Raw genomic sequence first — 115,343 nt, forward strand, 5'->3', positions numbered from 1 at the left:
CTATTCCGTTCAGCGCCGGTTGAATAGAGTCAATAATTCTTTTAAAATCAACATGATGAAAAACTGTATATGCGACAACAGGAACGAAAACAAGAAACAATCCCCACTGCGGAATGAGCCGCCAGTTTGTAAGAACATCAGCCATCTTCGCTTCGTGAGCGCTCTTTGCAGATACATTGAATGCCTGATTTCCCTGCCACGAAAGTTTTGTGTAGATAAGTCCCAGCATACCGATAAAGAAATACCAAAAATTAAAATCTTTTACATTACTTGAGTTGAACGGATTAATCAGCGACGAATCTGGTGGTGCGCTTGTCAATGCATCTGAGATCTGGGTCCAATTTACCTGCATCATCAATGCAATCACAATCAGCACGAAGACAATATTGACAAAAACGCCCTGAATGAAATCGGTGAACATCACAGCGATTTGTCCGCCTGAGAAAATGAAGTAGATAGGAATAAAAATTACTATCAACATTACAACAGCGAACATTGAGACAGGTATACCGAGAATATTTATATAATCAGGCAAGCCGCAAAAGTAAATAAAAAAGCGTGCACTTACCGCAGGAAAAATACCGAGATTAATAACACCTGATACGAATGCCAGCAATCCCGCAAAAATACGAAACTTACGGCTGTAACGGATTTCGAAAAACTGAGCCATCGTAAGGGCTCGTGTTTGCCGGAAGCGATAGACAACCCAGCCGAGAACGCTCATACCGACGAGTATAACTGCCGTCCACATTTCCCACCATCGCAGGTTGAAACCGGCAACATAATTCATCTCGAGCGCACCGACGACAGTTATTGCACCAAGTGCCGCAGTGCCTTGAAACATGCTGATAACATATCTGCCGCCTGTTCGACCCGCGGCAAGAAAATCTGTCACACTTTTCACAAGTCGTTTACTGATTAGCACCATGCCGAGCATGAGTATTAGTAAAGCGAGTACTATCGACCAATCAATCCAAGTTAAGTTCAATTATTTCACTTTCTAAATTATTTTATCTTTGTGTTCCTGTGCGCCATTAGCAGTAATATTTTTAACCGTAGAGATCGCAAAGTGACGCTAAGAGAGTATTAGTCTTTCCAGGTTCTTCCATCCTGAGAGATGTGCCACTTAGCTTTGCCATTCACCTCAGTTGCAATCACTTCGTATAAATTGGAAGTACTCTGAATTAATGGAACATTATATCCATCCATTTTGAGATCAGTTAGACCAAGTTCTTTTAAATCGTCTGTATATTTATGATTCTTCTCGAAGTATTTCTTCTCTTCATAATAGATTTGACGCAAAGCCCACTTAATATTTTCATCAGTATTAAATTTGAATTGTTCTGCTTCAATTCCGGCAAGCTTATCAGAAAACTGAACGAATCCCCACATCTCCGGACAATGCATGTTGATTAATCCCTGCGGCGACCAAACCCAGTTATCTTCTGGAAAAGATTTCCCAGTTTTTGGATCGGTTGTTTTCTGATATTTTCCGTCTTTTACATCAGTCTTCCATTCCACTCGGGAAAAATTCACCCGCCACTGGTCGCCTGATTTCGGCGGCAAATCTTTATGAGCGCATTCTTTCAGAACATCCCATGGGAATGCTATTTCGATTGTCCATCCTTTATCTTTGTCGTATGGCTGATTAACCGTACCGTCAATATGCACTGCTGATTTCAATCCTTTTATATCCCAAGCATTAACAGCCGGACCGCCATCACGGTATGGCTTGATTAGCAACAAATCCCAAACTGTGTTGAGTGCATTCATCTCAAATTCATAATACTCATGAGTATCACCATCAGGATCGATGAACACTTCAAAATCATTGTCATAGAAAATTACCGCATCCCGCTCAGTCAGGTTTGCCCATACATCGGGTTCTTCAAGTTCCGTCGCAATGTAAAAATATTTTTCATCCCACAGCATTTTTACTTTTGTTTGAAATCGTGGATGAGGTTTATATTCACCTTCAATATCAACAAAGGTTTCTGTCCATTCAGTTTTCTCCCAGTTTTGCTCATCGATTCTACCATCTATATTAATCGGTGAGGCGGTTTTATAACAAACATACGCTTCGGGTGAAAAATCTATTTTCGGATTCGTAACGGGTTGAGCGATAAGTTGTACACCGGTTAGCAGTATTAATAAGAGATATTTTATCATATAATTTTTAAGAATATAACCTTTATTTGGTTGCTCTGAAATTAAATCCGCGATAGTTCAATCGCTGATAATGCGGCTGCAATCGTTTCATGAAATCAGAAAAATCTCTCTGTGACTTTTCCGACCAGACCACTTCACTCATCGCAAGCATTCTTGGCAGAACCATGTATTCAACATGTTTTGTGTTGGGCATATATTCACTCCATACGTTGCCCTGCGCGCCCAAAATATGTTTGGCTTGTTTCGGTTTAAGCCCTGATGGCATCGGTTCAAATCCATAAACTTTCTCTACCGGTAAGAATCCACCTATTGCTTTCGGTTCACTATCAGGATTTGCCTGATAATAATCAAAATAGCAATGCGATGTCGGAGACATTATAACATCATGATTCGCTTTCGCAGCGGCAATCCCGCCTTCCGTTCCGCGCCATGACATAACGGTTGCACCCGGAGCAAGACCGCCTTCAAGTATTTCATCCCAACCGACAAGCCGCTTCCCTTTCGATCTTAAAAATCTTTCTATCCTCTGGACAAAATAACTTTGCAGTCTATGCTCGTTGCCGAGTTTATTTTTCTTAATTCTTGCCTGACACTTCGGACATTTCTTCCAGCGTTCCTTCGGGCATTCATCTCCGCCTATGTGAAAATATTTGCCGGGAAACAATGGAATCACTTCACTTAAAACGTCTTTCAAGAATTTGAATGTGCCTTCGTTCCCGGCACAATAAACATCTTCGAAAACTCCCCATGTTGTTTCCACTTCAAACGGACCGCCGGTGCATGAAAGCTCTGGATATGCGGCAAGCGCGGCAAGTGCGTGTCCGGGCATTTCGATCTCCGGCACGATTGTGACAAAACGATCTTGTGCATATTTAACCACTTCTTTGATTTCATTTTGGGTGTAGAAACCTCCGTAAGGCGTGCTGTCGCCCATTGTTTCTTTACGTTTTGATCCGATTTCTGTCAACTTCGGATATTTTTTTATTTCGATTCTCCATCCCTGATCTTCGGTAAGATGCCAGTGAAATCTGTTCATCTTATATGATGCAAGAAGATCAATGTACTTCTTCACGAAATCTATTGGAGCAAAGTGCCTGCAGACATCGAGATGCATTCCACGCCAAGTAAAACGTGGTTTGTCTTCGATAGTTACGCATGGAATTGACAAGAGTGTATCTCTAATCGGATCACCTTTATAAATTTCCGGCGGGAGAAGCTGGAAAAATGTTTGCACACTATAAAATAGACCTGCTGGTGTTGAAGATTTTATGACAACCGATTTCTCCGTCGATGAAAATTGGTATCCTTCTTTACCGAGGCGTTTCAGGTTTGGATCAAGAGAGAGGATGATTGCATTTCCGGATTTCTTTTTTGATGTAGTGATTTCAAAAGGATATCCGGTAGCGGTTCGCAATCGCATGGCAAGCATTTCAGCGGTTTGTCGAAGCTGTTTAACTGCAATAATTATTCTCGTGCTGTCATTCAACGTAAACGAGCCATCGTGCTGTTCAATGTACGATGGTTTTGGGATGATTGAGATTGAGTTTTCCATACTAAAAAGAGTTGAAAAAAATATTAAGCTTGAAAATATTGAAATGACCAGTTTTAACGTCATAAAATTTGTTTTTGCTGTTAACCATAGTTTTAAATTAGAGAAATATCGAAATATTCAATCATTATTCCAAGATATTTTTTACATCCTCTCATAAAAAATATTAATGTTGTATTTTGAAACTTACCTTTATTCCTTGTATATTTGCCTATTCAAATATTCATTCTTCTATAATTAACGCTAATTTTAATTACTGCTAAATTTCCATTATAGAAAGGTATCCTTGTATGAAATCGTTTTTATTCCTTTTGATATCTATCGTTTTGATTCCTTCTTCAATCATTGCTCAAACCCATGACGAAATGGAATCGCAGGTTCCTGAACTCAAAGATTTTCACACGGTGATTTTCAAGCTTTGGCACGATGCGTGGCCCAACAAAAATCTCAAATTGATGCAAGAACTTGTGCCCGGTATTGACAGCCACCTTGTAAAACTTCAGAAAGTGGAATTACCCGGCATCCTCCGCGATAAAAAAACAAAGTGGGTTGATGGCGTAAAATCTCTGAGCGAAGTCGTCTCCGAATATAAAAAAGCTGTTGCCACAACAGATACACAGCGAATTATGGATGCCGCAGAAAATTTACATTCGGGTTATGAAAAGCTCGTTCGCACTATTCGCCCTGTATTGAAAGAAGTGGATGAGTTTCACAAAGTACTCTATCCGCTTTATCATTATTACATGCCGAAATACGAAAAGGACAAGATAAAAACTTCGGTTATCGAACTTTCGGCAAGGATGGATTCTCTTCTTAAATACGAATTACCGGAACGCATGATATCGAAACAAAAAGCTTTTCAATCGAAGCGAGCGCAATTAGCTAAATCAGTGAAATTCCTGGTGAAGGTTGTAAATGAAATAGACGATGAAACAACGGTTGTAGAAGCGATCAAGAAAATGCATACCGATTATCAGGGACTCGAAGGAATTTTCAATTAAGTGAAACATTCCGCCTCAAATTATCGTTACTTAAATAGCCGCAAAAATGGAAAGCGGCAAACATATCAATCAATTATTATGGAGAAAGACTATGAAAAAAATGATTGGAGTAAGTATATTACTCTTCATGGCAATCTTTATCGGAAACATTGCTGTGGCTGAATCTATTTTCCCTTACAAATTTGTGAAAGAAACTTTACCGAATGGTTTAACGGTAATTTTAGTGCCGATGGAAAGTCCGGGCTTGGTCGCGTACTATTCCGTTGTGCGAACAGGAAGTCGTGATGAAGTTGAGCCGGGCAAATCGGGATTCGCTCATTTCTTCGAGCATATGATGTTCCGAGGTACCAAAAAATATCCCGGAAACGTTTACGATAGCATAGTCACAAGCATCGGCGCCGATGCCAACGCCTACACGACTGACGATTACACATGTTATCACATGAACTTCGCAAAGGATGATCTGGAAACGGTAATTGATATTGAATCAGACAGATTTCAAAATTTATATTACGAAAAGCAGCCGTTCCAAACCGAAGCGGGAGCAGTATACGGCGAATACCGTAAAAATGTAACCCAACCGTTCGCTCTTCTGAACGAAAAAGTTCAAGACCTAGCGTTCGATTTGCATACTTATAAACACACAACAATGGGTTTCGAAGCTGACATCAAAGCCATGCCGGAGCAATATGAATATTCTTTATCTTTCTTAAACCGATTCTACCGACCTGAAAATGTTGTAATTCTTATTACAGGTGATGTTGATTCGGACGGAACTATAAACCTGATAAAAAAATATTACGGCTCATGGCAAAAAGGTTATGTTTCACCGGCTATCCAACCTGAACCACCGCAAACAAAAGAACGAACCGGTGAAGTAGCATACACCGGTAAAACTTTACCGATAATCGATATCGCTTACAAAGGCGACGCGTTTGATCCGGATAATAAAGATTATGTTGCCGCGATGCTGCTGGGAGACATTGCTTTCGGAGAGAACAGCGAACTTTACAAAAAGTTGGTTATTCAGGAACAGAAGGTGCAATTTCTCGGTTCGGGAATTCCGATGAACCGCGATCTGCCACTTTTCGAAATCTATTCTATGATAAAAAGTGAAGATGATATCAACTACATACGCGATGAAGTTTTTAAAACCTTAGAATCATTTAAAACTAATCCGGTCGATGATAAAAAGCTTAAAGATCTGAAAAAACGAAATAAATATGGTTTCTTAATGGGTCTGGATACACCTGATCATGTCGCCGGCGGACTTGCCAGGTTGGTCGCAATCACAGGCGGTATCGATATTGTTGATCGGTTATACACAAAACTTGAAAATATTACAGCGGAAGATATTCAAAAAGCCGCGCAAAAATATTTTACTCCCGAGCGGCGCACAGTTGTTGTTTTGAAAGGAGCCAAATAATGAAAACGATATTTTACGCAATCCTCTCTTTATTCATAATCACGATTACTGCCATGACTTTTGCCGAACAAAAAATATCGGATAAGGACTTAGTGCTGCTGCCTGTGAAAAACGATCCTACTATTTCCTTCCGAATCTGGTTCAAAGTCGGTTCACAAAACGATCCGAAAGGAAAAGAGGGCTTAGCCAACATTACGGCACAAATGTTGACGGATGCCTCAACCGATAAAAATAGTTACGAGCAGATACTCGACAAACTTTACCCTTTTGCCGCCGGTTACTCTGCAACGGTCAATGTGGAGATGACCATAATCGAAGGAAGAATCCATAAAGATAATCTTGTTGAATATTATCCGCTGTTCATGGATGCTATTTTGCATCCGGCATTTAAACAGGAAGATCTCGATAGAATCAAAAGTCAAATATTAAATTATATCGAGAACACTTTACGATATGCCAGTGACGAAGAATTGGGAAAAGCAATTCTTTACAACGATATATTCGCGGGAACAGGTTATGGCCATCTTACATCCGGAACAATCGAAGCATTGAAAAGTATAACTTTGAATGATATCCGGAAATTTTACAAAAAATATTACACTAGGAATAATTTCGTTATTGGAGTCGGTGGTGGATATGATGTGAAGTTGATCGATGAATTGAAAAATAATTTATCAACTCTACCGGATGGAATTATAAAATCTCCGGCTAAACCGCGACCGCAGAATATCAACGGACATCAATTCACAATGATAGAAAAAGACGCCCCGGCTACGGCAATCAGCATGGGCTTTCCGATCAATGTATTACGCGGAACAAAAGATTGGTACGCGCTTGCAATAGCAACATCGTGGTTGGGTGAGCATCGCAATTCAAGCAGTCATTTGTATCAGGTTATACGCGAAGCACGCGGATTGAATTACGGTGATTACGCATATATCGAGAATTTCCCTAACGGCGGAAGGCGCTCAGTGCCGCCGCAGAATGTAAGCAGGAGCCAGCAGATATTCGAAATTTGGATTCGCCCCGTTCCCAACGAAACCCGTCACTTCACACTGCGTGCCGCACTCCGTGAATTTAAGAAGCTCGTGGATAACGGCATGACAGAAGATCAATTCAACCTGACAAAAAAATTCTTAAAGAATTATGTTCTCCATTACGCGCCGACTACAATGGAGAGGTTGGGGTATGCCATAGACGATAAGTTCTACAATGTCGATGGAAGTCATTTGGAGTTGTTCCGAAAAATGATGAGTGAATTGAAACATGAAGATGTGAATGCCGCGATTAAAAAACACTGGCAAACTAAAAACATACAGGTTGCGGTTATTACAAAAGACGCACAGTCATTTAAAAACGCTTTGATTAACGATGTGGTAAGTCCGATTACTTATAAGACTCCGAAACCGGAATCGGTTCTCGCGGAAGATAAAGAGATCGGTTCTTTTCCGATAAAGGTTAAGCCGAATCAGGTTAAAATAAAAAAGGTTGAGAACCTATTCGTTAAATAAACAGGTCAAACTTAGTTAAATCGAAATATAAAATGGGCGGGTTGTTCGTCAGATCGGCGATATACCTGCCTTTATTATTTTCATCAAATCTTGTCAAAGTTATCGGGAACTCTAAAAAGTGATAAAAACCTGAGACGGCATCTTTTGTTAAACCAGCGTGTGGGAAACTTTTCGATAATACTTGTTTCTTGAAATAGAAATCGGTAAAATAGAGTAGCATAAATATACGTTTCTGCTTCCATATTGAACGAAATCCATGTTGAAATAACCAATAATGGCAAAGAATCGATCACGACTGACGGTAGCAATTCTAGATTTGGCATTCCTCTGCTTTGCAGCGATAGCACTGCACCATTTATATCAAAAACCTTTTTTACCTGAACATTATGCAGAAAATTATCCATCGGTAATCAACGGTATTAGCGTGTTGAACGACGAGGAGGCAGAATTCATACTCAGCAATCTACATCCGGGAGATGAGATTGTTATTGAAAATAATATAAAAGGTACGCGGAACAAAGTACAACTTGAATATTATTATCCGCGAGCATTTATTATATTTGATGGAATAATTATAGTTTTAATCTTCGTTGTCGGAGCTTTTGTTTATTATCGAAAACCGGAAGACAGATCTTCGCTGGTCTTTCATTTAGCTTCAACCGCACTTGCAACCGATATAGTTGGGGCGAAAACACTTTACACAATCAACCCTTCGTGGATAGGATATCCTGCCGCCGTAATATTCTTTCTCGCTTATACCATCGTTCCGGTTTACTTTTTGCATTTCACATTTGTTTTTCCTTCCACGAGATGGAAGAGTTATAAAAAAATAATCGGCTTGCTTTATACAGTCGGAACGGCTATCGCACTTATACATGCTTCAAAATACCTTCAGGCGGCAAGGGCACAATCAGTTGAGCTTTACCGCGAGACCTCATCGATCTCTATGATTCAAAACGGCTTCGTATTTTTGTTGCTCCTCTTGGGAATACTCAATTTTATTTATTCATATCAAAAAGCGGAATCTCAATCGGATAAGAAAAAAATCAGATGGATACTTTACGGTCTTTCTATAGGTCCCTCTCCTTTCGTTTTCTTCTGGGCTTTACCGATCGCCCTGGGATATTCTCCGATCATATCCGAAATTCTTTTTAAAATTTTTGTACTATTCATCCCGATCACTTTTGCCACCTCGATTTTGAAGTATCACGCGATGAACATCGATCTAATTATCAACCGCAGTTCCGTATATCTTATAGTGATCGGTATCGGGCTGGTCACATACATCGGAATCGTCGCTATTATCGCCAAAATTGTTACCGTGTTTACGGTGCAAACATCTTTAATTGTCTCAACAATTACCGCTACGATGATCGCATTATCGTTTGAACCGATCAGGCGCCGGGTTCAATTAATCGTCGACAGATTATTTTTCCGTGTTGAATATGATTTCAGGCAGGCGGAACTGCAATTTATAGATGATATAAAAAAATGCGTGAATATTCAGAATCTTGCTACGCTGTTAATAACCAAAATTGACGATCTTTTGCAGACTGAACGGATCGGGTTTTTCCGTTACGGTGACGGTAAACATTTGTTGCTCCTCGCGCATCATAATTTTGATCTTTTAGAAAAGCACAGTCTCCGTATCGACACCGAAAAATTGGGGATTCGGCTCGATCTTCCGATTGCGGTGAAAAATAAAATAGAAGCCGGTATTTTGCACGAAACACCTGATGAGAATATATTTCTTCGCTGGGGAATAGTGCTTGTTTTTCCGTTGATATCAGAACAAAAAGAGGTCATAGGTTTTCTTTCACTGGGTCAAAAAAAATCGGGATTACGTTATTCACGCGAAGATATTGACCTGCTGAATTCTATCGTAGTCCAATCTACATTGACAATCGAGCGCATTGAACTTCAACAAAAGTTATTAATTGAACAAGCCGAAACTCAACGCTTGGAAGAATTGAGCAAACTGAAATCTTACTTTGTATCGAGTGTTTCGCATGATCTGAAAACTCCTCTTACATCCATAAAAATGTTTGCCGAACTTCTTAGAAACGGTAAAAATATTTCTAAGTCGGACACTCAAGAATATTTAGAAATAATCGAAGGCGAGAGCGAGCGACTGACAAGATTGATAAACAACGTTCTAGATTTCTCTAGGATAGAGCGGGGTGTAAAAGAATATCATTTTACCGAAATCGAATTAAATTCACTCATAAAACATGTATTGAAGATAATGCATTATCAATTTAAGATCGATAAATGCACAGTGCACACTGACCTCTGCGGCATGGATTGCTATCTCAACGCCGATAAAGATGCGGTTACGGAAGCGCTCATAAATCTGGTCACGAACTCAATAAAATATTCATACGACATAAAAGAAATCACAATATCAACATACAGAAAAAACGGTTCGGTGGCTCTCGAGGTGAAAGACAGGGGAATCGGAATTTCTGATGAAGATATTGCTCATATTCTAAAACCTTTTTACAGGGCAAAAGAAAGAAAAACTCTCGGCGCCGGCGGCACCGGGTTAGGATTGGCAATTGTAAAACATATAATGGATGCTCACAACGGTAAAATAGAAATTCAAAGCTCCCCTGGCACAGGAAGCGTTTTTACATTATTATTTCCACTCAGCATGGAGGAATAATATGAAAAAAATATTAGTGGTTGAAGACGATCCGGCAATTTTAATCGGACTGGAAGCGGCTCTGCGAGATGAACATTATGAAGTAATCACAGCCACCGACGGAGAAAAATGTCACAGAATAGTTAAACAGGAAAAACTCGACTTGATTATTCTGGATATCATGTTACCAAAAAAACACGGTTTCGAAGTTTGCCGCGATTTACGGAAAGAAGGATTCGACACTCCGATCCTGATTCTTACAAGCAAGAAAGAAGAAGTGGATAAAATATTGGGATTTGAATTAGGTGCCGATGATTACGTTACAAAACCGTTCAGTATCCGGGAGCTACAAGCCAGAATCAAAGCCCTCCTGCGGAGGAAAGGAGAAATAAAAAAGGATATCGAAGAATTTACATTCGGTTCCGTTCACATCGACTTTAAAAAACAAGAAGCATTCAAAGGTGAAATACGGATAAAATTTTCAACCAAAGAGATGGAAGTCTTAAAATATTTGATACTGCGTGAAGGTGAAGTTGTAACCCGTGAAATGCTTCTGGAAGAAGTGTGGGGATACGATAATTTTCCCACTACCCGCACAGTGGATAATTACATACTTTCATTGAGAAAAAAAATTGAAGATTTGCCGAACGAGCCGAAACACTTGATTACAGTGCATACGGCAGGATATAAGTTTATCAGATAAAATAGTTACTCCGGTATTATTCATATTTCGTTTAATTTCGAAATAAGATGATCGATTTTTTACAATTCCATGACAATTTATTAACCGGACTGAATTACATTATAATCAAGACAACATACTTCAAACTTATTGGAACGAGTTATGTTTAAAATCTTTGTTATTTATTTTTTTCTAATGTTGATAATAGGCACATCTATTCTGCCTGCTCAAACCGATTCAACTGCCGAAAGTTCATATAAAATCACTTTATCCGACGGATCGAATTTTATAGGAACAATTTTAACAGAAACACAATACCAGATCAAGCTTAGAACCATTTCAAACATCGAAATGATTATCCCTAAAGATCAAATTAAATCGATGATAAAGTATTCCGGAGAAATTATCTTCGGAGTACCGTATCGTTCCGATCCGAACCGCACCAGATTATTTTTTGCACCCACCGCCCGTTCATTAAAATCGGGACAAGGATATTTTTCGGATTATGAATTATTTTTTCCAATGCTTGCGGTTGGAATCGCCGATCGCATAACTCTCGCAGGTGGTATGTCTTTAATTCCCGGAGCAGAAGAGCAGGCACTCTATTTTGCGCCTAAAATCACGGCAATCCATTCAGAAAAATTTGATGTTGCGGGGGGTGTATTGTTCATTCACGTCCCCGACGATGAATCGTATAATTTTGGCATCGCGTACAGCGTGGCAACATACGGTACAGATCGTGCCGCCCTCACGTGCGGATTGGGTTGGGGATTTGTTGAGGGTGAATTAGCAGATGAACCGATAATATTATTGGGAGGTGAATTACGTGCATCAAATTCTGTTAAATTTATTACAGAAAACTGGATTCCACCAAATTCCGGCGTGGCGTTGTGTTCAATCGGTATCAGATTTTTTGGAGATCAGTTAGCCGCCGATTTAGGTTTGCTGACTCCGCTCGGCGGCGCAACAAAGGGGTTTCCATTCATGCCGTGGGTTGGTTTTGTTTATAATTTCGGACTTGAATAAGTTTTTATTATCACGGATTTCTTCTGAATAAAATGGAGATCATAATGTCAATTAGATTTAAATTGTTATTTTATTTATTGTTCATGTTTCTTTCCGTATCGAATAATTTACATGCTCAAAATGATATATTGACAGTGATTCTCAGCGCTAAAGTTGGATCATCAATCAATCTGAACGAAAGAAACAAATATTCCCTTTTCCCTCAATACGAAAATTTTGATTCCGCTACAGTTCACAAAGTTGATAACGGATCTTATTTCATAAGGTTCTTTTTACATGATGAACACGGGACCAGTATCGATTCGAATGTTTGGTATTCTGAAAAACTAATAACGACAATTTCTGAAAAGATAGATCATTACGATCAATTAAAAGATGGCAGTTACAAAATTGGAGATTCGGATGCAAAGATGATATATATAAAAACTGATAACAGGATTTCGGTCCCCGCTGTGGAATCTCCATTTGAAAAACAAGTTCAGAATCAAAATCAAAATGATCAGATAGATAAAGCATGGTCGGATGAGTTACCATTTCCGAAATACGTTGGAGAAAAAGAAACGACTCGGTGGCATTTAGCTTTTGGTGTCAATGTTAGTTCAATTTCTTATGATTTCAGCGGGGTGAATAGAGCATTCTCGGCAATTGAAGATAAATATCGATCTCAAGGTTATACAATTACCCCACACAATCAATCGTTTAAAATATCGCCATGGATAGGCGCAACACTCCAGATCAGAGTCTATAATGATTTACATTTTATTGTTGAGACCGGAAATCCAATGAGCAGCGGAGACTGGGCTTATGGAAGCGAGAAATTTTATATGGTTACAGGATCTTTACTTTATCATTATTATCCTTCTGATAAAAAATGGATGAGGACATATCTCAGCTTTGGAGTAGGAAAATATTATTACGAAATCAATCGCCGCTACGGAATCAACAATCGAATTAGTGAAACATCTCAAGACGGATCTTTTTACTATCTGGAAAATCTCAGCAGTTCCGGAGGCAGTACCGGTTATCCGCTCTCATGCGGTATCGAGTTCATTGGCGAGAGCGGATTATCGTGCAGTATTTTCACGAATTACACATACGCACCACCAATCGAGATCCAATTGGTGAATGGCGGGAAATCCACTGTCTGTTTAGGTGGAGTCCGCGTAGGTGGAAGAGTTTCTTTATATTTTTAACCATTCAGGGAAAAAATTATGAAATCAACCTTATTACTTATTTTTCTTGGAATTGTTTTAATAACCTTTGGTATAACCGGATGTTATTATTCAGATAAAAACATCACACAGCGTTCTCAATTGTGGTCTGCAAAAGAAACAGGACCAATCACTGTGCTTACGGCAGATAGTTCACTTTACACGTTGGATTCTTACACTCTTACCGACTCCACTCTTATTGGAATTGGTAAGATCCGAAAAAAAGAAGTTCCATCTCTTTTCCATGGTAATATAAAATTAACGGAAATAAAATATATTCACGCGAGAGAATCAGATTTTTTAAAATCGATTATAGCTGTAGGTGGCATAGCAGCCGTCGGCTCACTTGTAATATCGAATCTAAATGGAACGAATGGAGCTACAGTAACTGAGGATATTCGGCATTACCCGGAATACTCCGGTGGTGGAAGTTCTTGTCCGTATATTTATAGCTGGAACGGTAACCGGTTCATCCTTGATGGTGAAGCGTTCGGCATCGCTTTCGGGAAATCGCTTGAGCTATGCACATCAACTGTTTTATCTTCTCTTAAAACAGAGAATAAATTATTGAAAATCAAGATTTCCAACGAGCGTCCCGAAACTCACTACATAAACAAAATTGAATTGACGGGTGTTGAGACCAATATGAATGCTGCGGTTCACCTTGATGAATTCAATAATGCGTGGGCTATATATACTCCGGTAATCCCCTTAAGCGCGAGCGACAATACGGGTAAAGATGTTTTAGAAAAGGTACTTTATGTAGATAATGAATATTGGGAATCAAATAATATACCTACCGTTACAAGTTCGAATTTTGATGATATCATAGAACTCAATTTTATAAACCATCGAAAAGACGCGTCATTAATTTTGACTGCCATCAACACGGAATTCAGTCAGGTTGTATTTAAGAATGTTTTTGAATTTCTCGGAGATCAATCGCTCTCATTTTTGCAGTCTGTAGAAAACAATCCTGAGATGATTAACTCTCTGCAAAAATGGATTGTGGAAAGTTCAATGAAAGTCAGTCTTTGGAACGGCAGTGAATGGAAGCAGGTTGGATTGCTGCATCCCGAAGCCACAGCGGTTCCGTTTTCGCGGGTTGTCAGAGTTAATGGAGGTGAAATCAAAAGCGATACAATAAAAATACAACTTAGTTGCCTTGCCGATGTTTGGAAGTTAGATAGAATCCAGATCGACTGGACACCGACTCAGCAATTAATTCCAAAATCTATTAAAATCATCTCGGCGATCGGACCAAATCAAACTGATTATTCCGCGCCATTGGCGGAAGTCGATGATAATTACACGGTGTTATTACCACCGGAAAGTATTGAATTGAATTATGAGGCGATAAAACCGGAAACGAACAAAAAGATGGTTTATATTTTAGGTGCTCAGGGATACTTGCACGAGTGGTTTCCGCAAAATATATCCGATCAATCGTATTTAACTAATCTACAAATACCCGCGGTACAACGGATTGATTATTTAAATATACTGCTCGGGAATAAATCGATGTTTTTACCACCAATTTACGCGGAGTGGGCTGAAACAAAACCCGGAAGATGATTACGAAAAAAGCAGAACTCCGATTTCTTACTAAGAAGAAATCGGAGTTCTGAATTAGAAGAATCTCTTGCGATTCAAATGATATTATTTCATGAATAACATTTTCTTCGTCTGCGTGAATGAACCTGCCTCAAATTTGTATATGTACACGCCGGATGGTACCACCGAACCGAAATCATTGCTACCATTCCACGCGATTTCATATTTCCCCGGTTTAAATGTTCCGTTCATCAATGTTGCAATACGGTTTCCAAGAATATCATAAATAATCAAACTCGCATTGCCGCTTCTGGGCAGATCGACAATTATTTTAGTTGTCGGATTAAACGGATTCGGATAATTTTGCGCTAATTCGAATTTCGAGGGGATACCGTCATCAATAATCTTGACAGCGTTTGAAGGCGTAAAGTTGGCTATTGCCGATTCGAGTAAACCTTGAGCGTACTGAGTGTTGTGTATACCGCGACTGAGATCGCTCATAACGAAATCATAATTAAATTTCGCCCGTTTAAACTCATCTGTCGTGGAATCAGCCGGTGAAGCTGCGGCGAGCTTAAGCGATAGTACATTTGCAATGCTGTCGATCATCGTTTGAACTCCGCGATAATCGAATGTTGTCGCTAATGTATCAAAATCGCTATGGCAGCCGACGCATGATTTTCCGCTTGGTTCAAAAGTATGACCAGTTTTAGCCGGTTCTGACGGACCGTTATACGGTGCTGAAAACATATGGCATGTTATACATTTGTCGGTGATTACGTCCTTATGTGGAGAGCTCTGATAATTATATCCCGCATACTCGTAGCCGCCTTTTGCTTCGAACATATACGAAGCAGTGTTATGAACTTCATTCCCCGGTGTTGGATTTGCCGGGTCGTACTCGGGATTATGACATTTCTGACATAACTGATCTTTAGCAATTCTCAACTGTTTATCGATCGCTTTTGAATGCGGATCATGACATGCGACGCACGAAAGAGGTACTGCGGCATTACCCGGAGGACTTGTCACATGAGGCACTAAATTTATGGTATCCTTTATAAATTCCATAAATCCCTGGTAGGTATGACAACCGGAACAACTTGAATCGCTACGAAACATGTTGGTTAGAAAAGGTGAGGCATTCGTATCAGAAAAAGCATGCTTCGAAATCTGCCACTCGGGATATGTTGGTTGCTGATCACGTTTATGGCAACCACCGCAGAGTTCAGCATTTGGATTTTGGAGTGAACCTTTTATTGGTCCGGTAGCAGGATGATTAGCCGGTGCTGTGGAGCCGATTTGTACGGGTCCATGACAATTTTCGCATTGTACATTTATTTTCTTCGCGAACTCAGTTGTATTGGCTACTGTAAACGTTCCATCCAGATTGTTAGTGATATAATCATCGGCGCCTTTATTCGCTTTTGTCGTATCCCAACCGGTTAGATGGCATGGCGCGCAATCGATTTGGTTCTTGACGGATGGTAGCGAATCGTACCCTATCGAATGTAAAGTTTGCGCCCATTGAGTGTACTGTATTCTGCCGGCACCTGCATTGCTATGACATGATTTACAGGAGTTAACACCCGAATAATTTTGTGCGAAGGCGGATTGTGAAATTAAAATTATGAACGCCGCTAAACTCAAAATAATTTTGGTAATTTTCATATCTTTACCTTTCAGTGATTAAATTTGATAACCGTGAATTATTTACCGATAAAAATTCCATTACAATTCTCATACAACATACATCGATCTGTTAAATCCAAAATAATGTACAAGGTAATCGGGTAAATTGCAACTGCTATGCCACTAATATATCTTTGTATTTTTTTTCGGAATGCCGATATTTTAATAAATTTTGAGTGTTTTAAATAAGATGAACCGATATCTGAAGATAAGATTCGGAAAAATGAGTTATATCACGCATATTCTATTAAATCTGATCTGATAAAACGATTTTAAATATTCAGATAAAATGAAAGAGAGTGGCTTAATGAAAAACCACTCTCTTCACCTAATTCACATGATCCACCAAGTCACTCGGTGGAAGCGATGTGCTCTATTTTACTTCATCAGTATCATCTTACGGGTAAACGATGTTGTACCGGCTTCCATCTTGTAGAGATAGATACCGCTTGCAACACTCATACCTGCATCGTCTTTTCCGTTCCATGTAACTGATTGATAACCGGCGCTTTGTTCGCCATCGAAGAGCGTCGTTACCAGCATACCAAGTGCATTATAAACTGAAATCTTGACATGCTCTGCCTGCGGCAGTTCATAACGGATTTGAGTTGTTGGATTGAACGGGTTCGGATGGTTTTGCCGTAACGCAAATTCCGTCGGTACTCCGAGTTCATCACCAACACTGGTTACCATTATTGAAACTTCATTGGAATAATTACTTTCGTTACCTGAGAAATCGAAAGCTGATACTTTGTAATAGTAGGTCGCACCCACCGTCACCGCGGCATCGGTATACTGAACATCGGCAGTTGTACCTAATGGTGTACCGCTTGGAATAAAGTCTGGTGTAGTGCCTCTATACACCGCAAAATATTTGAAATCGGTATCAGTCGGAACACTCATATCTAAACGAACAACACTGCTGCCGCTCTGTGCCGCAATTGCCGGAGCAAACGGAGCAAGATTATCTATAGAGTAACCGCTCATCGTCGAAGAAGTATAGACCACGTTTGTTGCTGTATAACCAACGACCTCGAACATGGTAGTCACCAATCCCGATGCCGTTGAATCATATAGCGTTGGTACAACAAGTGAATATATTGTTTGTTTGAGTGCTTTGAACTCACCCACTTTTGTCCAAACACTGCCGCTCAATAAAACCGCATTACCACCGCCAACTTTTTGCAACATATCTCTGTAAGAGGATGCTGTAACTATGGTTTTACCAAGTGCTACTCCGGCTGAATCTTGTCTGAGAACTAAATAGTTCGTAACAGGATCCGGATAATTTTCTGCCGGGAATTTATTCCAGACTATTTGAACTTGTTTGCCCTGATCGTTTGGTATATCGGTAATCGAAGCTATTGAGGCAGCTCCGGCTCCCAGCTTTACCATTTCGATTGAAGAACGTAACAATGCCGAGGCATACTCATAATTATGAACACCATAGCTACCATCGTTGACAACGAAGAAGTAGTTGTATGCCGCAGCTTTCTGCACAGTCGATAAAAGCGATGATGTATGAGTTAGCGGTTGAGTAGTATCACCTGTTGTTGCGTGCGGTAATAATACTCTTAACTCTTCCAGTAATGCCTTTATCTTATCTTGGCTTTGTTCAACAAATTCTAACGAGACAGTACCGTGACATTCTTTACATCCAACCGGATTGAGTATATCATCAGTAGCATCATCGGGTGTATCATTATCAAATGCAACCCTAAAGGTATGGCCACCAAGCTTGCCTCTATACTGACTGAATGGAATACCGGGCAATAGAAGTGTATCCGCTCCGGCAATTGTTGCCATATGACACTCTACGCATGTACCCGAAATGCTTGAGTGGGATGAATTACGATATTGATAACCTGGGAATTGCAATCCGCCCCACGTACCAATTCCGCTCGTTCCTAAAGTAAACGGTGTACCATTAACACCAGCAATCATTGGACCCTGTAGTGAATAATGTAAACCGCGCCCACTGATTCGAGTCTTATGACATCCATCGCAAGCATCGTCAAGAGAAGCAACTCTCAACTGTGCAAAATTTGCATCGCTATGAGGATCATGGCAAGCTGTACATGTAACCGATTGTACATCTGGGTACGGCGCACCTGTAACATTATGACCTAAGTTTTCAGTAACAAAACCCTGAGCAGTATGGCATTGGGCGCAATTTGCGCTGTTCATGTGTTCCTCCTCACCGGGTTCACCTTTCGCTTTTGCATGGGCAGTACTGCCCCACTCATAATTTTTGATGTGTCCGAATTTTCGACCATGGCATTGACCGCAAACATCTGCAGAGTAACTGACTGCAATTTTATTGTTCGATTTATCGCCCATGTGCAAACTGCCCGGACCATGACAATTCTCGCACTGTATATTTGAAACGTTTGCAAGTGTTGGGAAATTTGTTTTAATAGAATCCCAAACACCCGGATGTTGCGGACTTGGAATTGCAAAACCTAATCCTGTTGCAACATCATCCCATCCACCATTGACGGCAGTTCCGAGCGCATCGTAACCAACCGTATGACAATAAACACAGTTCCCTGAATAATGGTCACTGCTATCTACATTATATGCGAATATACCTGCGTGTCCGGTTTTTTCCCAATCGGCCATTTTAGAATCATGGCATCCGAATCCACAAGATGCAGGATCTGTTGCGGGTCCTGTAATATTTCCTACACCAACCCAATAAGCTGAGTTGATGTAAACGGTTGTTGCACCAGTACCATGACTTGTAGTTACGGTAAGATCTACTTTATATTCTCCGGTTGTATCCGGGATAAAATATGTTGTTGTATCTGTATGAACGATTGTTGCAAATCCACCGGGTGGATTTGTCAATGTCCAATCTTCAGTAATTATTGTATCAATCCAACTATTAATAGGATTGGTTCCGGAAGTATATAATGCTAATGCTTCCAACCAAACTTTTTGTCCCTTGCCAACATTTGGTAAACCACTTGATAAAGTGTTAAACCTCCCTGCGGCTTTTAGATCGGGTGAAACTCCTTTTACATTTATTCTTACAGTCTGGATCTGTCCGTAACACAGACTCCCCATGGCAAGAATAAGAAGAAGTATTAGAACATTTAATGACAAACGTGACATAAAACATCTCCTTTAATATGTACGTAATAATGAGTTAACCGGATAATTAGCGCAATATATATGCCATTTATCCAATGCAGCGGAATATACAAATTTAATTGAATTTTGCAAATTCTATCTTCCGATATCTCATCACTGATAATAACTGATGAGAATTTTAACTCACCATCCAACCCACTCGTAAATAGTCTTGATCAACTCACTTAATTACTCGCTACAGACTCGTCTGCAATCAATTTTAAATTGTAGAATTTTCTGTCCGAATTTTTGAGAAATTTTCAATTTATTTTTTTGCTTTATGAAAATCATCATTTCTTAAATGAATAGAAGATATTTTCATGAAAAATATTCTGGCATACAAATGAAACCTTCATGCTATCAAGAATGGAGAACGGTATGAAGGTAAATCTTAAATATGGATTTTTTTTAATCCTGGTTAATATGATCTCGCTTAATGCGTTATCTCAAAACCTCGGTTCAATTCGAATTCCATCATCGCAACTCGATTATGAATCTCGACATTGTATGAGATGTCACGATGGTTCTCGCGGACAAACGATTGAACTACGACCGGTAAACGCTCCGATTGAATTTGACCGCGGATTATGGATGAGAACAAAAAATCATTCTATCGGGATGTCGTACTCCGAAACTGAAAATAAAAATCCCCGAGAGTATGTACCGGTAGGTGCATTGAATCCGAACATTAAACTCATCGATGGAAAAATTGGGTGCTTGAGCTGCCATGTGGCAAAACCACAGCTGCTTGCATCGTTATCGGTTGAAACAAATTCTGCGGATAATGAATGTGGAGTTGATGTCGAAGGAACAACTAAAGCTTTTAAGGGAAACCTTTGTCTCTATTGCCATAGAAAATAATAATTCATTTTAAATAGCCCCCTCCATAATTCGCCGAGAAAGTTATCTCTTTCGGCGAATTTGTTTTGCTTTCTTTTTTAAAACTTTTGCTTCGTCACTTTTACCGACTTTCTCTAATAATTCTGCCCGAAGCATAGGAATTCTGTAATCATATGGTGAAAGTTCTGCGGCTCGGTTCATCTCCTCTTCTGAAACGCTGAGTCTACCCATCATTCCAAACAAATATCCCAAATAACAATGCGCAATCGCAATGGTATCGGATTGTTGCAACACTTTTTTTAGAATATCCAATGCTTGCGTGGTATCTCCCTGTTTCGCCGCAATCAATCCCGATAAACTGAGTGCTTCAATTGAACCCGGAATAATTTTAAGAGCAATTGAAATATTTTTATCTGCTATTTCGATGTTCGATTCCTCAAGCGCAACTTCGGTCAAGAGAATCAGTGGTTCTGCAAAACCAGTGTCAATAGAAGCTGCTTCTTGCGCATATTTTTTCGCAGTATCAAGTTCTCCGCGATTGAACTTCATACCTGCCATATTATAAAGACGTAGCGCATGTTTGTCGGGTTGACGAGAAAACTTGTGTTGTACAGTCAGATTGCGTTTCCCTTCAAATCGCTCACGGACAAACTCGAACAATTGTTCCCTACCCACGATAGTGAAACCAGAAAGATGATAAACAATCTTTCCTTGTTCATCTATAACAAATGTAGTTGGGACTGCAATAACACCATATTGGCGAAATGTTTTAAGCTGTTCATCGAAAACAATTGGAAATGATATTTTCTTCTTGCTTATTGTTTCGACAATCCGTTGCTTCAACGAGTCGGAAATTGCTTGTTGCTCTACACATACTCCAACAGCATCCAACACTTGCGTATGATAGCGATTATATAATTCTTCTACCGTATCAATCATTTCAATTGAGTCGTGACCCCATGTAGCCCAGAATAAAACGATCGTAAATTTTCCGGTAAACCGTTTCTCGGTTGAAAAAATGTTCCCGTTTATATCCTTCAGACTGAAATCCGGAGCTTGCGATTGCATCGCTAATTGGGAATAGACCTGTGTTACGGTGATTAAAAGAAATATTAAATATCTCATTTGACTTTTAATAATTACCATCACCCATTCTTTCAACGTGGATAACAATTATTCCTCATCCGTTTTTTCAATAAGGGTCTCGTTTTTATTTCTCTTATAACTAAATGGTGCATGGCATCCCGGAGAACATTTTCCGCCATTCGGTTCTTTCTCGAACTTGATCGGTAGCATCCACTGGCCGAATGGAACCGCCTCGCGGATGTGTCTGTCATAATTGCTCGCATGAGTTTCATGGCATGCACGGCAGGTTCGCCCTTTAACTTTTTTGTTGACATGAAGATAATGAAGATTCCTGCTACCATCCCGGAATCCCGTTAATGTCATGGTTGCAGGATCTTGTACGAGTGTATTTTGGTGACAGTTGAAACAAAGCTCATATTTCTCCGGAGCAAAGGGTGAATAAAACTCCGGCGGGTATGTTTGAGTTAAGAGGCGGAAATTTTGCGAGCCATGAACTTCATGGCATCCCGAACAGTCGCGTTCGCGGATTGGACCGTGCCAATTGATATTTTTATCGAACAATGTCTTCATATCCGAGAGTTTGCTGCCTTTCGCAACCAACTGCTTATCATGACATTTCAGGCAAAGCGTCATCGGTTCTTCTGTAAGTTGTTTTATATGGTTTGCCGTGTGCGGAGAATGACAAGCCATACACTTTTTTTCTTCATCAAGAGCTAAATGCTTCACCGACATTTTAGTCGTTGAATTTTGAATCGCAGGATGACAAGCAAAGCATTGATCCGGAGGGTTTGAACTTAATAAAAATTTTGCATCAGCACTGTGTGGATTATGGCACTTAGCGCAATTTTCACGTGCAGGTTTATGCATATTTTTTGCTGCCGCGAATGATTCCTGAAAATCTGTGTGACATTGAAAACAAAGCTCGTTAGTCTCTTTCGAAAGCAATTTCGATTTCTCGCTCATGTGCGGAAGATGACACGATAAACATTCACCTTCTGCTGCCGGTCCATGTGTGAATTTTTTAGTCATAAGATTTTTGGGGTGACACGAAAAACAGAGATCACTTGTTGAAGATTTCCTTAATTGAAATTGTCTATCCGACTGGTGAGGGTCATGGCACTTCGTGCATTCTCCTTTCGCAACAGGCAAATGTAGGTTTCCTTTTTTCTCCATCGGTTCGTGACATTTATTGCATGTCTCTTCTGAATTTTTTATCGGAACAAATTTATGTTTTTCATCTTTTACAAGTTGATGGCAGGTAATACATTCACCAACCGCAGCAGGGCCGTGCACAAATTTTGCCTTGCCAATACCGCTATGACACTTTGCCGTGACGCAAGATTCTTTTGGTTTTTCCTGGGCAAATCCTGTATTGCCTAATTTCAATGAAAGAATTAAAAAAGACACAATAATTATACAAATTATACGTTTCATATCAAGCACCCATAAAATATAATATTTGATTTGTGATGATCATGCCAAAATTATTCCGATTCATTTATTAAATCATGCAACAACCGGGAAATTAATTCCGATTGAACTTTGATGATGTTTCGTTGAATGGTGATCCCCTTGCATATACTTTTTCAGGAAAGAATTTTTCATCATCAGTCTGGTGGCAAGCAACAAATAATCTCTTCTAAATACATTCGTATCGGCTGAAAATTGGGGTACCTTCCACATATAAAATTGTTTATAACAATTTACGATAGCGTTATTAATCTCATCGAGTGTCATCGTTTTTGGTTTTACAATCGGAGTTATGAGATTATATTTTGAATAATCCCATTCTTCGATATAAGGTTTTAAATCTTTATATAAATCAGAGTAGGGCCAAGGTGTGATTGCAAGAAAATGTCCGAAATCGGGATTGTAGTGTTTAGCAAGCTCTAATGTAGTGGCTATTGATTCCTGCGTTTCATCCGGCATCCCAAGAACGAATGAGCATTCCGATATCATTCCGTTGGCAGCTATCAATCTGAGCGTCTCTTGAGATTGTTCGCACTTGATATCTTTCTTAAAAACATCAAGAGATGCCTGGTTGGTAGCTTCAACTCCGACATAAACGTGTAATATGTTTGCTTTGCGGTATTTCCATAAAATCTTTTCATCGCGAAGGATATCTTCAACCCGAGTTTCCATCAAAAGAGACATATCCATATTTTCATGAATCAATCTATCCAAAATCTCTTCCCAACGCTCACCGTTTTTTGTTGGATATTCATCCGATACCATCGCCACATTCACGCCGAATTTACTGTTGAGCAACTTAAGCTCATCAACAAATTTTTCCGCAGTCAATTCGCGATAACTCTTCTCCCAGAATTTTTGCTGTGAGCAGAAAATACAATCGTGCGGACAGCCGCGTGATGAATTAATCGTTGCCATCCTCGATTTGGGTAGAACGTAAAATGTATACAAACTGTAATCGAGCAAATCCCAAGCCGGATCAAGCGAGTTTAAATCGGTTACAAACGCCTGCGGACGTGTTGCAATAATTTTGTTTTCATCTTTATAAACAATCCCCGAAACCTTACCAAGATCATTGTCCCCATTGAGACAATTTAAAAGCGCGGGCATGGTTATTTCACCCTCTCCTCTCACAATGAAGTCTATGAACTGCGGAAAAAGCGAGAATAATTCATCGTACTGAAACGATGGATGAACATTCCCGAGCACGGTAAGAGCCGAAGGTTTTTCTTCTCTTGAAATTTTTAAAACTTCCGTTGCAGCAACGATACTTGCAGTGATAGAAGAAACACCGAGCATGTCGTATTCTTTACCGCGAAGATATTCCCGAATCTCTTCGAGCGAATGCTGAAGCGACATGCTGTCGTATATCTCCACATTGTAGCCATGCTTTCTTAATTCACCCGCGATATATACGAGTCCAAGGGGGGGCCAGAGTCCGGCAGACTCCAGAACTCCCGAATGATACGGCGGTGTTGCGAGTATTATATTTTTAATTTTCTTTTTCATTAAGGGACAAAATATTCAGAGTGTAACGATTTAGCCACGAACGGTAAAATAAAAATTGTGAAGATCGACATCGCGAAACATGTGACGAGGAACATTGCCGATTTTTTTCCGCGCAATTTCCAGAAAACACGTAAGTGAGCAAAGATACCATACATCAACCAGGTAATTAACGACCAGGTTTCAATCGGGTCCCAGCCCCAGTATCGTCCCCAGCTTACATCAGCCCAAATCGACCCGGCAATTATATTTATCGTCCAAAATATAAATCCGAAACCGGCAAACTTGTAACTGTAATCGTCGAGGATTTCCAGTGCTGGGAATTTCTGGTATCTAGGTTTCGATTCATTTTTTTCTTTTAGCAGATAGAGAACCGCAGCGCCTAAAGAAATAATGATCGAACCCGCGGCGAGTTTCGCAAAACCAACATGGAGAACTAACCAAAAGCTCCGCAAAGATGGGGGCAAGTTCACCATCTGAGGATTCGTGAACAATGCCACAGTAACCATAAAGAAAACAACCGGAATCACGAATAATCCTGCTGGTTGAATTTTTTTCCACTTCAAACTAAATGCTAAAAACAATACTACTGTAATCCATGCATCGGAGGATAGCACTTCATACCGTGTCATGTATGGACCGTGTCCCTGCTCTATCCATCTTAAAAGAAGTGCAACGGAATGCGGAATCAACCCGATTGCAGCAACTGCCAAAGCTTTTTTTATGTAGTTATCATTTTTAAAAACTAAACTGTATGCAAATAGAAATGTCGATACGATGTAGCAAACTACAGCCACCCAATGTATGATCACTTCATACTTCAACCATACGAGTTCCGACATTCAGTACTCCTTCCTCGATATAAAGTGATTCAATTAATTCATTGAACTCGTAATCAAAAATCGCTTTCTCTCTTCTTGCAACTCCTCCGAACGCAAGCTTCCAATTCTTTCCCACTTGATCAACAGAAATTAAAATCGTACTCGTCGGGAATACATAAACCATCACCAAGCCGATTAAAATTAATCCGAAACCGATGAAGGCATAAGGGACAAAAGGATTTTTCGTTACTATCAATCCGCTCCAGAATCGGATGTCAGAAAATGTCAGATTTGAATTTTCAAGTTTAATCGATTCACCCGGTTTAATGTTGCCCGAAAATTTCTTTTCACCTTGTTTGAATATTTCCATATAAAGTTCAGGATTCTTTAGTTCAAAAGATTGAATCGCGGGATCGGGAATCAATTTCATGGTCAGAATGTAATCTGTTGTCGGGAAATCGGACGTTCCAAAGTATGGTTTGCCTAATTTACCGGGGTGGTCAAGCGAAAAATAAGCAGGAATTGTTTGACCATCAATTTCAAGATTCAATCCAATTGTGTAACCAAAAGAAGTTGACTGATAAATTTTTACGCCATCAATTTCGTAAGGTTCATTGATAGAAAGTTTGGCGGGAATCGGCGACTCGTTATCTCTGCCGATTAATACGGAGCTTTTTAAAGATTTTATATCACCGTTGGAATAATATTCGGGTGAGAAATTTTGAAGCGAGACATTTATTGGCAGCGTGAACTCTTTCGCCAGCATACCGTTTTCTGTGTTTAAGAAATCTGCTTTCACACCGAAGAATGTATCTCTCTCAAGCAGCTGGACAAATCCCCTGTTCTGAAAAAGATATGTGCCCAAACCGGTAATAATTATGAGTGTTAAACCTAAATGAAAAACAGTTGTTCCCCATCTGCTGATGGGGTTCTTTCGCATTGAATACAAATTATCGGATTTATAGGACAACACAAATCCCTTCTTTTGAATTTTCTCTAAAATTATATCTAATGACTTTTTCTCAGAAATTAGAAAGGCAAAGTAATTTTTAAAATTCCTATCGGTAACAACGGAATTCTGCATTCCATCTGATCGCTTAACTGACAAATAAAGATTAAACAACGAATAGACAACAACAACAAGTAACACGGATATCACCACGAAAAATATTTCAGAAGTGAACACCCCATTAAGATTCAGAGATTCAGCTACATTGGCAAGAGTTCCGTTTGCTTCTTTCCATTGGTTGTACTGCTCTGGTGACGTGGCTGAAATTTGCGGAATAATCAATCCGATTAAACTCAAAATGCCAATGGAAGATATCAACAACAGAGCGGTTGAACGAGATAGAATAATATGTTGAAATTTTTTATGGATCATAACCACCTGCGTTTGAATGTGTTGTGCAACCGCTTTGAGTGCTGTAGCAATTTGATTTTGAATATCCGGTGCGACTAGCCGCTTTCTTAAACCCCCATATAACATTCACGTTTATAGCACCATCTCTGTATGCGTAAGGAGCAACATCAGAATTATAAGTAATTAACCTGCTTCGTTTAGCGCCATGAGGTACAGCTATATGGCAACTAACACATGGAATTCCAGTATAAGCTTTTCCGCCAATTGTTACAGAGCGAGAAGCATGTTCTGAGTGAGCATTATTTTGCCAAGTTGTGCCAACACGTAACGGATGACAACCTACACAGAAAAGATCGGTTGCCCAATTATTAGTGTTACTGTTAATGTCTCGAAGTGTCCACAAATTCGTTCCACCTGCATTTGTTGGCCAGTACTGAGCATTAGGTAGAGCGGCTGTCCCCCGCAACATAAATTTTCGAACAGAACCATGTGGACCTTGCGGAACAGTAGCAGATGTAACCTGATCGTTCCCGTGACAATCGGAACAATACATCGTTTGTGTGCCAACGCTGTTCCAAGCAGTAGACATTTGTGATGTTGCGAGTAATTTTGGAGTACCTGAACCCGTTTGGTTATTTAATGCGTATTGAACCGGATGAACTGATTTGTTCGCAACATTATATTCCATCGCCTGGTCGGTAATATTTATACCGGATGGACCAACTATGGTAGTTACACCATTAACAGCGGTTCCAAATGCGTTGTAAGAATGACATCGAAAACATATCTGATTTTCCTGTGTAACCGGATTGGTCGCTGTAAAAGTTGTCGGTTGGGTCCATATTGCGGCAGTACCTGGAATAACACCCCCAACACCGGTTAAGACATTTGATACGGCATTACTCTTCAATGTATGTAATCCATCTTTTGCCTGATGACCATTGTGGCAATCGTAACATTCGGCATGCCTGTTAGGAACATTTAAGCTCGTTGAGTTATCAGGATTTTTGTGTTTCGCGCTGACAGTATTCGTCGGATGTTTATAAGTTTTATTTGCCTGTGTTTGGATATCTTTTGTATTGGCTCCCGGAGTGGTTGAACCATGACAGCTTGTTTGATAACAAGTACTTTCCTCGGCAAAATCTAATAAATAAGGTATACCTTGACCGTTGTGCGATTGATGGCAATTTCGGCAAGCCCATTCACCAATTGTAGTAGCCGTTGATCCCGGTGGCGTATAACTTTGAGTAGAAGTTTTATGAATAGATGTTGCCCAATTTGTTTTATTATGGCAGAAGGTGCAAAGAGCTGCATTAGCGTTTGAGATTTGTAGAAATTTTCCGTTTGTGTTATGATGCGGTTCATGACATGAAGTGCATTCAACTTTACCGGTGGAGGCATCAGGATCCAATTTTATTGGAGTGGCCCATGGCCATGTTCTTGAAACCAACTCCGGATCCTTTGTAGGATCGTATCCGAATCCCACGGGATGATCGTTCGCTAAAGATGTACCCACATTCGTTGATTGAACTGCTGGCAATGTTGTTACACCACTCGCCATAGATATACTTCCTGCAGATCCAGATCCGGTGGTATTATAAACTGCACCGATAGCGATTGTTCCGTCGTGGCAAGCCAAACATAATTTTGATTTTGTACCCGGTTGCGTTGAGGCCGGATAACTTTTTGAAGTGAGATAGTCGCTACTATATAATGTATATGTAGCTGCAGTCGGTTGATGATTCCATAATTGTGAAGTAACTTGTTTACTGTGCGGAGTGTGGCAAAATACGCAAATCTGAGTTTCGCTGGTTGCTTTAATTGTACCGGTACCTGTTGTGCTTAAATTATGTTTCGAGTTTATAATACTTGTCTGAGAATAGCCTAAACAGAACATCAAGAATGAGGTAGACCCGGTTAACAGTATTTTTAAAAATTTTAATTTCACTTCATATACCTGAATATCTGCAATCGTTTATTAAGTGAATCGACAATATAAATTGTATCATTTTTGTCTATAGCTATACCGCTCGGATTCATAAACTCACCATCACCTGAACCTTTGCTTCCAACAACTAATAATAACACTCCATTATTATCAAAAATTTGAAAATTATCCATCAACGCATCCGTTACATAAACATGACCTTCAGAATCGAGCGCAATCGACTTGGGGTTTGCAAAACTGCCCCCGCTGTTTCCTACCCCCCCGAATTGTCCCATGAACTTGCCGGACGCATCACACATTTGAATCCGAAAATTCAGCGCATCCACAATATACATTGAGTTGCCAGCGCATAACTGGACCGGATAATTAAATTCTCCATCTCCACTGCCGCGTTTCCCGAATTCTGATATGTAATTTCCGCTCAGATCGAAAACGAAAATTTTATTCTGCCCCGTATCAACAATATATAACTTCCCATTGATGATCTGAATACCTGTGGGTCTTACAAAATTATTCCGGATTACGAATTGCAGTGAGAGGTCATCGTCTAAAACTAAAATTTCTTTCCGTTCCGAATCGGAGATATATAAATAACCATTCGATGCAAAAGCCAAACCTACGGGTGATTGAAACCGGCCAATCTTTGTTTCTGTGATGACTGAATATTCTTTATCATCCAGATTTAAAATGTGAATACATTTTGCACCCGGATCGGATATATAGATAACGCCCGATGGGGAAACCGTAATTCCGACCGGTTGAACAAATCCGTGCCTGGTTTCCATCCCGCCGAACAAAAAACTCAGCACACGAGAAAAAAATCCCTTCTCTGATGCTACCTCATCTAAATTTGAAATTGTGCGGAGATGTTTTACTCTCGTTTTTTGTGGTAATTGTGGCCAAACAAGTTCCGCGGAAGAACTTTGAGGCACTGCTTGTTCCATCAAAAAAATAGTGCTAAGCGATAATATTATGACCCGACAAATTTTTAACATGCTTAATTATAATATTTTCTCGCATTGAAACAAAGCAGTGCCTTAAGTTAAATATTTACTTTACGTGGCATGTAAAACAGAGTTCGCTGTTGGAATTCGATACCCTTAAAAATGTGGACACACCGGTAACACCATGCGGATCATGACAACTACCGCATTCGAGTGTTGCTGACGCTGCGGTTGTACCGTAAAGAGTTAACGATCTCGTCGGTGATGTTGCATCGACAGATACTTTTGTACCCGCAACTGTTTCCGTTCTTAAATCAGCATCTGTTAATCGACTTGTATTGTAAACAAAACCAATCGGGTGATCATTGGTTAGGTTTGTTCCAAGCCCCGTGTACCCTGTTGTATCAATTTTACCTGGAGCTGTAAAAACCGGAGCTGTTCCGGCACCGCTACCTGGATTATTCACAACGCTTGCCAATGTTATAGTACCATCGTGGCAGCTTAAACAATTTTTCGATACTGCACCCGGTTGCGGAACGGTTTGCTCCATAGTCGGACTGGAATAAACCGCATATGATGCAGTAGAGGCAGTCCGATTCCAGAGCAAGCTTGAACTCTGTGTAGAGTGTGGAGTATGGCAAAAAACGCAAACCTCGGTATAAGTGCTAGACGTGGTTTTCGGACCGGTTGTGGTTGAACCGAATGATAAATCGTGTTTACTGTTTCTGATCTGTGCAGATCCAACAACTGCAACAACCAAAATCAGTGTTATGATGTTTAGTAAGTATTTCATACGTAACTCCTTTAAGATATTAATTAATTATTACTGTTATTACTATTATTACTTTTATTATTATTCATTACCGATAAACTGAAAAACCTGAACGCGTGCGTTTAACTGATCTACAACATAAATATAATTGTCTTTATCTATAAAAATTCCAGCAGGTAATTGAAATTCAGCAATACCTGCACCTGCCTGTCCAACAAACATCAACGCTTCACCTTTATCGTTGAACAGTTGGAAATTATCGAATGCGGCATCGACGACATAAATATGTTCGAATGAATCGAGCGCTATACCTTTGGGACGTGAAAAATTCCCGGGTGTATTTCCAAGTTGTCCGAATTTTGATATGAAGTTCCCGTCAATATCGAAAATCTGAACTCGTCCGTTTATAGTATCAACTATATAAACTTTATTATTACGTACTGTGATATTTGTCGGAAAATTAAACTCGCCATCATTACCACCCCGCTTGCCGAACGTGAATAAAAATTTACCTTCATCGTTATAAACTTTAACCAAATGATTATTAGTGTCGACAATATATAATCGGTTAGAGGTCGAGTCATAAGCTATTCCCGTTGGTGAAGCAAATTCATTTTCTTCTCCGATTCCAAATAATAGATTACCCTCTATGTCGTACGCAAAAACACGCTTAACTTTTGAATCGGCAATGAACACTTTATTTGATGGAGTAATTGCAATACCGATCGGAGATTGAAGCTTCGCGCTTCCTTTATCGCCGATCAATCGAATTTGTTTTTGAGTAACATCGAATACGAATACCTTTTTCAAACTCGTATCTGAAACATAAATATTCTTTGTGGCATCAACCGCAACAGCATACGGCCGCTCGAAAGTTGTACCTGCATTTTCACCCGCAAGCGCTTTTAGAACCTTATCAATTCCTGATGATTCAAAAAAATCTTTTCCTTTTATGATATTTACCATTTTTATTCGGGGTGTTTCGGGTGGCGGAGGCCAGACATAATCAGGAATTGCTTCCTTCGATGCGCCGCAACCGAAAAGCAAGAGTAAATAAAAGTATATAATTATATGTGTAAATGATTTCATTATCTTTAGATTGTTCAATTATTGTGCCTTTATAAATTATCGTTTTAATTCAACTAATACGGTTTTCCATATCACAAATGATATTAATTGTGCCATATAACACTATGCGAAAAAACATAAAATTTAGGACTGGAGCGTTAATTTCGTTAATGCCGGAACTAACAACTCCAATCCTTTCTCTCAGGCAAGGGGTATTGCGAAGAGAGTTATTTATGATTTCAAATTTTAGCCTTTGGATCTTGGAATCAATCATTTATAATCCAATATTAAAAGGTCTTGCTATGCTGAACCAGATGTCGTGACGGGTATCTATGAACCTGAATTCCTGCAACCGCAACTGAAATGCAAGTGCCCGCCAGCCATAAACGAATTCGATTGTTTGTTCAAAATATGGTCTTCTATAATATATATCATACGATCGGTTGAGACGATAATTCATTGATAGATCTTGTATAAAGAAACGACCACTATTTATATTTGCCATCAGTCCGTATAAATGGCCTGAAATACCGTTTGATATCCAACTTATACTACCTTCAACTGAAATTGTAAAAGGGCTATATAAGTAGAGAGACATATTCAATTGCTCTCTTAATTTTATCGTTTGATATTTATAAAAAAGCTCGTTTGTATTTGACCGTCGTTCATTGTGAAATTCAACACCTGTTTGAGAATTTATTTCGTACGGTAATGTTTTACCGAGCGTCATATTCAACATATTATTTATCTCATCTCGCCCAAGATATCCCTTAATCCTGGTCATGTTAAACGATTGATTAACGTTTATTTGATATCCACCCGATGTAGTTTGAAGACTGTTTGTCAAACCCCCAACGTAAGACCTCTGACCTAAAAGGGAAACTTGCTTTGCATAACCGAACGATAATCCGTTGGAAAATGTGATGTCGCTGATCGATCTCATATGTTGTATTGTTCCGGTTCCTGTTAAATTATCGGTGCGTTGTTTGTAACTGCCGTTCTGCTGAAGATAAATATCGTAAGTCGATTGGTTGCCAAACGAAATTGCGTAATTAAAATTTTCATTCTGCAAAAACTGAATAGTTTGTCCTATACCCAGCGTTGTTGACGATGCTGATTGAGAGCTTGCATTTCGAGTCAATATATTAGTGTTAAGCCTGAATTTCTCGAACAATGTACCGTTATAAATACCATTGGCATTTATCATAGATGTATTTTCGAACTTATAATATTCTGAAGTAATATCTGCATGATGATTGGGGGAAAATTCTTTGTTACCGCTCATCTGGAACCGGAGGTACCTTAACCTGTTGTTCGTAAAACTTTCGTAATTCTCACTAAGAGACCCGGATAAACTAAACGAACCATCCTGTGTGGATTGAGACATATTAACAATAAGCTCCTGCATAACTTGATTGAACCGGTTCAACGACAGATCCGACCAATGACGGTTTCGTTGATATGCAACGGATGTTGTTGGCAAGAATTTTAAACTCATGGTCGACAACTCAATGCGCTGTTGTTGTTGCCGATAGTCATTGAAGCCGACATTAAATTTACTGAATTGTGAAGATGATTTGATTTGTTGATCTCTGGCAGAAAACGATAGTCGCACCGGCAATCGTTGCAGAGCATTGACATTCAGATCATAGAACCCGATAACGGTTTGCTTGTAAGAACTGTTGACTCCGGCAAAAGATGAAGTGTTATAATTTATATTGATGTTGGTGCGGGCATCGAAGGAAAAAATCATGGGGGACAAAATATAACCCGCCGTCCCCAAAATAAATTGTGGATTCTTGCGTACCAATTTATAAAAAGCGCCGCCGCTATAAGCATCCTGATATTGATGCTGATACCTCAGTTCACCACCAATTGATGAAAACTGACTGACCCCATTATAAATAGATAGCACTAATAAAAGCGCTATAATAAATACTCGCTTCACTTTTCCCCTTGCCAAAATTGTTTGTGCGACTCATCTTTGAGATGAGCCGCACAATATTAACTGTTGCTTACTTAATATGACATGAAATACAAAGAACGCCACCATCGCTTGAAACACGAGTCATTTTGCTCGTGCCATGCGGGTTGTGGCAGCTACCGCATTGCATCATATCGTTGTAAAGCGGTAAATTGTTTAATGGGGTGGCTTGTAATGCGCCGTCAGCAGTTACTAATGCTGCGTCGTATACAAAGTTCACCGGATGTGTATGTGATAAACCGGTTCCATATTTGGTTCCACCATGAAGATTGGCTGCATCACCAACTGTCTGGTTTTCTATTGCGGTTGTCCATGTGCCACCATAGGGGCGTTTTTCATATGCTGTTGTGGTGAACAACGCACTACCATCGTGGCAGCTCATACACATTGAACTGACATTATCCTGACCAGTCGCTAATGCGGTTGGTGTGGCATCCATTGTTGCGCTTGAATAGACACCATATGCGGTTCCTGCTGTCAACGCTTTACGCGACCATAGCGGTGCTTTGATTCCGGTTGAAGGAACGTGTGGGGTATGACAATATGCGCAAACCTTCTCCGATGCACCCTTGATGGTGTTCGCAGAGGAAGCTGCAAAGTTGTGCTTACTTGTAGCCATTCCTAATGTTGGTGTTTGACTCATTACGAATGTTGTTGCTACGAGTATCATTACTGCTACAACTAAAAGTTGTTTCATAAATTACTCCTTGATTAATGATTTTGTTTTTACTGCCTCGTGATTGAACAGAATCCTTTCCCTCATGAGGCATTGAGGAAGTGGATTTTTGATTTTTAACTAATCTACTTTTAACAGTTGAAATACCTGTATCCTCTGGTTCAACTGGTCTGCAACGTAAATTGTATTTTTTTGGTCGATTGAAATTCCGACTGGATTTTGAAATCCCCAATTATCTTTATTAGAGAACCTACCTACATACATAAGCAGTTCAAAATTCTGATTAAAGATCTGATAGTTTTGATGCATTGCATCGACTACATAGATATTTTGATACGTATCGAGAGCTATACCCTTGGGACGTGCGAATGTGCCAAAGATATTCCCTTGCTGTCCGTATTTCCGTAAAAACTTTCCTTGTGAGTCGAACTGTTGTATCCGGAAATTAAACGCATCCACTACATAAATATTTCCTGCCGTATCAACTGCAACGCTTTGAGGGAAATTAAATTCACCATCTGCATCACCGCGCTTACCTATCGTCAATAATGAATCTCCGCTTTCGGAATAAATAAATACCTGATGATTTTTGTTATCTGCAACAACCACCCGTTTATTCAATTTATCGTATTCAACATCAACCGGGTTCTGGAAAGCACCTGACTTTCCGATAAGATTTAAAAATTTCCCTTCAGGAGTAGTGACAACAACCTGACCAATTTCTGCAATACCGATGAATAATTTCCCATTTCCGTAAGCAAGTCCAAGCGGATTGCCGAGCGGAACGGGAATATTTTCTCCAAGAACTGAAACCTTTTTCTGTTTTTCATCAAAGACTATGATACCCTGCGCAACATCGGTAACAAAGATTAATCCATTACCATCGCTGCAAACATCGAATGGACGAGAAAGTGCGATGGTTCCTGTTTTCCCGGTTAAAGCTTGAGCGAAAATTCCAAACTTTGAAAGAAAATCGTCTTCACTCGAAAAAGTTTTTACATATTTAATGCGTGCTTCATCAGGCGGGCTGGGCCAAACAACATCTTCTTTCTGAATATTCTTTGAACCACATCCATAGAATGAGTTGGCACAAATTACTGTTACAACTATCAATATTTTTTTCAATATATCTTTCATAATCAACATAGATAAACTTTACTTGTGTGGATCATCCTTTTTTTCGTTCTTCTTATCATCCGGATTTCCCGGTTTATTGACTTCTTCTTCAGACGGAATCGGTTGAATAGTTTGCCCGATACCTTTTTCCTCTGTAGACATTTTTTCCATATCTTCAAATGATGGAATAACAACCTTCAGTGCTGCAGGCGGCTTCGGAGACAAGTTCAAATCGGCAGTGGCAAGTGAAAAGCCAGCGGAAAAAATCCACGACGACATCGGCTTAGAGTGCATATAACCACCGCTAATTTGAACGCTGATGTTGGAAAAGATTCTAACCATTCCGCTCAGCATACCTTGTTTTTCTCTCATCCCGAAATAATTATAGATGCCTTCACCGCCAATTTTAAATTCACTGCTTAGAGGATATGTTCCGCCAACGGCAGTCACCGGTAAATATTTATGGTTAATATTCATAGCTCCGGCAATTACGATTGGATTAAAATTACCAATCGATCTGCCGCCGATGAAGAAGAACCGCGTAGTATTCTGTGGAAACAGTCCCTTCTCAGACGAGAGCGGTGATGAGATGGTTTCACACCAGATGGCAAGATGCCCAATCACAGGAACCCTGAACGGCAGAAGAAACTTACCACCGATTCCATATGAGACATCTGAACTGATTGCACCTGTTTGCTCGCTGTACATTGAAATAAACGCTTCGAGATTTGTCGAAAATCCGCCATGAAGAGTGTACACATTAAATCCTTTCATGCCGCCACGAAGGAAATCAACGCGACTCATATTGACACGCAACTGGGAAGATGGCGCAACGGAAATTGTGGGAGCTATGACGATGCTCGATCCGCCGGAAATTCCTAAATCGGTAAATGTTGTTTGCGCGGTGGCAATAGTTGCCATAGCAAACAATAAACAGAGTGATCGGTATGTATTTACTTTTGATGACATTGCATACACACTGCCATTGAACCGCCGCCGGCTTTCAACAATGATTGGTTTTCAGAGCCATGCGGTTTGTGGCAACTTACACATGAAATTTCTTCGTTCGATTCTTTATTCAATTTCGAAAATCGGAGCGGATGCTTATCAACAGGGTGATTCACGAGATGATTTTCATGACATCCCGTGCACAACCTATAAATTTCTTTTTTTAATATATTCGGTTGATCGGACGCATGCGGTGAATGACAGATACCACAATCGTTTGCCACCGGATGCTGCACCGCTGAGTTTTCAACTTCATCTTTTTTCTCGGAGTGGCAATCGTAGCAAACACCCGGTACTCCTTTCGCAACAATTTCAATATTTTTTTCTGCTGATCGTTCATGGCAAACTGAACAATCTTTAGGTTCTGCTGCGGGTCCATGTTTCACTAATCCTCCGGCGATTTGCGTGTGACACAGGCCGCAATTCTCGCGCAAACCTTGGGCATTCACTTCACCGGGTAATTCTTCATGACAGGTCGCACATGTCGATGCAAGTTGTGAACCATGGAAATGTGCTTCACGCGATTCACTGCTTCGAGCGTCTGATACGAACCGGATGTAAAATTCTTTCGAATCGTTTTTATTACCGTTATCGGCAAAATATATTCTGTTCACACCGGGCAATAATTGTATCGACGTGTAATATAAAATCTGATCAGGATTAAGTGGGTCGAGATGAGTTGAAGTGTAAACGGTATCTTTCCATCCTCTAATATGAAGCAGAACATGTGAAGCACTTATATTTTGAACCTGATTGATAATTTCGGCGAATTGCGGTAATTGCCAAAAAGATCGAACAGTTACAGTATCTGTATAAGAAAAATTAACCGAATCGGCTTTTGAGAATCCGTTGTAAAACAGAAAAGAGGTAGATACTAATTCGAGCGTCGACTTCGGAGGAAATAATTTAAAAACCTCTTTGGCAAAATTATCTTTATTGGTCTTGTTGCTGATATCAATCAATTTTTCAACCGACCATTGAGTGGAAATTAATAAGCCGGCCGTTTGTTCCTTTGGTGCCGATATTAAAAACAATTGTCCCTGATCGAATGCGAGCGAATCCGGATATATCGGTGCTAGAACCGTTAATGTAGACCTCGGTGCATCGCCCAGAAAACAGACAATGCAAAGAACGAATAGAATTGATATTGTGAGATATTTATTAATCATTTGTAGAAACAGTGAAGCGTATGAATTATTTGTGCATGTTTAATGCCAGATTATTTCATTATTTATTAACTATTTTCGGCATTTTGGCAACCACCCTTTGGGGTGGTGTGTGCCATTACACTCATACGATTGCGTGATATATCTTCAAGGTTGAGAACGGGTAAATCGTGATTTGGTATAATGTTAACTGGATTTACAGACTAAGAAATCAGTGCTTTCACTTTCTAAGATTTGAAGTGAATCTGCTTAGAAGATCTGGAATCTCAGCCAGGTTAAAAGGTTTTTCAATGAAACGATCGACTGAAGATTGTAAATTATTTTGGTATGCGAGAGAGTCTCCATAAGCACTCATCATAATAACAGGCACATTTGGGAAATTTGCTTTTATTTTAGAAGCGACCTGAAAACCATCTATATTCGGCAGCTTGTAATCTGTCAGCACAATGTCAAAATGCGATGATAATGATTTTTCAATCGCTTCCTCTCCGCTATCAACTATAGTCACGGCAAAACCGGCTTTCCTGAGAACGTGAGATAACGACCATCCGATAAGAGCTTCATCTTCTACGATCAAAACTTCTATCAGTGAACTTTGTTTTTTGGGTATAGATTCAATAAGATTCATAGCAGACTTTAATAAATGACAAAGTCTGTGCCACCAATCTCATTTCATAAAATGGTAGAAAAACTAAGAATTGGATTATTGATGAATTATAAATCTAATCAGTTGTGAGTTAAATAACTCAACTGAGTGATTCGCCTCATCCGTCTCATAATAGATTGTGCTTCTTCATTCTGTAGCGCAGCGTATCTCGGCTGATCTTCAAAATCTTGGCAGCTTGCGATTGGTTGGAGTTAGTTTTTTCAAGCGCTCTCGATAAAATTTGCTTTTCTATATCATCTAACGATTGACCAGATGAGCCAAGCTCGAACGCAAATTCGGGTTTTTCATGTCTTAATTTATGAATGTGCCCTAGCTCTATCGAGTGCGAAAAAATATATTCTCCATCGTCCATTAAAACAGCACGTTCAACAACATTTCTTAATTCGCGGACATTACCGGGCCATTCATATTCTAAAAATATTTTTTTTGCTTCCTCAGAAACACCTTTAAAATTCTTATGAAAAGCAATGTTGAATTCATGAACGAAATATTCGGCAAGCGTTATGATATCGTCACCGCGATCACGAAGCGGCGGCATTTGAATAGTTGCAACGTTTAATCTGTAATACAAATCGGAGCGAAATTTATCTTGTTTCACCAATTGTTCGAGCGGTTGATTTGTTGCAGCAATGATGCGGACATCGACACTTATATCATGAGTCCCACCCACTCTTTGGAATACCTTTTGTTCCAGCACTCTTAACAATTTAACTTGAACTTTTGGAGATATATCTCCTATCTCGTCGAGTAAAATCGTTCCGCTATCAGCAATCTCAAATAAACCCTTTTTCTGTTGACGAGCATCCGTGAAGGCGCCTTTCTCGTGACCGAATAATTCGCTTTCAACAAGCGTTTCCGTAAGCGCAGAAAAATTCACAGGTAAAAAAGATTTATCACGCCTATCGCTGAGAAAATGAATCGCTTTTGCCGCAAGCTCTTTTCCCGTTCCGCTCTCACCGGTAATCAACACCGTTGTGCCGCTGCTTTGAGCAATTTTATTGATCTGCTCACCAACCTTCTTCATTGGCGGAGACGAACCGAGTATTCCGGAAAATCCGCCGTTCTTTTCTTGATCTTTCAACAATTGTGCAACCTGACGTTTCAATCGCGTTGATTCGCAAGCTCTCTCGAGGATTATTTTTAATTCTTCGATATTCAACGGTTTAGTTATATAATCAAAAGCTCCCAGCTTTAGCGCCTTAACTGCGGTATTGGACTTATCGACTGCCGTCAACATGATTACTGGCATAATTCTGTTGGTTTGCTGTATTTCAGTCAAAAGATCTATTCCTGTCCCATCTGGTAACATCTGATCTAAAATCATGATATCGGGATCATTATCGTCGATTGCCCGGCGAGCAGAATTGACCGATTCTGCTTCGATAACTTCGAATCCGCTCTTAATTAATTCTTGCTTCAACGACCATCGGATCAGACGCTCGTCGTCAACAATCAATATTTTTTTGCAATACATTTTACCGTGACTAGTCTATTTTTTTGGGAAGTATTATTGTTACTGTTGTACCTACATTAACATGGCTTTCAATCGAAATTGTTCCACCATGTTGTTCAATTATGCGTTTTGTAATCGTCATCCCCAATCCTGTGCCTTTATGTTTAGTAGTATAGAATGGTTGAAAAACACAACTCAATTGTTCGGCTGGAATTCCTCTCCCGGTATCTCTAACTTCAATTTTTACTTTTGTTTCTGAATCGTAAACAAGGACATCAACTACTCCTTTACCGTCAAGCGCTTGCAAAGCATTTAATGTGATGTTCCATAAAATTTGCTGAATTTGTTTTTTATCGGCATTTATTGAGATTTTATTTGACGTGAGATTGGTACGGATATCCGCGTTTATTTGTTTGCTTTGGGGAGATAACAACCCGATTGTTCTTCGAATAATTTCAGCAATATCTATTTCAACAAATTCAGGTTTAACCGGTCTTGCGTAACTCAACAAATCGTTAATCGCATAATTTACTCGTTCAAGTTGTGCTATCATTTCAGCAATAATTTCTTTTCGTTCATCATCAACTTTTGTCTCGTTATTGAAAATATGCAGAGCTCCAAGAACTCCGGCAATAGGATTTTTTATCTCATGGGCGATTCCTGCAGCCATTTCTCCTGTGGTTGCTAATCTATCTGCATGTTCCATCTGTATTTGGTGAAGATCACGAATTTTTTCGTTAGCATCGTTCAACCGATATGTTAATCGGTTGAATGCACGCATGACGCTTGTTACTTCATCTTCCCTTTCTGGGACTATCAATTCACTGAATTGTACTCGTTCTCCTTTTTCATATCTATCAATCTGCTGTTCAACTTCACCGATTTGATTCCGCAATTTTTTTATGGGGCGTAAAACCACGACAAGAAGTGCAATGAAAAGCATCGCAGCAAGACCAACGAACGTTATGATTGTCATTAAAATATTCGTCGTTCTATGCTGCATCGCAACACTGCGGATATCATCCATAGATATTTTTACGCCAAGAAAACCTTTTGTCGATGTTGGCTCGGTATGACATCGAAAACAATCGGTTTTTTTTTCTATGGGAGTTATGATGTACTCATATGTTAATCCATTCTCATTAATAAATAAGAATTTTTCACCGGGATATTCAGGAAGCGCTTTAAAACTTTCGATTGGTAGTTTTTCTGTCCTCCCACTTGAACTGGCACCTAATTTTATTTCACCATCTTCACCAAGAATCAGAATATCGGTCGCCTGATGGGTTGAAACCATCCTGTTCAACGCTGATTGCAACTGCTGATTTTCACCACTCATCATGATATATTCGAGCAGAGTCTTGCTTAACTCTGCCACACCGTGGGCTTGCGATTGTGAACCCCTTTCTAACATTCTATAACCGGTATAGTGGGCAAAATAAACGAACCCCCCGCCAGCGAGAATGAACACAAACAGCATGGCAACGGCGATTTTTGCCGTTAATGAGGGAAATATCTTATCAAGGAGCTTAATTATGTTGATATTATTAATATGCACTTACTAAGATAAGAATTTTTTTTGAATTTTGTTGCGTTAAATCACGCATCACTGCTTTCTTGCTGTTTTCAGAGATTTAATTGAATTAAAAAGATACGATTATCTGAAAAGAAAAATAATTATAAGTCTGACTTCAGGAGGGAGAGATATTGAAACGAGGTATTAATATTCTCAAAAGTTAAAGATGAATTCTTTTGAAAATATTTTTCGAAAGGAAATATTTTTAGTTTACAATTTTTAATAAAATTGTGGACAGAAAGATTCTTATTATTGAGCGCAATCTCCAACTCGGTGCGACAACTATTTTTATATATGCCGGGGAATGGTTGAACATTACCATTAATTGAGTATGTGATAATATCACCATCATCGGATAATTTAATTAAAGAATGTATAACTTCTTTTTCAATCATGGGAATGTCGCACGATGTAACAAATAAATTTTTACGGATGTTTATCATCGCAGCATGAATGCCAGCAAGTGGTCCAGAATTTTTATAATGATCGTTGTAAATTGGCAGATTCATAAATTTATATACTTCCAAATCATCCGAAATGACAATTACTTTTTCAAAAAAATATTTCAGTGTTTCAGCGATATGTTGAATAAACGGTTTGCCGCGGAATTCGAGCATTGCTTTATTCTGTCCCATCCGTGAACTTTTCCCGCCGGCGAGGATTACCCCAACGATATGTGTTCTTAATTCTATCAATCAATTATCCCAACACTTCTGTATTAATTATTTTTGGTACGGTAACGATATAGATTTCATCACCGATTTTAACAATCCCACCTTTTAGTACTCGCGCGAAGATGCCCTCCCGAGGCATAACACAATCACCTGCATGATAATAAATTGCGCATTTGGAATGACATTCTTTTCCGATTTGAGTTATTTCTAATACTGACCCTCCAATAATTATTTTGTCACCGATGAATAATTGTGGAAGATTCAAAAATTCTGTCGTGATGTTCTCTGCGAAGGCTCCCGGTCGGACGTTTAATCCCTTTGCGTGCATCTTTTTAATGCTCTCAATTGCAAGAAAGCTTATCTGACGATGCCATTTGCCGGCGTGTACATCACCTTCTATCCCCCAGTCTTCGATGAGCTTCACGCCATCAACATTTGTCTTGGGGATCCCTTTTTTCTTGCTGATATTAAGGGCAACGATTTTGCCTTTTGATTCGTTATTAGTCATTCGTATTTCGTTATTTGCTGTTTGATGTTAAAAAGCTTTGAGCAGTGAGCTTTGAGTATGTAGAATCAGTTCAATCATTTCACTTCATCAACTCAACTTTAACATTAGAACCCTTTTTCAGGATCAACGCTTCTACCGGGAAATGAATTAAACAATTGGCATCTGCCATTCCGCTGAGCATATGAGAACCTTGCCCTTTTGTTGGTGTAACAACTATTTCATTTCTCGAATTGGCTGTAAGCAATCCACGCACTAATTCAAGTCGACCTGAACGCTTCTTTAGCTCCTCATCCAATTTCGCGCATAATATTATCGGCTGATGTTTATTTTCCCCCATCATCTTTCTGATAGCCGGTTTTACTATTTGATTGAAGATGAGCAGCGAAGCTACAGGATTTCCGGGCAAGCCGAAAATAAGCTTCTTTCCTTTTACTCCGAAGTAAGTCGGCTTTCCAGGCTTAATGGCGATTCGCCAGAATATTTTCTTAATCTTTAATTTATCAAATATTCCCTGCACGTAATCATACTCACCCACTGAGATTCCACCAGAGACGAGTAATAGATCCGATTTCTTTAAACCGAGTCTAATCTTTTTCAACAATTCAGCTTTATTGTCTTTAGCAATACCTAAATTAATTGCATCAATATCCATTTGTCTCAATGAGGAGGAAAGAGTATAAAAATTTGAATCGTAGATTTGTCCGAATTTTAATTTCTTTCCTATTTCAACAAGTTCGTTGCCCGTTACCAGGACAGCGACTCTTGGTTTTTTAAAAACTCTGATCTTTTTAATTCCTAACGAAGTCAACAATCCAACAACCGAAGGACTGATTTGTGTATACTTCGGAAGGATCATTTTCCCTTTTCTAAATTCTTCACCTTTGTATCGAAAATTATCTCCTAATTTTGGCGAGGTATAAAAGAAGATAGTGATTCCTTCCTTTTTTGTAAATTCTTTCATCACCACAGCATCGATGCCAGAAGGAATTGGTGCACCGGTTAAAATTCGTAAACATTCGCCTCGATGTATTTTAATTTTCGAAGAATCACCTGCTTTAATTTCACCAACTAACTTTAGCGCCGCGGGATTTTCATCGTTTGCATTTATGAGGTCTGCGATCTTGACACCATAACTATCCACGGCTGAAGAAGTAAATCTCGGAAGATCGGAAATTGCGGATAGATCCTTAGCTAAAAATAATCCCAAAGAATCTTCGATGTTGACGACTTCGGTGCCAATACCACCGGAATACTTCAGCACTAACCGTAATGCGCTATTATAATCTGTTAACATTGTAATTATTCGATTTGCATTGTTTAGTGAGTTTCCATCCACAGCATTTTAAATGCGTGTAATAACGGCGGAAAAAGTGCGTCGAGAGATTCGGTAACACCTTTCTTTGAACCCGGCAGATTTACAATAATTGTTTTGCCGCGAATACCGGCTTTACCTCGCGAGAGCATTGAGTATGGCGTACGTTCTTGCCCGTAAACGCGCATCGCTTCAGGAATTCCGGGAATTTCTCTTTCGATTACTCCCATGGTTGCTTCGGGAGAAAAATCCCTCGGACTGAATCCTGTGCCTCCGGTTGTCATAACCAAATCGAGCTTCATATCATCCGAGTAATCGATTAATTTCGATTTAATCGTTTCTGCATCATCGGGGATAATGGAATAATCAGCTACAATAATTCCATGTTTAACTAATCTGTCTTGAATTATTTTTCCAGACTCATCGCTTTTCTTTCCCGCAGAAATAGAATCCGACATTACAAGCACCGCGGCACGCAAAGGTTTTTTGAATTCAGTTTTAAAATCAGACTTGCCACCTTTTTTACTGATGAGTTTGATAGATAAAATTTCCATTTCTTCATCAAACATTTTCATCATGTCGTAAAGTGTAAGAACGGCAACGGATGCAGCCATCAGCGCTTCCATCTCAACGCCGGTTTTGTAAATCGCTTTTACTGTAATTGTAACATCAATTTTCTTATCCCCCAACTCAAAATCGACACCAACATAATCAACAGGGATCGGGTGACAGTAAGGAATAATCTGACTCGCGTTTTTTGCTGATTGAACAGCAGCTACTTTTGCAACAGAAAGGGGATCGCCTTTGGGGATTTTATTTTGATGGATGAGTTCAATAGTATTGTTTGATAATTTGAGCGTCGCGCGCGCAACCGCAGTCCTCAGTGTTTTAGTTTTATTTGAGATATCGATCATAATGCTGATTCACTGTTAGTTGTAATTAGGATTTTATATTTAGTACCGTTTTTACTTTTTAATTTTTACTATTTAATTGATATTAACCACCTATTTGTATCATGCTTCTATTTTCAATTTTTACTAATTCTTCCGAAACAGGATGTTCAAATTGTTTTTGCAGAACAGCCGAGCGAATTATTTTTTCAATTGATTCATCGGATCGATTGCTTCGTAACGCAGAATGCAAATTAATTTCTGCTTGATGAAAAAGACAAGACTTGATGGAGCCATCAGCAGTCAGTCTGATTCTGTTACAGGTTCCACAGAAATGATCTGACATCGATGTAATGAAACTAACCGTTCCAACAAACCCATCAATCCAAAAATCTTTTGTTACCGAATTTTCAGACTGAGATTCCACAGGTTGCAATTCAAACTTCTTATCAATAGTTTCCATCATCTGTTGAAATGAAACAAATTTTGCCCGATTCCACTGATTAAACTTGAACGGCATATATTCAATGAAGCGGACATTGATCGGTTTTCCTCTCACAAATTCGATAAAATCCAGGAGCTCATCGTCGTTGATACCCCCCATGACTACCATATTCAATTTCAGTGGTTGAAAACCCGTTTCAAGCGAAGCATATATTCCATCAATGACATCATCGAAATGTTGCCTGCCTGAAATCATTTCGAACCGCGAAGGTCTAAGAGAATCTAGACTGACATTCAAATTGGTAAGTCCAGCTTGTTTCAATTCCCTGGCAAATGATTTTAGCAAAACTCCGTTTGTCGTCATGCCGATAATCTGAATTCCGGGAATGGCTGATAATCTATGGATGAGCCTTGGTAAATCTTTTCTCACAAGCGGTTCACCACCGGTCAAGCGAATCTTCTTCACTCCCATCAACGCAAATATTCTCGTCAGGCGCTCAACCTCATCGAATGTAAGTATCTCACTCCGCTCCTTTAACCGTATACCTTGCGGTGGTATGCAATAGCTGCAACGAAGATTACACCTATCCGTTACTGAAATACGGAGATAATCGTGCTTGCGGTTATATGTATCTGTCAGATGAGTCATTTGATAATGGATATTTGATGTTCGATATTCGTTATTAATTATTCGACATTAATTCTGCTATCATTAAAATAAAAATCCCCATCTCTTATGGAAAGGACGGGGAGTTAGACATTGCATCATTGTTTCATCGAATCATTAGACCAATGTTACAATGTTAAAATGAATAAATGATAAGATTATTTATCTCTCCTTTCCAAGTCGGGTGGCAATACCGTTTCTAGTATTACCGTTTTCCAATCTTATTCGTATGAGTAAGACGGGAAGAGTTTACGAACTCATCGATCCTGATTCCATATTCAAATACTTGAACTTAGGAAGCGGGACTCGGAGTAATTTACAAAGAACGAACTTTCTCAAATATAATACATTTAAGAAAGCTTAACAACCTTCTTTTTTCTTCTTTTTGCCTGCCGTCGGAGCGGATCCTCCGGTCGGCATTTCAAGTTTCGGCATCGGTTTTTTCGAAGATACTTCTTCCGTAGCGCCGCCGACTTGCGGCGAGCCGCCGAAGAATTTGCTCACTTCTTTCATTTTTTCGAATGCGGTGGTTTGTTCAGGAGTTGCGTTTTGTGCAAGTTTTGGGAAAAGAATTTTATCTGCCCATTCTTCCAACCCACCGAACAGCATGTATACAGCTTTATATCCATTTGCCCTTAACAACATCCACGCTTGAGCTGAATGGATACCGCCTTCCGAGTATAAAACAATTTTTTCATTCCGTAATAACGGATATTGATTCAACTCTGCTAACGGAACTAGTTCTGCTGAGGGAATATGGTACTCGTTGAATTCTTTTTCTGTTCTGAGATCGAGTAGTTTAAAATCGCTCTTTCCCTGAATTATCCAATCGGCAAGCTCTTCTGCAGATACGTGGTCAACTGTTTTGTCCACGATGAGCGACAACTCTTTAGTATCCAATGTAACAGAGCTTCCACGGTAAGGATTACCTGCAAATATCGCGATTAATCCAAGAATAAATGCCAGCAGGGCAAGTTTTTTATTCAACGAAAGTTTTGGAAAAAAGTTTTTCACGATTACGGCTCCACTATTTTATTACCAAGTTTTTTTTCTGCCCATTCAGCGGCGGCAAATCCACCTATTGCCATCATGACAACGGCAAATACTAAAATTCCATATGGAATATTGAATAATTGTGAAAGTGTAATCTGCCCCATCGGTGTGGAGTTGTAGAAATTGCTTACAAGCGGGAAGATTTCACCGAAGATGAATATACCGACAACAATACCGAGTAAGTAGACCATTCCGTCTATCTTTCCGGTGACGGCTGAAACACACGAAGTGCCTGGACAATACCCACCGATCACAAATCCGAATCCTAAAAGTAATCCGCCGATTGTTTGTGGAACGATGTATGTTGGATTCAAGTAAACCAATGATAAATCCATCCAACCGATCACTGATAAATAATAAATACCGACCATCGCCGTAATGATTGCCGTGAACATTACTTTGAAAACCGTGAGATCATTGAAGTAAAATTGAGCCGCCAATTTACGTCCATTACCGAATCCTGCCCTCTCTAAGAAAAATCCGAATCCGATACCAATAACAAATGCAATAACTAAACTAACATCATCGCCGAATAATCCATATTTAAAAAAAGGTGTGTTCATCTCCATTGTCTCCTAAAAAAGTATGCAAACATATAAGCACCACCAAAAACAGCAAGTATAAATGCCCAACTGCCGACGTTCAGAACGGCGCCCCCAGTCAGCGCCTGACCGCTTGTGCAACCACGAGCAAGTTTTGCACCGATACCCATTATTGCCCCACCGACAAATGCATAGAGTAATCTGCCGCTGACAGAAATGTGAGGACCTTTCTCGACTGTCTTTTTAATTCTTCCCGCAAGCGCGCCGGAAATAAATCCACCGGCTAATACTCCAAGCACTTCGAAAACGAGCCAGTCTTTCAACGGACTTTTTGTTGTATCAGCAAGATATTCATTGTAAAATTCATTTGCCTTCGCATGTTCGGGAGCGATTGCACTGACACCTGTTGCTACAAGCGAGGAGAATGCGCCTGACGCGCCAAGCCCGCGCCCCATGATAACGTACGATAAAAGAAGCACGAGTCCCAAACCCATACCGGAAAGATACGGATTCCAGTATGGCTTTGGACCGTGTTGAACTTCGTTTGATGTTGATGACATAATATTATCCTTTATTAATCCTTCGTTAAATACTAAATCCTAATTTCGAAATACGAAACAATTTCCAATATCAAAATTCTAAAATGCAGCATCTACCCAGTGCGTATACTGTCCAGCGTAAACAATCACAAACCTCAAAACTAATCCACCCACAATTACCATGATCGGCGCTATTGGAGTATGTTTGATTTTATGATTCACTGCCAATAGTTGTAATATCAACGGAATCACAATTCCAATTCCTAATACAAATACCCAGAATGCAGGTGCATATAATCCACTCAAAAGTACAAGAGCCGATTGAATATGTACTTTTGTTGATGTTAGCATTCCGATTATAAATAAACCGATAACGAATATTTCAAGTATTAAAAAACCGTTATCAGCTTTTGCAAGCAACTCTCTTTCCTCAACTCTCTTTGCAACCATGTGAACGAACGCTGATGCGGCAGATAATCCTGATACTAAGAATAAAAGCCAGAGCATCGAACTGTTCCACAAAGGGCGCGCACCTAACGCGCTTAATAATACTCCGGTATAGATTCCAAGCAATCCACCCAGCAACATATTGACGACACCAATATTTTTCACTGCATATTTATGCTGCTGGAGTTTTTCGGAAATCCCAACCATCCATGGAAATTTCCTCGAAAAATATTCAGGCACGTTGACCAAGAAACTGGCAATCATAGTTGGATAAACAACGATTAATATCCACGCACCCCACGACATAGGCGAGGTAGCTTTGAATGTTAAATACAATCTCCACGTGTATAGCTTATGCTCAAGATCGAGGAACAATGCAAACATGCCTGCGCTCAGAATTATCATTCCTAATAACGGAAGCGATCGGCACACACATGCTTTGTCTTTGTATTTTCCTTTGAAAATGAAATAACCGGTAATGATCATCATCCCGGCAACCAATCCGCCTATAAAAAGATAAACCGGAATTTCCCATCCCCAGATGTGGAGTGACGGATCGACCAATTCGTTATGACGTGTTGTTGTATACTCGTTCATATCACCTCACACTAAATAAAACATTTGTGGTTTTGTTCCTGCTTCTGGAATCAATGAATGATTTTTTCTTGATGCAAGAAGCTTGCTTACCTGACTGTTCGGATCGTCTAAATCTCCGAAGTACATGCAATGGGTCGGACAAACCGAAACACAAGCAGGATCCAATCCCCTCTCAACCCGGTGAACGCAGAAAGTACATTTGTCCGCGTAACCTTCGGGATGAATAAACCTTGCATCATACGGACACGATGCGAGGCATGCCTTGCAACCTATACATAAATCGTGAGTTACGAGAACTATGCCGCCAAGATCGTGCACATGACTTGCCCCTGTGGGACAGCAATAAACACACGGAGGATTATCGCAATGGTTACAACGTTCAGTTCTGATTTCCATATGAAGATCAGGATTTTTACCGCGTACATCCTGCACTATCCAATCGCGGTTGAATGCTTCGGGAACATCGTTTTCTGTTTTACATGCAACAACACAATCCATGCAGCCGACGCATTTTTTCGTATCAATCACCATTCCAAATCGTGCCATGATTATCCCTCCATCTCGATTGTTACGAAATTCACATTCATGCCGGTTCCTCCCATAAGCGGATCGGTTTCGAAACGTGTCAGCAGTTGCGAATCACTTGCTCCTTTTCCGAATGCATGTTTCAATCCCTTCGCGGTATGACCGAAACCGTGCACCATGTAAATACAATCCTGCCTGATTCTTTCCGTCACTTTAACTTTTACTTTATTGCTCACCACTCCATCCTGATTTTTTAATTTGATATACTCGCCGCTCTTTAAGCCGTAACGCTCGGCGATGTTTGCATTCAACCAAACTTCATTCTCCGGCATCGCATCGGATAAAATTCTGTTGCTCTGGGTTCGGCTAAAAGAATGAACCGGCGCTCTGCCGTACAATAATCTGAACGAACCAGCCGGTCCGCCTGCTGGTCGTTTATATTTCGGAACAGGATCGAAACCTGCTTGTTGAAGTTGAAGTGAAAAGAATTCTATCTTTCCTGAAGGAGTTGGGAATTCCGCAGGCACACCTTCATCAAAATAATTCGGCTGGTTGGCTCCGAGTATGATGCCGTTCTTTTTCAGCTCATCAAAACTTAATCCCGCGGCGGTTATGCGATGGTTGATGTACTCTTCGACATCTTTCCATGGATAATAATTCCCAAATCCTAATTTCTCCGCAAGTTTCTTCGCGATCCACCAGTTTGGCTTTTGCTCATGCGGCGATTCAACTACCGGCTGACGCAAAGCAACAAACGAATCACGGAACCACTCGACATTGATATCATCGTACCGCTCAAGATAAACCGATTCGGGAAGCACAACGTCTGCCCATCCTGCAATCTCGCTCGGAATTACATCAACCACAACCATCAAATCTAAATTCTGAATTGCTTGTTTTGTAATATCTTCGTTTGGTAATGCCTGAAGAAGATTCGTTGCATAAACAAACCATCCCTTGATCGGATATGGATTTCCTGTAAGAGTAGCTTCACGAATTCCGGTGGTAATCGCTTCATGTGCGAACGGATATTTTTTATTGGGATTATCGACTTTCTCTTTCGCAGGAGTTGGATATGCCGGATACGGATAACCGGGAACATCCATATTTACCGGATAATAGAATCCGCCTTTTCTTCCCCAGCTTCCCATGAGCGCGTTCAGCAATGCAATTGCTCTACTGCGCTGTGCATCGTCGCCGTACCAGGTAACGTGCCTGCCGGGATGAATTAGCGTTGCCGGTTTGTACCGTGCCATCTCACGTGCGGTTGCTCGAATCAGTTTCGGCTCGATCCCTGTTTCCGGATAAGCCCACTCAGGAGTGTAAGATAAAATCTCCGCCTTGAACTGCTCAAATCCGAATCCGTATTTCTCAACGTACTCTTTGTCATACAGATTTTCAGAAACAATAACATTCATCCATGCAAGAAGCAGCGCGAGATCGGTTCCGGGTTTTATGGGTAGATAATATTTTGCTTTACTCGCGGCAACCGAGAAGCGCGGATCGACAACTATAATCGAGGCATCGTTCTGTACCGCATCGGCAAATTCCTGTGCCTGAGTATTGTGCATATTCTCGCCAAGGTGGCTTCCAATAAGCACTAGACATTGCGAGTTTTTAATATCTGTTCGTTCCGGCGAACTGACATCTTCGCCGTACGTAAGTTTGAAACCGACATCTCTTGGTCCTCGGCATTGCGCAAACGATGGTGCCGCAAAGTTGATAGCACCGTAAGCTTTCAAAGTGTGTTTTAGAAAATTCACGCCAATACCATGACTGAATAACGCCATCGATTCAGCTCCGTACTGAGATTTTATTTTTTGCATTTTATCGGCGATGTAACCGAGGGCTTCATCCCACGTGACTTCTTTCCACATCTCTTCTCCGCGTTCTTGAGTACGAATTAACGGCGAGCGCAATCTATCCGGGTCATAATGTGCACCGATACCTCCGGTGCCACGCGGACACAACCGACCTCTGCTAAGAGGATCAAGAGGATTACCTTCAACTTTCCACAGTTTGCCGTTGCGGAGATAAGCTATCGCTCCGCATTTCCAGAAACATATATCGCAAAAGGTTGGAATTTTTTGGATACCTTTTTGCTTTGCAGCATCAGAAGTTTCGATTGCTTTTGATATGGTTCCTACTGCTGCTGCCGCGGCTATTGTAGCGCCGGATATTTTTAAAAATTTTCTTCTAGATAGTGGATTCATATTTTTCAGTTATCCCTATAATTCTATTTTTAATTGAAGTACAATCGAAAGCTTCTTTATAGACAGGGCACGACCTGCAATCGCGTGTATCGCAACTGTTTTTCGGATGATCGAAAGTCCAGCATGCTTTGGTATGATTTCTAAATGCTTCACAATGCTCGCGGTCTTGCTGCGAACAATTTACTATTTCCCAGCAAGGAATCAGAGCGTGGATTCGTTGTAGGCCTGCTATGCCGATTTTTTCTTCGTTGATAGCACGGCGGATACATTTCAACCGCTCAATATCCGACTGCGAGTAAAGGCGATGACTCGATTCTTTTTGGAACGGCAGGATTAATCCGGCGCGCTCGTACATCCTCACTGTATGTACGGAGATTCCAAGCATCTTCGCCGCAGTGCTTATTGAATAGAGTGGTGTATCCTGATTTTGAATTATTTCTGATCTCATAAAAAAATTAAAGTTTCATGGTAGGCCTATCGAACCATGACCTAATGATTTAAAATTATGCCTCGATCCGTGTAGGGGGATCATAGTTGGTATTTATAAATATCAACTATTATGCCAGCGATAAATGTAGGATTTTGATTGAAAAGATTGGAAATTTGAAAGATTTTAAAGATTGTTTTTCAAAATGGAAAATGGTGTTCGGGACGGAGTTTCAGAATTGATTTTCTTAAAGTAACCTAACCCCATTCTCTTCATCGTTATGCTTGGGATATATTTCCTCAGAAACACTAGTGACAAAGCAAAATTATAGTGACCAGAGAGTTCTAAGAATTTGGTTTACTCAATTTTTTACCATCTCCACTATCGCATCAAGCGCGCGGCTGTCTTCCGTTTGTCCTAACCAAAATATTGCCGATTTTCGAACCTCAACACTTGGATGTGATCTTGCAATTTTTATCAGCGATGGTATCGATTCTTCATCGTCAAGCTGGCTGATTGCAAACACCACCTGCTTTTGCACTTCTGTATCGTCATCGTTTTGTATTATATCTTCAATAACAGCGACAGCTTTTTCACTCGCCCTTTGACTGAGCCAGAATATCGCTTTATTTCTAACATTACGATTTTCGGCTTTGCGTGCTAATTTAACCAACGAATCGGTTGCATTTTTATTTTCCATTTCACTCACAGAAAAAACAGCTTTTTCCATCACATCCTCCGATTTGTCTTTTTGTGCCGCTTGCATCAGAGCTGTTAATGCGGCATCCGTATTTTGCTGTCCGATCCAAAAAGCAGATTCTTCACGAATAGAATTCTTATAATCACCAATCAAAATTTCTTTAAGAAATAAAAATCCTTTTTCGCCCGGATCATGAATCCCGGCAGCCCGCACTATATCTTCCTGAATTTCAATCGAATAATGATCGTTGAATTGATCAACCAGAAAAGAAACACTCTCTTCATTATCGAAACTGTTCAGCCATATCAACGGATCGTTTTTAAGAGTCACCTTCAAAGAGAGGTTGCTTATTTTAATCTCGTCAAAAATCTTGTTTCCAGTTCGATCAAAATGAAAAAGGATTCCAACTTCCTTTTCGATCTTCCTGTTGTTTCCATTACTATTTCCGATAGAAACATTTCCTTCGATAATTTGGCAATCATTATCACCAATTTTTATTTCGTCGATGTTTTTGATTTGCACGCCTGAGATAACCTCGGCGAGTGAAGGACGATTCCGTCTATCATCGGAAGAATAAGAACCGATGAATGAATTTTCTTCCATCGATTTTTTAATACTATAACCAATCCAGTATCCATCCCGATAACCCTTTGTTATCGCTTCTTTATGAACTTGATCGAAGTATTCTTCAATATTTTTTTGAACAATCGTTTGTCCGAATACGCCAAAACAAAACGCTGATACTAAGAGCAATAATAATATCACTGACCAAGCTGAATTTTTCATAATCACTCCTTGGGCTTGCCTTCTAAAATTTCAACAAGTGCAGCGCGGGCTTTCTCGGTTCCTATTTGTCCGAGGGCGGTTACTGCCGCGCTCCGTATTTTTCTATCTGTACCTTTTTTAGCGACGTCGGTTAGCACCGGAACCGCCTCGTCGTTTTCACAGTTACCGAGCGCCATGATTGCTACCTGCTGCAAATCTGGATCATGACTTTCTTGAAGTATCTTTACAAGAACTTTAACTGCCGCGGGATTATCTTCATTTGCAATTTGATAAATCGCCTGCCTCTGTATTTCGGGTGATTTTGTTTTTTCAATAATCGTGAGCATCAGGTCTGCATTTTTTCCTTCGGATGCGTTGTTAAGCGCATAGAGAGCAGTTTTTGCTATCTTTTCATCTGTATGGCTAATAGCGATATCAACTAAAAAATTTCTTACCGATTCGCCGCCGTGATTTCCCAAACTGTAAAGAGCAGCCTCCTGAACTTTTTCTTCTTTGCTTGTGCGAAACAGTTCTTTGAGAACCGCGAATGCTTCTTCGTTATCAATGTTGCCGAGAGAATAAGTTGCGGTAACCCGAAGTTTTTCATCCTCACCCGATAACGCCGCTTCTTTGAGCGTGCTGAGCGCAATTTCATCATCACGGTTGACAAGTGAATACATCGCGGCTTCACGCGCTCCGCGGTGCTTCGATTCTTTCATAACTCTCAGCAATTCCTTTGAAGCTTCTTTCGTATCAACATTACTTAGTGCGTAAGTGGCAGCTTTGGCAACCTCCACATCATTATCGGTGCGGGCTAATTCGCCGAGAAACGGAGCAATCCCCGCTTCATCCGTATTGCCCAAAGAATAAAGAGCGGCAGTTCTAATATCAACATCAGTATTCGATTTGATGATTTGCTTAAGATATCCAACCGCATCGTCACCGCCTGCATTTGCGAGAGCATATATAGCATCTTTCCTGATTTTAGGATTCGGATCTTTTGTTGCTATCTCATTTAATTTTTTTCGGCTTTCAGGTTTTTCAATGTTCCCAAGCATGTAAACAATGTTCGATCTTAATTTATCGCTCTTTGTATTATCATAAAGCGATGCGAGTGTTGGAAGTGATTTTTGATCTTCCATATTACTTAGCGCGTACAGTGCGGCAAGTTTTACCTCTTCATCTTCGTTTTCATCCATCCCGCGAACTATATCCTTATACTGCGGCTTCCCTTCTTTCGCAAGCTGTGATGCCAGGCTCAGCATTGCCGATTTTGCGTCTTTAGCCCACTTGCTATGTGAATACGATTTTAGAAAGTCCTGATAGCATTGGAAAACAGTTTCTCTGTTATCGCCTAATTTATCTTTTGTGAAGCACTGCCAGTAACGCGCGGCATCGGCGTAATTACTTTTTGGATATTGACGGTAATAATCGGTAAAAGCTTTTTGTGCCTCTGTCCATTTCTCGTCTAGTATAAATCCGTATGCCTTCTCGTAATCTTTCATCGCTTCTTTTTGTTTCGATTCTTGCCCGCTCATGATATTAACCATGACTGTTATGATGGTTATCATCATTAAAAATCTTTTAAATGTGAATTTATTGTTTGTCATTTTTATTTCTCCAATTATAATTTAGTGTTTTCAGATTTATCGTTAGACGATTCGCGAACCGCAGATTTAATTTCTTCAACATTGATCTTAAACAAGATCGATTTTTGATCAACACCCCTTTTCACCATCTCAACGGCAGGTACACCAGGCTTCACTTCGATGTTAGCAAGCTGCATAAGTATAATTTCAAGATCGCCGATAAGCTGTTTTAGCTGCTGCTGATCGGGTTTATCAAGCGCGGTTTTTAAATAACTCGCCCTTTGAATTAATTGCCTTGAAATTTTTTGCTGCTTTGAAAATGTAACTTCGGAGTATCCGTTATCGTTTGCGTTCATTACGCCCAGAAGTAAACCTTTCGATTTGCTAAGATACACAAGCGCCTGAGTGGTAACAGAATCTACGTCATTCTTGGAAACAACCGGATTTTGAACAATAATTTTATCAGTGTTTGGATTTGACAACCAAACTGTCCGCCCGATAAAAATTCCGACAACGATAAGTAGCACAGCAGCAATACCGTATGCCCATGATGGAATTTGAGACGGATGGAATTGGAATTTTTCTTTGAGTGGTGCCGGTTTGATTTCCTTCAGATCCGAATTAATTTTACCATGAACAGCTTTCCAGTGCAACTCCCAGTCGATTTCATTTAGATTAACACCCTCGCGCTTATTCATGATATTAACGGTGTCTTGCATTTTTTCATATTGTGCTGAGCAACCTTTGCATGATACTATGTGTGCTTCAAATTCCGCTTTTGAATCCTGAGTAAGCTCATCATAAAGAGCTTCGACTATTTTATCCTGACATTGTTTGCAATTCATGATCATTTTCCTTCCAATCCTAAATCTTTTTTATAGAATGCTAATTCCTGCTGTAACTTCTGAAGCGCGCGAAAAAGAAGTGTCTTCACCGTGCCATCTGCTATCTCCAGTGTTTTCGCAATCTGTTTAAGAGAAAGATCGTGATAGTGACGCAAAACGAATACTGATCTCTCGCGCGGTGTAAGCTGCTTCAATGCTTTCTCAATATTTTCTTGAATGATTGAGGAATCCGTTATTTTATCGGGTGCGATATTTGTGGAATGACAGGCATTTTTATTCTCACTGTTTTCTATCTCTTCCTGCTTTTTCATTACCTTTGTTGCACCTGATTTATGATGATCGTAACAACTGTTTACCGTGATTCGATACAGCCAGGAACTCCATTTTGAATCGCCGCGGAATTTATTCAACGAGCGATATGCTTTTAGAAACACTTCCTGTGAAAGATCTTCAGCATCATGACGATTGCTCGTGAGATCGTACGCGAGACGGAACACATTTACTCTCGCACTCTCCACAAGCAGGCGGAATGATTCCATGTCGCCGCGCTGTGCGCGGTTGATCAGTTCCCGCTCGTCTGTCATTGCTTTTCCTTCATTCATTACTTAAGACGAAAGTTGTATATCGAAAGTTTACATTTATAATTATTCTTGAAAGAAGGACGAAATATCAGATTACATCTGAATAAATGTCGTTAAAGAGATGCAATCAACAATTTAATTGCCGCTATTATCAGTACAACGCCGAGTAATCTTCTTAGGGTTTGATTTGAAAATTTCTTTGCTCCCCATATCGAGCCAACGAATCCTCCCAAAATTGCTGCCGCCATGAATGGCATAAATGCGGCGGTTGAAAATCTGCCGTCAATAATTCTTCCGCCAATTCCTGAAATGGAATTGACGACAATAAATAGTGCCGCTGTTGCGGCGGTAAATTTGGGATCAGCCCATTTCATTAGCAATATTATCGGACTCAGAAAAATACCACCGCCAACTCCAACGATTCCCGATATGAAACCGATCAATCCGCCTGCAGGTAACGCAATTATCGGATGTGGCTTTTTGTAAATTGGTTCGCCTGCAGTTACAGTTTCAGATTTAATTACTAAACGCAACGACGCCACAATAAGCGCGAGCGCAAGCAACACACCATAATAATTTTTTGGAACGGATAACATGCCTCCGATAAAAGAGAGGGGAATTGAAGTCAACAAAAACGGAATAGTGAGTTTTGCAGAATAATACCCTGATCGGAAATAAGAGTAAAATGCAATTCCGGCTACTACGATATTTACGAGCAATGCGGTTGAAGCCATTTCATCCGGTTTGAATGCCATGAATGATAAAACCGCCAGATACCCCGATGCGCCACCATGCCCCACCGAAGAGTAAAGCACGGCGATAATAAAAAATATGAGTGAAATTAAAAGTATGATTGAGATATCCATAAGGATAATAATATAAAAATTTATCGGATATTTTCTTGCTCGATAAAATCACGCCAATCGGTCAGTTACATTCGACATTTGAATTACGCTAATTTAAATTCTGAATGCAATTGCCGATCAAACAATCGCCGCATCTTCCTTCCATGCAATAGAATTTATAAAGTTGGATCGCGCCCTGCTGTAACATCGCGGAATCTAGCTTAAGTTTCCCTCTGACAATCTGTTGATCAATCGTTTTAGTTATCGTGTTCCCCGCAGATGCGGGAGATAATTCTAAAAGTTTGATTGCCCCATGGCGTACATCTTTATCTTTAAATATCCTTGCGTAAAGCATCAATACCGGAACGACAGCATTCAGCATTATATCGTCTGCCCGGTTTTTACCGATGAGTGTCATAATTTCTTTACCGGCTATTTCTCCAAATCTGTAGTGCGTTTTCCAAAACCGATCTGCACACACAACAAACATTGTTTGAATTATTCGATATTTATCCTTTTCATCAGTCTCATTGTTTTTTATTGTTTGAATAACCGGTTTGAATAAACCCTTCTGAATAATTGTATTGAGCAGCCGAGCCGCTGCCGCGATTCGCACCGTTGGGAAATTATCGGGGCGCAACCTGAAGAACTGCCAATCTGAACTTCTCAAAGATTTATTTTTAATATTTAAATTATATTTTTTCCGGATCGTCCTCAGCAACCGAATATAATTTTTACTTTCCAAGTCCATATCTTTTTTCGGAACGGGAAGCAAATCTGCCGCTCCGATAAGTATCGATTGAATAATAACCTCATGATGTTCAGGGCATGAGTTGATAAAGATATCGTTGATGAATTTTAATCTGACATTTCGCGCCAGACGAAGAAACGACTCTTGGTTTTTTGAATAACCGAGTGCTTCCATCACTCCTTCATAAAGCATCTGATCCCAGTATTTAATATTCCGGTAATCACCGGCTGAATATTTCTGGGCCGGTGACGGAAGCTCATCCGGATTAAGACCGAACGGAACATCTCCATAATTTGGTGGGGGTTCTTTGATCTGAAAACGATCTTCATTTATGAGTTCTTTAATCCGTTCTTCAAAACGCCTAACCTTCAACTCCATTCGCTCGATGCTTAACTTATTGAGAAACTTTCTTATCAATGATTCTTCCACGTCTATATTCTTCTCATAGCATTTTAAAGTCCGCAAGCGTTCAGACCTTTCATCGAGAATCATTTTCCCCCAGATGGAACGCAACGTGGAATTTAATTGCTTTTCCAATGACAAAATTGGAATTCGTCTTTTACTTTTTGTTAACGTTGATGATATTTCAGGATCGGCGCTGAAGACTACATGCAAAATAACCGAGTTGTACTTCGGATCTTTGTGATGACCGTGCGTTAACCAATCATTGCTTCGTTGATGAATTTCGACATCACCCCGATACATTACACCGTTTATGCGTAGAACAGAGTTCATATAATCGGGGCCGGCATCGCTGTTTGATTGACCGGTTGAAATAATTTGAACAGGTTGGTTATCGGTGGTTTTTAATTTCAACGCCGAAAATTGTTGATTCGTCCAGAGCTGTTTCAGAAACCGTTCCGGAATATTGTAAGTTGGATTTTTTGATTTCATGTATCCTCCTCATGAAATATTATTTATCCGAAATATTTTTCCCTGATTAAATTAATTTCTTTTTTAATTTTAATTGCTTCTTCACGTGCCTTTACAGCAAAGTTATCATCGCTTGAAGCGAAGATGATTCCACGACTAACGTTGATAAGCGCCAGTAAACCATTTTTATCACAACCATTACGTATTGTCGCTTCCATGTCACCTTTTTGCGCACCGATGCCGGGAATTAACAACGGCATTTCCGGAATCATTTCGCGAATACGTTTTAATTCGTCCGGGTGAGTGGCGCCCGCCACAAGGCCGATATTTTTCTTTACATTCCAGCCGGTGGCTTTCGCGACCACGTGCTCGTATAGCGGTCTGCCGTTCACATCTAAATATTGAAAATCGTGCGAACCGGGATTGGATGTTATAGCGAGAATGAACGCGCAGTGGTTTTCATCTTTTATGAACGGTTCGATCGAATCCTTTCCCATGTAAGGATTCACTGTGGCAGAATCGAATTTCCAATCATCAAAAATAATTTTCGCATATTGCTCGGCAGTATTCCCAATATCTCCACGCTTACCATCCGCGATTGTGATAATTTCCTTTGGAATTAACTCCAAAGTTTTATGTATTGTCTCATACCCACGCTCACCGGCAGATTCATAGAATGCAAGATTAAGTTTATAAGCACACGCAAAATCGGACGTGGCTTCAATTATATGCCTATTAAACTCAAGTTGTGGATTGTTGGTGCTTTGGAGTAATGTCGGAATTTTAGAGACATCTGTATCGAGTCCGATACAGAGTAAAGATTTATTTTTATTTTGAATAAACTTTAATTTCTCCAGAAATCTCATTGTGGTTTCACTCTCTTTTTCATTATTCCGGCAATCCAGTTCTTCAATAATCCATTCACTAGATTTTTTTATTTCTTCAAATATTCTGCAAGCCACTCAAAAACGGATTTATGCCAGAACTCGCTGTTCTGCGGTTTTAAAACTCCGTGTCCTTCATCCGGGAAAGAGATGAACTTCGATTTAATTCCCATGCGCTGAAGAGTTGTGAACAACTGCATTCCTTCAGAAACAGGGACGCGGTAATCAAGCTCGTTATGAATTATGAGCATCGGAGTTTTATATTTCAAAAGATTTTTTGCATGAGCATGCGGAGAGAATTTATTATACTCCTCCGGTGCGTCCCAAGGTGTTCCGCCATGTTCCCACTCATCGAACCAAACTTCCTCCGTTGTTCCATACATTGAGAAGAAGTTGTAGATGCTTGCATGTGTGATTATGGTTTTAAATTTACCGGATTGTGTCGCAAGCCAGTTCATAAAGTAACCGCCATATGAGGCGCCTGCGGCAGCCATTTTACTGTTATCAACGTATGGCAGCTTTTCTACATATTCAACACCTTTCATAACATCTTCGTATGCTTTTCCACCCCAATCACCCGTTATCTCATTGACAAATTTTTGACCGAAACCTGTTGAACCTCTTGGATTTGGAGCGAGAATCACATACCCTTGCGCCGCCCACATTTGTTCGTTCCATCTGTAATGCCAGCCGTTTTCCCATGCGCCCTGTGGTCCACCATGAACCATCAGAACTAACGGATATTTTTTTGACGCATCGAAGTTGGGTGGTTTGATTAACCAGGCTTGAATTGTCGCATCGGCAGCACCTGTGTAGGTAATACTTTCCGCCTCATTCATTGTGATGTTTGAGAAAAGCTCATCGTTGATACCGGTGAGTTTCTTAATGTTTTTTCCATCTGATGATGAACGATAAAGTTCGGCAGATCTTGAGAGTGTATGTTTTGAAAAACAAATCAACTTGCCGTCGTTTGAAAGCGTAACTTCACTATTTACACCCCCTTCGATTACTTTTGTAATTTTTTTATCTTTCAAAGAAAGAAAATAAATTTGTTGGTTTGCTTTTTCTTCCGAGGTGAAATATATTTTACTGTTGTCTCCGGTCCATTGAAAAGCTCCAACAGAGGCATCGAATTTTTCCGACATGCTTTCTATGCTTCCGGTCGAACGGTTGTACATCATTAATTCAAATTTATCTGCCTCAAAACCGGGTGTGCGCTGAGCGCGGTAAGCGATATATTTTCCATCGTTGGAAAATCTGGGGAAGCCGTCTGCCGCAGGATTTGTGGTGATTTGTTTTCGATTCGTTCCGTTTATTGAAACCGCGTAAATATCGTGGTTCGTGTTCCACGCTTCATTTTCAGTCGGGGTTGCGGTATACGCGATATCTTTTCCATCGGGTGAGAAAGCAAAATCATCGCCGGCAGAAAATGTGGAAGATGTTGGTACCGCATCGCGATCGCCCGGAGTTATATCTTTGGGCTCCCCGCTTTCAATGTCTTGTACAAAGATATGCTGTCGCTTATCATCAACCCACGCGTTCCAATGTTTGTAAAAAAGTTTTGTCATGACGTGAGCTTTCACTTTACTCTTCGCTTTGGCACCTTCTTTCTTTTGATTCAACTCATCGCTTTCTTTGAACGGCTTATCGGAAAATTCAGGATAAACAGTTGAAACAAAAGCTATTTTTTTCCCGTCCGGTGACCAAACGGGGTTAGAAGCACCTGTAAATAACGTGGTAAACTGACGAGCTTCTCCGCCATCAACATCTATCAACCATATTTGACCGTCACCCGACCGGGTGGAAATAAAAGCAATTGTTTTACTATTAGGCGACCAGCGCGGATTTGCATCACTGCCAGGATTGGAAGTAAGACGCTTCATTTCACCGCCAGATGAGGGCATCAACCATAAATCGCTGTTCATCTTATTTGCTTCTTTATTGACTTCCGTGATAACAAAACATATCCATTTTCCATCAGGAGAAACTTGAGGGTCGCTCGCTCTTTTTATCCGGAACATATCTTCGATTTCAAGTGGACGTTTAGTTTGTGCGATTATGATCGATGTTATCGCCAAAATCAAAGTGAATATGAGAATCAATTTTTTCATTTTAAAATCCTTTCTTTTCATTTTTAAATCGCATAAAGTTTATTATCTCAAAAATTTTTCCACATCATAGATTCAACAGGTTTATTTGTTTTTTTATTGTATTTAGCATTTATCTTTTTGAAGTATGGTGTTTCAACTTCGCCGCCGATTTCAAAATATATCAATTGACCGATCGGCATCCCGGCATAAATGCGAACCGGTTGCCGAACCGAAATTTCCAATGTCCATGTATTTTTGAAACCGACATCACCTTTCCCTGCGGTTGCATGGATATCTATTCCAAGCCGACCGATGCTGCTTTTACCTTCAAGGAAAGGAACATGTTTGTGTGTTTCAGTATACTCCTTTGTCACGCCAAGATATAGCTTACTCGGTACAAGAATTAATCCTTCTTTAGGAATTCTGAAAGTGCGAACCGGATTATGTTTTTTCGCGTCGAGAATTTCACACTTATACATCGATAACCAATCACCGAGATGTACATCGTAACTATTCGAACCGAGATTGCTGCGGTTAAACGGAGAAATAATAATTGTTCTTTTTTTTATTTCGCTTAATATCTGTTTGTCAGTAAGAATCATAAGTTAAAAATATTAGACCGGGGTTATGTTGATTTGATAATTTAATAAATTTTAGGGGAGATACCAAGACGGTGGAAGAGCGTGGATTAATTAGTTTGAAGCGATAGAAGAACATTTAATTTTCGGAATTTCACCACTTCTTCCAACTCGTCCGCATTCGTAACACACCGTTTATATTAAATTTTGTTTTCAATTCTTTTAATAAAGGGCGAGCTTCATCGGCGGTATCAAAGGTTCCTACCCACACCAGATAGAGAAGATTTTTTCCATCGAGCAAGTTTTCGTAAACAGTTGACCGATATCCGTTCGCAACAAGTTTCTGTTGAAGTTTGACTGCATTTTCTTTCAGCGAGAACGCTCCAATTTGCACAGCCCATTCTTCACCTTTCGCCCGCGGTTGATTATTCCTTGACGAAAAACTGTCCTGGTTAGTTCTTTGCTGATTTAGATAACCGGTGGTAACATAAGGTGAAGACGGATAGGTATTTTCTAATTTTTTAAAACTTTGTTCCGCCTCGGCGAATGTTCCGGATTGCAGGTTGTATTCGAACAAGCGTGCTAATGCATCGTCTGCCCATTCGCTTCTCGGAAAACTGTCGACAATAGTTCTAAAACATCTGATAGATTCATTCTCATTCGAAGCGATTAAACCTTCAACGTAAATGATACCTGCGGTACGGGGAATTTTTCTCTGCAAATCCGACACCCTCGGGACCACAATGTCGCTTTTCCCTTCAGAAATAAGGCGCACATATTCGAAAATCTTACGTTCGTATATCTGGGAGTCTGAAAAGGAATTACCAAACAAAAGAAATAAAAGAACGAAAAGTAGCCGTAACTGCAGATTTCGCATGCACTGAATCCCCTATGTAATCGAAACGGTGAATTTGAGCAAAAAATACATTTTTTTCAATTAAATGTCAAATTTCAATCGGGGATGCCAAAAAGTGACAAATGTTTGAAGGCGTTTGAATTTGTACTCTATTTTTATATATTAACATTGTGAATAACATGATGCAAAGTATTTTGATAGAAAAGGGGAAACGAATTGCTGGATTCAAAATATATTCCAAAAAATCAGATGGATCAGGCACCTGAATCTTCTCGTGAAATTTTCCGTCAGTGCCTTCGACAAGCGGATAGATTTATTATAGAAGGAAAATTTTCAGAAGCAAAACAGCAATTAGCTGAAGCTAAAAAAATAGATTCCCGAAATCCATTTATTATAGCGTTCGAGGAAAGAATTGCATTATTCGAAAATAAAATAAATACCATCCATAAGCAACCGACCGCTACACAAAAAGAACCCGAACCTCAAACCCAACCGGAGACAATTACTCCATCATCGTCAACAACCGAAACTCTTTCTCGTGAAATAATTGAACTTCAGCTTAGGCAAAGTATTGAAACGGAATTCAAAACCCGTTACACAGAAGAGCTTCGAAAAGCCGAAGAGCAAGCCGCCAGGTTACTTGAAGAAGAAAGAATTGCCCTGCAACAGCAACAGCATTTGCTTCATGCTCGGTACGAAGAACAAATATCCACAGCCCGGAAACAATTAGACGATGAATTTCAGAAACATCTTGCATCTGAAATTTCCGCTTTAGAAGAAAAATTATCTCAGCAACACAAACAGGAACTTTCCGCGCTCGAAAAAGAGATCAAAGATAAATTAACTCTTCAGCATCAAAATGAAATTGACAATATTAAAAAGGATCTCGAATCGAACCGGGGAGAGTTAGAATCCGGTAAACAAAAATCGTTTACGGAGAGAGAGAATGAGTTAAAAAAAGAATTCGATATTCAACTGCAAACAGCATTACGGAAGACCAAAGAAACTATATCCGCCGACTATTCAAAACAACTTGAATCTGAACGTAAAAAGATCACCAGTGATCTCTCTGCCGAATATAATGATAAGCTCAACGTCTTACAACAAACGATTGATCGCATCACTAAAGAATTGGAACAAGATAAATCTGCTTTTTTAAAACGGGAAGCTGAACTGAAACAAGAATATGAATTGAAAATCGATGAATCGGTTAAAAATACCCTTTTAAATTTTGACACCGAGACCACTAAATCACTTGAACAAGAACAGATGCAAATTGAACAGCGTCTGAAAGATGAATACGAGAAGAGGCTCGCTATTGAACGCAAAATATTAGATGAAAACATCACATTACTTGAAAATGAACGTAGATCTTTTTCCGAACGTGAACAAACTATTAAAAAGCAGTACGAATCGAATTTAGCGGAGGCGCTTAAAGAAGCCGAGGCATCAAATCTACAAAAAACCGACAAGCAAGTTGAAAAAGAAATAAAGCGTCTCAAAAATGAACTTGAGCACGAATTAAAATTGAAACTCGATGAAGAGAAAAAAGCCTTTAAGCAGCTTGAAAAAGCAATCGAGAATGAACGCGCAGAATTTCAAAACCACCAAAAGAAATTAAAAGAACAACACGAAAATGATCTTAAGAATGCTCTTGCAGAATCCGAAAGATCACATAAACAGGAAATTACGCTACGCCTCGATGAAGAACGAAAAAAGATTACAAAAGATTTTACGCAACAATTAGCTGCAAAACTTGAGGAAGAGAAGGAAGCTTTTCGTATACTCGAGGCACAATTGGTTCAGGAGAGAAAAGAATTTACCGCTCGGGAACAGGAGTTAAAGAAACAACAAAATCAAAAACTCCTCGATGCACTCAGAAAAACAGAGATAATGTTTCAGCAACAATCTGCGCAGCAACTTGAGATGGAACGGGAAAAGATAACAGCAGAGTTGCGATCGGTTTATGATAAAAAACTGGAAGAGGACCGGTTAAAACTTTCATCTGAATTCGATGTTTTACGAATTGAATTTGAATCGTCTTACCAGAAGCGCATCAATGAACTCGAACTCGAAGCACAAAATAGATTACGGGAACAACTCGCAACACTCCAGAAAAATCAAGAAGAAGATTTAGCCAAACATCGAATCACGCTTAGAAAAGAACTTGAATTGGAAATCGAGCGTGAATACGAAATCAGACTTCTTGATGAGAAGCAGAGAATTCAAAAAGAGTCAGATACTGCGATTGAAGAGGAAAAAAAGCGCCTCGATGAACAGTACAATAAAATGATTGAAACGCAGAACGAACAGGTTCAAAAATTGCGTTCCGATCTCAGGAACGAAATGGAGCAGGTTCTTCTGTCGCGGTTGGAGCGTATCGCGACCGAGTACGATCATAAAATGGAATTACTTGGTGCACGCATCCCCGAGACAAAAGAAGAGCGTTATGAAATGTACCGCATGAAGATGCTTGATTGTTACATCACCGGTCAGCCATCAGTAGCCGAGGCGCGAGTACTGATGCAACTCAAAGAACTCCTTGAATTAACATTTGATGAGCATCTTGCCATCGAGGCGGATGTCCGGCTTGATTTATATGTTAAGCGTGTTGAAAAGATGATTCTTACGGGCGAAATGAATCTGAATAATACCACAGGTTTGGAAAAGCTGAAACAACAATTCAGTATAACCCCTGAAGAAGCGACGCGACTCGAACAGTTTATTCTTGCAAGTTTTCAACGTCTAACAAAAAAAGGAAGAATTTTAATTGTGGACGACGATGAATTACTGTTGCATTCGCTCGAAGATTTATTGAATGACTGCGATTATCAGGTTGTTACTTCACCTGACATAGAAACCGCCTTAGAAAAGTTAAACAACACGACATTCGATTTGATATTAAGTGATATTAAATTTGGAGTAAGCGATCTGGACGGATTCAAATTCTTCAAAGCCGTTCAAGAGAAACCACATCTACGGTCTATTCCGTTTGTATTCATGAGCGCGCTGATAGACGGAGTAATTATCCGATCGGGAATTCAACTTGGCGTTGATGATTATATTACAAAGCCGATGGATCCCGACCTGTTAATTGCGACAATCGAAGGCAAATTAAAACGATTTCGTGAAATTAAACTTAACTAGGTGAGGAAGCGGGAGAATACCCATTACAACTAAATCAAAAATAATCATAACACATCGTGGGAGAACGATACTATGCTCTATTTCCCTGTTTCAGTTGCTTACACCGCGGCAAATTTCATTCTTGCCACTATTATTATTATTAAATCACAAAAAAATCAGATATCTCGATTTTATTTTTTCTGCGTTAATTGCCTTGTAATATTTGGGCTCGCCTCGTATTTAGTTACGCAATCAGAGGACGCTCTATTCGTCGACTTATTTAAGCACATCGCTCTTTTTATTTACGCTCTGTTCCCTTTCTTCTTTATTCATTTCATCACATTTTTCATAAGACAAAAAGACATCATAAGGTCTGTCACCGTGAACACTTCCATTTACGTTGCCGGCTTATTTTCTTACACGATGTTACTCCTCGGTTTTATTCCACAACCAATCACTGAGATCGGAGTTTTAGCACAAAGCAGTTATATTTTTTACATAACGTGGATGTCTGTTTTTTTCAGCATCGGTGTCGCGATGCTTTTTGAGATATCGCGCAACTTCAGGCATAAAATATGGAAAGCGAATATTATATTTGTCACCTTCGCATTATTAATCTTAATTTTACCGGGCCCTTTTACAGATTCGGTGTTTTTCGGAATTCTTAGATTGAATGTTGAGTGGTATTTTTATCTCTGCACATTCGCTATTTTGATAACAGTTTATTTTATCTTCCGTCATAAAATAAACATCAATCCTGTTTCCGATGCTTTAAAATCTGCTCTCGAAGTGATGAACGATATATTCATTACAACGGATAAAGATTTTCATATTGAGATGATGCGTGGCAAAACTATCAAAGATATCCTCGGTTACGCAGAAACCGACCTGATTGGAAAATCTTTAAAGGAAGTTATTGACAATAAAGAATATCTGGAAAAATATCGTTCTTTTGTCGAACAAAAAAAGATGAAGGAAAGCAATTTCGACGCTGATATAATCTGTAAAAACGGCAATCGGGTTCCTATTAATTTTTCTTTTAGTCCCCTGTTCGTCGGTGAAGAACTGGACGGTTTTGTCAGTGTAGGTAGAGATATGAGTGCACACAAACAACTTGAAAACGAACTGCGTCATTCTCAGAAAATGGAAAGCATCGGCACATTGGCAGGCGGTATAGCACACGACTTCAACAACATACTTCAAATACTCTTGGTCAATACTTCAAGTATGAGAAGAGCGTATAACGACAAAGAGAAAATAGAGCAAATCGCCGATATCAATACGGGCGCAATAAAGCGCGGCTCTCGACTTGTACAACAAATTTTAACTTTTGCCCGCAAGGCCGAAGTTTTATTTGAACCTGTTGATTCGGTCCAGCTTATACAAGATATCACAAAAATGTTAACCGAAACATTTCCAAGAACCATAAAATTTTCGCTCAGATTGACACCGGAATTACCACCGATATTAGGCGATCACAATCAATTAAATCAGGTGATTATGAATCTTTGCGTTAACGCGCGCGATGCCATGCCGGACGGTGGAACAATTTCTATTCAAACAGAAATAGGGCAAGGATGGGAAGTAAGAAAAAAATTTCCAGAGGCAGAAGCGGACTTATTTGTATGCATCCGTGTAACCGATACAGGGACCGGAATGGATGCGAATACACGTGAGCGAATATTTGAGCCATTCTTCACAACAAAAGAACAAGGAAAAGGAACGGGCCTTGGATTGGCGGTTGTTTACGGAATAGTTTCCAGTCATAAAGGTTTCATTGAAGTTGCAAGCGATGTCGGTGTTGGCACTACTTTCACGCTTTTACTTCCTGCGTCGAAAGATGAAGTATCCATTTCAATTCCCGAATCAACTTCTACAACTAATTTACCTCGTGGAGATGAAACCCTTTTGGTCGTCGAAGATGAAGATACGCTTCTTCAAACAATCACAGCATTACTGAGCGGACATGGTTATAAGATTATTTCTGCGCGCGATGGCTTTGAAGCTATTGAAATGTTCAAAAAACATAAAAACGATATTGATCTTATCATTCTGGATATCGGTCTGCCCAAACTCAGCGGATGGGACGCATTAGCACAGATTAAAGAAGGCACAGATGATTTAAAAGTGATTGTATCGAGCGGATATTTAGATCCAAAATTAAAATCTGAAAAACTTGGAGATGGCGTTAGCGAATATATTCTTAAACCATACGATCCACAGCAAATACTTCTCAGTATTCGCCGTGTACTGGATGGGAGAATGAATTAACTGCTATAATTAGCGGGTGCTTTTATCTTGTTTTTTGTTTTCCTTCTGTTATATTCATTATTTACAGAAATCAACGCATTATTCATTTTTTTAGATTTGTATGTCGATCATTATCAGCGGTGCCACAATCATTACCGCCAATCAAACCCGTGATATTCTTGCTAATACATCAGTAGTTATTGAAAACAATACGATCTCCGGAATTTTTCCAGAAAACAGCAATCAAAATAATTCCGGCTCAGAAGTTATCGATGCCACCGGTATGGTTTTAATACCCGGATTCATTCAAACACATCTGCACCTTTGTCAAACTCTTTTTCGCGGACTCGCAGACGATCTTCAATTGCTCGATTGGCTTAAATTAAAAATATTTCCGATGGAAGCCGCTCATAATGCTCGATCTATGTACAGTTCTGCACTCGTCGGAATCGCCGAACTGATCCGATCGGGAACCACCACAATTCTCGATATGGGAAGCGTTAATCATCAAGAAGAGATCATCCGTGCTGTCGGTGAAACTGGATTCAGAGCATTTGTTGGAAAAGCGATGATGGATGTGAATGAATTGTACCCAAGACTAAAAGAATCAACTGCTGATTCTTTGCGAACAACAAGATTGCTGGCTGAGCAATGGCATAATTCTTTTAATGGCCGCATTAAGTACGCCGTTGCGCCTCGCTTTGTACTCTCCTGCTCCGATACTCTCATGCAAGATGCTTACGAGTTGACATCGAATTCATCGGGAATGCTTTTACACACACACGCTTCTGAAAATACGAATGAGACACAGAAGGTTTTCGAACGGTGCGGAATGGCGAACATCGAATTCCTGAATAAACTTGGCATCCTCTCTAATAAATCGGTTCTTGCACATTGTGTTCATTTGAACAAAAATGAATTCGATATACTGCAAAACACAAAAGCTAATGTCTCACATTGTCCGTCCTCCAATCTTAAACTCGGTTCCGGCATTGCTGATATTCCCGAGATGCTTTCAAAAAACATATCTGTATCTCTTGGTGCGGATGGCGCTCCATGCAATAACACGCTCAATATGTTCCAAGAAATGCGACTCGCTTCGTTAATCCAAAAGCCCTTTCATGGATCAACATCGATGGCGGCAGAAACAATTTTTCGTATGGCAACAATAAACGGTGCACACGCTCTCGGGATTGCAAACGAAATCGGCAGTATTGAAATTGGTAAAAAAGCCGATTTAGTTTTACTCAATCTTAATGAGATATTTAATCCGCTATTGCCATCGGATAATTTGTACTCTTCGATTGTTTATTCTGCCTCACCCGAAAATGTCGACTCTGTTATGATAGATGGTAAATGGGTTTATCGGAAAAAAGAAAATATTGTTATTGATGTCGATAAAATACGCTTCGAGGCGAAAGAAGAACTTCATAAATTAATATCTCGAATGGATTATTGATAATCTGTTTAATTAAATCAATTAACAAATTTTAATAGCAAATTAATTGTATATCATATTGTTCCTAATTACATTTCAAATATTAATTCACAAAATCATCAAAGAATTTTATTGGAGTCTGTTATGAAAAAACTTCTTATTGTAAGTATCGTGCTTATTATTTTTATTTTCACTCAATCTCAGCTTTTTGCTCAGGATAAGCAAATGGAAAAACATCTTGAAAAGAAAGCCGAAATGATGCAGAAAAAGGGAGAGAAGCTGCAAAAGGTTGGAGAAAAGATGCAAGAGAAAGGTGAAAATGTTCAAGAGAAAGCTGAGAAAATGGAAAAAAAGGGAGAAGAGTTAAAACAGGTGGGTGAAGAAACGAAAGCGAAGGAAATGAATAAAACTGCAACCAAGCTGGAGAAAAAAGGTAAAAAGCTTGAACGCAAGGGAAAACTTTTAGAAAAAAAAGGTGAAAAAATAGAGAAAAAAGGGGAAGAGCTTGAAAAGAAATTAGAGAAAAAAGATAAACCAAGCTAAATTTTTTAATTCAAGAAAATAGAATAAAAGCGGTACTCACCTACCGCTTTTTATTTTTTTCACCAAAATGATTTCCATCTAACACAGAAGTATTATTATAAAAAGAGTTTTTGTGTTGTAGGTTATTGTTTCAATATACACCGATTAGTAACTGAAAAAATATTTTCTTCGTATATAACCAAAGCATAATAACCACCCGCACCGAAACCACAATTTACTGCAACTGTTTTACCAATTCTATCAATACCGGCTGCTTCGTGAATATGACCACAAATAGAAACATCGGGTTGTTTTTCTTCGATAATTTTCCGCACAGCCGTGCTGCCCACGTGAATTCCCGAATGTATTCGATCGAGTATTGTGTTATGCGGTGGTGCATGAGTAACTAATATTTTATGTCGCGCATTTGCAACGTCAAGAAAGGCGGTCGAGATTCTATCATAAACTTCGTCCTCCAAAATTTCATACGGGGTATTCAACGACGATCTCGGAGAAGCAGAAGCACCAAAGAAACCGATACCACCGATAATTACTCCTCTTGCGTTCAATGAAACTTGTTTTTGCAGCAATACTTCTTCGTGAGATGCCGAATCCATATTTCCGGCTATCGCAAATACGCGCTTGCTTGAGTTCACAAATCTATCAATAGCTTTTTCCACCTCTTTTTTCGATCCTACGGTAGTGATGTCACCTCCGATGATAGTGATATCGGGCATTTCTTTTTCAATCATTCTTTCAACGAGTGAATATTCACCATGAATATCTGTAACGGCAACTATTTTCATTTTCAGTTGTTAAAGTCGGATGAATAAATTATTATTGATCAATAAAAAGAATAATAAATATTTAATAAGGAATCAAATATGGAAATATATTCAACCTCTGTTCAAACGACTACCAAAGGATTCAGCGACGTGAGAGACATTACAGCAAGTGCCGTGAATTTTCTCAGAGAAATAAAGATCACCGAAGGATTGTTGACGGTATTTGTCCCGGGATCAACCGCGGCAATTACTACAATTGAATTTGAAGAAGGTGTCGTTCAGGATTTTAAAAAAGTAATAGAGAAGATTGCACCGAGAGATACCCATTATGAACATAATTCCAGGTGGGGCGACGGAAATGGTTTCTCACACGTGAGGGCGGCGCTGCTTGGACCCTCTTTGTCTGTTCCGATAAGCCGTAGCTCCCTTGAGCTTGGAACATGGCAGCAGATCGTACTGGTAGATTTCGATAATCGTCCGCGTACAAGAGAAGTGTTCATCCAGATAATAGGGAAATGATCAAGTCGGCTTTGATCAATTTCTATTTTTTGATGTTTTCTTTTTGAAGTTGCTCAAAATAATTTTTGATAAGGTCTTGATAATCTTTAGTATATTTGCCTTCCCGGATTTTTAAAAGTTCTTCACGAAGCCAATCAAGACCGCTTTGTGTAGAAAGATCGATTTCTGCGGGAGTTATTTTGGGGATATTTTTTCCCTCTTCCGCTCTGCGGCGTTTTTCATAATCGCGCTCTCGCATCGAGCGAGTTGATTCGAGTAAGCGAGAAAATATTCTTTCCTGCCTTTCTTTTGTTTCGGAATTGACATTACCTTGCTGTAAATCGGTTTCAACTTCTTTCATTTCTTTCGAAATTTGCTCAAGATTTCCCAGCAATCGGTTATAATCACCAGTACTTTTTGCTTCTTCGGCAAGCTGCTCAAGCGCCTTTTGAGCAGCGACTTGTTGTCCTGCAAGTCGGCGGTACTCTGCCGCCTGTTCAGCCGAGATAGATTCACCGCCTCCCTTGCCCATGCTCATCGCTTGCTGTGTTCCTTGATTGATACCGCTTTGCATCCCTGCCATCTGCTCTAACCGAGCCATTAGTCCTGCCATTCCCATTCCACCCTTACCCCCCTGCATCATACTGCTCAATGCATTTTGCATCATCGTTGCTGCGCGGTTAAGTGACGACATTGCTTCATTTTGTTTTTGCGATGTCCCCGCGGGATTTCGATATTCCATTTGCTGCATCGCCTCACCCATTTGCCGCAAAGCTGTACCCAATTCCTTACCCATCTCTGGACTGATGGCAAAACTTTTTTTCCCTACCTCAGCAAGAGCATTGACGATACGACCAAGGTTTTCGATTGCTTCGTTTTGTTTTCTTGTATTCTCACGGAACCGCACCGAATTCGGATCTAGCGAACGCGAATTGTCTTTCAATGCTTCTTCTTCCTTCGATAGCTCTATAACATTCTCCAACTGACGTCGCATCTCTTTCACGATTTGATCGGATTGACGTTCAAGAAGAGATTTTTTCGTTTTCTCCAACTGTTTTTTAAAATCTTGCATTTCTTGCTCAGCGTCTTTTTGCGATTGAGAAGCATTTTGCATATTCCCCGATTTCATCTGCATTATTGATTGTTGCATCTTTTTACCGGTTTGATTTTTTTGCATCATCTCTTCCGCCCCCGCCATTTCATCCAGAGGCATTTCTTTAGGAAATTCTTCCATTTTTTCACTAAGCGATTTTGTTTCTTTCTCAACAGCATCCAAATCTTTTTTCAATTCATCCTGCTTCTGAGCAAGTTCTTCCTTATTATTTTCAGATCCGCTCTTCTTTGTCGCTTCTTGAAGAGTATTTTGTTTTTTGATGAGTTCTTCCGATCGTTTTATTAACTCATCAAGTTTCTGCTCTATGCTTATCCGCTTTAATAATTCTATTGTCCGTTCCAGACTCTGCTTAAATTGTTCTTCCGTGATTTGTGCTTTTTGCATTGCCTGTTTCATCTCATCGGATGAAAGCTTTTTCATTGAATCCTGCAATTTACGTAATGCGTTTTGTAATTCCGGTGCGTTTAATTGTTCCATCAGTTTTTGCATCTCACGGTATTTTTCCATCGTTTCATCAGAAAGAAGCTTATTTTCATCCATTTTCTTCAACATCTCATCCATCTTTTGAATTGTTTCTTCAAGCTTCCTCTTCAGATCGCTATGGCGTTTTACCATTTCTTCAATTTTTTTCTGTTGCTGCCATGTCGCTTTATCTTTATTGCTTTTTGTTTGCCGCTGTAAATCTTCTATGTCGCGTTTAAGTTTATCAGCTTCATCAGCGATCTTTTTTAATGATTCTATTGATTCCTCTTGAGTGTTTGAAACATCTGTGAATACCTCTTCTAACGAAGGCAATCTCAAAATGTAAATTTGAGTGCGACTTGCTTTTGGTCCTGATATATTATCGTTATCAAATACTTCGGCATAGTAAGCAACGATATCTTCCGGCACAAGATTAAGCGCGTCTAAACTCCAGTCGTAAGATATATCCGCTTGATTTATGTTAGAGGAGGATGCTGGCAAGTTTAATGCAGAAAATTCTTCTGCCGGATTTTCATATTTTGATTGTGCAAGTCGATGCCACAATTTGAGTTTTGAGAATCCAAAATCGTCTTTGATGCGAATAAGTAAATTGAGATTCATCTGGGTTGTCAGATCGATATTTTTCCCCGGAGATAGAATCTCGATCGATGGAAAATCATCGGGAATTACCGTAACAGAATATTCGACGGGATCAATATTGACAAGCCGGGATGCATCTTCTATAATTATTTTATACGATCCATTCTTTCTTAAAATAAAATCTCCAGCGGCATTTATTTTGTTTGTTTTCAGATTTACGACACTTGAATCATTAAACATTACCAAACTCGATATCAATTCTTTATTGGAATTTATATCCAGGTGGACAGTTGAACCGGCATAAGCCCGGATATCACCGCTATTCTCGTCAACAAAACTTTTTTGCATCCGAGTGTAAGCAGGCGGTGTTATAGTGACGTTAAGTGATCGAATAAACGGACGATCGATTACTTTTATTGTAAATTTTTCACTCGAGACATCTCCGGCGGTCGCATAATATTCGGTTGTGGAAACGAGATTATTAAGTGTAGTGATAAATGAAGAATTAGCTCTCTGCTTCATTTGGTTAGACTCGAAAACATGCTGTCCTGCGGGACAAGTAGATAAAATAACGGCTTGATTTTTATCGACATTCGCTTGCACTTTTATGATGACATCTGCACCACGAACGACTTCCACATTTCCAGGCTCAACGTTGAACTCGATTAACTTCTTTTGAGAAAATGATTGTGAATAATGAATTATTCGGTAAAACGGATTGAGCAAGATGGCAGGTGAAATAATATTAGTTATGAGAAAGAGAAATAATACAACAAAAAAATATTTTGCACTCTTCTTAATTGATGACTCATCGATAGCTTCACCGAAATTAAGCTTAGCGACCGCATCGAAAAGATCTTTAAAAGACGCATCGATCAATTCAACCGAGTAATGGTTTTGCAAATACTTTTTATCTTCATAAACTTGAACCGCATCAATAAGACGATCTTTTATTTCAGGGAAAAAGCTTCCAATAAGACGGGCTGTTTCCCGCGCCGGTTCAATACGTAGCACTCTACTCAATCGTAAGAACGGAATAACTATATACCACCCCATGATTAAGGCACTGCCTACAATCAAAAAATAAAATAGTATTAATCGTCCGGTTCCCGAAAAGTGAAAATATTCCTCGGACAGCGATAACACAAGAATGAAAATTATGAGGATTGAAATTCCAACAGCACATTTCGACCAGAACGCTACACGAAGTTTTTTTCTTTGTGCGATCTTCAACCTTCGGATAAGTTCCGAATAATTTTCAGAAAGATGAGAATTTAGCGCGCTCATTGATATGGCATTTAAAGATTTAGTGAGTTAACGCCCAAACAACTATGTTGGTTCCGAAACGTAGGGATTCGATGTGCTTTTCCATAGTATCGTTATGAACTTCAGGATCGTTCCATCCATCGCTCGGATTCGATTCGAATGTATAATATAACACAAGTCGGTTGTTGTGAAACAATCCGAATCCCTGAGCAGGTTTTTCATCGTGGGCGTGAACTTTAGGGGGACCGTTTGAAAAATCAAACTGACAACTGTACAATCCGAAAGAATGAGGTAGTTCAACCAAATCACGATCGGGAAAAACTTTTTTAATTTCGCGACGGAAAGATTTGTCCATGCCGTAATCATCATCCACATAAAGGAAACCGCCGTTTTCAAGATAGGTACGCAAGCGGTGTGTTTCGTTGTCGCTAAGAACAATATTTCCGTGACCGGTCATAAAAATAAATGGATATGTAAAAAATTTATCGTCTTCGATCGAAACAAACTCATATCCCGGAGCAACATTTATCGATGTATTCTGACCGATAAATTTCAAAAGATTAACCTCTTCTTGGGGATCGTTGTACCAATCACCACCGCCGTTATATTTGAGACGGGCAATTTTAAACGCACTATTAACAGACGGTACCTGAGAAAACAGATCAGCTTGAGATACAATGATGATGATTAGAATTATAACGAAAATATATTTCATACAATAAAAATGTATGAAATGATGATGGAAGAAGCAAACGCCAACAGAAATATCCAAATCATTTTATTTAGAGAGGATAAATAGATTGGTAGTGCGCACCGAATGCACGCACCACCAACAAGGAGTGTACGATAGTGATATTTAGTTATAGGTAATCGAAATTCAGAAAATGTATTGACGACTATTTTTTCAGAATTTTCAATCGCCTTGTGTTTTTTTAATATGAATCGAATTCTGCCAAAGACTGATGAAAATCTATTAGCGTGGAATCCATTAATCCATAATTTTTCTTAAGAATGCCGGACGATCCACATCGATTGTATTCGCCGCACGTGCTGTTTCTACTTCATCGTTTTTCATCGAATTCAAAGGAATATCAATGCCACGTCTAATGTATGCGGGTTCTTCAAATTTCTGTAAATCGTGTAAACCGGCGGGAATCCTTTCGATAACTTTCGCCGCGGGTCTCGCAACCCGGACTGTTCCGACACCGCGCTTATTAAAACCGGTGGCAATTACAGTAACCATCATCTCTTCGCCAAGCGATTCATCAACTACCGCGCCCATTATCACATTGGCTTCTTCACCGGCCGCTTCGTGAATTACACTAACAGCTTCATCAACTTCAACCAATGACATAGTTGGACCGCCGGTTACGTTAACGAGTACACCAAGAGCGCCCGATATTGAAACACCTTCGAGAAGCGGGCTTGAGATTGCCGCATGTGCAGCCTCGATCGAACGGTTCTCACCTGTTGCAAGGCCTGAGCCCATCAAAGCATCGCCCATCTCACGCATAATAGTGCGGACATCTGCGAAGTCGACATTGATTAAACCCGGTGTTGTAATTAATTCCGAAATACCTCTTGTTGCATTATAAAGCACCTCATTGGCTTTATCGAATGCTTCCTGAAGCGGAGTATTCCGCTCGACAATCGAGAGCAATTTCTGATTCGGGATGACAATTAATGTATCTACTTGCTTTTTCATTTCCTCAATTCCGGCTTCTGCCTGGGCTAATCTCTTTTTCCCTTCGCAGGCAAAAGGTTTTGTTACAATACCGACAACAAGCGCACCGATGCTTTTGGCAATGTTTGCAACAATCGGTCCGCCGCCGGTACCTGTACCTCCGCCCATTCCTGCTGTTATGAAGACCATATCGCTACCGGCCAATGAGCGGGCAAGTTCGTCGCGATCTTCTTCCACTGCACGTTGACCGATGGAAGGATCGGCTCCCGCACCTAAACCGCGTGTTAAATTTTTTCCGATCTGGATTTTGTTCGGCGCTTTGTTTCGTTCAAGCGCCTGCATATCGGTATTGATCGCAAAAAAATCGACTCCTTGCATCCTTTTGTCGATCATACTGTTCACGGCATTTCCACCGCCGCCACCAACGCCAACAACACGTATCTTGGCTCCTTGGTTAAAAAAGTTATCGAGTTCTATCACTGTCGTATCTCCTTTTATGTTTTGAAATGAATGTGTAAATAATATTTAAAAAAATTATATATAATAGTAATTTCATTTTATAATTCATCGAACCAACTTTTCATTTTTCCGAATATTTTTTTAATCGATTCGCTTCTCTTGCCTTCGGCAAAATTAAGAGGTGTTTTCTCTTTATGTCGAAGTCCGTGCAACACCAATCCAACGCATGTTGAATAAATCGGATTCTCAATTTCGCGCACCAAACCCGCGTTGAAACCGCCTGGAATTCCTATCTTCACCGGTAATCCGAGAACTTCGCGTGCCAGATCTGCCGCACCTTTTATCAGTGAGCCACCTCCTGTTAGCACAACACCTGCAGAGAGATGGCGTGAATATCCGGAACGCTTAATTTCCATAGCTGCTATTTCAAATATTTCTTCCATTCTTGGTTGAATTATCTGTGCTAAAAGTTTTTTATCGATTTCTAAAGGCGGTCTGCCGCCAATTCCCGGAATCGTGATAGGATCATCGTCTAAAACACCGGGTAAATATGCGAAACCGTACTGGCATTTTAATTTTTCTGCTTGCTCGGTTAAAACTCCAAGTCCGCGTCGAATATCATTGGTTACCTGACTGCCTGCAATTGGAATCACAGCAGTATATCGAATTGTCCGATCCTCAAAGACCGCTAAATCGGTGGTTCCGCCGCCAACATCGAGCATCGCGATTCCGACTTCTTTTTCTTCTTCATCCAGCACAGCATAGCTTGAGGCGAGTGGTTCGAGAACCATATCGCCGATATGTAATCCGGCGCGTTGCACACATTTATAAATATTCTGAGCTGCCGTTACTAGTCCGGTTATGATATGGACATTCGCTTCCAAGCGCACTCCAGACATTCCAACAGGATCACTAACTCCATCTTGTCCGTCTATAATGAATTCTTGTGGGATTACATGAATGATACGCCGGTCAGACGGCAGAGCAACTCTTTTAGTATCTTCGATTAATCGATTAACATCAGACTGAGTTATTTCATTCTCAACACCACTGATGGCAATGACACCTCGGCTTTGAAAACTTTGAATATGATCGCCTGCAATCCCAACAATCACAGATTGAATTTTAATCCCCGACCGTGCCTCTGCTTCCGAAACTGCACTTTGAATTGAACGAACGGTTTTATCGATGTTTGTTACAACACCTCGTGTTAGGCCATCGGATAAACTTCTTCCAACACCGAGGATGTTAAACTTCGCGTTTTCATCCATCGATGCCACTACAACACACACCTTTGTTGTGCCGATGTCGAGTCCAACTATTATTTCAGGTTCCATGCCTCGTTTGACCTTTCACTATTTTTCACAGAGCTTCCATATTTCTAATTATCGGTTACCCATTTAACAACTACCTGATCATTAAATCTTAGATCAATTTGCTTCAATCGGTCGGCATTTTGCGCTCTGACATAATTACTCCAGAATGTTTGCAGCATGAGTAATTTTGCAGGATAATTATCTCGACCAATAATGATCGGTATCGCAGCTTCGGTTGAGAACAACAATACATCATCACCATTTTTCATATTCACTTCCGAAATGAAGCGGTACATTGTTGAATCGATTTCGATAGCAGTTTGGAGAATTTGGATTGCCTCTTGAATTTCCGAATTCTCAATTGCTTTACCGATCTTTGCATTCTCAATTCCCTTAATACCATTTATTATCGGAAGATCGAGCTTTACCGCGGTTTCCAGGTACGGTAATAATACACCATCATCATCGATATATCTTAATTGTTGTGAATTAACCGTAGCAATCGGAACACGTTCAGTTATATTAATATTAATCGCATCAGGATATTGCCGGGTGACACAAAGATTTTTTATAAACGGTTCAACACTGAGTTTCTTCTGAATATCATTTAGATTAAGATCATTCAACATTGTGCCGTTCTTGATTTCGGATAATGTATTAATATATTTCACCGGTAAAATTCGCGCACCATCGATGATTATTCGCTTCAACGGCAACGTTTCTCTCCACTCAGCGCCGAGAAAACAAAGAACAATAATTACGGCAACCAGCGGTATTGTTAGAAAAATACCAAGTCGACGTATTCGTTTTTCTGTGCTTATAACTTTTTTTGTTTCCACTGTTTCCATTAATTCGATATTTCTTTTTAAACGTTTTGTGAATAACCGAGTAATTTTACTTCAAGTTCGAGCTGAATGTTAAATCTATCGAGTACTGCTTTTCGAACGGTATCGATCAGATAAAAAACATCTTTTGCTTTCGCGCCGCCGAGATTTATGATGAAGTTTCCGTGTTTCTCGGAAATTTGTGCTGCGCCGCAGATCATTCCTTTCAATCCTGCATCTTCAACCAGCTTCGCCGCCTGGGTTCCTGTCGGATTTTTAAATACGCTTCCGCAGTTCGGATAGCTGATAGGGTGCTTCCGGTTGCGCTGTAATATCAAATCATTTCTGATTTTCATCAACTCTTCGGTATTGCCTTCCGGAAGTTCGAACCATCCATTCAAAACAACATCGGTATCCATCAGTGAAGAGCGGCGGTAAGCAAATCCGATCTGATCTTTTCCCAGAACAACGATTGCTCCGTTTCTCAGTACCTCAATTTTACAGAGATAATTTGAAATCTCTCCGCCATAAGCACCGGCATTCATAACTATAGCTCCTCCAATCGTGCCGGGGATCCCGGCGAGCATTTCAACGCCTTTTTTCTGATGTTGAATTGCAAAATCTACGAATCGGTTCAAGGCAACACCCGATTCGGTGTAAATTTGATTTCCCTCCATATAAATCGATCTTAATGCGGATTCGATGTCAACGATTGCGCCACGGAATCCATCGTCGTTTACAAGAAGATTACTCCCTTTTCCGAGAGCGAAAAATGGGAAATTATTTTTCTGCAGATACCTGATCATATCTACGGCGTCATTTTTATCTTCCGGTTTAAAATAATAATCTGCCGGTCCGCCGATGCGCAAAGTTGTGTGATTGCTCATAGGTTCGCTCAGAAGTATCGCGCCGCGAAAAAAATTTTTTATGTCGTCAATATTTATCACTGTATTTATAATTTATTAATTGTTCACAGTTGATAATTGTTTAATCAATTTTTCCGAATATTTCCAGATATCACCCGCGCCCATCATGATCACAATATCGTTCTTCTTCAAAACCGACTTCAAATAATTCGGTAATTCATTTTTATCGGGAACATAATGAGCATTTTTATGACCGTATTGCTTGGCGGCATCAATTATCATCTCACCGGTGATACCTTGTATCGGTTCTTCTCGTGCCGGATATACATCAGTAACAACGAGCACATCGGCGAGTAAAAATGCTTTCGCGAACTCTTCACAAAAATCACGCGTGCGTGAGTACAGATGCGGTTGAAAAACACACACCGTTCTGCGCCGCCACCCCGCTTTAACGCCTGCGAGCGTAACTTTACACTCGGTTGGATGGTGCGCGTAATCATCATACACGCTGATACCGTTGATTTCTCCGCGTAATTCCCATCTCCGAATAACACCTGTGAATTTTTCGATACCGGATTTCACTTTTTCAAACGGAATCCCGAGTTCAAGACTAACAGTGATTGCCGCCAGTGCATTTTGAACATTATGTTTACCGGGAACCTGCAGAATAATTTTCCCCAATTCAATATTATTCCGGAGAACCGTAAATGTAACAGTGTGATTTTTATGAGATATATCAACCGCTTGCACATCTGCCTGAGGATTGATACCGTAACTGATGACTTTTTTCTGACTCAATTTCGGCATAATGTCCTGCAATGCCGGCTCATCAAGACAGAGTACAACAAATCCATAAAAAGGAATTTTATTCGCGAATTGAATGAATGCACCTTTTATATCTTCCAGATCGCGGTAGCAATCAAGATGATCTGTTTCAAGTGTAGTGAGCACTGCTATTGTCGGGGTAATTGAAAGAAACGATCTGTCGAACTCATCCGCTTCAACAACGATAAAATCACCATGACCAAGTCGCGCATTTGAACCGCCGAAGCCGCTCAACCGCCCGCCAACGATTACAGTTGGATCGAAATTTCCTTCGAGCAAAACAAGACCAACCATGGATGTAGTGGTTGTTTTACCATGCGTGCCGGCGATTCCTATTCCATATTTCAGCCGCATTACTTCTGCAAGCATCTCTGCCCGCCTGATAACCGGTATTTTTCGTTTTTGCGCTTCGATAATTTCAGGATTATCAAAGGTGACTGCCGATGAATACACGAGTGCATCAACGTTGGCGGAAACATTAGACGATTTATGCCCATCGAAAATATCCGCGCCTAATTTTTGAAGCCGTTCTGTTATCTCGCTTAGTTGCTTGTCGGAACCGGACACTTGAAATCCCTGGTCGAGCAATATTTCTGCAATGCCGCTCATACCGATACCGCCGATGCCGACAAAATGTATTTTTTTAATTGAACTGAACATAATTGAAACTATCGATTTATTTTAAAATTTTATTATGCTGAAATATTTTATTTACCGATGATCATTTTAATCGATATCAACAACAACGCAACACCGAAAACTTTACGCAGTGTGTCGGGAGAAAGTTGATTCGCAATATAACCGCCGATAAATCCGCCGAAGAAAAATCCGATGCACAGTATGCCTGCTACCTTCAAATCAACGTGACCTGCGTTGTAATATTGAATAGCCGCTAATATCCCGATCGGCGGTATGAGCATCGCAAGCGTGGTTCCTTGAGCCATATGCTGTTGCCATCCGAAAATGAAAACAAGCGCCGGTATAATGATGATCGCGCCGCCAATTCCAAGTAATCCGGCGAGAGTTCCACCTACGAGTCCGAGAAGAATATATTGAACTGTTTGCGTCATAAATTTACCTTTCAAAATATTTTATCATCGTATCCCCAAAACAGGTCTCTTACCTCTCGGTACTAACTCTGCGATACGATGCATTTCCTGAAGCAGCTCTTTATCCCGTTCATATCTTCCTATTCTGATTCGGAATAATCTTCTTCTGCTTTTCGATTTAAAGACAACAACCTGAGATGCACCCGCCGTTTGAACCTGCCGTTCGCGCCCGATGTGCATCCATTCGATATCAGATAGCAAGATTTCCTGATTTCTGTATTTATTGTGGAAAATAATTCTATCGGGACCGACAATCAGTTTACGATCGCGTGCACGATTCAATAATAACACGATAAATGAAATTATCACGAAAAGGATGATAATGTATAACAACGGATCTGTAACTAATGTCGGCAGCTTATCAAAATCAAACGTCCCTCGCACACCGGAATATATTATTAAAGTGACAAGGTACAATAACGACTGCTGATAATAAAAGTCGAGCTTATATTTAAATATTTTCGCGCCGCTAGTTATCGGTTGATTTTCCATACGTACCTGCAAGAGTGATTATTCTTTTTGCTATTTTCGCAGCAGCATCCGGTTTCCCGAATTTTTTACTTTTCGCACTCATTTCAGTCATAACTTGACTGTCCAAAATTTTCTTCAACGCCGCATCAAGTCCTATTAATAATTTTGAATCATCTACAACCAGAGCAGCCCCGGCGGCGGCAAGCGAACGGGCATTTTCAGTTTGATGATCTGCTGTGGCGTAAGGATACGGCACAAGTATTGCCGGCTTGCCCAGTCTGGTCAACTCGGCTATCGTGGTAGCGCCCGCGCGTGAAATTACAACATCTGCAACACAATACGCGTAATCCATACGTTCGATAAACGGATTCACTGAAACTGTTTGTGCGCCGAACGATTTTTTTATATCACTATAAGTCGAAAAATTGTCGGCTCCGGTTTGCCATATTACACGAGATCCTGTCTCAACTAACTGGGGCAGAAATTTTTCAATCGCACGATTGATGGTTTCGGCGCCAAGACTGCCGCCTAAAACAAGAATCGTTTTTCTCTTATCTTCCGATTCGAATCCAAAATATTTCATAGCCGCATTCATATCGACATCTTCAAGCAATCCGCGCGTCGGATTGCCGGTCAGATAAACATTATTCATTCCGGTGAAATATTTCATCGATTGCTCAAATGTCAGATGAATTTCATCTACGCGCGGTGCCAACAACCGGGTGGTCACACCGGGATAACTATTTTGTTCCTGAATAAGCGTTGGTACGCCAAGGTAAACAGCCATTCTCAGAACGGGACCCGAAACATAACCGCCCGTTCCCACAACGACATGGGGTTTAATATTTTTCAAGATAGAATATGTTTGAAATATTGACACAATTAATTTTATCGGAAATATAATATTCTTCAATTTTAATCTTCGTTGAAAACCGCTTATCCAGATGGTTCGAAAACCATATCCGGTTTGCGGTACCAAGCGTGCTTCAATTTTATCGGCAGTTCCGACGAATGTAATTTCGATCGACGGCTCTATTTTTTTTAATTCATCTGCGATAGCAATCGCAGGAAACAAATGACCGCCTGTACCGCCGCCGGCGAACATAACACGCAGAGCCAAACTAATACACCTTTCTCAATTCAATATTATCAGCATCCACCGATCCTATAACCGGAACTTCTCTGGCGCGCGGATGAAGTTCAGTGTGAGCGGAAATATTGAGTAAAACACCGATAGCACAGGCGGAGAAAATCATCGACGAACCGCCGTAACTCACAAACGGCATCGGTAATCCGGTTGTGGGTAAAATTCCGAGCGTAACACCCGCGTTAATTAATGCGTACAGCGTAATCGACCACGTTATTGCGAGCGCAAGATATTTACTGAATATATCAGGAGCGTTTTTTGAAATTTTTAATCCGCGTATCATGATATAGAAAAAAAGACCAAGGAAAAATATTGTTCCTAAAAATCCATACTCTTCACCAACAATCGAAAACACAAAATCGCCATACGATTCTGGTAAAAAGAAATCGCGTTGTTTACTTTCACCGGGACCGACACCGAAAATTCCACCATTACCAAAACCCAAAATCGATTGCCACGGCTGGTAATTCGATTGCGCTGTTCCACTGCTCACACCACCGAGGAAATCGGTGACACGCCTGAGCCGGTATTCTGCACTCACCAAATAAATACCGATAACCGGCAATAATATTGCGAATGTCAGGAAGAGGTGTTTCATCCTTACATTTCCTGCGAACAGCAGAATCATGCTCAATCCGAATATCATTGCACCCATGCTGAAGTTCGGTTGAGCCATCACGAGCGCCGTTACGATTCCCACCCAGAAGATCATTGGATAATATCCGCGGCGAAGATCGTCAATTATTTCCTGTTTCGATGCGATGAGTACACTCAAATGAAACAACAACGCATACTTCGCAAACTCCGAGGGTTGAAATCCTATGCTGTTTATTCGAATCCACCTTGTAGCTCCTTTAGATACAACTCCTAATACAAGCGTAAAGAACAGCATCGCTACGGCGAGGATAAGAGCATATTTCGTAAACCGTCGAATCACTTTATAATCAAATCGAATAAAAAAGAACATTCCGAAAATACCCATTAAAACTTTAATCGCATGACTCGTCAGCATTTTTTCACTGTCGCCCATTTTCACCTGCGCATACGAAGCCGAGGCACTGTAAACTATGCCTAAACTCAACAACATCAATGTGAGCACAGCCGACATCAGCCAAAAATCTATATGATTGCGATGTTCATTCATGAATATTAAATCAATGCCTTTACAATTTCTTTAAAAATCTGGCCACGGTGTTCGTAATTTTGAAACCAATCGAATGATGCACAAGCGGGTGATAATAAAACAATATCTCCGGATGACGCAAGTTTCCGAGCTTCATCAACAGCTTGTTGCATCGAAGATGCAATAACAACTTTCTTCAATCCGGAAAATGCATCTTTCACTTTACCTGCCGATTCTCCAATTGCGATAACCGCTTTAACATGTTTCTTCAGCGGTTCAAACAATTTAGTATAATCGTTCCCTTTATCTCTGCCTCCAATCATCACAACAATTGGTTCTTCATATGCTTGCAGGGCATACCAAACAGAATCGACGTTGGTCGCTTTTGAATCATTGATATATTTTACACCATCCAATTCTCTGACGAATTCCAATCTGTGTTCCACTCCGGGAAAAGTCTTCAACGTCGATCTGATGCTTGCCGGGTTTATATTCATCAATCGCGCTGCTAAAATAGCTGCCATTGAATTATAGAGATTGTGGATTCCCCTTATCTTTATATCATCGGCATTAAATATTTCGATTTCTTTACCATCAATCGCAATAGCAACTTTATTATCTTTGACGAATGCACCTTCGCGAAACTCTTTTTCGATCCCGAACGGCATTCTGCGAACATTATTTGACGCTAACTTATCTACCGCCTTCCGGGTATTAATATCATCATGATTATAAATGAGATAATCATTCTTATTTTGATTCTTAAAGATTCTACATTTTGAATCGATGTATTTTTGGAGATTGTTTTCATACCGATCGAGATGATCGGGAGTTATATTGAGCAAAATAGAAATATGCGGATGAAATGTATCGATATAATCCAACTGAAAACTACTTACCTCAAGAATTGCTACCGCATCATTCTGCAATTCACCCGCAAAACAGGCAAACGCTTTCCCGATATTTCCACCAACCGACACATTTCTACCGGCATCGCTGAAAATATTACCGATCAAAGAGGTTGTGGTTGTTTTACCGTTTGTGCCTGTAACCGCCACGATCGGTGCCCTACAAAACCAGCTGGAAACCTCTAACTCTGAAAATATTTTTAAACCACGCTTCGATGCTTCTATAACTATCGGTGATGTTGATGGAACACCGGGGCTCAGCACCAGCATTCTTGAATCATAAACCTTATCGGTGTGACCGCCGGTTTCGTACTCGATCTTATTATTTTTAAGAGATATGATCGCATCCGCCAGTTTGGTAGAATCGCCGTTATCGCTGACAAAAGGAATTGCGCCATTACTCCTTAGTAACTCCGCAACAGCGATACCGCTCCGAGCCATACCCAAAATGCTGACTTTTTCACCTTTCACAATATTTTTTTGAATTTCATCCATCTATCGTCATCGAACTTTGAACGTTGCCAAACTCAAAATCATTAATAAAATCGCAATTATATAGAAACGTGTTACAATTTTTGGTTCGGGCCAACCGAGCATTTCAAAATGGTGGTGAAGCGGAGCCATTTTGAAAATCCTTTTACCTTCACCATACTTTCTTTTTGTATACTTAAAATAGGTTCTTTGAATAATTACCGAAATCGTTTCAACTAAAAATACACCGCCAAGAGTTGGGAGGAGTAATTCTTTTTTTATCAAAACACAAAGTGCCCCTATCGCACCGCCAAGAGCTAAAGAACCGGTGTCACCCATAAATACCTGAGCGGGGTATGCGTTGAACCAAAGGAAACCGAGCGAAGCACCCACTAATGCCGCGCAATAAATGCTTAACTCCGCATTCCCGCGCAGAAATGGAATGGTTAGATACTGACTGAGATCGGCGCGACCCGAAATATAAGTAATCACGGCAAGCGTAATTCCAACAATACAAACAAGTCCGGCAGCTAATCCGTCTAAACCGTCTGTTAAATTTACCGCGTTACTTGTTGCGGTTATTATAAAAATCACCATGGGAATATATAAGATTCCGAAATCAAGCTCCATGTTCTTGAAGAACGGCATGGTGGTGCTCGATTTCAATTTCCAAAGATCAACATCGATCCAGTGAGGGAAAAAATATATCACTCCACCCACAATCAGTCCAACAATTATTTGACCGGCGAGTTTGTATTCTTCAATCAATCCTTTTCTTTTTTTCTTCACTACCTTGAGATAATCGTCTAAAAAACCGACCGCTCCTAATGCTGCTGTTACGAAAATAATCAACCACACATAACCGTTTTTCAAATCTGCCCAAAGAAGTGCAGGAATCAGGATCGCGCCAAGTATAATCAGCCCGCCCATCGTTGGAGTACCAGCTTTACTCAAGTGTGTTTTAGGTGCTTCAACTTTTGCCGATTCACCGATTTGATGTTTCTTCAAAAGCCGTATCACTTTCGGTCCCAACCAAAACGCTATTATCAAAGCGGTTACTGCCGCAGCACCTGCCCGGAACGAAATATATTTGAATATTCCGAATCCCGGTGGATGTAATACCCGATTAATATATTCCAGCAGATAATAAAGCATTGATTTACACTCTTCCTCTCTTTAATCTTTCTGAGAGAAATATGACAACATCTTCCATTTTCATTCCGCGGGATCCTTTCACCAGGATCAGATCGCCTTTTGAAATTAACTCCGATGCGAATTCGGCTAATATGTTTTTTTGATCGTAATGATATTTCAATTTCACGGATGAATTATCGTGAATAAACTTTGACATATCTCCATAAGTTAAAAGATAATCGAATTTATTTTGCGTTACAGCTTTACCGATTTTTTTGTGTTCGTTTATCGCCGAATCTCCGAGCTCGAGCATATCGCCAAGAATTAATATTTTTTTACCTTTACATTTAATAGCATCAACAGTTTCTAATGCCGAGATCATCGAATCGGAGTTAGCGTTATATGTATCGTTGATTATTGTAACAGTCCCGAATTTTAAGATTTCCATTCTTTTATTCACGCTACGAAAATGATTTAGCGCTTTGGCAATTTTCGTCTCGGGAACACCAAATTCCAAACCTATAGCAGCCGCCGAAAGAGCATTCTTCATTGTATGCATACCCGGCACCGAAAGTTTTATACTAAATTCTTTTTTCTTTCTATGCTTCACGCTGAAAGTTACGCACCCGGCCGAATCAACACTTTTCATCTTGCCTAAAACATCGGCGGCAGAATCATTGAAACCGAAGAATATTTTATCCGTTACTTTGTCCGCATTCTTGTTTATATGAGGATCATCAGTATTAATAAATGCCTTCGATTTATCTTTCAGATAATCAAAAAGTTCACCCTCGGCGCGAGCAATGCCTTCAGTGGTTTTGAAAAATTCAAGATGTTCCGACCCGATATTTGTAATCACGCCATGAGTCGGTTTTAAAATATCGCATAAATATTTTATCTCACCGAAGTGATTTGTACCGATCTCAATCACGGCTATCTCGTGCTTCCTTTTCAACCGGAACAACGTCTGCGGGACACCGATCTGGTTGTTTAAATTTCCCACTGTGCTAAGAACTGTATATTTTTCCCCGAGCACTTTGGCTGTCATTTCTTTTGTTGTCGTTTTACCATTACTTCCCGCAATGGCGATTATCGGTATCTGAAATTTATCACGGTATAAAGATGCCAGCTCACCAAATGCTTTTAATGAATCTTTCACGACAAGAACAGGTTTATTCAAATATTTACGCCTGTCTGCAAATGTATCGATGACTGCACATGCAGCACCCGCATTGAACGCATCAACAACGAATTGATGTCCGTCGAACATCTCGCCTCTCAAGGCGATGAACAATTCATCCGTTTTCACCGTGCGCGAATCTGTTGAGACACCGCTGAATGATCGAACTTCTATTGATTCGAAGTTGAACGCCGATTCATGTTCAATTTTCAATATGTCGCTTTGCTTAAGATTCATACTTGTAAATTCATGAATGAATCAACAACCGCTTTATCGCTGAACGGAATTTTATTGTTTCCGATAATCTGATATTCTTCGTGCCCTTTTCCGGCGATCAGAATAACATCATTTTTTTTCGCGAAACCGATTGCTTCCTTAATCGCTGTAGCCCGATCGGTATGCCGATAAACCTGCGCTTCCGGGTGAACACCTTTCATTATTTCATCAATTATTTTTTTAGGATCTTCATTCCGCGGATTATCGGAAGTTATAATCGTAATGTCACTAAGACGGGTTGCAACCTCTGCCATCTTAACTCTCTTCCCACGATCTCGATCTCCACCACAGCCAAATACCGTGATTATTTTATTCGATCGGTTAGTTTCGAATAAATCATGAATTGTGGATAGAACATTTTCCAAGGCATCGTGAGTGTGCGCATAATCGATGATTGCAGTCCATCCAGTTTGCGAAATATATTGTTCGAATCTTCCTCTTACGGGACTAATATTTTTAATAGCGCCCTGTATGTCGCTAGCCGGAACACCTATCGCCCGACACGCTGCATATGCGGCAAGAATATTGCTTAAATTAAACTTCCCGATTAATTTAGTTTCAATATCGATTTTTTTTTCATTGTCGATGATGGTGAATCGGCTTCCTTCCATATTCATCCTGATATTGCTCGCGCGAACAGCGGCGTCACCGGATATTCCGTAGGTCAGCACCGATGCGTTTGTTCGGGAAATTATTTTCATACCCCATTCGTTATCAGCATTTAAAATTGCATGGGATGATGAAGATAGATTATCAAACAAAATAACTTTGGATTTAAAATATTCATCCATCGATTTATGATAATCCAGATGATCCTGCGTAAGATTTGTGAAAACAGCCACACTAAAATCTATTCCATGAACCCTGTTTTGGTGAAGCGCGTGCGAAGAAACTTCCATCACTGCATACTCACAATTACCTTTCACCATTTTATCCAACAAAGCATGAAGCTCCAGCGATTCCGGAGTTGTATGTGTGGCGGGAAATACTTCATCGCCAATTCGGTAATCGATAGTCCCTATGAGACCGGTTTTTTTTCCCGTTGCTTCCAGAATCGATTTTATCAAATGCGCTGAAGTGGTTTTACCGTTAGTTCCGGTTATTCCGATTATTTTTAATTTGGAAGAAGGGTTGTGATAATAATTCGAGGCGATCTGAGCAAGTGCGAGCCGGCTATTGGGTACAACCACCTTCATCACACCTTTGTGAAGAAAATAAGAATCGGGCAGGAGCGTGTCATTCTCTAAAACGATACAGATTGCACCGCGCTCCACTGCATCTTCGATAAATTTATGCCCATCCGATGTTGTTCCACGAATCGCGATGAATAAATCACCGTGCGTGATATTCCGTGAATCATATTGGATTCTATTTATTTCAATTTCCTGAGTCGGTGTCATATGTCCATATATCAGATGGAACATTTTGGTGACCGTTACATCGCTGATGATTTCAGAAAACTTCATCGTCGGTTTCCTGTCTGATCGTTCATACCGAGATCCAGATCGCTTTTCTGTTGACATATCAACGTGACTCGCATTCCGCGTTTTTTTTTGATTCCCGCTAACGGCGTTTGTGTTGAAACTGTTCCGGAACCGTTGACAACAGGAATTAAACCTTGTGTTTTTAAAGTTTCAATAGCTTTCCTTAAACTCAAACCGCGAACATCCGGGACCAGATCAGAAGCCTGTATGGTTTTCTTCTTTCCAATCTCAGAAGAAACAGATCCGCTATCTGCCGAGGCAACTACCGAATTCAATCGGCTCGTCACATCTGTAGTTGCAATTACTTGTTCCGCTATTCCGCGAAAAACCGGCGCGCTCACTAATCCACCATAATAACTTTCGCCCTTTGGTTTATCCATCATTACCAGACAAACAATTTGCGGATCTTCAATAGGGAAGAAACCCACGAACGATGCGATATATTCTCCGGTCGTATATTTGCCGTCAATCATTTTTTTCGAGGTGCCTGTTTTCCCTGCTATGCGTACACCATTAACTTTTGCCGATGTTGCGGTTCCACGATCCACAACGCCTTCTAAAAATTTAGTCAATTCTTGACATGTTGAATGAGAAATCACGTTCCGTATCTTTTGAGGTTTTGATTCTCGCACAAGTACGCCGTTTGCATCAACTTCCTTTTTGAAGAGCAAAGGTTTCATCAAAACACCATCGTTAGCGACGGCAGCGTACGCACATACAATCTGAAGCGGTGTAACACCAACTTCATACCCGAACGCCATCGTATTTAATGATGTTGCAGACCAGTTGATCGGTTTTTTCAAAACACCATTTAATTCTCCGGGATATTCAATATTGGTTGCAATACCAAATCCGTAATCACGCGCCATTTTGTAAAATCTCTCGGCACCAATAATATCGCTTATCTTTGCCATAACTATATTGCTCGACATTTCAATTGCTTCTTGAAATGTCAGAATTTCAGCTTTATGCGCATCGATTATTTCACGTGGTTTTTTATTCGCCGATATGTAAACTTTATATAATCCTTTTTCAGCGTTGAATTTACTTTCCGGTTTTACGAGATTATGTTCAATAGCCGCAGAAGCTGTGACGATTTTAAATACAGATCCAGGTTCGAACATATCGGTAAAAGCGCGCAAACGCCGATCTTCCATTTCGTATTTTCCGAAATTGTTCGGGTCAACTTTTGGATATTGTGCTATCGCTAATATTTCACCTGTCTGTGGTTGCATCATAATAACAAGTCCACGGTCGACCTTACTTTTTTCAACACCTTTTTTCAATTCTTTTTCTGCAATCGCCTGTAGTTGTATATCGATGGTGAGATAAATGTTATTGCCATCTCGCGGTTCCACACGCGGGTAATCAACAGAGGGGCGTGCACGTCTTAAGCCATCCCGCTGAAACACAACATAACCATCAGCACCCCGTAGTTCGTTATCATATTGCTGTTCAATTCCCGATATGCCCGAATTATCGATGTTAGCAACGCCGATAAGTTGCCCCGCGAGATAATCGTTATAGTAAATTCTCTTTGTTTCATAACGGGCAATTACTCCGATCATTTTTTTAACATCGATCTCTTTCAGATATTTAACATCGACCATACGTTCGAGCCAAACGAAGCGGGTGTCGGATTTTAGTTCTTGCAAATAATGGCTTTTGGGTTTTCCAAAAACTTTTGAAAATTTCTTTGAAATATCATCGGCATCTTCAGCAGCGATTTTAGGATCTGCCGCGAAGGAAACAAGCTGAGAGTTTGATGCTAAAACATTTCCTTTTCTATCATATAAAATGCCTCTCGAAGCCGGAAGCACGAACTTTGCCTGATATTGTTTTTGAGCTATTTCTTTATACTTCGGTGATTCGATAATCTGAACCTGAAGAAGCCGCATGGCAATAACACCGAAAAATACAAACAATAATATCCGCACAAATCGGAGTCGGGATTTTTTTTCATGAAAATCTCCGATATCATATGCCGGCAATTTTTGTTGTTGTTCAATCGTCATTTTTAATTACCAGATTCGAGCGGTTCTGTTCTGTTAAGTTGATCAAGTTTCGTATCATCGAATTCGAACCAGATCGGTTGTTCGCGAGGCGATACTAATTCTAATTTATCCGTCAAGATTTTCTTCTCTATCCGTTCCAGACTCGATTTCTTATTTATTTCCGCAAGAAGGAAACCGTTCTCGTTCACCATTTTTTCGTGAAGATTGTTCAGATCGTTCACTTCAACCACAAGTCTATTCACACAAATTTTATTCCAAATGTAACCCACAATCATAAATGATACGACGACGATAATTGCGAGAATAGAAATCGAAGATTTACCTCGTCCTTTCACTGCCCGATTTTGGCGCGGTGTGCCGTTCGTCTTTAGTGGTACTGAATTACCGTTGTAAATTTCTTTCGCCATTATCTATTCGTTATTCCTGCGGTTAAAAAATATTATTATAATTTGCTAAACCCGTTCAGCAACTCTCATTTTTGCGCTCCGAGCGCGTGGATTCTGAATAATTTCTTTTTCTTCAGGTTCAATCGGTTTTTTCACTATTAACTTTAACATCGGTGTTTGTATCTTATCAGGTAAAAACTTATTCCCCGACGGAACTGATTTTTGGGATGCTGAACGAAAAGTATCTTTAACTATTCGGTCTTCCAGAGAGTGATATGATAAAACCACAATTCGTCCGCCCGGCTGTAAAATGCCGATCGCATCAGTTAAACCTTTTCTTAAATTTTCTAGTTCATTATTAACATCAATTCGAATTGCCTGAAATATTCTCGCAATCGATTTTTGCAAAAACTTGCCTGAAATACATAGTTCTACAATTGCCGCCAACTCTTTTGTTGTTTCAATTTTTTTCTCGTTCCGCATCTCTATTATTTTATTAGCAATACGACTGGAGAATCTTTCCTCTCCGTATTCCCGGAATATTTTTATTAACCGTTCCCGGGAATATGAATTCACAACATCGGAAGCGGAAATTTTCTGCTTAGTATTCATTCTCATATCAAGCGGTCCATCTGATTGATAACTGAATCCCCGCATTCTGTCATCAATTTGATGAGACGATATGCCAAGATCGAAAATAATTCCATTTATCTTTTCAAAACCAACCTGTCGTATTTCCGACTTGATATTGGAAAAATTATTTTGACAGAAATGAACACGTGGTTGAAATCTCGACAACTTATTCTTCGCGCTTTCAATCGCTTCAGCATCTTCATCGAAACCGATGAGTTGACCGCTGTTCGATAACCGATTCATTACCGATTCGGCATGTCCACCGCCGCCAAGTGTACCGTCTACATAAATTCCACCTGGTTCTGTTATCAGAAATTGAAGCACTGCTTCAACAAGAACCGGTACGTGGAAGCTGTTGATCATTTTTTTAATACTACCGAATGAAGTTAATTCTTATTGCATTATCTTTGCGGCAATTTTTTCATAACTTTCCGGTTGGTCTAATTTGTACTCTTCATATGTCTTAGGATTCCACAATTCAATTTTATCGAGTGTGCCTATGATGCGAACTTCGTTTTGGATATCTGCGTATACACGAAGCTCCGGTGGGATCGAGATACGTTGCTGCGTATCAAGCTGACTTTCTTGCGCGAATTCCAAAGTTGCTCTTATAAAACGCCTGCTTTCGGGATCGTTCGCCGAAAGTCCGCGCAAACTCGATTCTAATTTATTCCATTCGTCTAACGGATATACAAAAAGACACTGCTCAAATCCTCGTGTCACAACAAATGTATCATTGGCTTCGGGTGAAACATACTTACGTAATTTCGCCGGAAGACTCACTCTTCCTTTATCATCAACAGAGTACATATATGAACCTTTAAAAGACGACATAATTAAATTTTAAACCCTTTAAAATGAAAAATATTTCACACCATTATTCCCCACTTTTCCCCACCGTGAAGTTCCAATTTACGGTTTTTTTGATGAAAGTCAAGTAATTTAGAAGAAAAATAATAAAAAATCTGTTTATTAATGGTGGGTAAGAATCGAGAGCTCAAAAACTGTCGAAATTATGCAATTTTTGAGCTTATTAAGGTGGGGATTTAGGATGAAAAAATGTGTAACTTTTAATAGTTTAAAAGAATTTTTACCGATTTGTTATAAGATTTCTATGATGTAAAAAAATGAATTCTACTATATATCAGCTATGACGGATAGAGATTATATCTCCGTCGTTGACAATATACTCCTTACCTTCAAGCCGCCATAGCCCCTTTTCCTTAACTTTTGAAAAAGAACCTTCATTATCGATGAAATCTTGATAACCAACAACCTCGGCTCTGATAAATTTGTCGAAGAAATCACTATGAATTGCACCGGCTGCCTCTTGTGCGCTCATTTCTTTTCGTATCGTCCACGCTCTGCATTCATCTTCTCCTACGGTAAAAAATGAATGGAGCCCTAATAAAGAATATGCCTCACGCACAATAACATCGAGCGCAGATTCCCGAATGCCATACTCATGCATAAAATTTTTTGTTTCTTCATCTTCGAGGAGAGTTAACTCCATTTCAATTTTTCCTGAGAATGATACAACATCTGTGTTTTTACCCGATTTATTTTCTTGTACACTTTTTAGTATAATGTTCGATGATGAGAGTTGTTTCTCGTCGAGATTCAGAACGATTAACATAGGTTTGACTGTCAGAAGAGAATATGATTTTAGGATATGAATTTCGCTTTTTGTAAGTTCCGCTTCACGCAACGGTTTTTCATCGTGCAGATACTGTATACATTTTTCGAGCACGGGTAATTCGCGTTTTTGTTCATCAGTTGAATTTTTTTGGAATTGTTTTTTAATCCGTTCTATGCGTGCTTCAAGTATCGCCATATCCGAAAGTATAAACTCTGTTTCTATTATAGAAATGTCACGGAGCGGATCGATGTTTCCTTCGGGGTGTGGTACCGCATCGTTTTCGAAAACCCTGACAACTTGCACGAGGGCATCGGTTGTTTTTACATTCGATAAAAAATTGGTTGTAAACTGTGTTCCCCCGGAATCACCACGCTGTAAACCGACGACGTCAATCAACTCAATTGTAGCATAATTAGATTTCTGAGGAGAAAATATTTCTATCAGTGCTTCGAGCCGTTTATCAGGAACTTTAATAATTGCCTGTTGTGAAGCACGCTTACCTGAACTTGAACCATCCTGATGTGCTTTTGTGATCGTTTGAAATAAGGTTGATTTACCTGAGAATGGGAGTCCGACTATGCCTATTACCATGATTGATTATGAAAAATATGATTGAGAAATTATCCTGAGCGAAAGAAAATATTCACAGAGAAGAAAACAGAACTATGCGTTAACATACACAACGATATTACTACTCGCAGTGCCCGGAGCAGGACTTGAACCTGTACGACCTTGCGGCCACTAGCTCCTGAAGCTAGCGCGTCTGCCAATTCCGCCATCCGGGCGTTTATTTACCTTTTTGAATTTTTTTCCACTTAATTGTACTAAATTTTTAACTTTTTTCCAATCATTTGAAATCATACGCTGGTTTTTATATATTAATTCCGGTAAATAAGTATTTCTGAATCTAACGTAAATTTTATCTTTGAACAATTCTGTAGAGAGATTTAATGAAAAGATATTTCTCAATCTGTATTTTCTTTTTCATCTTCTTCTATACCGTTGCCGCTCAGTATTCTTTTAAATGTGACTCGATTAATACTTCTAACGGAATACTGAAAATATATTTCATCGGACATGGTACTTTGATGTTTGAATATCAAAAACAAATAATTCATGTCGATCCATGGAATAAACTTGCTGATTACCAAAAACTACCTAAAGCCGATGTCATTCTTTTAACTCATCATCATCCCGATCATCTCGACACAACAGCAATTAACCATATATTAAAATCAAAAACAACGATCGTTGGAACCAGATCTACTTTTGAGACTATTCAAAGGGGTAAAATATTACATAATTACGACACCACTATGACCGGTGGAATAAAAATAATTGCAGTACCCGCTTACAACATCACCGAGGAACGAAACAAATTCCATCCGAAAGAAAGAGATAATGGTTATATTCTTTCAATCGATGGAAAACGTATTTACATCGCGGGTGACACAGAAAATATTCCAGAGATGAAAACACTTGGGATAATTGATGTCGCCTTTCTTCCCATGAATCAACCATACACAATGCTTCCGGAACAATTAGCAAATGCCGCACGAATGATAAACCCAAAAGTTCTTTATCCTTATCACTTCAGCGATAATGATACAACAGGATTGAGAAAATTATTGAATGGAACAAATATTGACTTGCGCTTTCGATCTATGAGATGAATGCTTTTTTATCAAGATTAAATACTGATTAAAGGAATGAGCAAACTTGATTATCTTCCATCTTTCTTGTAATTTATCCAACCATCATTTAAAATGGTACTATTTATAATTCACCACTAAACCGATCCAACTAAACAAGGGACCGTTATGAACGAATCAAAAAAGGTTACCCCATTTATTTCCGCTGATGCCAACCTTCCAGAATTTACGTTGCGTGTTGTAATTCTTGGCGTAATTATGGCTGTTATAATGGGAGCGGCTAATGCATATCTCGGATTAAAAGCCGGCATGACAATCGCCGCGACATATACAACTGCGGTAATAAGTATGGCAGTATTAAAAATATTGAAGGGAAATATTTTAGAAGAAAACGCTGCCAGAACAATTGGCTCCATAGGTGGGAATGTGGCAACCGGGGCTATTTTCACACTTCCGGCATTCTTTATTGCATCGATATGGAATCCGTTTTTTTCGATAGAGCATTATATAATATCAACGTTAATGTTGATTTTTGCCGGAATATTGGGAATAATGTTCGTTACTATTTTGCGCCGCGTTTTGGTTGAAGACGTCGAATTACCTTTCCCGGAGTCGATTGCAGCAGCAGAAATCCACAAGTCAGGGCAAGGTGGTGAACAGAGTTCAAAATATCTTTTTGCCGGAATGGGTGTTGGTGCTTTTATAAGTGCCTTGGTGGAATTCAAATTTATAGCTGCGGGATGGCAGAAGGTTGTTTCTCTTACAAAAGGATCTTTAATGTTGCGTGCACCGGGAATGAACCCGGCTTACTTTGGTGTCGGATACATAATCGGACCAAAACTTGGTGCAATAAATTTTAGCGGTGGTGTGCTTGCGTGGGGTTTACTCACGCCAATTATCGCATATTTTATTCATCGGGATAATCCGGAGACGGTAAGCAATTGGACTACCGAATTTACTTTCATATGGAAAAATTACGTCCGTTACATCGCAATCGGTGGAATGCTCGTTGGCGCCTTCTATACGTTATATAAAATGCGCAATAGTCTATTCAGCGGTATTATACGTTCATTTTCTTACGTGAGAAAGTCGGCGGCGGGCGGTGATAATATTCTTCGCACCGAGAAAGATATAAACATCCGATGGTCGCTGCTTCTAATTGGAATCATAGTTTTGGTTATGCTGGCGATCTTTAATTATTTCACCGGAAGTTTATTTCCCGCGGCTGTCGCGTCGGTGGTAATGTTATTTCTTGGATTTGTTTTCGCTGCCGTTTCCGGATATCTTGTCGGGATTATTGGTGTTAGCAATAATCCTACCAGCGGGTTAACCGTATCGGTTCTGATTGTTGTCGCATTCCTTATGGTGGGACTTGGAATGAAAGGTGAAGCGGCTATTGCGGCAGTGCTTGGTGTTGCCGCTTTTACATGCACAAGCGTTTCGGTTGCCGGTGAAATGATGCAAGACCTTAAGGCAGGACATATTCTAGGATGTACACCATGGAGAATGCAGGTAGGAGACATCTTTGGTGTTACGGCTGCGGCACTTGCTATGTTTTTTGTTCTTTCTCTTTTACACCTCGGAGACATTAAACAAGTTGTTGGAAATGAAATTGAGAAATTAGAAAAATCCGGTGTACAGAATATAGAATACAAAGGTAAAAATCAACAACTGCTTGGTTCTACATTTTCTTTAAATGAACTTAAGCAAATGGAACCCGAACAGCAAAATGATATATTAGGTACGCAGGCGGGATTCGGCGGCGAAAAACTTGCGGCACCGCAAGCAAGTTTAATGGCTGTTGTTGCGCGTGGTATTGTAGAAATGAAAACGGAATTCATTTTGATAGCAGTTGGAATGTTGATGGGGTTTGGATTTATTCTGATGCAGGTGAAAAGTCCGATGCTGATATGCGTTGGGATGTATTTACCGATTGATACGTCTTTCGCTATTTTCCTGGGTGGGGCAATGAAAGGCATTCTTGAAAAAATAGCTGAAAAACGAAAAATAAGTGATACTCAAAAAGAAAAGATGAATAATATCGGTGTTCTGCTCGCATCTGGATTAATCGCCGGAGAAGCATTATTGGGATTATTATTCGCCGGTCTTGCATTCGGAGAGATAAAATTGTTCCATGCTTTTGAATCACCATTTTATGTGCCAAGCATAATCGCCATGATTCTTCTTGGAATTTTCTTGATTCGTATACCACTTAGAAAAGCGAAGTAATTAATCTTAACATATACGGGGAAGCTGCTCGCCCGATATCATATCGACGATCCGCTTCCCCCGTATGGTGCTTTCTAAAACTACAACACCTCTATGATCGTCAACTACTTTTCCGATGATGCAGGCATCTTTTCCGAACGGATGTTTTTTCATCGCCTCAACAACTTTTCCGCTTTGTTTACCATCTACAAAAGCAATTAGTTTTCCTTCGTTCGCAACGTAGAGTGGATCTAATCCCAGGAGTTCACATGCGCCTTTTACTTCTTCGCGCACAGGAATTAATTTTTCATTTATTAAAATTCCCACTTCTGCACTTTGGGCAATTTCGTTTAAAACAGTTGCAACACCACCGCGGGTCGGATCACGCAGTACATGTATATCCCGATCAATTTCGAGTATAATTTCGACCAAATTATTCAACGCGGCACAGTCGCTTTCTACAGGTGAATCGAATTTCAGTCCTTCACGGACCGACATGATAGCAATTCCATGATCCGCGATATAACCGCTTAGAATGATATCGTCTCCTGGTTTCGCCCTTCGCGGATCAATATTCACACCGTCGGGAACAACTCCTATGCCCGATGTATTAATAAAAACTTTATCTCCCTTTCCCCTGTCAACAACTTTCGTATCTCCCGTAACAATTTTAATCTTCGCATTATCGGCAGCCCTTTTCATTAACTGAACTATGCGCCACAATTCATCCATCGATAACCCTTCTTCGATGATAAATCCCACCGACATATAAAGCGGCTTAGCACCGCACATCGCCAGATCGTTTACCGTGCCGTTAACGGCAAGTTCACCGATTGATCCTCCCGGAAAGAATATCGGATTGACGACATAAGAATCTGTTGAGAAAGCAAGTTTGCCGCTTGGAAGCGAAAGCACAGCTCCGTCGTGAAGATGTTCTAATTGACTTGATTGAAATTGAGACGCAAACATTTCCTGAATCAATTGCTGCATTAATTTTCCGCCACCGCCGTGCGCAAGAGTGATATTTTTGTACCTTGCGATGGGTAGTGGACATGAAAATTGCGGATCGGAATTTTGATTGTTTGTAGTCATAATAATTTCACATTTCTAAGATAAGGACTTCCAGTTCAATCTTTGTCGTTCTTCGTGTTCAGAGCATCTTCGACGGTAACGATATCGTCTGAAGAAATCGTAAAACCCGCTGCCTCAACATTTTCAACGACTTGTGTCGCTGTACGTGCCCCTACAATGGCAGAGGTAACTGCGGTATGTTTGAGCACCCAAGCAATTGCGAGTTGCCCGACAGTTTTATTGTATTTTGAAGCTATGGGTTTGATTTTTTCCACAAATTCAAGTGCCCTAGAAAGATTTGGCTCCAGATAAAATTTATTTGAACGACGCCAGTCATCATCTGCTAATTTGGTAATATCGAACTTTCCGCTTAAAATTCCTGCCTGCATTGGGCTGTATGCAATCACACCAATATTTTCCCGTAAACAGTAAGGCAAAATTTCTTTTTCTATCTGCCGTCTCAGCAAACTGTAAGGTGGTTGTAACGATTGTACCTGAGAAATCTTATTGCAACGTTGTAATAATTGAAGATCATAATTGCATACGCCAATAAAGCGTGTCTTACCTTCTTCTTTGAGTTTAACAAGAGTTTCCCACGATTCTTCGACTTCTGTTTTCGGATCGGGCCAGTGTATCTGATAAAGATCAACATAATCAACATTTAATCGATTCAAACTTTTTTCAATTTCACTTATTATACTTTTTGAAGATGCATGTATCTTAACATTCCGTTGATCGTCCCAAACCATTCCGCATTTTGTCGCAAGAAAAACATTTTGTCTTTTATCCTGAAGAGCTTTTCCTACAACTTCTTCAGAGTGGCCTAAACCATAAATTGCCGCCGTATCGATCCAATTAATTCCCAAATCGATTGCACGATGAATCGCATTGATAGACTCATTATCGTCGATCTTGCCCCAACCGAATTGCCAAGGACCGCCAATTGCCCATGCGCCAAAACCGATTTCTGTTAGTTCCGGACCATTTTTACCTAGTTTTCTTCTATTCATCCGAGTGTTGATCGCGCAATTTTCTAAAATACTTATTTGAAGTTAATAAGGTTTTATGGAATTCCCAAAGATAAGAAGCGGCCGAGATATAATCGCACTGCCAAATTATTCAATATGTTGGCGGTTCTTTTTTCTCCTTGAGTCGTTGATAGACTTCCGGAAAATATTCTTTTGTACAGTCGGGGCATAATCCGTGTGTGAATACCGCGTCGGAGTGTTTTGAAATGTATGTTTCAACCTGCGTCCAATATCCCTTGTCGTCACGAATTTTTTTACAGCTTGAACAAATTGGCAATAAACCCGAGAGTGCTTTAACCTCAGATAAAGCATCGCGTAATTCGATGATAAGTTTTTCCCTGTCCTGCTCAAATTTTTTGCGTTCGGTTATCTCGCGTGCAACTCCAACAAGCGCAACAGGTTTATTTTCCACATCATAAACAACAGACGACCAAAGTTCAACCGGGATTGAAGTGCCGTCTTTGCACTTATTGATAACTTCGCCATTCCAATCTCCCTTCTGGATGGTCGCATTGTGGATTTCATTCTGCATCTCGTCGGTAACATAAGGAGACGCAATTAAAGAAATATTCTGACCGCTCAACTCACCCTCAGAATATCCATACATCTTGATAAAAGCATCATTAACAAATAAAATATTATTATTTAAGTTAGTTATGCAAATTGCGTCTCTCGCAGATGCAACGGTTTGGGCAAGAAGCAATTGTTTTGCTTCTGCTTGTTTCAAATCAGTTACATCTCTGTTAATTGATAGAACAGCATTTCTGCCTTCGTATTCTATCATAACGGCATTAGCTATGATTTGAATCTCGTCCTGATTTTTATTGATATGAATAGTTTCAAGCGCTTCTGCTCTTTTTTCTCTAAGAATTTGATCGATCACCTGACGACCATTGTCGATATTTTTAGTGATCTCTCTAAGACCTCTTCCAATCAACTCTTCCCTTGTAAATCCATATAGTTCGCATGCTTTTTTGTTCACGGCGAGAATTATTTCATGATCGGGATCGAAAATCATAATTGCATCGTTTGCTGTTTCAAATAACTTACGGTATTGTTCTTCCGATTTACGTAAAGCAATGTCATCTTTTCGCTTTCTTATGATATAGGCGGTTCCCACGAATGCGATTATAAGTAACAGTGAACCGACCGGAATATAAAAATAAGGTAAAAGATAAAAAGGAGGCGGAATGGTGAAAGAAACGGTTTTTATTTCATTTGAAAATTCGCCGAGCTGATTTTTCGTTTGGATAGAAAACGTATGTTCGCCGCTTGCCAAATCGGGGATGATGGTGCTTCGTTCTTTATTCCACTCTGTCCATGGTTGATTATCCACGCAGTAGCGTATTTTAATATCATCAGGCATCTGTTCTCCCCAGAAGGAATATACTCTCCAATGGGCAAGTAAAGAAGAATTTTGAATGAGCGGATTAAATAATTTCACAACAGGATATTTGTCTGATAGTTCTTTCAGATTTAGTATTTGAACTCCGCCACCGCTTGTTCCAAGGTAGACTTTATCATCCGTAGACAACAAACCCCATATACGGGAATTTTCTATACCTTCATGAACATTGAATTCGGAAAAAGTGTCGTGGTCATAAATAGATACACCCCCGCGAGTCGCGATCCAGACTTTATTATCATTGCTAATTTTTATATTCCATACTGCATCGCTTACAAGTCCATCCGCCGTTGTGAAATATTTGGGTGACTCATTTTCTATATACCCCAATCCGAACCACTGATCTCCAAACCATACTTTGTTGTTCTTATCTACTGCGAGTGTGAAAATTCTATTGTTCTTTAAACCATTTTCAGTTGACCAGTAATTCCATTTACCATTCTTCGAATTCTCTGATATCGGCTTCCATCTGCCGATCCCCGCGGAAGTTCCGAACCAAAGTGAACCATCATCGCTCTCGGCAAATGAATATATTCGCGCATTGGCTAATTCTTCGGTCATCTTGAATTGTGTGAACTTGCCGCTATCGTAATAATACGCACCCGGTTCACGGTCAACTTTGCGAACATCAAAATCGCGACGGTAAAGGCCAAGAAACCAAAGTCGTCCCTTCTTATCCATATTAATTTTATGAATTGATCCCGCATCTAGACCTTCCAGTAAACCAAAATATTTCCAGGTTGAACCGTCCCATCGGTATGTTCCATCGAAATAATAACCGCTCGAAATCCAAATATTATTGTTATTATCCTCAATTAATCCTGTTATGGCTCCTATTTTTTTTTCATTGATCTTCTCAATCGTTTTAATCGAACCATCCGGATAGTGAATTACCAGTCCGTTCCCGGTTCCGCACCAAACAGACCCATCTTTACGTTTAATAATTTCGTTTACATTATTTCGTTGATCCGGAGAGGGAAATTTCCAAACTGCCCATCGTTGAGACGAAACGACATGAAGAAATAATCCAACCTCTGTGCCAACCCACAAATCTCCATTAGAACGGTACTTTAAAAAAATAATATTCTGAAGTTGGGATGGTGTGGGTTTTATAGTTTTCCATTCGTTGTTATCGAATATTTTTAATTCATCAGATTCTACTATCTTGATGGCCTGACCGGCAGCATTTACGTCGAATCCCAGTATGTTATCATGATCCTGAAACGGTTCCAGTTGAGGCATGGAAGATGATGCCCAGCGCCATAAACCCACATGCGAAGGAGGTGACCAAATCGACATAAATCCTAAGCCATTTTTATTTTCGCAGAGTCGGTTTATATTAAAAAGAGTTGCGGCGGCAGGCATCTTTTCTTCCCAAACATTTCCGTTCCATCTGAACAATCCCTGCGATCCGTTAAGCCATATTACTTTGCCTGATGTATTCCAAATCGTTGTATATTTTTGTTCTCTGAGTTCAGGTGGTGTTTGATAAGGAATAACTTTATTATGATGAAGTATATAAAGAGATGAATCAATTATCAATAGAAATTTATCATATCCAAAATATGCTAATGAGGCGATCTTGTTTTCGTGACCCTCTATGATGATCGGAATTTCTCTGAAACCACCCTGTCCGCCATAAAATAGACGATCATTATAAACTATTAAGATACTGTCTCTTTCATCCGGAATAATTGCGGAAACCACTTGATTAGACAAACCATGTTCCTTCCCAACCGGTGTCCATGAATATCCATTGAACCAAGCAAGTCCTGATGAAGTGTTCGCCCATGGAGTACCTCCACTCGTTTCCACCACATCGAATACTCTCACTGAGGGCAATCCGGATTCAGTGGTAAACAATCTCCATCTCCACTGATCTTGAAGTGTTATCTGTTGAGCATTACCCGTGGAACTTAGTAAAAAAAAATACAAGGTAGGAATACAAAAAAATAGAATAAAAATATTTTTCTTTTTCGACATCGATTCAATATTTTCAATTACATTGACAACCATCCAAGTATCTATCGGCCATTTAACAATCCGAGCCGTTAATGATTCTTACTATTTATGATAGACTATTTTAATGTCAGATGCAATATAGATAGATGATTAATTATTCAAAATGTGCCAAAAATCACTAAATACCTAATTTTTTCTACGAAATCTAAAATCTTTGTACTCGATCTCAGATAAATTCAAATTGTATTAATCAATTAATCTTTTTTTAACTTGAACCTGAATGGAACACAAACCCATACCGCAATCGGACCGCTGTTCATCATCGCCGGTGTGAACAACCACTCTAATGCTGCGTTAATCGCGGAATCATTTAAAATTTCTGAATCGCTTTTGCTCACAATTGCTTTCTTCGCTTTACCATCTCTATCTATAAGTATCTTCACCCAAACTGTACCTTCAACACCCGTGCGAATAGCCATGGGTGGATAAACGGGCTGTACTTGTTTTACTGGAACCGGAAATCGTTCAACGGAAATAAATATTTCAGGGTCAGGATCAGCGATATTCACATCAGGCATTTCCACTTTAACTGTGCCGGTCTTTTCAAAAATCTCTCTGTTAATGTCGCGATTATCTCCCATCTCTTTTTGTGTTGGAATTGTTTGTTCAGGCAAGACATCTATTTCCGGAACCGGAACAGGGATACCTTCGGTTAGATGGGTTTCCGGCTTTATTTTTGGCATGGCAATTACCGGTTCATCCATTATACCTGGTTGCGGAAGATTCTTATAATCGATTATGATTCCGCCAGCATATATTACTTCTTCAACACTAAGATTGTTAAATATTTCATAAGATAATAACATCGTGAGGTGAAACGAAACAGAAATAACTAAAGCAATAAAGATATGTTTCGGATAGAAATCAGATAAGAAAGCAGTCATATAAACTCCTGTTTGTTCGACTAAATTGAAATCGTACAAATCAAGTGCCAAATTTAATATGTAAATTAATGATGTAAGGATGAAGTAACAAAACAGAATTATTGTAAATTGCATCCCATTTTCTTTATCCCACCAAGATTCCCTATAATGATTTCATTGAAAAGAACTTACAAGGATTGCAATATGCAATCAAAACTGGAGTTCAGAAGACTTCATTCCACATTTATCTCATTTCGCACACAAAGATTATCAAGTAGACTTCTAACGATGAAAATGATAGTATGCCGCGCACGCTCCTTCCGATGAAACCATCGGTGCACCGAGCGGATGTTCGGGTTTGCATTCTTTTCCGAAAGCGGAACAATCGTGAGGTTTTTTCAATCCCTGCAGAATCAATCCGGCAATACACAAAGGTGATTCTTTTACAGCTATTTCTTGTACGTCAAATATCTTTTCGGCATCATATTCTTTAAATTTATCGCTAATCTTATATCCGCTGTGTGAAATCTCGCCAATCCCGCGCCACTTTCTATTCGTTATCTCAAAAACATCGGTTAAAACCTTTTGTGCGGCTAAATTTCCTTCTCTCTTCACAGACCTCGCATATTGATTTTCTACGGTAAACTGTTTTTCCTCAAGTTGTTTCAGCGTCATATAGATTCCTTGAAGAATATCCACGGGTTCGAATCCGGTGACAACGATCGGGAGGTGATATTTTTTTGAAATCGGTATATATTCTTCAAACCCCATAACAGTACAAACATGTCCAGCCGCCAATAAACCGTTAACGCGGTTGTGAGGAGAAGATAACAGCAATTCAACTGCGGGCGGTACAAGCACATGTGAACATAGAACGGAAAAATTTTTCAATCCTTTTTTCGCAGCTGATAGAATCGACATCGCATTCGCCGGTGCTGTTGTTTCGAATCCGACTGCGAAAAAAACTATTTTTTTATCGGGATATTTTTCGGCGATGGCTACGGCGTCGAGCGGCGAATAAACAATCCGCACATCACTTCCTTCCGCTTTCAGGGTTAGCAAGTCTTTTTTTGATCCAGGCACACGGAGCATATCACCAAATGAAGTAAATATAACATCGTTTAACGATGCGATGTTAATTGCTTTGTCGATCATCTCCAACGGTGTTACACAGACCGGACAACCCGGACCATGAATGAGTATAATTTCCTCAGGTAAAAGCTCTTCAATTCCATATTTCACGATGCTGTGTGTTTGCCCGCCGCAGATTTCCATTATCGTCCATGGACGAGTTACAATATTTTTGATCGCTTCAATGTAACTTTGAGCTATCTCCCCATTCCTATATTCATCAATATATTTCATCGGTTCAATTACCTATTTTTTATCACACGGTAATTGCCCGGGTGTTTCGTTACCTCCGTCAAACACATATTTCCACCGACCATCTGACTGGCGTTTCCAAATTGAAACATAAACACCGTAAGATACGGTATCGGTACCAACAGATGTTTGACTTACAAGTTTCCATTTTCCAAATGTATATCCAAGATCGCCCGATGCGGCAACATCTGCGTACACTGGAGACCACGATAAATTTGGTTGCTTTTTTATCGATGAATATTTTTTCTTCAGCGAGTCTTTGCCAACAATCGGAAATTGGTTTTGACGCATTAGAATAACATCATCGGCCGCAAACTCAATAAATGCTTTACTTAATCCGTTAGATTGACAATATAAATTAAATAAACTATCGATAGTGTATAACTCGGAGTTATTTTTAATCCGGTAAGCACCGTCGTTTTGTGCATAACCGGAAATCGAAACAGCTATCAGTGATGCGATAAACAACATTATTTTGTTTTTCATCAGCTATACTTCCTTGTTGGAATTGTTCGATTGCTCACCCAACTTTTCCATTTCTTTTATCATATTCAATGTAATCATAGCTTCTTTTTCATCCATCTTACTCAGAGCAAAGCCCACATGCACAATTACATACTCACCCACCTGAACATCATCCACCCAATCCAAGCAAATTTCTTTTTGAATACCCCCGAAACTTACAATGCCCATCAGTGGTGTTGTACCTTTTTTAATCTCAAGAACTTTTCCCGGAATTGCTAAACACATAGTTTTTCCTTTTTCTGAAACATTACTTTGGATTTACACAATGTTTTACGTTCTCTTAAACTCAATGCAAAATTAAATTTACTGAATCGCCTCACCATTTACAATGAACTCGTATTTATTTTCATCACAGCCGCAATTTGCCCGAGTGAAATACCTCCATCATTCGGCGGCACCCGCTGATGCCAATAAGGTTTGAATCCTTCTGAGGTTAATCTGTGCACAGCTCTTTCCGTTAAATATTTATTCTGAAAACAACCGCCCGAAAGAGCTATACGTTTCTCTCCGATTCGCTTTCCGATATCGACGATCATCTCAATCAGTGTGTTGTGAAATTTTGCGGAGATGGCGGCAACATCTATTTTCCGTTTCACATCTTCGAGAATGTTAATGATTAAGGGTCCCCAGTCAATTATGATTTTGGAATCCGATCGATGATTCGACTCGTCGGGATCGAGGATTTCGGATTTATTTATTGGATATTCGATATTCAATATTCGATATTTGTAAGTTTCCTCAGTTTGCAAATCTTTAATCGCCCATTCTAATTCCATCGCTGCTTTACCTTCGAATGAAACTTGCTGAGAAATTCCGATTATTGACGCCACAGCATCAAAAAGTCGTCCAGCGCTCGATGTTACAGGTGAATTGATTCCTTTCTTCATCATTGTTGACAAATTATGAAGCTCTGATTTACTGAACGATTTGATTGTTTGCAAATAATCATGGCAAATAAAATCATCACCGAATAATTCATACAAAATTCCAACGGCTGTCCGACGCGGTTCTTTAATCGCTTTCCACCCACCTGGGAGTTTGAAATTCCGGAAAGTTGCAATCCGTTCGTATGATTTTTCATTTGTCAATAAAAATTCTCCTCCCCAAATTGTTCCATCAGTTCCATAACCCGAACCGTCCCACGACACACCTAAGACTTCACCTTCAATTTTATTTTCGGCAACACACGACATTATATGCGCATAATGATGCTGAATTTGATTCAGCGTAATTTTACTTTTTTTAGCATATTGCGTCGACATGTAATCCGGATGAAGATCTGAAACAATTGAGGATGGCGTTGCTCGGTAAAGAAGTTGAAAGTCGTGTATGACCCGTTCAAATGCTGAATATGCGTCAGTCGTTTCAAGATCACCAATATGCTGGCTTATAAAAACATTTTCACCGGAATAAAGTGCAACGGAATTTTTTAAGTGCGCACCAACGGCAAGTATAGATCGGTTGGATGAATTGTTGTGTCGGATGGGAAGTGGAGCATAACCACGTGCCCGCCGCACAACCATCCCGCGTCCCGCCATGACGCGAACTATTGAATCATCTACATGTCGAACAATAGGTCGGTTGTGTACAAGAAAATAATCTGCGATACAGGATAATTTATCAACTGCATCTTTTTCGTTTATGCAAATCGGTTCATCCGAATAGTTTCCGCTTGTTGCTACAACCGGAGATCCAAGTTCGTTCATCAATATATGATGCAGTGGCGTGTATGGGAGCATTATACCGAGATAAGAATTGTTCGGAGCGACAGAAATTGCAATGTTAGATATTTGATGTTCGATCTTCATTGTGGGAAATGTTGCCTGCGATGTGCGCTTCAGAAGTACTATTGGAGACTCCGGCGAGAGAAGAAGCCGTTCTTCAAGTACACTGACTTCACAATCTTGTTTAATCATTTCTAATGATGGATACATGAGAGCGAAAGGTTTTTCTTCGCGGTTCTTTCGTTCCCTCAAACGACGAACTGCATCGTCATTTCTAGCATCAACCATAAGATGAAAACCGCCAATACCTTTTATTGCAACGATTTTCCCTGCCTCTATTTGCTTAACTGCCATCAAAATAGCTGCGTGATTATCTGATATTTTATTCCCACGTTCATTCCAAAATTCTATATGCGGACCACACTTTGGGCACGCATTGGGTTGAGCATGGAATCGCCGGTTGAGCGGGTCTTCATATTCACTCAAACATTCGTCGCACATTTTAAAACTTTTCATCGAAGTATTCTGCCGGTCGTACGGAAGATTTTCGATAATTGAAAAACGTGGACCACAGTTGGTGCAATTGGTGAACGGATAGAGATAACGGCGGTTTTGCGGATTAAACAGTTCCTTTATGCAATCATGACAAGAGGCAATATCAGGCAGTACGATTGCAGATATTTCGCCAGATTCATTGCTTTTTCTGATTTCGAAATTTGTATATCCCACCGGATCAAGATATGAATACTCTAAACTATGAATCGAAGAGTGTTGTGGCTTTTCATTAGCAATCCGTAAAACAAATTTTTCCAAAACATCTTTCGATCCTTCGACTTCGATTAATACCCCCTGTGTTGAATTCATCACCCAACCACACAGCCGAGACTCCATGGCAAGGCGGTAAATGAACGGACGAAATCCAACGCCCTGTACAGCTCCGCGCACAATAATATGCACTCTGTGTATCATTTTGATAAGTGCTGAAGAATCCAACCGCACCAGAGTTCTATACCCGCGCCGGTTGTGCAGGATGTTTCGAATATTTCGAGTTTCGGATTTATCTGCAACGCGTTTTTCCTTAATTCTTGTAAACTGCAATTGACATAAGGAAGTAAATCGACCTTGTTGATGATAAGAACCGATGCGTTACGGAACATAGCTGGATACTTTAAAGGTTTATCGTCCCCTTCGGTTGTGCTGATGACAACCACTTTCATATCTTCACCCAAATCGTAATTAGCTGGACAAACAAGATTGCCCACGTTTTCAATTACAAGGAGGTCTAAATTTTCGATACCAATTTTAACCATCGCGTCTCTTATCAATGGTGCGTCCAAATGACATCCCCCGCGCGTAACAATCTGGACAACCGGAACTCCGTGCCGGGCAATGCGTTGCGCGTCGAAATCGGTTTGTACATCCCCCTCTATCACACTAAGTTTTATTTTATCCTTAAGGTGATCTATTGTTTGCTCCAGGATACTAGTTTTGCCAGATCCGGGTGAGCTGACGAGATTGAGAGTGAGGATTTTGTTCTCTTTTAATAAAGTTCTATTTATATTTGCAATTTCGTCATTCTTTTCAAGAACTTTTCGTTCAATCGTTATAACGCTCATAATTCTTCTCAATCTTCCAATTCAATTTGTACTATTTGAAGTTCCCTGCCGGAAATTATTTTAATATCGCTGCTATGGCATTTCTCACAAAAAAATATTCCATACTCCAATCGTGAATTGTAATTACAAAAATTGCATTCTGCCGAAATTGGAATTGTTTGGATGAAGAGCTTTGCTCCTCCAAGCGGTGTGTTGTGAACAAGCGATGAGAAACAAAATTCAAGCGAATCGCATACGATTCCGCTCATCTCGCCAATTTTGAGAATGATTGATCTTACTCTGTTTTCATCTTCTGATTGAACATGCTCATGAACAATATCGAGAATATTTTTCGCTACAGACATTTCGTGCATATGATTTTATTTTACAATAAGTAAGCCACCTAAAATGCCTCCGTTTTGACGATTTCAGGGGATTTTTAAAGTTTTTGCAGATTGTTTTTCAGATTAATGTAATGAAAAGAAGGGCGTTTCTCAACTATGAAAGAATGGAATCAACATTTCCCAGCGAGCAATTCAGAAAGAATGGCAGAACCGGTTTCGACAAATTGGGGAAATGATTCTTGAATCGGTTCGCTCAGCCCTTCTTTGATATCATACGGGGGGATAATTTCCATTGCAAGTATTCTGATAATTTTTGGAAACTTTATTTTCATTTCTTCTGCAAGTTGAAACACTTCCGGAAGCCCCATGTAATGCGGAGAAATTGCCACGACATTTTTGAATTGTTCTTTCGATAGTTCGAGTATATATCCGGGTGGATGCGCCTTAGTAACAACAGCATCAAGAAGTAAAACCGATTCGTAACCTTCCAGTATTTCCATAATTTCGAAACCCGAAACAGCGGCTTCAACAACATCTACTTTATCGTGAAATAAGATTTTCAGTTCACGCGCGGCAAGAAGTCCTACGGCATCGTCTCCGAGAATATCATTCCCCAATCCAAGAACTAAAACTGTACTTAATCGGTCGATCATTTTTTGCGCACACTATTAATATAAAAAAGTAGAGCGACGAATACCGCCGCTCTATCGAATTAAAGATAGTAAATTATTTTTAATTTCTTTTTATTTCTTGAATGATTTCTCCGTCTTTATTTCTGATATTCACGACGAGCGGCATTTGTCCGGGAAGTGTATGCGTTGCACATCCAAAGCATGGGTCGTAAGCGCGAAACGCCATCTCAACGGTATTCAGAATACCGTCGGTGACTGTTGTTCCTTTTTTAATAAGACCTCGTGCCGCTTTATTGATTGATAATGAGATGGGGGCATAATTGTTAGTTGTACCTACAATCAGGTTAGCTTTTCTCAAAATACCTTTTTCGTCAGTGATATAATGGTGAGTAAGTGTACCGCGCGGAGCTTCCACAATCCCAACTCCTTCTGTGGGTGTTGCGGTTGGGATTGCACGAATATTCGTCCCGGTTATTTCCGGATCGCGCACCAGATCAAGAGCCATTTCTGCGGCGCTGAGTAATTCGATGGTTCGCGCCCAGTGAGTTGCAAGCGTTGCGTGAACCGGTTTACCGCCTAAAGTTTTATACATTCTATCATATTCTTCTTGAGCAGCAGGTGTGGGCATTCCATCGGCAGCGTTCAAACGAGAAAGAGGAGTTGCGCGGTAAATACCGCTATCTTTTCCTTCCACGAATCCTTTCCAGCCGACCTTTTTAAGAAACGGGAATTTCAAATATGTCCATGGTTCAACATGTTCTGAAACAACATCGAGATAATCATTCGGTGAATACTTAACAAATTCTTTCCCGTCCGGATCAACTACGCGGACCTTTCCATCGTAAAAATTGACACGGTTTTTCTCATCTACCAATCCCATAGAATAAATCTTCATTGAAAACATATCAGATAATATCAGATCAACATAAGCTTTATTCTTTAGTACAATATCATTGAACACTTGAATCGTGAATTTCCCGAAATCAACGAACCATTTACAATGTTCTTCAATCAGTTTTCGTTCTTCTTCATTTATCCCTTTGCTTACACCACCGGGCAGTGAAGTAACCTGATGAGTATTTTTTCCTCCGAGTATTTTAATCACTTCCTGAGTTCGCCTTCTCATTTCGATAACTTTTCCACCGACTTCCAAACCAACTTTTGCAACAACACCGAGAATATTACGTTGTGCTTTGGGAGCGTCGGGACCAACAACAAAATCAGGACCTCCTAACGCGTAGAAATGTGTTGTATGATCGCCGGCGTAGAATACATTATATAATAATTCGCGGAGCTTCTTGGCTGTCGGAGGTATTTCCACATGGAAAACAGCATCGCACGCTTTTGCAGAAGCCATGTGGTGCGCTTCAGGACAAACACCACAAATACGCGTTGTAATGCGGGGCATTTCTTCAACCGGTCTGCCGACGCAGAATTGCTCAAAACCGCGAAGCTCCGGAATCTGGAAATAAGTGTTAGCTACTTCACCATCGTCGTTCAAGAAGATGTCGATTTTACCGTGTCCTTCTAAACGTGTTATCGGATCAATTTTAATTTGTTTCATATTTTATCAACCCTCTTTAAAATAGAGTGAGCCATCGAAAATCGATAGAATGTTCCGAGCGGATCGGCGATTTGATTTAATATTTCATCGATCTCGTTCGGATCTTGTGAATCAACTACAGAACTGAGTGCGCTTACCATTTTTGCGCCTTGATCTACAACATTCGGAGGCGCACCATAACAACCGCGGCAAGGCATATTCGCTTTTGTGCAAAGCGCTCCGCAACCGCTCCGCGTTGCAGGACCCATACAAATAATCCCCTGATCGAGAAGGCATTCGTTCGGATCCGGTAATATTTCGTACGGTCTGAAGAATTTTTTTATTTTTTTCTCTTTACGCTCCCGCGGACATTCATCGCAGCATGTTTTGTCATCGGCGCCGAGAACAGATCCTTTTGGCGGTAGCGGTTTGCCGCTCAAGATATATTCGATGACGTTCCATATTTGAAACGGCTGAGGAGGACAACCCGGTACGTAATAATCGACATCGATAACCTGATCGAGTGATTTTACAGTTCCCCACATTTCCGGAATTTCTATTTCACCTTCCGGCATTTTGGTGTGTGTTTGCGGATAGACGCCACCGTTCAAACTGACAGTTGAAGGGGAATCTTTGTAAACCCATTTCAATATTGCGTCTTTTGTTGTGAGGTTCGCTAAAGCCGGAATACAGCCTTCGTGCGCGCATGAACCGAATGCAACGAGCGCTTTAGATTTCGCACGAAGAAGATGAGCAAGTTCGGCATTTTCCGAATTTCGTATAGCACCGTTGAACAAACAAAGATCGATGCTCTTGTCTTCCATTTTTCTAACATCATCATACTTAAAATCCATGGCGACGGGCCAAAATACGATATCGAAAGCGTTTGCCACATCGAGAATTTTTTCCTGGATATCCAGCACAGCTATTTCACAACCACCGCAACTCGATGCCCAGTACAATGCTAATTTTGGTTTTGCCATATTGAGTTCCTTTATATTCTCTTTTCAAATTCAGAATCTGAACGTTTAAACAGTAACGGGATTTTCTACGCGATCACCTTGACCGATTCTTTTTCTCCAATCAAGCGGTCCAAGAGAACGGATAGTCTCTGTGAACGTTGTAGTTACCTCCTGAAATTTATCTCCTTCAGCGGCAGATATCCATTCGAGACGGAGCCGTTTCTCATCAATTCCGTACGCTTGCATAATTTTTTTCATAAGATGAGCACGTCTCAGAGTTTTATAATTTCCCTCAGCATAATGGCAGTCACCCGGATGGCAACCGCCTATCAGCACTCCATCGGCTCCAAGATCGAATGCCTTCATAATAAACGTTGGATCCACGCGGCCGCTGCACATCGTGCGGATCACTCTGATGTTTGCCGGAGATTTCAGGCGCGAAACACCGGCGAGGTCTGCACCGGTATACGTGCACCAATTACAGAGAAATGCTACTATTCTTGGTTCAAATCCCATATTCGTTGCTCCATTTCAGTTTTCATTGTTTACTAATAATATTTAAATTTCGAGCAGCCCTTCAAGCTCGGCAAAAATTTGCGCATCCGAAAATCCTTTGCCTGTTATTGCCGATGCCGGGCATGCTGCTACACATGTACCGCATCCCTTACATAACACATCGTTGACCTGAGATATTTTTTTATCAGAAATAAAATCTATTGCTGAGTAAGGACATAGGTTGTTACACATTCTGCATCCGGCGCAATATTTCTCATCGATGAATGCGCGAACAGGATCGATATCAACTTCACCTTTGGCGATAATAGATAGAATTCTCGCCGCGGCTGAGCTCGCCTGTGCAACCGTATCGGGAATATCTTTTGGTCCCTGAGCGCATCCGGCAATGTATATCCCGTCGCTCATGGTGGATGTAGGATCTAATTTCGGATGACGTTCAAGGAAAAATCCGTCGGGACTCTTACTGATAGAGAATATTTTGCGTATCGCTTCAATATCGTGACGCGGTTCTATAGCGTTGCACAAAACAACCATATCGACAGGAACCTCTCTGAACTTTCCGATGAGTGTATCTTCGCAACGAATGAGAAGCGATCCATCACC

General features: G+C 40.0%; 97 protein-coding genes, 1 tRNA gene and 1 riboswitch (1 of these 99 running past the window's edge). Of the genes, 16 read left to right on the plus strand and 82 right to left on the minus strand.

The features are described 5' to 3' along the window. From HZB59_12905 to HZB59_12915, 3 genes are all read right to left on the minus strand, one after another. Positions 1-988 (minus strand): sodium:solute symporter (locus HZB59_12905; protein ID MBI5022327.1); only part of this gene is annotated, 988 nt, incomplete at its 3' end. Positions 989-1,086: 98 nt separating this feature from the next. Continuing rightward, positions 1,087-2,169 carry a carbohydrate-binding family 9-like protein gene (locus tag HZB59_12910; protein MBI5022328.1) on the minus strand — a complete coding sequence of 361 codons (1,083 nt, stop codon included), beginning with the start codon at positions 2,167-2,169 and terminating at the stop codon, positions 1,087-1,089. A 22-nt stretch (positions 2,170-2,191) separates the two neighbouring features. Continuing rightward, a complete protein-coding gene (locus tag HZB59_12915; protein ID MBI5022329.1) occupies positions 2,192-3,784 on the minus strand; it encodes a beta-N-acetylhexosaminidase in 1,593 nt (530 codons plus the stop codon). Positions 3,785-4,008: 224 nt separating this feature from the next. On the opposite strand from HZB59_12915, the gene HZB59_12920 reads away from it, so the two are divergent. From HZB59_12920 to HZB59_12930, 3 genes are all read left to right on the plus strand, one after another. Beyond that, entirely contained in the window at positions 4,009-4,719 is a 711-nt protein-coding gene (locus HZB59_12920; protein ID MBI5022330.1) for a hypothetical protein, read from the plus strand. Between the two features lie 91 nt (positions 4,720-4,810). Continuing rightward, the gene (locus tag HZB59_12925; protein MBI5022331.1) at positions 4,811-6,145 is read left to right on the plus strand and encodes an insulinase family protein; all 1,335 of its coding nucleotides are present in this window, start codon (positions 4,811-4,813) and stop codon (positions 6,143-6,145) included. Further along, complete coding sequence (locus tag HZB59_12930) at positions 6,145-7,656, plus strand: insulinase family protein (protein MBI5022332.1); 1,512 nt, start codon at positions 6,145-6,147, stop codon at positions 7,654-7,656. Before HZB59_12925 ends, HZB59_12930 begins: the two co-directional genes overlap by 1 nt. On the opposite strand, the gene HZB59_12935 is transcribed toward HZB59_12930, so the two are convergent. Continuing rightward, positions 7,649-7,876 carry a hypothetical protein gene (locus HZB59_12935; protein ID MBI5022333.1) on the minus strand — a complete coding sequence of 76 codons (228 nt, stop codon included), beginning with the start codon at positions 7,874-7,876 and terminating at the stop codon, positions 7,649-7,651. The genes HZB59_12930 and HZB59_12935 overlap by 8 nt on opposite strands. Before the next feature lie 54 nt (positions 7,877-7,930). On the opposite strand from HZB59_12935, the gene HZB59_12940 reads away from it, so the two are divergent. The 5 genes from HZB59_12940 to HZB59_12960 all read left to right on the plus strand — a co-directional run bounded on the left by HZB59_12940 (position 7,931) and on the right by HZB59_12960 (position 14,794). Beyond that, positions 7,931-10,321, plus strand: a complete 2,391-nt coding sequence (locus tag HZB59_12940; protein ID MBI5022334.1) for a HAMP domain-containing histidine kinase — start codon at positions 7,931-7,933, stop codon at positions 10,319-10,321. A 1-nt stretch (position 10,322) separates the two neighbouring features. After that, a complete protein-coding gene (locus HZB59_12945) occupies positions 10,323-11,003 on the plus strand; it encodes a response regulator transcription factor (protein MBI5022335.1) in 681 nt (226 codons plus the stop codon). Positions 11,004-11,144: 141 nt separating this feature from the next. After that, a complete protein-coding gene (locus HZB59_12950) occupies positions 11,145-12,008 on the plus strand; it encodes a hypothetical protein (protein ID MBI5022336.1) in 864 nt (287 codons plus the stop codon). A 44-nt stretch (positions 12,009-12,052) separates the two neighbouring features. Then, positions 12,053-13,201, plus strand: coding sequence for a hypothetical protein (locus HZB59_12955; protein MBI5022337.1), 1,149 nt, complete (start codon positions 12,053-12,055; stop codon positions 13,199-13,201). Positions 13,202-13,219: 18 nt separating this feature from the next. After that, positions 13,220-14,794 carry a hypothetical protein gene (locus HZB59_12960; protein ID MBI5022338.1) on the plus strand — a complete coding sequence of 525 codons (1,575 nt, stop codon included), beginning with the start codon at positions 13,220-13,222 and terminating at the stop codon, positions 14,792-14,794. A gap of 84 nt (positions 14,795-14,878) precedes the next feature. Here the strand turns inward: HZB59_12960 and HZB59_12965 are convergent, their stop codons facing one another. Further along, entirely contained in the window at positions 14,879-16,444 is a 1,566-nt protein-coding gene (locus HZB59_12965; GenBank protein MBI5022339.1) for a T9SS type A sorting domain-containing protein, read from the minus strand. Between the two features lie 399 nt (positions 16,445-16,843). Further along, positions 16,844-19,582, minus strand: a complete 2,739-nt coding sequence (locus HZB59_12970) for a T9SS type A sorting domain-containing protein (protein MBI5022340.1) — start codon at positions 19,580-19,582, stop codon at positions 16,844-16,846. A gap of 396 nt (positions 19,583-19,978) precedes the next feature. On the opposite strand from HZB59_12970, the gene HZB59_12975 reads away from it, so the two are divergent. Beyond that, a complete protein-coding gene (locus HZB59_12975; protein MBI5022341.1) occupies positions 19,979-20,461 on the plus strand; it encodes a hypothetical protein in 483 nt (160 codons plus the stop codon). Between the two features lie 42 nt (positions 20,462-20,503). Here HZB59_12975 and HZB59_12980 read toward each other — a convergent pair whose 3' ends face one another. The 39 genes from HZB59_12980 to HZB59_13170 all read right to left on the minus strand — a co-directional run bounded on the left by HZB59_12980 (position 20,504) and on the right by HZB59_13170 (position 63,121). Further along, on the minus strand, positions 20,504-21,586 hold the full coding sequence (locus HZB59_12980) for a redoxin domain-containing protein (GenBank protein ID MBI5022342.1): 1,083 nt from the start codon (positions 21,584-21,586) through the stop codon (positions 20,504-20,506). 27 nt (positions 21,587-21,613) lie between these two features. Then, the gene (locus HZB59_12985; protein ID MBI5022343.1) at positions 21,614-22,960 is read right to left on the minus strand and encodes a hypothetical protein; all 1,347 of its coding nucleotides are present in this window, start codon (positions 22,958-22,960) and stop codon (positions 21,614-21,616) included. A 72-nt stretch (positions 22,961-23,032) separates the two neighbouring features. After that, positions 23,033-24,505: a cobalamin B12-binding domain-containing protein gene (locus HZB59_12990; GenBank protein ID MBI5022344.1), complete on the minus strand. Its 1,473-nt coding sequence runs from the start codon at positions 24,503-24,505 to the stop codon at positions 23,033-23,035. Next, entirely contained in the window at positions 24,505-25,344 is an 840-nt protein-coding gene (gene ccsA, locus HZB59_12995) for a cytochrome c biogenesis protein CcsA (GenBank protein ID MBI5022345.1), read from the minus strand. The genes HZB59_12990 and ccsA overlap by 1 nt, the downstream gene beginning before the upstream one ends. After that, positions 25,316-26,704, minus strand: a complete 1,389-nt coding sequence (locus HZB59_13000) for a cytochrome c biogenesis protein ResB (protein MBI5022346.1) — start codon at positions 26,702-26,704, stop codon at positions 25,316-25,318. Before HZB59_13000 ends, ccsA begins: the two co-directional genes overlap by 29 nt. Then, positions 26,694-28,631, minus strand: coding sequence for a hypothetical protein (locus HZB59_13005; protein ID MBI5022347.1), 1,938 nt, complete (start codon positions 28,629-28,631; stop codon positions 26,694-26,696). Before HZB59_13005 ends, HZB59_13000 begins: the two co-directional genes overlap by 11 nt. Further along, complete coding sequence (locus HZB59_13010) at positions 28,628-29,626, minus strand: 6-bladed beta-propeller (protein MBI5022348.1); 999 nt, start codon at positions 29,624-29,626, stop codon at positions 28,628-28,630. The genes HZB59_13005 and HZB59_13010 overlap by 4 nt, the downstream gene beginning before the upstream one ends. Positions 29,627-29,681: 55 nt before the next feature. Then, the gene (locus HZB59_13015; GenBank protein ID MBI5022349.1) at positions 29,682-30,368 is read right to left on the minus strand and encodes a cytochrome c3 family protein; all 687 of its coding nucleotides are present in this window, start codon (positions 30,366-30,368) and stop codon (positions 29,682-29,684) included. A gap of 60 nt (positions 30,369-30,428) precedes the next feature. Continuing rightward, a complete protein-coding gene (locus tag HZB59_13020) occupies positions 30,429-31,436 on the minus strand; it encodes a 6-bladed beta-propeller (GenBank protein MBI5022350.1) in 1,008 nt (335 codons plus the stop codon). Between the two features lie 253 nt (positions 31,437-31,689). Next, positions 31,690-33,363: a hypothetical protein gene (locus HZB59_13025; GenBank protein MBI5022351.1), complete on the minus strand. Its 1,674-nt coding sequence runs from the start codon at positions 33,361-33,363 to the stop codon at positions 31,690-31,692. Between the two features lie 67 nt (positions 33,364-33,430). Next, the gene (locus HZB59_13030) at positions 33,431-34,096 is read right to left on the minus strand and encodes a hypothetical protein (protein ID MBI5022352.1); all 666 of its coding nucleotides are present in this window, start codon (positions 34,094-34,096) and stop codon (positions 33,431-33,433) included. A 99-nt stretch (positions 34,097-34,195) separates the two neighbouring features. Continuing rightward, positions 34,196-35,221 (minus strand): 6-bladed beta-propeller, encoded by a 1,026-nt coding sequence (locus HZB59_13035; protein MBI5022353.1) that lies wholly within the window; start codon positions 35,219-35,221, stop codon positions 34,196-34,198. A 9-nt stretch (positions 35,222-35,230) separates the two neighbouring features. Next, complete coding sequence (locus HZB59_13040) at positions 35,231-36,160, minus strand: hypothetical protein (protein ID MBI5022354.1); 930 nt, start codon at positions 36,158-36,160, stop codon at positions 35,231-35,233. Next, the gene (locus tag HZB59_13045; GenBank protein ID MBI5022355.1) at positions 36,145-37,368 is read right to left on the minus strand and encodes a hypothetical protein; all 1,224 of its coding nucleotides are present in this window, start codon (positions 37,366-37,368) and stop codon (positions 36,145-36,147) included. Before HZB59_13045 ends, HZB59_13040 begins: the two co-directional genes overlap by 16 nt. A gap of 217 nt (positions 37,369-37,585) precedes the next feature. Further along, entirely contained in the window at positions 37,586-37,993 is a 408-nt protein-coding gene (locus HZB59_13050) for a response regulator (GenBank protein ID MBI5022356.1), read from the minus strand. A 145-nt stretch (positions 37,994-38,138) separates the two neighbouring features. Beyond that, positions 38,139-39,506, minus strand: coding sequence for a sigma-54-dependent Fis family transcriptional regulator (locus tag HZB59_13055; GenBank protein ID MBI5022357.1), 1,368 nt, complete (start codon positions 39,504-39,506; stop codon positions 38,139-38,141). A 10-nt stretch (positions 39,507-39,516) separates the two neighbouring features. Continuing rightward, complete coding sequence (locus tag HZB59_13060) at positions 39,517-41,043, minus strand: hypothetical protein (protein MBI5022358.1); 1,527 nt, start codon at positions 41,041-41,043, stop codon at positions 39,517-39,519. 119 nt (positions 41,044-41,162) lie between these two features. Continuing rightward, positions 41,163-41,756, minus strand: a complete 594-nt coding sequence (locus tag HZB59_13065) for a molybdenum cofactor guanylyltransferase (GenBank protein MBI5022359.1) — start codon at positions 41,754-41,756, stop codon at positions 41,163-41,165. Positions 41,757-41,760: 4 nt separating this feature from the next. Then, positions 41,761-42,243 (minus strand): MOSC domain-containing protein, encoded by a 483-nt coding sequence (locus HZB59_13070; GenBank protein MBI5022360.1) that lies wholly within the window; start codon positions 42,241-42,243, stop codon positions 41,761-41,763. A 79-nt stretch (positions 42,244-42,322) separates the two neighbouring features. Further along, on the minus strand, positions 42,323-43,537 hold the full coding sequence (locus tag HZB59_13075; protein ID MBI5022361.1) for a molybdopterin molybdotransferase MoeA: 1,215 nt from the start codon (positions 43,535-43,537) through the stop codon (positions 42,323-42,325). A 23-nt stretch (positions 43,538-43,560) separates the two neighbouring features. Next, complete coding sequence (locus tag HZB59_13080) at positions 43,561-44,469, minus strand: bifunctional molybdenum cofactor biosynthesis protein MoaC/MoaB (GenBank protein ID MBI5022362.1); 909 nt, start codon at positions 44,467-44,469, stop codon at positions 43,561-43,563. 82 nt (positions 44,470-44,551) lie between these two features. Continuing rightward, positions 44,552-45,538, minus strand: coding sequence for a GTP 3',8-cyclase MoaA (gene moaA, locus HZB59_13085; GenBank protein ID MBI5022363.1), 987 nt, complete (start codon positions 45,536-45,538; stop codon positions 44,552-44,554). A 170-nt stretch (positions 45,539-45,708) separates the two neighbouring features. Continuing rightward, a riboswitch (molybdenum cofactor riboswitch) is annotated at positions 45,709-45,880 on the minus strand. A gap of 36 nt (positions 45,881-45,916) precedes the next feature. Continuing rightward, the gene (locus tag HZB59_13090; protein MBI5022364.1) at positions 45,917-46,570 is read right to left on the minus strand and encodes a rhodanese-like domain-containing protein; all 654 of its coding nucleotides are present in this window, start codon (positions 46,568-46,570) and stop codon (positions 45,917-45,919) included. A 2-nt stretch (positions 46,571-46,572) separates the two neighbouring features. After that, entirely contained in the window at positions 46,573-47,172 is a 600-nt protein-coding gene (locus HZB59_13095; GenBank protein MBI5022365.1) for a YeeE/YedE family protein, read from the minus strand. Further along, on the minus strand, positions 47,169-47,711 hold the full coding sequence (locus tag HZB59_13100) for a YeeE/YedE family protein (protein ID MBI5022366.1): 543 nt from the start codon (positions 47,709-47,711) through the stop codon (positions 47,169-47,171). Before HZB59_13100 ends, HZB59_13095 begins: the two co-directional genes overlap by 4 nt. 78 nt (positions 47,712-47,789) lie before the next feature. Then, entirely contained in the window at positions 47,790-48,734 is a 945-nt protein-coding gene (gene nrfD, locus HZB59_13105) for a polysulfide reductase NrfD (protein ID MBI5022367.1), read from the minus strand. A 6-nt stretch (positions 48,735-48,740) separates the two neighbouring features. Continuing rightward, positions 48,741-49,280: a 4Fe-4S dicluster domain-containing protein gene (locus HZB59_13110; protein MBI5022368.1), complete on the minus strand. Its 540-nt coding sequence runs from the start codon at positions 49,278-49,280 to the stop codon at positions 48,741-48,743. A gap of 2 nt (positions 49,281-49,282) precedes the next feature. Further along, positions 49,283-51,472 carry a molybdopterin-dependent oxidoreductase gene (locus HZB59_13115; GenBank protein MBI5022369.1) on the minus strand — a complete coding sequence of 730 codons (2,190 nt, stop codon included), beginning with the start codon at positions 51,470-51,472 and terminating at the stop codon, positions 49,283-49,285. Next, the gene (locus HZB59_13120) at positions 51,456-51,920 is read right to left on the minus strand and encodes a MerR family transcriptional regulator (protein ID MBI5022370.1); all 465 of its coding nucleotides are present in this window, start codon (positions 51,918-51,920) and stop codon (positions 51,456-51,458) included. Before HZB59_13120 ends, HZB59_13115 begins: the two co-directional genes overlap by 17 nt. Before the next feature lie 340 nt (positions 51,921-52,260). Then, entirely contained in the window at positions 52,261-53,385 is a 1,125-nt protein-coding gene (locus tag HZB59_13125; GenBank protein MBI5022371.1) for a HEAT repeat domain-containing protein, read from the minus strand. A gap of 2 nt (positions 53,386-53,387) precedes the next feature. Continuing rightward, entirely contained in the window at positions 53,388-54,974 is a 1,587-nt protein-coding gene (locus HZB59_13130) for a HEAT repeat domain-containing protein (protein ID MBI5022372.1), read from the minus strand. A gap of 14 nt (positions 54,975-54,988) precedes the next feature. Continuing rightward, a complete protein-coding gene (locus tag HZB59_13135; GenBank protein MBI5022373.1) occupies positions 54,989-55,798 on the minus strand; it encodes a zf-HC2 domain-containing protein in 810 nt (269 codons plus the stop codon). A 2-nt stretch (positions 55,799-55,800) separates the two neighbouring features. Next, positions 55,801-56,400: an RNA polymerase sigma factor gene (locus HZB59_13140; GenBank protein MBI5022374.1), complete on the minus strand. Its 600-nt coding sequence runs from the start codon at positions 56,398-56,400 to the stop codon at positions 55,801-55,803. Between the two features lie 92 nt (positions 56,401-56,492). Beyond that, complete coding sequence (locus HZB59_13145) at positions 56,493-57,245, minus strand: sulfite exporter TauE/SafE family protein (protein ID MBI5022375.1); 753 nt, start codon at positions 57,243-57,245, stop codon at positions 56,493-56,495. A gap of 88 nt (positions 57,246-57,333) precedes the next feature. Continuing rightward, positions 57,334-58,869: a DUF2851 family protein gene (locus HZB59_13150; GenBank protein MBI5022376.1), complete on the minus strand. Its 1,536-nt coding sequence runs from the start codon at positions 58,867-58,869 to the stop codon at positions 57,334-57,336. Positions 58,870-58,892: 23 nt separating this feature from the next. Further along, positions 58,893-59,714: an orotidine-5'-phosphate decarboxylase gene (pyrF, locus tag HZB59_13155; protein MBI5022377.1), complete on the minus strand. Its 822-nt coding sequence runs from the start codon at positions 59,712-59,714 to the stop codon at positions 58,893-58,895. Positions 59,715-59,782: 68 nt separating this feature from the next. Continuing rightward, positions 59,783-61,843 (minus strand): S9 family peptidase, encoded by a 2,061-nt coding sequence (locus HZB59_13160; GenBank protein MBI5022378.1) that lies wholly within the window; start codon positions 61,841-61,843, stop codon positions 59,783-59,785. A gap of 47 nt (positions 61,844-61,890) precedes the next feature. Beyond that, the gene (locus HZB59_13165; GenBank protein MBI5022379.1) at positions 61,891-62,424 is read right to left on the minus strand and encodes a dCTP deaminase; all 534 of its coding nucleotides are present in this window, start codon (positions 62,422-62,424) and stop codon (positions 61,891-61,893) included. Positions 62,425-62,554: 130 nt separating this feature from the next. Then, the gene (locus HZB59_13170; protein ID MBI5022380.1) at positions 62,555-63,121 is read right to left on the minus strand and encodes an SPOR domain-containing protein; all 567 of its coding nucleotides are present in this window, start codon (positions 63,119-63,121) and stop codon (positions 62,555-62,557) included. A 384-nt stretch (positions 63,122-63,505) separates the two neighbouring features. Between HZB59_13170 and HZB59_13175 the strand changes: the two genes are divergently transcribed. From HZB59_13175 to HZB59_13190, 4 genes are all read left to right on the plus strand, one after another. Then, positions 63,506-66,403 carry a response regulator gene (locus HZB59_13175; protein MBI5022381.1) on the plus strand — a complete coding sequence of 966 codons (2,898 nt, stop codon included), beginning with the start codon at positions 63,506-63,508 and terminating at the stop codon, positions 66,401-66,403. Positions 66,404-66,763: 360 nt separating this feature from the next. Continuing rightward, the gene (locus tag HZB59_13180) at positions 66,764-68,653 is read left to right on the plus strand and encodes a response regulator (protein MBI5022382.1); all 1,890 of its coding nucleotides are present in this window, start codon (positions 66,764-66,766) and stop codon (positions 68,651-68,653) included. Between the two features lie 100 nt (positions 68,654-68,753). Next, positions 68,754-70,091 (plus strand): 5'-deoxyadenosine deaminase, encoded by a 1,338-nt coding sequence (locus HZB59_13185; protein MBI5022383.1) that lies wholly within the window; start codon positions 68,754-68,756, stop codon positions 70,089-70,091. A 123-nt stretch (positions 70,092-70,214) separates the two neighbouring features. Next, positions 70,215-70,613, plus strand: a complete 399-nt coding sequence (locus HZB59_13190) for a hypothetical protein (GenBank protein MBI5022384.1) — start codon at positions 70,215-70,217, stop codon at positions 70,611-70,613. Between the two features lie 122 nt (positions 70,614-70,735). Here HZB59_13190 and HZB59_13195 read toward each other — a convergent pair whose 3' ends face one another. Then, positions 70,736-71,398, minus strand: coding sequence for a metallophosphoesterase (locus tag HZB59_13195; GenBank protein MBI5022385.1), 663 nt, complete (start codon positions 71,396-71,398; stop codon positions 70,736-70,738). Positions 71,399-71,476: 78 nt separating this feature from the next. Here HZB59_13195 and HZB59_13200 point away from each other — a divergent pair, with 78 nt between their 5' ends. After that, entirely contained in the window at positions 71,477-71,896 is a 420-nt protein-coding gene (locus HZB59_13200; GenBank protein MBI5022386.1) for a YjbQ family protein, read from the plus strand. A 22-nt stretch (positions 71,897-71,918) separates the two neighbouring features. On the opposite strand, the gene HZB59_13205 is transcribed toward HZB59_13200, so the two are convergent. The 21 genes from HZB59_13205 to HZB59_13305 form a co-directional block, all read right to left on the minus strand. Then, complete coding sequence (locus HZB59_13205; GenBank protein MBI5022387.1) at positions 71,919-75,338, minus strand: hypothetical protein; 3,420 nt, start codon at positions 75,336-75,338, stop codon at positions 71,919-71,921. 19 nt (positions 75,339-75,357) lie between these two features. Then, positions 75,358-76,032 carry a DUF4159 domain-containing protein gene (locus HZB59_13210; protein MBI5022388.1) on the minus strand — a complete coding sequence of 225 codons (675 nt, stop codon included), beginning with the start codon at positions 76,030-76,032 and terminating at the stop codon, positions 75,358-75,360. A gap of 273 nt (positions 76,033-76,305) precedes the next feature. After that, positions 76,306-77,481 carry a cell division protein FtsZ gene (gene ftsZ / locus HZB59_13215; protein MBI5022389.1) on the minus strand — a complete coding sequence of 392 codons (1,176 nt, stop codon included), beginning with the start codon at positions 77,479-77,481 and terminating at the stop codon, positions 76,306-76,308. Between the two features lie 77 nt (positions 77,482-77,558). Further along, on the minus strand, positions 77,559-78,797 hold the full coding sequence (ftsA, locus tag HZB59_13220; protein MBI5022390.1) for a cell division protein FtsA: 1,239 nt from the start codon (positions 78,795-78,797) through the stop codon (positions 77,559-77,561). Positions 78,798-78,841: 44 nt separating this feature from the next. Then, entirely contained in the window at positions 78,842-79,615 is a 774-nt protein-coding gene (locus tag HZB59_13225; GenBank protein MBI5022391.1) for an FtsQ-type POTRA domain-containing protein, read from the minus strand. 26 nt (positions 79,616-79,641) lie between these two features. Continuing rightward, entirely contained in the window at positions 79,642-80,547 is a 906-nt protein-coding gene (gene murB, locus HZB59_13230) for a UDP-N-acetylmuramate dehydrogenase (protein MBI5022392.1), read from the minus strand. 15 nt (positions 80,548-80,562) lie between these two features. Continuing rightward, positions 80,563-81,951 carry a UDP-N-acetylmuramate--L-alanine ligase gene (locus tag HZB59_13235; GenBank protein ID MBI5022393.1) on the minus strand — a complete coding sequence of 463 codons (1,389 nt, stop codon included), beginning with the start codon at positions 81,949-81,951 and terminating at the stop codon, positions 80,563-80,565. 47 nt (positions 81,952-81,998) lie between these two features. Next, positions 81,999-82,361 (minus strand): sulfite exporter TauE/SafE family protein, encoded by a 363-nt coding sequence (locus HZB59_13240; protein MBI5022394.1) that lies wholly within the window; start codon positions 82,359-82,361, stop codon positions 81,999-82,001. Between the two features lie 24 nt (positions 82,362-82,385). Then, positions 82,386-82,892, minus strand: coding sequence for a hypothetical protein (locus HZB59_13245; protein MBI5022395.1), 507 nt, complete (start codon positions 82,890-82,892; stop codon positions 82,386-82,388). Then, complete coding sequence (gene murG, locus HZB59_13250) at positions 82,870-83,991, minus strand: undecaprenyldiphospho-muramoylpentapeptide beta-N-acetylglucosaminyltransferase (GenBank protein MBI5022396.1); 1,122 nt, start codon at positions 83,989-83,991, stop codon at positions 82,870-82,872. Before murG ends, HZB59_13245 begins: the two co-directional genes overlap by 23 nt. Before the next feature lies 1 nt (position 83,992). Beyond that, positions 83,993-85,162, minus strand: a complete 1,170-nt coding sequence (locus HZB59_13255) for a cell division protein FtsW (GenBank protein ID MBI5022397.1) — start codon at positions 85,160-85,162, stop codon at positions 83,993-83,995. Between the two features lie 5 nt (positions 85,163-85,167). Further along, the gene (locus HZB59_13260) at positions 85,168-86,535 is read right to left on the minus strand and encodes a UDP-N-acetylmuramoyl-L-alanine--D-glutamate ligase (protein MBI5022398.1); all 1,368 of its coding nucleotides are present in this window, start codon (positions 86,533-86,535) and stop codon (positions 85,168-85,170) included. A gap of 15 nt (positions 86,536-86,550) precedes the next feature. Continuing rightward, positions 86,551-87,675 (minus strand): phospho-N-acetylmuramoyl-pentapeptide-transferase, encoded by a 1,125-nt coding sequence (locus tag HZB59_13265; protein ID MBI5022399.1) that lies wholly within the window; start codon positions 87,673-87,675, stop codon positions 86,551-86,553. Between the two features lie 4 nt (positions 87,676-87,679). Then, positions 87,680-89,071, minus strand: coding sequence for a UDP-N-acetylmuramoyl-tripeptide--D-alanyl-D-alanine ligase (gene murF, locus HZB59_13270; protein MBI5022400.1), 1,392 nt, complete (start codon positions 89,069-89,071; stop codon positions 87,680-87,682). After that, positions 89,068-90,576, minus strand: coding sequence for a UDP-N-acetylmuramoyl-L-alanyl-D-glutamate--2,6-diaminopimelate ligase (locus tag HZB59_13275; GenBank protein MBI5022401.1), 1,509 nt, complete (start codon positions 90,574-90,576; stop codon positions 89,068-89,070). The genes murF and HZB59_13275 overlap by 4 nt, the downstream gene beginning before the upstream one ends. Beyond that, positions 90,573-92,609 (minus strand): transpeptidase family protein, encoded by a 2,037-nt coding sequence (locus HZB59_13280; protein ID MBI5022402.1) that lies wholly within the window; start codon positions 92,607-92,609, stop codon positions 90,573-90,575. The genes HZB59_13275 and HZB59_13280 overlap by 4 nt, the downstream gene beginning before the upstream one ends. Before the next feature lie 2 nt (positions 92,610-92,611). Further along, on the minus strand, positions 92,612-93,016 hold the full coding sequence (locus HZB59_13285) for a hypothetical protein (protein MBI5022403.1): 405 nt from the start codon (positions 93,014-93,016) through the stop codon (positions 92,612-92,614). Positions 93,017-93,061: 45 nt separating this feature from the next. Beyond that, positions 93,062-93,991 carry a 16S rRNA (cytosine(1402)-N(4))-methyltransferase RsmH gene (rsmH, locus tag HZB59_13290; GenBank protein MBI5022404.1) on the minus strand — a complete coding sequence of 310 codons (930 nt, stop codon included), beginning with the start codon at positions 93,989-93,991 and terminating at the stop codon, positions 93,062-93,064. A gap of 30 nt (positions 93,992-94,021) precedes the next feature. Then, positions 94,022-94,462, minus strand: a complete 441-nt coding sequence (mraZ, locus tag HZB59_13295; protein ID MBI5022405.1) for a division/cell wall cluster transcriptional repressor MraZ — start codon at positions 94,460-94,462, stop codon at positions 94,022-94,024. Positions 94,463-94,772: 310 nt separating this feature from the next. Further along, positions 94,773-95,858, minus strand: a complete 1,086-nt coding sequence (gene ychF, locus HZB59_13300; GenBank protein ID MBI5022406.1) for a redox-regulated ATPase YchF — start codon at positions 95,856-95,858, stop codon at positions 94,773-94,775. 110 nt (positions 95,859-95,968) lie between these two features. Then, positions 95,969-96,052: transfer RNA gene (locus HZB59_13305), tRNA-Leu, on the minus strand. Between the two features lie 165 nt (positions 96,053-96,217). On the opposite strand from HZB59_13305, the gene HZB59_13310 reads away from it, so the two are divergent. Beyond that, complete coding sequence (locus HZB59_13310) at positions 96,218-96,940, plus strand: MBL fold metallo-hydrolase (GenBank protein ID MBI5022407.1); 723 nt, start codon at positions 96,218-96,220, stop codon at positions 96,938-96,940. A gap of 147 nt (positions 96,941-97,087) precedes the next feature. After that, positions 97,088-99,148 (plus strand): oligopeptide transporter, OPT family, encoded by a 2,061-nt coding sequence (locus HZB59_13315; GenBank protein MBI5022408.1) that lies wholly within the window; start codon positions 97,088-97,090, stop codon positions 99,146-99,148. Between the two features lie 6 nt (positions 99,149-99,154). On the opposite strand, the gene hypE is transcribed toward HZB59_13315, so the two are convergent. The 15 genes from hypE to HZB59_13390 all read right to left on the minus strand — a co-directional run. Next, positions 99,155-100,219 (minus strand): hydrogenase expression/formation protein HypE, encoded by a 1,065-nt coding sequence (gene hypE, locus HZB59_13320; GenBank protein ID MBI5022409.1) that lies wholly within the window; start codon positions 100,217-100,219, stop codon positions 99,155-99,157. Between the two features lie 35 nt (positions 100,220-100,254). Next, a complete protein-coding gene (locus HZB59_13325) occupies positions 100,255-101,208 on the minus strand; it encodes an aldo/keto reductase (GenBank protein MBI5022410.1) in 954 nt (317 codons plus the stop codon). A gap of 109 nt (positions 101,209-101,317) precedes the next feature. Beyond that, a complete protein-coding gene (locus HZB59_13330) occupies positions 101,318-104,464 on the minus strand; it encodes a PAS domain S-box protein (protein MBI5022411.1) in 3,147 nt (1,048 codons plus the stop codon). Positions 104,465-104,847: 383 nt separating this feature from the next. Then, positions 104,848-105,651, minus strand: a complete 804-nt coding sequence (locus tag HZB59_13335; GenBank protein ID MBI5022412.1) for an energy transducer TonB — start codon at positions 105,649-105,651, stop codon at positions 104,848-104,850. A 147-nt stretch (positions 105,652-105,798) separates the two neighbouring features. Further along, positions 105,799-106,881 (minus strand): hydrogenase formation protein HypD, encoded by a 1,083-nt coding sequence (hypD, locus tag HZB59_13340; GenBank protein MBI5022413.1) that lies wholly within the window; start codon positions 106,879-106,881, stop codon positions 105,799-105,801. A gap of 12 nt (positions 106,882-106,893) precedes the next feature. Further along, positions 106,894-107,385, minus strand: a complete 492-nt coding sequence (locus tag HZB59_13345; GenBank protein MBI5022414.1) for a DUF4440 domain-containing protein — start codon at positions 107,383-107,385, stop codon at positions 106,894-106,896. A 3-nt stretch (positions 107,386-107,388) separates the two neighbouring features. Beyond that, positions 107,389-107,649 carry a HypC/HybG/HupF family hydrogenase formation chaperone gene (locus HZB59_13350; GenBank protein ID MBI5022415.1) on the minus strand — a complete coding sequence of 87 codons (261 nt, stop codon included), beginning with the start codon at positions 107,647-107,649 and terminating at the stop codon, positions 107,389-107,391. A gap of 98 nt (positions 107,650-107,747) precedes the next feature. Further along, positions 107,748-110,117 carry a carbamoyltransferase HypF gene (gene hypF / locus HZB59_13355; protein ID MBI5022416.1) on the minus strand — a complete coding sequence of 790 codons (2,370 nt, stop codon included), beginning with the start codon at positions 110,115-110,117 and terminating at the stop codon, positions 107,748-107,750. Beyond that, a complete protein-coding gene (gene hypB, locus HZB59_13360; GenBank protein ID MBI5022417.1) occupies positions 110,114-110,764 on the minus strand; it encodes a hydrogenase nickel incorporation protein HypB in 651 nt (216 codons plus the stop codon). The genes hypF and hypB overlap by 4 nt, the downstream gene beginning before the upstream one ends. Before the next feature lie 8 nt (positions 110,765-110,772). Further along, the gene (gene hypA / locus HZB59_13365; GenBank protein ID MBI5022418.1) at positions 110,773-111,117 is read right to left on the minus strand and encodes a hydrogenase maturation nickel metallochaperone HypA; all 345 of its coding nucleotides are present in this window, start codon (positions 111,115-111,117) and stop codon (positions 110,773-110,775) included. 140 nt (positions 111,118-111,257) lie between these two features. After that, positions 111,258-111,740 carry a hydrogenase maturation protease gene (locus HZB59_13370; GenBank protein ID MBI5022419.1) on the minus strand — a complete coding sequence of 161 codons (483 nt, stop codon included), beginning with the start codon at positions 111,738-111,740 and terminating at the stop codon, positions 111,258-111,260. A 79-nt stretch (positions 111,741-111,819) separates the two neighbouring features. Next, a complete protein-coding gene (locus tag HZB59_13375; GenBank protein ID MBI5022420.1) occupies positions 111,820-113,283 on the minus strand; it encodes a Ni/Fe hydrogenase subunit alpha in 1,464 nt (487 codons plus the stop codon). After that, complete coding sequence (locus HZB59_13380; protein ID MBI5022421.1) at positions 113,280-114,245, minus strand: oxidoreductase; 966 nt, start codon at positions 114,243-114,245, stop codon at positions 113,280-113,282. The genes HZB59_13375 and HZB59_13380 overlap by 4 nt, the downstream gene beginning before the upstream one ends. Positions 114,246-114,290: 45 nt before the next feature. Beyond that, the gene (locus HZB59_13385) at positions 114,291-114,740 is read right to left on the minus strand and encodes a hydrogenase iron-sulfur subunit (protein ID MBI5022422.1); all 450 of its coding nucleotides are present in this window, start codon (positions 114,738-114,740) and stop codon (positions 114,291-114,293) included. 42 nt (positions 114,741-114,782) lie between these two features. Continuing rightward, on the minus strand, positions 114,783-115,343 hold the 3' end of the coding sequence (locus HZB59_13390; protein MBI5022423.1) for a 4Fe-4S binding protein. It continues 1,203 nt past the right edge of the window; only the last 561 of its 1,764 coding nucleotides appear in the window; its start codon lies off the right edge, out of view; its stop codon occupies positions 114,783-114,785.

The organism is Ignavibacteriales bacterium, from assembly GCA_016214905.1.
In the GTDB taxonomy this organism is placed as follows: domain Bacteria; phylum Bacteroidota; class Ignavibacteria; order UBA10030; family SZUA-254; genus PNNN01.

Excerpts from the sequence above, each read along its gene's own strand:
- HZB59_12910 (MBI5022328.1), bottom strand. The coding sequence starts at position 2,169 with ATGATAAAATATCTCTTATTAATACTGCTAACCGGTGTACAACTTATC.
- HZB59_12915 (MBI5022329.1), bottom strand. The coding sequence starts at position 3,784 with ATGACGTTAAAACTGGTCATTTCAATATTTTCAAGCTTAATATTTTTT.
- HZB59_12920 (MBI5022330.1), top strand. The coding sequence starts at position 4,009 with ATGAAATCGTTTTTATTCCTTTTGATATCTATCGTTTTGATTCCTTCT.
- HZB59_12925 (MBI5022331.1), top strand. The coding sequence starts at position 4,811 with ATGAAAAAAATGATTGGAGTAAGTATATTACTCTTCATGGCAATCTTT.
- HZB59_12930 (MBI5022332.1), top strand. The coding sequence starts at position 6,145 with ATGAAAACGATATTTTACGCAATCCTCTCTTTATTCATAATCACGATT.
- HZB59_12935 (MBI5022333.1), bottom strand. The coding sequence starts at position 7,876 with ATGCTACTCTATTTTACCGATTTCTATTTCAAGAAACAAGTATTATCG.
- HZB59_12940 (MBI5022334.1), top strand. The coding sequence starts at position 7,931 with ATGGCAAAGAATCGATCACGACTGACGGTAGCAATTCTAGATTTGGCA.
- HZB59_12945 (MBI5022335.1), top strand. The coding sequence starts at position 10,323 with ATGAAAAAAATATTAGTGGTTGAAGACGATCCGGCAATTTTAATCGGA.
- HZB59_12950 (MBI5022336.1), top strand. The coding sequence starts at position 11,145 with ATGTTTAAAATCTTTGTTATTTATTTTTTTCTAATGTTGATAATAGGC.
- HZB59_12955 (MBI5022337.1), top strand. The coding sequence starts at position 12,053 with ATGTCAATTAGATTTAAATTGTTATTTTATTTATTGTTCATGTTTCTT.
- HZB59_12960 (MBI5022338.1), top strand. The coding sequence starts at position 13,220 with ATGAAATCAACCTTATTACTTATTTTTCTTGGAATTGTTTTAATAACC.
- HZB59_12965 (MBI5022339.1), bottom strand. The coding sequence starts at position 16,444 with ATGAAAATTACCAAAATTATTTTGAGTTTAGCGGCGTTCATAATTTTA.
- HZB59_12970 (MBI5022340.1), bottom strand. The coding sequence starts at position 19,582 with ATGTCACGTTTGTCATTAAATGTTCTAATACTTCTTCTTATTCTTGCC.
- HZB59_12975 (MBI5022341.1), top strand. The coding sequence starts at position 19,979 with ATGAAGGTAAATCTTAAATATGGATTTTTTTTAATCCTGGTTAATATG.
- HZB59_12980 (MBI5022342.1), bottom strand. The coding sequence starts at position 21,586 with ATGGTAATTATTAAAAGTCAAATGAGATATTTAATATTTCTTTTAATC.
- HZB59_12985 (MBI5022343.1), bottom strand. The coding sequence starts at position 22,960 with ATGAAACGTATAATTTGTATAATTATTGTGTCTTTTTTAATTCTTTCA.
- HZB59_12990 (MBI5022344.1), bottom strand. The coding sequence starts at position 24,505 with ATGAAAAAGAAAATTAAAAATATAATACTCGCAACACCGCCGTATCAT.
- ccsA (MBI5022345.1), bottom strand. The coding sequence starts at position 25,344 with ATGTCGGAACTCGTATGGTTGAAGTATGAAGTGATCATACATTGGGTG.
- HZB59_13000 (MBI5022346.1), bottom strand. The coding sequence starts at position 26,704 with ATGATCCATAAAAAATTTCAACATATTATTCTATCTCGTTCAACCGCT.
- HZB59_13010 (MBI5022348.1), bottom strand. The coding sequence starts at position 29,626 with ATGTTAAAAATTTGTCGGGTCATAATATTATCGCTTAGCACTATTTTT.
- HZB59_13015 (MBI5022349.1), bottom strand. The coding sequence starts at position 30,368 with ATGAAATACTTACTAAACATCATAACACTGATTTTGGTTGTTGCAGTT.
- HZB59_13020 (MBI5022350.1), bottom strand. The coding sequence starts at position 31,436 with ATGAAATCATTTACACATATAATTATATACTTTTATTTACTCTTGCTT.
- HZB59_13030 (MBI5022352.1), bottom strand. The coding sequence starts at position 34,096 with ATGAAACAACTTTTAGTTGTAGCAGTAATGATACTCGTAGCAACAACA.
- HZB59_13035 (MBI5022353.1), bottom strand. The coding sequence starts at position 35,221 with ATGTTGATTATGAAAGATATATTGAAAAAAATATTGATAGTTGTAACA.
- HZB59_13040 (MBI5022354.1), bottom strand. The coding sequence starts at position 36,160 with ATGTCATCAAAAGTAAATACATACCGATCACTCTGTTTATTGTTTGCT.
- HZB59_13045 (MBI5022355.1), bottom strand. The coding sequence starts at position 37,368 with ATGATTAATAAATATCTCACAATATCAATTCTATTCGTTCTTTGCATT.
- HZB59_13050 (MBI5022356.1), bottom strand. The coding sequence starts at position 37,993 with ATGAATCTTATTGAATCTATACCCAAAAAACAAAGTTCACTGATAGAA.
- HZB59_13055 (MBI5022357.1), bottom strand. The coding sequence starts at position 39,506 with ATGTATTGCAAAAAAATATTGATTGTTGACGACGAGCGTCTGATCCGA.
- HZB59_13070 (MBI5022360.1), bottom strand. The coding sequence starts at position 42,243 with ATGACTAATAACGAATCAAAAGGCAAAATCGTTGCCCTTAATATCAGC.
- HZB59_13075 (MBI5022361.1), bottom strand. The coding sequence starts at position 43,537 with ATGTTAACAGATTATAATAGCGCATTACGGTTAGTGCTGAAGTATTCC.
- HZB59_13080 (MBI5022362.1), bottom strand. The coding sequence starts at position 44,469 with ATGATCGATATCTCAAATAAAACTAAAACACTGAGGACTGCGGTTGCG.
- moaA (MBI5022363.1), bottom strand. The coding sequence starts at position 45,538 with ATGACTCATCTGACAGATACATATAACCGCAAGCACGATTATCTCCGT.
- HZB59_13095 (MBI5022365.1), bottom strand. The coding sequence starts at position 47,172 with ATGAACACACCTTTTTTTAAATATGGATTATTCGGCGATGATGTTAGT.
- HZB59_13100 (MBI5022366.1), bottom strand. The coding sequence starts at position 47,711 with ATGTCATCAACATCAAACGAAGTTCAACACGGTCCAAAGCCATACTGG.
- nrfD (MBI5022367.1), bottom strand. The coding sequence starts at position 48,734 with ATGAACGAGTATACAACAACACGTCATAACGAATTGGTCGATCCGTCA.
- HZB59_13110 (MBI5022368.1), bottom strand. The coding sequence starts at position 49,280 with ATGGCACGATTTGGAATGGTGATTGATACGAAAAAATGCGTCGGCTGC.
- HZB59_13115 (MBI5022369.1), bottom strand. The coding sequence starts at position 51,472 with ATGAATCCACTATCTAGAAGAAAATTTTTAAAAATATCCGGCGCTACA.
- HZB59_13120 (MBI5022370.1), bottom strand. The coding sequence starts at position 51,920 with ATGAGATCAGAAATAATTCAAAATCAGGATACACCACTCTATTCAATA.
- HZB59_13125 (MBI5022371.1), bottom strand. The coding sequence starts at position 53,385 with ATGAAAAATTCAGCTTGGTCAGTGATATTATTATTGCTCTTAGTATCA.
- HZB59_13130 (MBI5022372.1), bottom strand. The coding sequence starts at position 54,974 with ATGACAAACAATAAATTCACATTTAAAAGATTTTTAATGATGATAACC.
- HZB59_13135 (MBI5022373.1), bottom strand. The coding sequence starts at position 55,798 with ATGAATTGCAAACAATGTCAGGATAAAATAGTCGAAGCTCTTTATGAT.
- HZB59_13140 (MBI5022374.1), bottom strand. The coding sequence starts at position 56,400 with ATGAATGAAGGAAAAGCAATGACAGACGAGCGGGAACTGATCAACCGC.
- HZB59_13145 (MBI5022375.1), bottom strand. The coding sequence starts at position 57,245 with ATGGATATCTCAATCATACTTTTAATTTCACTCATATTTTTTATTATC.
- HZB59_13150 (MBI5022376.1), bottom strand. The coding sequence starts at position 58,869 with ATGAAATCAAAAAATCCAACTTACAATATTCCGGAACGGTTTCTGAAA.
- pyrF (MBI5022377.1), bottom strand. The coding sequence starts at position 59,714 with ATGAGATTTCTGGAGAAATTAAAGTTTATTCAAAATAAAAATAAATCT.
- HZB59_13160 (MBI5022378.1), bottom strand. The coding sequence starts at position 61,843 with ATGAAAAAATTGATTCTCATATTCACTTTGATTTTGGCGATAACATCG.
- HZB59_13165 (MBI5022379.1), bottom strand. The coding sequence starts at position 62,424 with ATGATTCTTACTGACAAACAGATATTAAGCGAAATAAAAAAAAGAACA.
- HZB59_13175 (MBI5022381.1), top strand. The coding sequence starts at position 63,506 with ATGGATCAGGCACCTGAATCTTCTCGTGAAATTTTCCGTCAGTGCCTT.
- HZB59_13185 (MBI5022383.1), top strand. The coding sequence starts at position 68,754 with ATGTCGATCATTATCAGCGGTGCCACAATCATTACCGCCAATCAAACC.
- HZB59_13190 (MBI5022384.1), top strand. The coding sequence starts at position 70,215 with ATGAAAAAACTTCTTATTGTAAGTATCGTGCTTATTATTTTTATTTTC.
- HZB59_13195 (MBI5022385.1), bottom strand. The coding sequence starts at position 71,398 with ATGAAAATAGTTGCCGTTACAGATATTCATGGTGAATATTCACTCGTT.
- HZB59_13200 (MBI5022386.1), top strand. The coding sequence starts at position 71,477 with ATGGAAATATATTCAACCTCTGTTCAAACGACTACCAAAGGATTCAGC.
- HZB59_13205 (MBI5022387.1), bottom strand. The coding sequence starts at position 75,338 with ATGAGCGCGCTAAATTCTCATCTTTCTGAAAATTATTCGGAACTTATC.
- HZB59_13210 (MBI5022388.1), bottom strand. The coding sequence starts at position 76,032 with ATGAAATATATTTTCGTTATAATTCTAATCATCATCATTGTATCTCAA.
- ftsA (MBI5022390.1), bottom strand. The coding sequence starts at position 78,797 with ATGGAACCTGAAATAATAGTTGGACTCGACATCGGCACAACAAAGGTG.
- HZB59_13235 (MBI5022393.1), bottom strand. The coding sequence starts at position 81,951 with ATGTTCAGTTCAATTAAAAAAATACATTTTGTCGGCATCGGCGGTATC.
- HZB59_13240 (MBI5022394.1), bottom strand. The coding sequence starts at position 82,361 with ATGACGCAAACAGTTCAATATATTCTTCTCGGACTCGTAGGTGGAACT.
- HZB59_13245 (MBI5022395.1), bottom strand. The coding sequence starts at position 82,892 with ATGGAAAATCAACCGATAACTAGCGGCGCGAAAATATTTAAATATAAG.
- HZB59_13255 (MBI5022397.1), bottom strand. The coding sequence starts at position 85,162 with ATGAATGAACATCGCAATCATATAGATTTTTGGCTGATGTCGGCTGTG.
- HZB59_13265 (MBI5022399.1), bottom strand. The coding sequence starts at position 87,675 with ATGCTTTATTATCTGCTGGAATATATTAATCGGGTATTACATCCACCG.
- murF (MBI5022400.1), bottom strand. The coding sequence starts at position 89,071 with ATGAATCTTAAGCAAAGCGACATATTGAAAATTGAACATGAATCGGCG.
- HZB59_13275 (MBI5022401.1), bottom strand. The coding sequence starts at position 90,576 with ATGAAGTTTTCTGAAATCATCAGCGATGTAACGGTCACCAAAATGTTC.
- HZB59_13280 (MBI5022402.1), bottom strand. The coding sequence starts at position 92,609 with ATGACGATTGAACAACAACAAAAATTGCCGGCATATGATATCGGAGAT.
- HZB59_13285 (MBI5022403.1), bottom strand. The coding sequence starts at position 93,016 with ATGGCGAAAGAAATTTACAACGGTAATTCAGTACCACTAAAGACGAAC.
- rsmH (MBI5022404.1), bottom strand. The coding sequence starts at position 93,991 with ATGATCAACAGCTTCCACGTACCGGTTCTTGTTGAAGCAGTGCTTCAA.
- mraZ (MBI5022405.1), bottom strand. The coding sequence starts at position 94,462 with ATGTCGTCTTTTAAAGGTTCATATATGTACTCTGTTGATGATAAAGGA.
- ychF (MBI5022406.1), bottom strand. The coding sequence starts at position 95,858 with ATGGTAATAGGCATAGTCGGACTCCCATTCTCAGGTAAATCAACCTTA.
- HZB59_13310 (MBI5022407.1), top strand. The coding sequence starts at position 96,218 with ATGAAAAGATATTTCTCAATCTGTATTTTCTTTTTCATCTTCTTCTAT.
- HZB59_13315 (MBI5022408.1), top strand. The coding sequence starts at position 97,088 with ATGAACGAATCAAAAAAGGTTACCCCATTTATTTCCGCTGATGCCAAC.
- hypE (MBI5022409.1), bottom strand. The coding sequence starts at position 100,219 with ATGACTACAAACAATCAAAATTCCGATCCGCAATTTTCATGTCCACTA.
- HZB59_13325 (MBI5022410.1), bottom strand. The coding sequence starts at position 101,208 with ATGAATAGAAGAAAACTAGGTAAAAATGGTCCGGAACTAACAGAAATC.
- HZB59_13335 (MBI5022412.1), bottom strand. The coding sequence starts at position 105,651 with ATGCAATTTACAATAATTCTGTTTTGTTACTTCATCCTTACATCATTA.
- hypD (MBI5022413.1), bottom strand. The coding sequence starts at position 106,881 with ATGAAATATATTGATGAATATAGGAATGGGGAGATAGCTCAAAGTTAC.
- HZB59_13345 (MBI5022414.1), bottom strand. The coding sequence starts at position 107,385 with ATGAAAAACAAAATAATGTTGTTTATCGCATCACTGATAGCTGTTTCG.
- HZB59_13350 (MBI5022415.1), bottom strand. The coding sequence starts at position 107,649 with ATGTGTTTAGCAATTCCGGGAAAAGTTCTTGAGATTAAAAAAGGTACA.
- hypF (MBI5022416.1), bottom strand. The coding sequence starts at position 110,117 with ATGATACACAGAGTGCATATTATTGTGCGCGGAGCTGTACAGGGCGTT.
- hypB (MBI5022417.1), bottom strand. The coding sequence starts at position 110,764 with ATGAGCGTTATAACGATTGAACGAAAAGTTCTTGAAAAGAATGACGAA.
- hypA (MBI5022418.1), bottom strand. The coding sequence starts at position 111,117 with ATGCACGAAATGTCTGTAGCGAAAAATATTCTCGATATTGTTCATGAG.
- HZB59_13370 (MBI5022419.1), bottom strand. The coding sequence starts at position 111,740 with ATGATCGACCGATTAAGTACAGTTTTAGTTCTTGGATTGGGGAATGAT.
- HZB59_13375 (MBI5022420.1), bottom strand. The coding sequence starts at position 113,283 with ATGAAACAAATTAAAATTGATCCGATAACACGTTTAGAAGGACACGGT.
- HZB59_13380 (MBI5022421.1), bottom strand. The coding sequence starts at position 114,245 with ATGGCAAAACCAAAATTAGCATTGTACTGGGCATCGAGTTGCGGTGGT.
- HZB59_13385 (MBI5022422.1), bottom strand. The coding sequence starts at position 114,740 with ATGGGATTTGAACCAAGAATAGTAGCATTTCTCTGTAATTGGTGCACG.